Annotated in this window: 114 protein-coding genes, 1 tRNA gene and 1 pseudogene (1 of these 116 cut by a window edge); 77 read left to right on the top strand and 39 right to left on the bottom strand. The window is 69.6% G+C overall.

What is annotated here, in order from left to right; all coding sequences use genetic code 11:
• The 9 genes from ABZ863_RS07235 to ABZ863_RS07195 all read left to right on the top strand — a co-directional run.
• Positions 1-346, top strand: partial view of an ammonium transporter gene (locus ABZ863_RS07235; protein WP_358532004.1) — the final stretch only. It extends 974 nt beyond the left edge of the window; the window shows 346 of its 1,320 coding nt (coding positions 975-1,320); the start codon falls outside the window, past its left edge; the stop codon is at positions 344-346.
• Positions 343-681, top strand: coding sequence for a P-II family nitrogen regulator (locus ABZ863_RS07230; RefSeq protein WP_358532002.1), 339 nt, complete (start codon positions 343-345; stop codon positions 679-681). The genes ABZ863_RS07235 and ABZ863_RS07230 overlap by 4 nt, the downstream gene beginning before the upstream one ends.
• Before the next feature lie 9 nt (positions 682-690).
• Positions 691-3,003, top strand: coding sequence for a [protein-PII] uridylyltransferase (locus ABZ863_RS07225; protein WP_358532000.1), 2,313 nt, complete (start codon positions 691-693; stop codon positions 3,001-3,003).
• Positions 3,004-3,298: 295 nt separating this feature from the next.
• Complete coding sequence (gene ffh, locus ABZ863_RS07220) at positions 3,299-4,840, top strand: signal recognition particle protein (RefSeq protein WP_358531998.1); 1,542 nt, start codon at positions 3,299-3,301, stop codon at positions 4,838-4,840.
• 3 nt (positions 4,841-4,843) lie between these two features.
• Positions 4,844-5,908: an amidohydrolase family protein gene (locus tag ABZ863_RS07215; protein ID WP_358531996.1), complete on the top strand. Its 1,065-nt coding sequence runs from the start codon at positions 4,844-4,846 to the stop codon at positions 5,906-5,908.
• A 138-nt stretch (positions 5,909-6,046) separates the two neighbouring features.
• A complete protein-coding gene (locus tag ABZ863_RS07210) occupies positions 6,047-6,781 on the top strand; it encodes a CPBP family intramembrane glutamic endopeptidase (RefSeq protein ID WP_358531994.1) in 735 nt (244 codons plus the stop codon).
• A 114-nt stretch (positions 6,782-6,895) separates the two neighbouring features.
• Positions 6,896-7,618 (top strand): CPBP family intramembrane glutamic endopeptidase, encoded by a 723-nt coding sequence (locus ABZ863_RS07205; protein WP_358532402.1) that lies wholly within the window; start codon positions 6,896-6,898, stop codon positions 7,616-7,618.
• Between the two features lie 299 nt (positions 7,619-7,917).
• Positions 7,918-8,637: a hypothetical protein gene (locus ABZ863_RS07200; RefSeq protein WP_358531992.1), complete on the top strand. Its 720-nt coding sequence runs from the start codon at positions 7,918-7,920 to the stop codon at positions 8,635-8,637.
• Between the two features lie 6 nt (positions 8,638-8,643).
• Entirely contained in the window at positions 8,644-9,258 is a 615-nt protein-coding gene (locus tag ABZ863_RS07195; RefSeq protein WP_358531991.1) for a PadR family transcriptional regulator, read from the top strand.
• A gap of 153 nt (positions 9,259-9,411) precedes the next feature.
• Here the strand turns inward: ABZ863_RS07195 and ABZ863_RS07190 are convergent, their stop codons facing one another.
• From ABZ863_RS07190 to ABZ863_RS07175, 4 genes are read right to left on the bottom strand one after another with little or no spacing between them, the layout of a single operon-like run.
• On the bottom strand, positions 9,412-10,086 hold the full coding sequence (locus ABZ863_RS07190; protein WP_358531990.1) for an FCD domain-containing protein: 675 nt from the start codon (positions 10,084-10,086) through the stop codon (positions 9,412-9,414).
• Positions 10,087-10,102: 16 nt separating this feature from the next.
• Entirely contained in the window at positions 10,103-11,230 is a 1,128-nt protein-coding gene (locus ABZ863_RS07185) for a mandelate racemase/muconate lactonizing enzyme family protein (protein ID WP_358531988.1), read from the bottom strand.
• Between the two features lie 37 nt (positions 11,231-11,267).
• Complete coding sequence (locus ABZ863_RS07180) at positions 11,268-12,038, bottom strand: sulfite exporter TauE/SafE family protein (protein WP_358531986.1); 771 nt, start codon at positions 12,036-12,038, stop codon at positions 11,268-11,270.
• Between the two features lie 2 nt (positions 12,039-12,040).
• Positions 12,041-12,850: an IclR family transcriptional regulator gene (locus ABZ863_RS07175; RefSeq protein WP_358531984.1), complete on the bottom strand. Its 810-nt coding sequence runs from the start codon at positions 12,848-12,850 to the stop codon at positions 12,041-12,043.
• A gap of 69 nt (positions 12,851-12,919) precedes the next feature.
• Between ABZ863_RS07175 and ABZ863_RS07170 the strand changes: the two genes are divergently transcribed.
• From ABZ863_RS07170 to ABZ863_RS07080, 19 genes are all read left to right on the top strand, one after another.
• Positions 12,920-13,864, top strand: coding sequence for a 5-dehydro-4-deoxyglucarate dehydratase (locus tag ABZ863_RS07170; RefSeq protein ID WP_358531982.1), 945 nt, complete (start codon positions 12,920-12,922; stop codon positions 13,862-13,864).
• Between the two features lie 9 nt (positions 13,865-13,873).
• Positions 13,874-15,166, top strand: a complete 1,293-nt coding sequence (locus ABZ863_RS07165; protein WP_358531981.1) for a glucarate dehydratase family protein — start codon at positions 13,874-13,876, stop codon at positions 15,164-15,166.
• 23 nt (positions 15,167-15,189) lie between these two features.
• Positions 15,190-16,188, top strand: a complete 999-nt coding sequence (locus tag ABZ863_RS07160; protein WP_358531979.1) for a tripartite tricarboxylate transporter substrate binding protein — start codon at positions 15,190-15,192, stop codon at positions 16,186-16,188.
• The gene (locus ABZ863_RS07155; RefSeq protein ID WP_358531977.1) at positions 16,185-16,664 is read left to right on the top strand and encodes a tripartite tricarboxylate transporter TctB family protein; all 480 of its coding nucleotides are present in this window, start codon (positions 16,185-16,187) and stop codon (positions 16,662-16,664) included. Before ABZ863_RS07160 ends, ABZ863_RS07155 begins: the two co-directional genes overlap by 4 nt.
• Positions 16,665-16,676: 12 nt before the next feature.
• Positions 16,677-18,251 carry a tripartite tricarboxylate transporter permease gene (locus ABZ863_RS07150; protein WP_358531975.1) on the top strand — a complete coding sequence of 525 codons (1,575 nt, stop codon included), beginning with the start codon at positions 16,677-16,679 and terminating at the stop codon, positions 18,249-18,251.
• Positions 18,178-19,695 (top strand): aldehyde dehydrogenase (NADP(+)), encoded by a 1,518-nt coding sequence (locus ABZ863_RS07145; protein ID WP_358531973.1) that lies wholly within the window; start codon positions 18,178-18,180, stop codon positions 19,693-19,695. The genes ABZ863_RS07150 and ABZ863_RS07145 overlap by 74 nt, the downstream gene beginning before the upstream one ends.
• 156 nt (positions 19,696-19,851) lie before the next feature.
• On the top strand, positions 19,852-20,301 hold the full coding sequence (rpsP, locus tag ABZ863_RS07140) for a 30S ribosomal protein S16 (RefSeq protein WP_358531972.1): 450 nt from the start codon (positions 19,852-19,854) through the stop codon (positions 20,299-20,301).
• Entirely contained in the window at positions 20,298-20,537 is a 240-nt protein-coding gene (locus ABZ863_RS07135) for an RNA-binding protein (RefSeq protein WP_110342337.1), read from the top strand. The genes rpsP and ABZ863_RS07135 overlap by 4 nt, the downstream gene beginning before the upstream one ends.
• Before the next feature lie 23 nt (positions 20,538-20,560).
• On the top strand, positions 20,561-21,073 hold the full coding sequence (rimM, locus tag ABZ863_RS07130; RefSeq protein WP_358531970.1) for a ribosome maturation factor RimM: 513 nt from the start codon (positions 20,561-20,563) through the stop codon (positions 21,071-21,073).
• A gap of 2 nt (positions 21,074-21,075) precedes the next feature.
• Entirely contained in the window at positions 21,076-21,825 is a 750-nt protein-coding gene (gene trmD / locus ABZ863_RS07125) for a tRNA (guanosine(37)-N1)-methyltransferase TrmD (protein ID WP_358531968.1), read from the top strand.
• A 137-nt stretch (positions 21,826-21,962) separates the two neighbouring features.
• A complete protein-coding gene (gene rplS, locus ABZ863_RS07120; protein WP_358531966.1) occupies positions 21,963-22,322 on the top strand; it encodes a 50S ribosomal protein L19 in 360 nt (119 codons plus the stop codon).
• A 30-nt stretch (positions 22,323-22,352) separates the two neighbouring features.
• Positions 22,353-23,444, top strand: a complete 1,092-nt coding sequence (gene lepB / locus ABZ863_RS07115; RefSeq protein WP_358531964.1) for a signal peptidase I — start codon at positions 22,353-22,355, stop codon at positions 23,442-23,444.
• A 47-nt stretch (positions 23,445-23,491) separates the two neighbouring features.
• Positions 23,492-24,253 carry a ribonuclease HII gene (locus ABZ863_RS07110; protein ID WP_358532401.1) on the top strand — a complete coding sequence of 254 codons (762 nt, stop codon included), beginning with the start codon at positions 23,492-23,494 and terminating at the stop codon, positions 24,251-24,253.
• A gap of 81 nt (positions 24,254-24,334) precedes the next feature.
• Positions 24,335-24,658: a DUF2469 domain-containing protein gene (locus ABZ863_RS07105; RefSeq protein ID WP_358531962.1), complete on the top strand. Its 324-nt coding sequence runs from the start codon at positions 24,335-24,337 to the stop codon at positions 24,656-24,658.
• Positions 24,659-24,841: 183 nt separating this feature from the next.
• Positions 24,842-25,237, top strand: coding sequence for a YraN family protein (locus ABZ863_RS07100; RefSeq protein ID WP_358532399.1), 396 nt, complete (start codon positions 24,842-24,844; stop codon positions 25,235-25,237).
• The gene (locus tag ABZ863_RS07095) at positions 25,237-26,748 is read left to right on the top strand and encodes a YifB family Mg chelatase-like AAA ATPase (protein WP_358531960.1); all 1,512 of its coding nucleotides are present in this window, start codon (positions 25,237-25,239) and stop codon (positions 26,746-26,748) included. The genes ABZ863_RS07100 and ABZ863_RS07095 overlap by 1 nt, the downstream gene beginning before the upstream one ends.
• A complete protein-coding gene (gene dprA / locus ABZ863_RS07090) occupies positions 26,745-27,893 on the top strand; it encodes a DNA-processing protein DprA (RefSeq protein ID WP_358531958.1) in 1,149 nt (382 codons plus the stop codon). Before ABZ863_RS07095 ends, dprA begins: the two co-directional genes overlap by 4 nt.
• A gap of 208 nt (positions 27,894-28,101) precedes the next feature.
• Positions 28,102-29,331 carry a tyrosine-type recombinase/integrase gene (locus tag ABZ863_RS07085; protein ID WP_358531956.1) on the top strand — a complete coding sequence of 410 codons (1,230 nt, stop codon included), beginning with the start codon at positions 28,102-28,104 and terminating at the stop codon, positions 29,329-29,331.
• Positions 29,303-30,187, top strand: coding sequence for a FliA/WhiG family RNA polymerase sigma factor (locus ABZ863_RS07080; protein ID WP_358531954.1), 885 nt, complete (start codon positions 29,303-29,305; stop codon positions 30,185-30,187). The genes ABZ863_RS07085 and ABZ863_RS07080 overlap by 29 nt, the downstream gene beginning before the upstream one ends.
• Positions 30,188-30,833: 646 nt before the next feature.
• Here ABZ863_RS07080 and ABZ863_RS07075 read toward each other — a convergent pair.
• Entirely contained in the window at positions 30,834-31,457 is a 624-nt protein-coding gene (locus tag ABZ863_RS07075) for a M23 family metallopeptidase (protein ID WP_358531952.1), read from the bottom strand.
• Positions 31,458-31,825: 368 nt separating this feature from the next.
• On the opposite strand from ABZ863_RS07075, the gene rpsB reads away from it, so the two are divergent.
• The 5 genes from rpsB to ABZ863_RS07050 all read left to right on the top strand — a co-directional run bounded on the left by rpsB (position 31,826) and on the right by ABZ863_RS07050 (position 35,811).
• Positions 31,826-32,638 carry a 30S ribosomal protein S2 gene (rpsB, locus tag ABZ863_RS07070; protein WP_358531950.1) on the top strand — a complete coding sequence of 271 codons (813 nt, stop codon included), beginning with the start codon at positions 31,826-31,828 and terminating at the stop codon, positions 32,636-32,638.
• Between the two features lie 52 nt (positions 32,639-32,690).
• Entirely contained in the window at positions 32,691-33,506 is an 816-nt protein-coding gene (gene tsf, locus ABZ863_RS07065) for a translation elongation factor Ts (RefSeq protein ID WP_358531949.1), read from the top strand.
• 105 nt (positions 33,507-33,611) lie between these two features.
• A complete protein-coding gene (pyrH, locus tag ABZ863_RS07060; RefSeq protein WP_358531947.1) occupies positions 33,612-34,367 on the top strand; it encodes a UMP kinase in 756 nt (251 codons plus the stop codon).
• Entirely contained in the window at positions 34,364-34,921 is a 558-nt protein-coding gene (frr, locus tag ABZ863_RS07055; protein ID WP_358531945.1) for a ribosome recycling factor, read from the top strand. Before pyrH ends, frr begins: the two co-directional genes overlap by 4 nt.
• Entirely contained in the window at positions 34,921-35,811 is an 891-nt protein-coding gene (locus ABZ863_RS07050; RefSeq protein WP_358531944.1) for a phosphatidate cytidylyltransferase, read from the top strand. The genes frr and ABZ863_RS07050 overlap by 1 nt, the downstream gene beginning before the upstream one ends.
• Here ABZ863_RS07050 and ABZ863_RS07045 read toward each other — a convergent pair.
• Both ABZ863_RS07045 and ABZ863_RS07040 read right to left on the bottom strand, forming a co-directional pair.
• Complete coding sequence (locus tag ABZ863_RS07045) at positions 35,789-37,195, bottom strand: phenylacetate--CoA ligase family protein (protein ID WP_358531942.1); 1,407 nt, start codon at positions 37,193-37,195, stop codon at positions 35,789-35,791. The genes ABZ863_RS07050 and ABZ863_RS07045 overlap by 23 nt on opposite strands.
• Before the next feature lie 81 nt (positions 37,196-37,276).
• Positions 37,277-38,122: a VOC family protein gene (locus ABZ863_RS07040; RefSeq protein ID WP_358531941.1), complete on the bottom strand. Its 846-nt coding sequence runs from the start codon at positions 38,120-38,122 to the stop codon at positions 37,277-37,279.
• An 86-nt stretch (positions 38,123-38,208) separates the two neighbouring features.
• Here ABZ863_RS07040 and ABZ863_RS07035 point away from each other — a divergent pair, with 86 nt between their 5' ends.
• Positions 38,209-38,988, top strand: coding sequence for a class I SAM-dependent methyltransferase (locus tag ABZ863_RS07035; protein ID WP_358531939.1), 780 nt, complete (start codon positions 38,209-38,211; stop codon positions 38,986-38,988).
• Here the strand turns inward: ABZ863_RS07035 and ABZ863_RS07030 are convergent.
• Complete coding sequence (locus ABZ863_RS07030) at positions 38,949-39,533, bottom strand: PadR family transcriptional regulator (protein ID WP_358531938.1); 585 nt, start codon at positions 39,531-39,533, stop codon at positions 38,949-38,951. The two genes, ABZ863_RS07035 and ABZ863_RS07030, sit on opposite strands and share 40 nt — an antisense overlap.
• Positions 39,534-39,628: 95 nt before the next feature.
• Between ABZ863_RS07030 and rlmN the strand changes: the two genes are divergently transcribed.
• From rlmN to ABZ863_RS07010, 4 genes are all read left to right on the top strand, one after another.
• Positions 39,629-40,750, top strand: a complete 1,122-nt coding sequence (rlmN, locus tag ABZ863_RS07025) for a 23S rRNA (adenine(2503)-C(2))-methyltransferase RlmN (protein WP_358531936.1) — start codon at positions 39,629-39,631, stop codon at positions 40,748-40,750.
• Positions 40,751-40,795: 45 nt separating this feature from the next.
• Entirely contained in the window at positions 40,796-41,068 is a 273-nt protein-coding gene (locus ABZ863_RS07020; RefSeq protein WP_358531934.1) for a type II toxin-antitoxin system Phd/YefM family antitoxin, read from the top strand.
• Positions 41,065-41,340, top strand: a complete 276-nt coding sequence (locus ABZ863_RS07015) for a type II toxin-antitoxin system RelE/ParE family toxin (RefSeq protein ID WP_358531932.1) — start codon at positions 41,065-41,067, stop codon at positions 41,338-41,340. Before ABZ863_RS07020 ends, ABZ863_RS07015 begins: the two co-directional genes overlap by 4 nt.
• Positions 41,341-41,471: 131 nt before the next feature.
• Positions 41,472-42,725, top strand: coding sequence for an ATP-binding protein (locus ABZ863_RS07010; protein ID WP_358531930.1), 1,254 nt, complete (start codon positions 41,472-41,474; stop codon positions 42,723-42,725).
• Positions 42,726-42,747: 22 nt separating this feature from the next.
• On the opposite strand, the gene ABZ863_RS07005 is transcribed toward ABZ863_RS07010, so the two are convergent.
• Positions 42,748-43,008 (bottom strand): DUF2631 domain-containing protein, encoded by a 261-nt coding sequence (locus tag ABZ863_RS07005; RefSeq protein ID WP_358531928.1) that lies wholly within the window; start codon positions 43,006-43,008, stop codon positions 42,748-42,750.
• Positions 43,009-43,098: 90 nt separating this feature from the next.
• On the opposite strand from ABZ863_RS07005, the gene dxr reads away from it, so the two are divergent.
• Positions 43,099-44,307, top strand: a complete 1,209-nt coding sequence (gene dxr, locus ABZ863_RS07000; protein ID WP_358531926.1) for a 1-deoxy-D-xylulose-5-phosphate reductoisomerase — start codon at positions 43,099-43,101, stop codon at positions 44,305-44,307.
• Positions 44,308-44,310: 3 nt separating this feature from the next.
• Entirely contained in the window at positions 44,311-45,516 is a 1,206-nt protein-coding gene (locus ABZ863_RS06995) for a site-2 protease family protein (protein WP_358531924.1), read from the top strand.
• Between the two features lie 3 nt (positions 45,517-45,519).
• On the opposite strand, the gene ABZ863_RS06990 is transcribed toward ABZ863_RS06995, so the two are convergent.
• Positions 45,520-45,663, bottom strand: a complete 144-nt coding sequence (locus ABZ863_RS06990) for a hypothetical protein (protein ID WP_358531922.1) — start codon at positions 45,661-45,663, stop codon at positions 45,520-45,522.
• Positions 45,664-45,675: 12 nt separating this feature from the next.
• On the opposite strand from ABZ863_RS06990, the gene ispG reads away from it, so the two are divergent.
• The 11 genes from ispG (at position 45,676) to ABZ863_RS06935 (ending at position 56,419) form a co-directional block, all read left to right on the top strand.
• Positions 45,676-46,818, top strand: coding sequence for a flavodoxin-dependent (E)-4-hydroxy-3-methylbut-2-enyl-diphosphate synthase (gene ispG, locus ABZ863_RS06985; protein WP_358531921.1), 1,143 nt, complete (start codon positions 45,676-45,678; stop codon positions 46,816-46,818).
• A gap of 19 nt (positions 46,819-46,837) precedes the next feature.
• On the top strand, positions 46,838-47,674 hold the full coding sequence (locus tag ABZ863_RS06980; RefSeq protein ID WP_358531919.1) for a helix-turn-helix domain-containing protein: 837 nt from the start codon (positions 46,838-46,840) through the stop codon (positions 47,672-47,674).
• 5 nt (positions 47,675-47,679) lie between these two features.
• The gene (locus ABZ863_RS06975; protein WP_358531917.1) at positions 47,680-48,081 is read left to right on the top strand and encodes a VOC family protein; all 402 of its coding nucleotides are present in this window, start codon (positions 47,680-47,682) and stop codon (positions 48,079-48,081) included.
• A gap of 73 nt (positions 48,082-48,154) precedes the next feature.
• Positions 48,155-49,009: a GNAT family N-acetyltransferase gene (locus ABZ863_RS06970; RefSeq protein ID WP_358531916.1), complete on the top strand. Its 855-nt coding sequence runs from the start codon at positions 48,155-48,157 to the stop codon at positions 49,007-49,009.
• Positions 49,010-49,055: 46 nt separating this feature from the next.
• Positions 49,056-50,864 (top strand): penicillin-binding transpeptidase domain-containing protein, encoded by a 1,809-nt coding sequence (locus ABZ863_RS06965; protein WP_358531914.1) that lies wholly within the window; start codon positions 49,056-49,058, stop codon positions 50,862-50,864.
• A gap of 18 nt (positions 50,865-50,882) precedes the next feature.
• Positions 50,883-51,161, top strand: a complete 279-nt coding sequence (locus tag ABZ863_RS06960; protein WP_358531912.1) for a type II toxin-antitoxin system prevent-host-death family antitoxin — start codon at positions 50,883-50,885, stop codon at positions 51,159-51,161.
• Complete coding sequence (locus ABZ863_RS06955; RefSeq protein WP_358531911.1) at positions 51,158-51,553, top strand: type II toxin-antitoxin system VapC family toxin; 396 nt, start codon at positions 51,158-51,160, stop codon at positions 51,551-51,553. Before ABZ863_RS06960 ends, ABZ863_RS06955 begins: the two co-directional genes overlap by 4 nt.
• Positions 51,554-51,563: 10 nt before the next feature.
• Entirely contained in the window at positions 51,564-52,421 is an 858-nt protein-coding gene (gene map, locus ABZ863_RS06950) for a type I methionyl aminopeptidase (protein WP_358531910.1), read from the top strand.
• Between the two features lie 87 nt (positions 52,422-52,508).
• Positions 52,509-53,261, top strand: coding sequence for a 3-hydroxybutyrate dehydrogenase (locus ABZ863_RS06945; protein ID WP_358531908.1), 753 nt, complete (start codon positions 52,509-52,511; stop codon positions 53,259-53,261).
• A gap of 37 nt (positions 53,262-53,298) precedes the next feature.
• The gene (locus ABZ863_RS06940; protein ID WP_358531906.1) at positions 53,299-54,627 is read left to right on the top strand and encodes an MFS transporter; all 1,329 of its coding nucleotides are present in this window, start codon (positions 53,299-53,301) and stop codon (positions 54,625-54,627) included.
• Positions 54,628-54,631: 4 nt separating this feature from the next.
• Positions 54,632-56,419 (top strand): helix-turn-helix domain-containing protein, encoded by a 1,788-nt coding sequence (locus tag ABZ863_RS06935; RefSeq protein ID WP_358531904.1) that lies wholly within the window; start codon positions 54,632-54,634, stop codon positions 56,417-56,419.
• Positions 56,420-56,532: 113 nt separating this feature from the next.
• Here the strand turns inward: ABZ863_RS06935 and ABZ863_RS06930 are convergent, their stop codons facing one another.
• Positions 56,533-57,216, bottom strand: a complete 684-nt coding sequence (locus ABZ863_RS06930; protein WP_358531903.1) for a FadR/GntR family transcriptional regulator — start codon at positions 57,214-57,216, stop codon at positions 56,533-56,535.
• A 49-nt stretch (positions 57,217-57,265) separates the two neighbouring features.
• On the opposite strand from ABZ863_RS06930, the gene ABZ863_RS06925 reads away from it, so the two are divergent.
• The gene (locus tag ABZ863_RS06925) at positions 57,266-58,492 is read left to right on the top strand and encodes an MFS transporter (protein ID WP_358531901.1); all 1,227 of its coding nucleotides are present in this window, start codon (positions 57,266-57,268) and stop codon (positions 58,490-58,492) included.
• A gap of 9 nt (positions 58,493-58,501) precedes the next feature.
• On the opposite strand, the gene ABZ863_RS06920 is transcribed toward ABZ863_RS06925, so the two are convergent.
• Complete coding sequence (locus ABZ863_RS06920) at positions 58,502-59,893, bottom strand: mycothione reductase (protein ID WP_358531899.1); 1,392 nt, start codon at positions 59,891-59,893, stop codon at positions 58,502-58,504.
• An 81-nt stretch (positions 59,894-59,974) separates the two neighbouring features.
• Between ABZ863_RS06920 and ABZ863_RS06915 the strand changes: the two genes are divergently transcribed.
• On the top strand, positions 59,975-60,985 hold the full coding sequence (locus ABZ863_RS06915) for a GTP-binding protein (RefSeq protein WP_358531897.1): 1,011 nt from the start codon (positions 59,975-59,977) through the stop codon (positions 60,983-60,985).
• Here the strand turns inward: ABZ863_RS06915 and ABZ863_RS06910 are convergent.
• Positions 60,970-62,466: a cobyric acid synthase gene (locus ABZ863_RS06910; RefSeq protein ID WP_358531895.1), complete on the bottom strand. Its 1,497-nt coding sequence runs from the start codon at positions 62,464-62,466 to the stop codon at positions 60,970-60,972. The two genes, ABZ863_RS06915 and ABZ863_RS06910, sit on opposite strands and share 16 nt — an antisense overlap.
• Positions 62,467-62,556: 90 nt before the next feature.
• On the opposite strand from ABZ863_RS06910, the gene ABZ863_RS06905 reads away from it, so the two are divergent.
• The 3 genes from ABZ863_RS06905 to ABZ863_RS06895 are packed head-to-tail and all read left to right on the top strand — an operon-like array spanning position 62,557 to position 64,346.
• The gene (locus ABZ863_RS06905) at positions 62,557-63,321 is read left to right on the top strand and encodes a serine protease (RefSeq protein WP_358531893.1); all 765 of its coding nucleotides are present in this window, start codon (positions 62,557-62,559) and stop codon (positions 63,319-63,321) included.
• Between the two features lie 12 nt (positions 63,322-63,333).
• A complete protein-coding gene (locus ABZ863_RS06900) occupies positions 63,334-63,777 on the top strand; it encodes a GNAT family N-acetyltransferase (protein WP_358531892.1) in 444 nt (147 codons plus the stop codon).
• Positions 63,778-63,836: 59 nt separating this feature from the next.
• Positions 63,837-64,346 (top strand): pyridoxamine 5'-phosphate oxidase family protein, encoded by a 510-nt coding sequence (locus ABZ863_RS06895; protein WP_358531890.1) that lies wholly within the window; start codon positions 63,837-63,839, stop codon positions 64,344-64,346.
• A gap of 3 nt (positions 64,347-64,349) precedes the next feature.
• Here ABZ863_RS06895 and ABZ863_RS06890 read toward each other — a convergent pair whose 3' ends face one another.
• Positions 64,350-65,528, bottom strand: a complete 1,179-nt coding sequence (locus ABZ863_RS06890) for an 8-amino-7-oxononanoate synthase (RefSeq protein ID WP_358531888.1) — start codon at positions 65,526-65,528, stop codon at positions 64,350-64,352.
• Positions 65,529-65,587: 59 nt separating this feature from the next.
• Between ABZ863_RS06890 and ABZ863_RS06885 the strand changes: the two genes are divergently transcribed.
• Positions 65,588-66,313, top strand: coding sequence for a PIG-L deacetylase family protein (locus ABZ863_RS06885; RefSeq protein WP_358532397.1), 726 nt, complete (start codon positions 65,588-65,590; stop codon positions 66,311-66,313).
• A gap of 61 nt (positions 66,314-66,374) precedes the next feature.
• Here the strand turns inward: ABZ863_RS06885 and ABZ863_RS06880 are convergent, their stop codons facing one another.
• The 4 genes from ABZ863_RS06880 to ABZ863_RS06865 all read right to left on the bottom strand — a co-directional run bounded on the left by ABZ863_RS06880 (position 66,375) and on the right by ABZ863_RS06865 (position 69,378).
• Positions 66,375-67,700, bottom strand: a complete 1,326-nt coding sequence (locus ABZ863_RS06880) for a DEAD/DEAH box helicase (RefSeq protein WP_358531886.1) — start codon at positions 67,698-67,700, stop codon at positions 66,375-66,377.
• Positions 67,701-67,974: 274 nt separating this feature from the next.
• Entirely contained in the window at positions 67,975-68,241 is a 267-nt protein-coding gene (locus tag ABZ863_RS06875) for a hypothetical protein (protein WP_358531884.1), read from the bottom strand.
• Between the two features lie 10 nt (positions 68,242-68,251).
• On the bottom strand, positions 68,252-68,995 hold the full coding sequence (gene yaaA, locus ABZ863_RS06870; RefSeq protein WP_358531882.1) for a peroxide stress protein YaaA: 744 nt from the start codon (positions 68,993-68,995) through the stop codon (positions 68,252-68,254).
• 32 nt (positions 68,996-69,027) lie between these two features.
• On the bottom strand, positions 69,028-69,378 hold the full coding sequence (locus ABZ863_RS06865) for a VOC family protein (protein ID WP_358531880.1): 351 nt from the start codon (positions 69,376-69,378) through the stop codon (positions 69,028-69,030).
• 104 nt (positions 69,379-69,482) lie between these two features.
• Here ABZ863_RS06865 and ABZ863_RS06860 point away from each other — a divergent pair, with 104 nt between their 5' ends.
• Positions 69,483-71,240 (top strand): proline--tRNA ligase, encoded by a 1,758-nt coding sequence (locus ABZ863_RS06860; protein ID WP_358531878.1) that lies wholly within the window; start codon positions 69,483-69,485, stop codon positions 71,238-71,240.
• Here the strand turns inward: ABZ863_RS06860 and ABZ863_RS06855 are convergent.
• Positions 71,229-71,930, bottom strand: a complete 702-nt coding sequence (locus tag ABZ863_RS06855) for a haloacid dehalogenase-like hydrolase (protein ID WP_358531877.1) — start codon at positions 71,928-71,930, stop codon at positions 71,229-71,231. The two genes, ABZ863_RS06860 and ABZ863_RS06855, sit on opposite strands and share 12 nt — an antisense overlap.
• A 131-nt stretch (positions 71,931-72,061) precedes the next feature.
• On the opposite strand from ABZ863_RS06855, the pseudogene ABZ863_RS06850 reads away from it, so the two are divergent.
• Positions 72,062-73,099, top strand: a pseudogene (locus ABZ863_RS06850) (ABC transporter permease); the annotation flags it as partial.
• On the opposite strand, the gene ABZ863_RS06845 reads toward ABZ863_RS06850, so the two are convergent.
• Positions 73,043-73,453 carry a YjbQ family protein gene (locus tag ABZ863_RS06845; RefSeq protein ID WP_358531875.1) on the bottom strand — a complete coding sequence of 137 codons (411 nt, stop codon included), beginning with the start codon at positions 73,451-73,453 and terminating at the stop codon, positions 73,043-73,045. The pseudogene ABZ863_RS06850 and the gene ABZ863_RS06845 overlap by 57 nt on opposite strands.
• Positions 73,454-73,591: 138 nt before the next feature.
• On the opposite strand from ABZ863_RS06845, the gene ABZ863_RS06840 reads away from it, so the two are divergent.
• From ABZ863_RS06840 to ABZ863_RS06830, 3 genes are read left to right on the top strand one after another with little or no spacing between them, the layout of a single operon-like run.
• On the top strand, positions 73,592-74,698 hold the full coding sequence (locus ABZ863_RS06840) for a Re/Si-specific NAD(P)(+) transhydrogenase subunit alpha (RefSeq protein ID WP_358531873.1): 1,107 nt from the start codon (positions 73,592-73,594) through the stop codon (positions 74,696-74,698).
• A complete protein-coding gene (locus ABZ863_RS06835; RefSeq protein ID WP_358531871.1) occupies positions 74,698-75,006 on the top strand; it encodes an NAD(P) transhydrogenase subunit alpha in 309 nt (102 codons plus the stop codon). Before ABZ863_RS06840 ends, ABZ863_RS06835 begins: the two co-directional genes overlap by 1 nt.
• A complete protein-coding gene (locus ABZ863_RS06830; RefSeq protein WP_358531869.1) occupies positions 75,003-76,391 on the top strand; it encodes an NAD(P)(+) transhydrogenase (Re/Si-specific) subunit beta in 1,389 nt (462 codons plus the stop codon). Before ABZ863_RS06835 ends, ABZ863_RS06830 begins: the two co-directional genes overlap by 4 nt.
• Before the next feature lie 3 nt (positions 76,392-76,394).
• On the opposite strand, the gene ABZ863_RS06825 is transcribed toward ABZ863_RS06830, so the two are convergent.
• A complete protein-coding gene (locus ABZ863_RS06825; protein ID WP_358531867.1) occupies positions 76,395-77,132 on the bottom strand; it encodes an Lsr2 family protein in 738 nt (245 codons plus the stop codon).
• Between the two features lie 111 nt (positions 77,133-77,243).
• Between ABZ863_RS06825 and ABZ863_RS06820 the strand changes: the two genes are divergently transcribed.
• The gene (locus tag ABZ863_RS06820) at positions 77,244-78,635 is read left to right on the top strand and encodes an NAD(P)/FAD-dependent oxidoreductase (protein WP_358531866.1); all 1,392 of its coding nucleotides are present in this window, start codon (positions 77,244-77,246) and stop codon (positions 78,633-78,635) included.
• Between the two features lie 12 nt (positions 78,636-78,647).
• Here the strand turns inward: ABZ863_RS06820 and ABZ863_RS06815 are convergent, their stop codons facing one another.
• A complete protein-coding gene (locus tag ABZ863_RS06815; protein WP_358531864.1) occupies positions 78,648-79,991 on the bottom strand; it encodes a hypothetical protein in 1,344 nt (447 codons plus the stop codon).
• Between the two features lie 508 nt (positions 79,992-80,499).
• On the opposite strand from ABZ863_RS06815, the gene ABZ863_RS06810 reads away from it, so the two are divergent.
• Together ABZ863_RS06810 and ABZ863_RS06805 are read left to right on the top strand one after the other, a co-directional pair.
• Positions 80,500-80,991, top strand: coding sequence for a DUF3145 domain-containing protein (locus tag ABZ863_RS06810; RefSeq protein ID WP_358531862.1), 492 nt, complete (start codon positions 80,500-80,502; stop codon positions 80,989-80,991).
• A gap of 22 nt (positions 80,992-81,013) precedes the next feature.
• On the top strand, positions 81,014-81,601 hold the full coding sequence (locus ABZ863_RS06805; RefSeq protein ID WP_358531860.1) for a hypothetical protein: 588 nt from the start codon (positions 81,014-81,016) through the stop codon (positions 81,599-81,601).
• Positions 81,602-81,661: 60 nt separating this feature from the next.
• Here the strand turns inward: ABZ863_RS06805 and ABZ863_RS06800 are convergent, their stop codons facing one another.
• The 7 genes from ABZ863_RS06800 to aceE form a co-directional block, all read right to left on the bottom strand.
• The gene (locus ABZ863_RS06800; protein WP_358531858.1) at positions 81,662-82,909 is read right to left on the bottom strand and encodes a beta-ketoacyl-[acyl-carrier-protein] synthase family protein; all 1,248 of its coding nucleotides are present in this window, start codon (positions 82,907-82,909) and stop codon (positions 81,662-81,664) included.
• 31 nt (positions 82,910-82,940) lie between these two features.
• On the bottom strand, positions 82,941-83,186 hold the full coding sequence (locus tag ABZ863_RS06795; RefSeq protein WP_358531856.1) for an acyl carrier protein: 246 nt from the start codon (positions 83,184-83,186) through the stop codon (positions 82,941-82,943).
• Between the two features lie 68 nt (positions 83,187-83,254).
• Complete coding sequence (locus ABZ863_RS06790; RefSeq protein WP_358531854.1) at positions 83,255-84,241, bottom strand: beta-ketoacyl-ACP synthase III; 987 nt, start codon at positions 84,239-84,241, stop codon at positions 83,255-83,257.
• A complete protein-coding gene (locus tag ABZ863_RS06785) occupies positions 84,238-85,134 on the bottom strand; it encodes an ACP S-malonyltransferase (protein WP_358532396.1) in 897 nt (298 codons plus the stop codon). Before ABZ863_RS06785 ends, ABZ863_RS06790 begins: the two co-directional genes overlap by 4 nt.
• Positions 85,135-85,293: 159 nt before the next feature.
• Complete coding sequence (locus tag ABZ863_RS06780; RefSeq protein WP_358531852.1) at positions 85,294-86,487, bottom strand: helix-turn-helix domain-containing protein; 1,194 nt, start codon at positions 86,485-86,487, stop codon at positions 85,294-85,296.
• A gap of 184 nt (positions 86,488-86,671) precedes the next feature.
• A complete protein-coding gene (locus tag ABZ863_RS06775; protein ID WP_358531851.1) occupies positions 86,672-87,892 on the bottom strand; it encodes an alpha-hydroxy acid oxidase in 1,221 nt (406 codons plus the stop codon).
• Positions 87,893-87,969: 77 nt separating this feature from the next.
• A complete protein-coding gene (gene aceE / locus ABZ863_RS06770) occupies positions 87,970-90,792 on the bottom strand; it encodes a pyruvate dehydrogenase (acetyl-transferring), homodimeric type (protein ID WP_358531850.1) in 2,823 nt (940 codons plus the stop codon).
• A 391-nt stretch (positions 90,793-91,183) separates the two neighbouring features.
• Here aceE and ABZ863_RS06765 point away from each other — a divergent pair, with 391 nt between their 5' ends.
• The 5 genes from ABZ863_RS06765 to ABZ863_RS06745 all read left to right on the top strand — a co-directional run bounded on the left by ABZ863_RS06765 (position 91,184) and on the right by ABZ863_RS06745 (position 95,032).
• On the top strand, positions 91,184-91,609 hold the full coding sequence (locus tag ABZ863_RS06765) for a DUF3052 domain-containing protein (protein ID WP_358531848.1): 426 nt from the start codon (positions 91,184-91,186) through the stop codon (positions 91,607-91,609).
• A 204-nt stretch (positions 91,610-91,813) separates the two neighbouring features.
• Positions 91,814-92,275 (top strand): peroxiredoxin, encoded by a 462-nt coding sequence (locus ABZ863_RS06760; RefSeq protein WP_358531846.1) that lies wholly within the window; start codon positions 91,814-91,816, stop codon positions 92,273-92,275.
• 42 nt (positions 92,276-92,317) lie between these two features.
• Positions 92,318-92,389, top strand: a tRNA-Val gene (locus ABZ863_RS06755).
• A gap of 537 nt (positions 92,390-92,926) precedes the next feature.
• Entirely contained in the window at positions 92,927-93,901 is a 975-nt protein-coding gene (locus ABZ863_RS06750) for a neutral zinc metallopeptidase (protein ID WP_358531844.1), read from the top strand.
• Between the two features lie 27 nt (positions 93,902-93,928).
• Positions 93,929-95,032, top strand: coding sequence for a sulfite oxidase (locus ABZ863_RS06745; RefSeq protein WP_358531842.1), 1,104 nt, complete (start codon positions 93,929-93,931; stop codon positions 95,030-95,032).
• On the opposite strand, the gene ABZ863_RS06740 is transcribed toward ABZ863_RS06745, so the two are convergent.
• Positions 95,033-95,557 (bottom strand): 2'-5' RNA ligase family protein, encoded by a 525-nt coding sequence (locus ABZ863_RS06740; protein ID WP_358532394.1) that lies wholly within the window; start codon positions 95,555-95,557, stop codon positions 95,033-95,035. It lies immediately after the preceding gene.
• 107 nt (positions 95,558-95,664) lie between these two features.
• Here ABZ863_RS06740 and ABZ863_RS06735 point away from each other — a divergent pair, with 107 nt between their 5' ends.
• A complete protein-coding gene (locus ABZ863_RS06735) occupies positions 95,665-96,213 on the top strand; it encodes a DUF4383 domain-containing protein (protein WP_358531840.1) in 549 nt (182 codons plus the stop codon).
• Here the strand turns inward: ABZ863_RS06735 and ABZ863_RS06730 are convergent, their stop codons facing one another.
• Positions 96,214-96,960 carry a protein phosphatase 2C domain-containing protein gene (locus ABZ863_RS06730; RefSeq protein WP_358531838.1) on the bottom strand — a complete coding sequence of 249 codons (747 nt, stop codon included), beginning with the start codon at positions 96,958-96,960 and terminating at the stop codon, positions 96,214-96,216.
• A 178-nt stretch (positions 96,961-97,138) separates the two neighbouring features.
• On the opposite strand from ABZ863_RS06730, the gene dnaE reads away from it, so the two are divergent.
• Together dnaE and ABZ863_RS06720 are read left to right on the top strand one after the other, a co-directional pair.
• Positions 97,139-100,717, top strand: a complete 3,579-nt coding sequence (gene dnaE / locus ABZ863_RS06725; RefSeq protein WP_358531836.1) for a DNA polymerase III subunit alpha — start codon at positions 97,139-97,141, stop codon at positions 100,715-100,717.
• A 70-nt stretch (positions 100,718-100,787) separates the two neighbouring features.
• Positions 100,788-102,269 (top strand): MFS transporter, encoded by a 1,482-nt coding sequence (locus tag ABZ863_RS06720; protein ID WP_358531835.1) that lies wholly within the window; start codon positions 100,788-100,790, stop codon positions 102,267-102,269.
• 271 nt (positions 102,270-102,540) lie between these two features.
• Here the strand turns inward: ABZ863_RS06720 and ABZ863_RS06715 are convergent, their stop codons facing one another.
• A complete protein-coding gene (locus ABZ863_RS06715) occupies positions 102,541-103,302 on the bottom strand; it encodes a Sir2 family NAD-dependent protein deacetylase (RefSeq protein ID WP_358531833.1) in 762 nt (253 codons plus the stop codon).
• Positions 103,303-103,321: 19 nt separating this feature from the next.
• Positions 103,322-104,326, bottom strand: coding sequence for an Ig-like domain-containing protein (locus ABZ863_RS06710; protein ID WP_358531831.1), 1,005 nt, complete (start codon positions 104,324-104,326; stop codon positions 103,322-103,324).
• Positions 104,327-104,336: 10 nt separating this feature from the next.
• Here ABZ863_RS06710 and ABZ863_RS06705 point away from each other — a divergent pair, with 10 nt between their 5' ends.
• Positions 104,337-104,594, top strand: coding sequence for a hypothetical protein (locus tag ABZ863_RS06705; RefSeq protein ID WP_358531829.1), 258 nt, complete (start codon positions 104,337-104,339; stop codon positions 104,592-104,594).
• 52 nt (positions 104,595-104,646) lie between these two features.
• Positions 104,647-106,581: an acyl-CoA dehydrogenase family protein gene (locus ABZ863_RS06700; RefSeq protein WP_358531827.1), complete on the top strand. Its 1,935-nt coding sequence runs from the start codon at positions 104,647-104,649 to the stop codon at positions 106,579-106,581.
• 33 nt (positions 106,582-106,614) lie between these two features.
• Here ABZ863_RS06700 and ABZ863_RS06695 read toward each other — a convergent pair whose 3' ends face one another.
• The 3 genes from ABZ863_RS06695 to ABZ863_RS06685 form a co-directional block, all read right to left on the bottom strand.
• Positions 106,615-107,271, bottom strand: coding sequence for a DedA family protein (locus ABZ863_RS06695; RefSeq protein ID WP_358531825.1), 657 nt, complete (start codon positions 107,269-107,271; stop codon positions 106,615-106,617).
• Positions 107,272-107,375: 104 nt separating this feature from the next.
• Entirely contained in the window at positions 107,376-108,383 is a 1,008-nt protein-coding gene (lipA, locus tag ABZ863_RS06690; protein WP_358531823.1) for a lipoyl synthase, read from the bottom strand.
• A gap of 70 nt (positions 108,384-108,453) precedes the next feature.
• On the bottom strand, positions 108,454-108,993 hold the full coding sequence (locus tag ABZ863_RS06685; protein WP_358531821.1) for a hypothetical protein: 540 nt from the start codon (positions 108,991-108,993) through the stop codon (positions 108,454-108,456).
• A 131-nt stretch (positions 108,994-109,124) separates the two neighbouring features.
• On the opposite strand from ABZ863_RS06685, the gene ABZ863_RS06680 reads away from it, so the two are divergent.
• Positions 109,125-109,718 carry a TetR/AcrR family transcriptional regulator gene (locus ABZ863_RS06680; protein WP_358531819.1) on the top strand — a complete coding sequence of 198 codons (594 nt, stop codon included), beginning with the start codon at positions 109,125-109,127 and terminating at the stop codon, positions 109,716-109,718.
• Between the two features lie 10 nt (positions 109,719-109,728).
• The gene (locus tag ABZ863_RS06675) at positions 109,729-110,664 is read left to right on the top strand and encodes an LLM class F420-dependent oxidoreductase (RefSeq protein ID WP_358531817.1); all 936 of its coding nucleotides are present in this window, start codon (positions 109,729-109,731) and stop codon (positions 110,662-110,664) included.
• A gap of 21 nt (positions 110,665-110,685) precedes the next feature.
• Here ABZ863_RS06675 and lipB read toward each other — a convergent pair whose 3' ends face one another.
• From lipB to ABZ863_RS06660, 3 genes are read right to left on the bottom strand one after another with little or no spacing between them, the layout of a single operon-like run.
• Positions 110,686-111,435 carry a lipoyl(octanoyl) transferase LipB gene (gene lipB / locus ABZ863_RS06670; RefSeq protein WP_358531815.1) on the bottom strand — a complete coding sequence of 250 codons (750 nt, stop codon included), beginning with the start codon at positions 111,433-111,435 and terminating at the stop codon, positions 110,686-110,688.
• The gene (locus ABZ863_RS06665) at positions 111,432-112,061 is read right to left on the bottom strand and encodes a phosphatase PAP2 family protein (RefSeq protein ID WP_358531813.1); all 630 of its coding nucleotides are present in this window, start codon (positions 112,059-112,061) and stop codon (positions 111,432-111,434) included. The genes lipB and ABZ863_RS06665 overlap by 4 nt, the downstream gene beginning before the upstream one ends.
• Positions 112,058-112,942, bottom strand: coding sequence for a TIGR01777 family oxidoreductase (locus ABZ863_RS06660; protein WP_358531811.1), 885 nt, complete (start codon positions 112,940-112,942; stop codon positions 112,058-112,060). The genes ABZ863_RS06665 and ABZ863_RS06660 overlap by 4 nt, the downstream gene beginning before the upstream one ends.
• Positions 112,943-113,110 lie beyond the last annotated feature (168 nt).

Here is a 113,110-nt window from a genome sequence, read left to right as displayed (position 1 = left end):
CCTGGTCGGCACCCTGCTGATCGGCTTCTTCGGCACCACCAACGTCAACGAGGGCAGCGTCAACGGGCTGTTCTACGGCGGCGGTCTCGAACAGCTCGGCAAGCAGGCTGTCGGCGCGGTCGCGGTCATGGTGTACTCGTTTGTGTTGTCCCTCATCATCGCGCTGATCGTCAAGGCCACGATGGGACTGCGGATCAGCTCCGACGACGAGCGGTCCGGCATCGACGAGGCCGAGCACGCCGAGTCGGCGTATGACTTCGCTGGAGGACGTGGCGGCCGGGCGGCTTCTGTCGACCACGGCGTGAGTAGCGACAGCGCGAAGAAGTTCGAGGAGAGCAAGTCATGAAACTGATCACCGCGATCGTCAAGCCGTTCACGCTCGACGACATCCGGTCGGCTCTCGAACAGCTCGGCGTCCTCGGCATGACGGTGAGCGAGGTCCAGGGTTACGGCCGCCAGAAGGGCCACACCGAGGTCTACCGCGGCGCCGAGTACGCCGTCGACTTCGTGGCCAAGCTCAAGGTCGAGGTCGTGACCGACGACGCCAACGTCGAGAAGGTCATCGACGCGATCGTCAGCTCCGCGCACACCGGCAAGATCGGTGATGGCAAGGTGTGGGTGACCCCGGTGGACACCGTTATCCGAGTCCGCACCGGCGAACGCGGCGCAGATGCCCTCTAGGCGCGGGCCGTGGTCGTAGGAGGGCTTGTCGAAGCAGCCAACCGGCTGCTGGAGGGTCGGCACGGACGGCTCGGCACCGCTGCGCTTCGTGCCGCGCTGGTCGACCTGTACGAGTTCTGGCTGAACAGGGCCGCCACGGCGGCCGGCGTCGACACCGCTGAACCCGGTGTCGCGCTGGTCGCCGTCGGCGGCCTCGGCCGTCGGGAGCTCGTGCCGTTCTCCGACCTCGACCTCGTGTTGGTACACAACGGAAATCCGAAAATCGGTGAGATCGCGGATGCGCTCTGGTACCCGCTGTGGGACGCCAGGGTCGGTCTCGATCACTCGGTGCGTACACCGGGGGAGGCGCTCAAGGTCGCCTCCGAGGACCTGCGCACCGCGATGAGCCTGCTCGACGCCCGGCATCTCGTCGGGGACGCCGACCTCACCGCGCGGCTGGTGACGGCCGCGCGTGACCACTGGCGGCGCACCGCCCGCAAACGCCTGCCGGAACTGGCGGAGGCCACCCGCACCCGCTGGCGGCGCAGCGGCGAGATCGCCCAGTCCGCCGAGCCGGACCTGAAGTACGGCCGGGGCGGACTGCGTGACCTGGGGTTGCTGGAGGCGGTCGCGGTCGCCCAGCTCGCCGACCGCCCTGGCGAGGAACTGCAGGCGGCACGCGAGCTGCTGCTGGACGTCCGCACCGAACTGCGGCGGGAGCTGCGCCGCGACCGTGACGTGCTCGGTGCCGCCGACGCCGAGACGGTGGCAGCCGCGCTGGACCTCGGCGACCGCTTCTCGCTCGCCCGCAAGCTCTCCGGGGCGGGCCGGGCCGTGGCCTACGCCGTCGACGTCGCACTGCGCTCGGCTGTCGAACCACCCAAGACCCGGTTCGGCAGGCGCCCGAGCCGCGTCCCGCTCGACGACGGTGTTGTGTTGCACGGCAACGAAGTTGCGCTGGCGCGGGATGCGGTACCCGCCCGCGACCCCGGCCTGCTGCTGCGGGTGGCCGCGGCGTCGGCGCGCTCCGGCAAGCCGATCGCGCACGGCACGTTGCGCACACTGGCCGACTCGGCGCCCGAGCTGCGCGCACCGTGGCCGGAACCGGCACGGCAGGCGCTCACCGAGCTACTCGGCGCGGGGGAGGGGCTCGTCGACGCCGTCGAGGCGCTCGACCGCACGGGCCTGTGGGCCAGGCTGTTCCCCGAGTGGGGAGCGGTGCGCGATCTTCCGCCCCGTGAACCGGTCCATGCCTGGACCGTCGACCGGCATCTGGTGCAGGCCTGTGTGGAGGCGTCGAAGCTCACCACCACGGTGTCGCGGCCCGACCTGTTGCTGCTCGGTGCGCTGCTGCACGACATCGGCAAGGGGCGCGATGCCGACCACTCCGAGCTCGGCGCGAAGATCGCCGCGCAGGTCTGCGTCCGAATTGGTCTGTCCGATGAGGACACTGCGACGGTCGTGGGTACGGTGCGGCATCACCTGTTGCTGGCGCACACGGCCACGCGCAGGGACATCAGCGAGCAGGGCACCGTCGAGCGGGTGGCCAAGACTCTCGACGGCAATCCGCTGCTTCTCGACCTGCTCCACGCGCTGACGCAGGCCGACTCGATCGCCACCGGGGCCGGTGTGTGGACCGAGTGGAAGGCAGGCCTGGTCGCCGAACTGGTGAGCCGGTGCAGGCAGCTGTTGCACGGCAACGCCTTCACCGCACCCGATCCGCTCGACGACACCCAGCGCGAGCTGGTGGCCGAGGCGGTGCGTACCACGAGGGGCGAGGTGCGGATCACCGCCGCGGGCAAGCTCGCGACGGTCGTCCTCGCGGTGCCCGCCAACGCCGAGCTGCTCACGCCCGCAGCCGGCGTACTGGCACTCAACTCCCTCGAGGTGCATACGGCCATGCTGCGTACCCATGGCGGTGGCCGGGTCGGCGTGTTCACCGCGTCACCGCGGTTCGGCACGTTGCCGGACACCTCGCTGTTGCGTGACCAGTTCGCCAGGGCGGTCGCGGGTGGCCTGCCGCTGAGCCACAAGCTCGCGGAGAAGGAACAGGCCTACGGCGCCGCGCTGGCCGTCCCGGCGGCGCCGAAGGTGCTGTGGTTCGACGACGAGACGTCGGGGGCCCACACGGTCGTGCTGGAGCTGCGTGCGGTGGACCGGATCGGCCTGTTGTACCGGGTCGCCGGTGCGTTGCGGCGCTGCGACGCCGAGGTGCGCTGGGCGAAGGTCGCGACGCTGGGCGCCAGGGTGGTCGACTCGTTCGCCGTATCCGCCCGGCAGGGCGTCATCGACACGGCCTGGCGCCAGCGAGTCGAGCAAGCCGTCCTCGCCGCGGCCTCGTAGGTAGATCTACCCAGGGGGTTCCGGTGTCTTCACGCTGCCGGCACGCCCCTGTCTGCGGGAGGCTGGAGCACGCCACAGGCAGGCGCCCTGACCGGTGGCGCCTCGCCTGGTGCTGGGGGTCTGGCGAGTCGGGATGGGCCGTGGGGCGCCGAGGAGGGAGCGCACCGCCCGGCCGCAGCGGGGGAGCTGACCGGCCGGGCGGCTGTGCGCGTACGCCCGGCCAGTACCCTGGGGTGTTGTCGGCCCGCGGTGAGCCGGCTGCCGAGTAACCACGACCTGCTGGAGCGTGCACCCCGTGTTCGACACACTCTCCGATCGGCTCACGTCGGTCCTGCAGAACCTCCGCGGCAAAGGCAAGCTCTCCGATGCCGACATCGACGCTTCCGCGCGCGAGATCCGGATCGCGCTGCTGGAGGCAGACGTCGCGTTGCCGGTGGTCCGTGAGTTCATCCGGCAGGTCAAGGAACGGGCCAAGGGCGCTGAGGTCTCGCAGGCGCTGAACCCGGCACAACAGGTCATCAAGATCGTCAACGAGGAGCTCATCGGCATCCTCGGTGGCGAGACCCGCCGCATCAACCTCGCCAAGACCCCGCCGACGGTCATCATGCTGGCTGGTCTGCAGGGTTCCGGTAAGACCACGCTCGCCGGCAAGCTCGCGCTCTGGCTGAAGAAGCAGGGCCACACGCCACTGCTCGTGGCCTGTGACCTGCAGCGGCCGAACGCGGTGACGCAGCTGCAGGTCGTCGGTGAGCGCGCCGGTGTGACGACGTTCGCGCCGGAGCCCGGCAACGGCGTCGGCGACCCTGTGGACGTGGCGCGGCGCAGCATCGAGGAGGCCAAGCACGCGCAGCACGACGTCGTCGTGGTCGACACCGCGGGCCGGCTCGGTGTCGACGAGGAGCTGATGAAGCAGGCCGCGGACATCCGCGACGCGGTCACTCCCGACGAGACGCTGTTCGTCGTCGACGCGATGATCGGTCAGGACGCGGTGACCACCGCCGAGGCCTTCCGCGACGGCGTCGGCTTCTCCGGTGTGGTGCTGACCAAGCTCGACGGTGACGCGCGTGGTGGTGCCGCGCTGTCGGTGCGGCAGGTCACCGGTCAGCCGATCCTGTTCGCCTCTAACGGGGAGAAGCTCGAGGACTTCGACGTCTTCCACCCCGACCGTATGGCCAGCCGGATCCTCGGCATGGGTGACATGCTCACCCTGATCGAGCAGGCCGAGCAGGCCTTCGACCAGGAGAAGGCCGAGCAGGCGGCGGCGAAGCTCGGTTCCGGCGAACTCACGCTGGAGGACTTCCTCGAGCAGATGCTGGCCGTGCGCAAGATGGGCCCGATCGGCAACCTGCTGGGCATGCTGCCAGGCGCCGGGCAGATGAAGGACCAGCTGGCCCAGGTCGACGACAAGCACCTCGACAAGCTGCAAGCCATCATCCGCGGCATGACACCGGCCGAGCGGGACAACCCCAAGATCATCAACGCGTCCCGGCGGCAGCGCATCGCACGCGGTTCCGGTGTCGCCGTACGCGACGTCAACGACCTGGTCAACCGGTTCTTCGAGGCCAGGAAGATGATGCAGCAGATGGCGGGCCGGTTCGGCTTCGGCATGGGCAGCGCCACCAAGAAGCAGAACCGCAAGGGCAAGAAGGGCAAGAAGGCCAAGGGACGCGGCCCCACGCAGCCGAAGGTGCGCGGCGGCTTCCCCGGCGGTCTGCCCGGTGGTTTCCCGCCGGCCGCCGGTGGCGGGATGCCGGATCTGTCACAGCTCGGCGGTGGTCTCAACGACCTGCCACCGGGGTTTGATCCCTCGAAGCTGAAGCTGCCGAAGAACAAGTAACGGATGTACCGGCTGCGGGGTGTCGTGCTGCCGGACGGCACCGACCGTGATGTCTGGGTCAGCGACGGGCGTATCTCGTTCGAACCGGTCGAGGGGACGCGGCTGCTCGACGGCGGTTTCCTCGTGCCGGGGCTGGTGGACGCACACTGCCACCCCGGCATCGGTGTCGGCGGGCCCACCACGCTGGCGGAGGCGGCCGCGCAGGCGCTGACCGACCGCGATGCGGGCACACTGCTCATCCGCGACTGCGGGGTACCGATCGACACCCGCCCGCTGCAGGCGCGTGCGGATCTGCCGCGCATCATCCGCGGCGGTAGGCACCTCGCGCTGCCCAAGCGCTACGTCCCAGGGCTCGGCGTCGACCTCGACCATCCGGACCAGCTGCCTGCCGCAGTCGCCGAGCAGGCTGCGGCGGGAGACGGCTGGGTGAAGCTCGTCGGCGACTGGATCGACCGCGGCGTCGGCGACCTCGCCCCGCTGTGGCCGGACGACGTTCTGGCAGAGGCCGTCAAGGTCGCGCACGAGGCGGGCGCACGCGTCACGGCCCACGTGTTCGGCGAGGACGCACTGCCGGGTTTGATCAATGCCGGGATCGACTGCCTCGAGCACGGCACCGGGCTCTCCGCGGATCTGCTCGCCGAGATGGCGCGGCGTGGCACGGCGCTCGTACCGACGCTGATCAACATCGAGAACTTCTCCGGCATTGCCGACCAGGCGGTCAGATACCCGCGCTACGCGGCCCACATGCGCAAGCTCCATGCCGGCGTCGCGGACATGGTGCGGGCCGCGCTGGATACCGGTGTCGCGGTGTACGCGGGAACCGATGCGGGTGGCATGGTCGAGCACGGCAGGCTCGCCGACGAGGTGGAGGCGCTCAACCGGAGCGGGATGCCCCGGGAGGAGGCGCTCGCCGCGGCGTCCTGGGCGGCACGTGAGTGGCTCGGCCATGAGGGCATCGCCCACGGGGCTCCCGCCGACCTGGTCGTGTACGACGCCGACCCGCGCGAGGACCTCGCCGTACTCCGCCGCCCCCGCCACATCCTGCTCCGCGGCACCCTCATCAGGTAACGCTCCGGTCCCCACGGCCACCTTGGTTGCGTCCAAGGCACCCGTCTCCCCCACCGCCCAAACGGAGACGCTTCGCGCCGCAGTGCCTGACTATGGTGGCCTTGGGAGCCTTAACGGCGCTGACGGCAGGGAGGTGCGGTGGCGCAGAGTGATGAGACGTCGCCATCGATCCGGGAGGGGCTCGTTCTCGGCGCGCACTGGGGATTTCTCGCGTTCTTCGCCTCGCTCGGCGGCTACTACCTGCTCTCCTTGCTGCTGACCGGGCTGGTGGTCCACGGCGGCGCGCTCGGTCCGGTGCAGCTGGCGCACCTCGGCCCGCTGGTACTGCTCGCGTTCGTGCCCAACCTGCTCCTCGGCGCGGGGCCCGCGTTCGCCGCCCGCCGCTGGGGTCATGGGGTGCTCGCCGAGTTCCGAGTGGTGCCCGACCTTCGGGACCTCAAGGTCGGCCTGGCGTGTGGTGGGTTCTCGCTGCTCGCCGGTTACCTGATGAACCTCCTGTTGCTGCACGTCTACGGCACGACCCGGATGACGGATCCGCTCACCGAGGTGTTCGGCGGCCTCACCGCTCACCTCGCCTGGCTCATCGTGGCCGCGGTGGTCGTGGTGGCGGTTGCGCCGCTGACCGAGGAGCTGCTGGTCCGCGGGGCACTGTGGAACGGACTCGCGCACTACCGGGTGCCCGACTGGGTGATCCTTGTGCTGACCGCACTGGTGTTCGCGCAGCTGCACGCCGAGCCCACTCGGATGCTCGCGCTGCTGGCGCAGGGCATCGCCATTGGAAGCGCGCGGATGATCACCGGCAGGGTCGGCGCGAGCCTGGTCGCACACGCCACGAACAACCTGGTGCCGGCGTTGTTGCTGTTCTCCTCGTGACAGCCCGTGTGCGCACAGTAGGCTCGCCTGGAACGGACGGGTGTTTCCGGGAGGATGGGTGTGACGTCACCGAACGCGGGGGAGCAGGCGCCCGATGTCGGCCAGCCGACCGCACTGGCGTCGCCGCCCCACCGGTGGGGTTTTGGCGCCTTTCTACTGGTTGAAGCTGTACTGCTGGCATCGGCCGCCTTCGTGGGCGCGCTGCTGTCCAGGGACGGTGGTCCACAGTCGCTTCCTGTGCGTGATGTGCTGATAGGCACCATGGCGCCCACGATCATCGCGGCACTTACGGCGCTGGCGATCACGAAGCTGCGCGGTAATGGTCCACTGGCCGATCTCCGGCTGTCCTGGCGCTGGGACGACGTCAAGTTGGGGCTCAAGTTCGGCGTGCTCGGCCTGGCCTTCACCCTCGTGGGCGTGTTCGTCTGGTCGCGGCTCGTGGGGGAGGAGAACTCGACGTCGGCGATCAGCGCGCTGATCGAGGACAAGCCGATGTCCGTGTCCGCGGCGGTGGTGATGTTCCTCTACCTGTGGCTGCTCGGACCGATCTGCGAGGAGATCATCTACCGCGGCCTACTGTGGAGCGCAACCGAACGGCTGGAATGGGGCAACGAGAAGTGGGCCCGGTTCGCCGCGTTCCTGCTGTCGACGGCGGTGTTCGCGGTGAGCCACCTTGAGCCGCTCCGTACCACGCTGCTGCTGGTGATCGCGGTGCCGATCGGGCTTGCCAGGCTGGTGACCGGCCGGCTGCTGGGCAGCATTGTCGCCCACCAGATGAACAACTTCCTGCCCGCGCTGGCCATCCTGCTCACCGCGTTAGGTGTCGTCAGCTACTGACGGGTGGCCCATCCCGTGCCGCCCGGTCATACCCGTCCCCCACGGGGGGCACGGGCAAGCCGCGTGCCTTGATCTCCGCGATCAACTCCAACTCATGAGCGTAGACAGCGCGCCGCCGCTGCTCCGTTTCCCATAGTTTGTACAGAAGTTCCTTGTCCCCCAACGATGTCATGGGGACCCCGTTAACGTTCATGAATCCAGCGTAGCACGAGACTCGAACATGTGTTCGACACATTGTCAGAATTTCTCGCGAGGAGTACGTTCCGATTAGCCAAATTTGGCTACTGGCGGGAGGGTGAATGGCTGGCGAGCAAACCGTGCCGTTGTTGCCGTGTGGGTCGATCGATGAGGTGACGTCGTTCTACGAGATGTTGGGATTCACTCGCACCTACCGGCAGGTCCGTCCCAACCCCTACGTCTCACTGCAACGCGAGGATCTCCGATTGGACTTCTTCGGCATCGACGGGTTCAGGGCGGAAGAGTCCTACGGCTCGTGTCTCGTGCTGGTGTCCGACACCGGTGCGCTGTTCGATGCGTTTGCCGCCGGGATGCGCGCCGTCCATGGCAAGCTTCTCGTCTCCGGGATCCCTCGGATCACGCGGCCACGCAAGCGGAAGAACGCCGACAACCTGTCCGGGTTCAGTGTCATCGACCCGGGTGGGAACTGGATCAGGATCCACGCGGTCAAGACCGGCACTGTCGACGACGAGCCCGCCCTGAGAGGGCTGGCTCGGTCGATGCGGAGCGCCGTAGTGATGGGTGACTCCCATGGCAAGCACGACCAGGCCGCGCGAATTCTGGACGGTGCGCTCCAGCGGGATGGAGACACCACGACGGGTGCCGACCTGGTAGAGGCACTCGCCTACCGCGCAGAGCTCGCCGTGCGACTCGATGACACCGCCGGCGCCCGCGGCTTTCTCGCCCGGGCCGGCGAGGTGCCCCTTACCGAGGCGGAACGAGCCTCGCTCGCCGATACGCTCGCGAGCCTGCACGACCTCGCTGCGATTCTGCAGGACTGACCGCCCATGTCGGTGGTTCGGCTGCTCGTGCTCGGTGCGATTCGGCGGCGTGGGCGTGCCCACGGCTATCGCGTTCGCGCTGACCTGGAGGCATGGGGCGCACACGAATGGTCCAGTGCGACCTCTGGTTCGGTCTACCACGCCCTGCGGTCCATGACCGAACAAGGCCTTCTCCGCGCGCATGAAACAACGCCCAGCGAGGCGGGGGGACCGCCGCGCATCGAGTACGAGCTCACCCCCGACGGCGACCAGCTCTACACACGCCTGCTCCGTGACGCGCTGTCCAGCCGCGACCCTCGTCTGGACTTACTCGCCGCCGCCGTCGGCCTGATCGACGATCTACCCCGCGCCGAGGCCGTCGACCTGCTCCGCGAGCGCGCAACCGCGATGGAGCAATGGCGGAACAGCATCACCACGCACCTGCCGCCAGACGTCGACCTCGACACCTGGGGACCGGTCGGCGCCGTCATCGACCTCTGGCTCCACACCGCCGACAGTCGCACCACCTGGACGACCCGCCTCATCGACCGCCTTGAACAAGGCGCCTTCCAGATGGCCGATGACAACAGCCCCGCCGCCAGGGCAACGGACCGGCCCTCCACTTCGGACCAAGCGCACTAGGCGGGCAACTCGCGTGTGGGAGCGGGGGACTCGCGGGCTGGAGCGGGCAACTCGCGCACCGGAGCGGGCAACTCGCGGGCTGGACCGGGGGACTCGCGGGCTGGACCGGGGGACTCGCGGGCTGGAGCGGGGGACTCGCGCGGAAGGCGGCAACTAGGCCTGCGCCCGCAGCAGGCGCGCCCGGCTGTTGCCCAGGTGGACGCGTACCGCCGCGCGTGCCGCGTCGGCATCCTGCCGCTCGACGGCGGCGTAGATGTTCTCGTGCTCGGCGATGATCCCGCGGAACCGTTCCTCGCTCGGCCGCAGCCGCTCGCGGTGCATGATGATCACTCCGGGGCCGAACGACTTCAGCAGGTCGCGGAAGTAACGGTTACCCGCCGCCAGTGCGAGTCGCAGGTGGAACTGGAAGTCGGCCTGCACGGCGGCGCTCGGCTTCGCGGCGCTGCCTGCGAAGTCGTCGAGTGCCGTCCGCAGGTCCGTCAGCTGGGCCGCGCTGCGACGCCGTGCCGCGAGCGCGGCCGCCTCCGACTCGACGGCGATCCGGAACTCGATCAGTTCCAGCAGGCCCTCGACTGTCAGCTCACCGGTCGCGCCCACCTCGAACGGCGTGGTGCTCGGCTGCGCCAGCACGAAACTGCCCCGTCCGTGGTGTGTCTCGACCAGCCCGGCGGCCTGCAGCCGGGAGATCGCCTCGCGGACGACCGTGCGGCTGACGCCATGAGCCTCGACGAGGCTGCTCTCGGTGGGCAGCCGCTCGCCGGGCTGGATCACGCCCTCCTGAATGCGGGCTGTCAGGTGGGCGACGAGCTCCTTGGTCCGGTTGGCCACGCGGCAACCTTGACATTCAGCTCCGGCCGACCTCGAACCGGTCCACCGTCCAGGCCCTGGCCTGTTCGCTGAGCGTCACGCCGAGGCCGGGGCGGTCGGGCACCAGCATCCGGCCGTCGGAGATCTCCAGGCGCTCGTTGAACAGCGGCTCGAGCCAGTCGAAGTGCTCGACCCACGGCTCGAGCGGGTACGTCGCGGCCAGATGCAGGTGGATCTCCATCGCGAAGTGCGGCGCCAGCTGGAGCCGGTGGTGCGCGGCCAGGGCCGCCAGTCGCAGGAACTGCGTGATGCCACCGATCCGCGGCGCGTCGGGCTGGATGATGTCCGCGGCTCCGGCGTTGATCAGCTCGACGTGCTCGGCGACGCTGGTCAGCATCTCCCCGGTCGCGATCGAAGTGTCGAAGGCCGCCGCGAGCGCCGCGTGACCGGTGCTGTCGTAGGCGTCGAGCGGCTCCTCGATCCACACCAGCCCGAAGCGCTCCAGCTCCCGGCACATCCGCTGCGCGGTGGGCCGGTCCCACTGCTGGTTGGCGTCGACCATCAACGGGAAGTCCTCGCCGAGGTGTTCGCGCATGGAGGTGACCCGCTTCAGGTCAACGCGCGAGTCGGGGTGACCCACCTTGATCTTGATTCCGCCGATGCCGCTCTCCCGCGCAGCGGTGGCGTTGTCCAGAACCTGCTCCACCGGTGTGTGCAGGAAGCCGCCCGAGGTGTTGTAGCAGCGCACACCGTCCCGGTGCGCGCCGATGAGCTTGGCCAGTGGCAGCCCGGCCCGCTTCGCCTTGAGGTCCCATAACGCGATGTCGATGGCCGCGATCGCCTGGGTGGACAGCCCGCTGCGGCCCACCGACGCGCCTGCCCACACCAGCTTGTCCCACACCCGGCCGATGTCGTTCGGGTCCTCGCCGAGCAGTTCGGGCGCGACCTCCCTGGCGTGGGCGAACTGCCCCGGCCCGCCCGCGCGCTTGGAGTAGCCGAAACCGATGCCCTCATAGCCCGATTCGGTGCCGATCTCGGCGAAGAGCAGGGCGACCTCGGTCATCGGTTTCTGCCTGCCGGTGAAGACCTTCGCATCGCTGATCGGCGTGCTCAGCGGCAGACGAACGGATGAGAGACGGACCCGGGAGATGCGATCGGATGACATGGCAAGAGATCGTACGACTGATGTCGAGATCGTACAACTATGCTAGCGCTGACACCCACAGATGCGCAGCGAGACCGAAGCCGGCCAGCGCGATCGTGATCCGCAATGGTCGCTCCGGCAGCCTGCGCACGATCGCGGGACCGATCCAGCTGCCGACGAGCGCGCCGGCTCCCACCATCGCGGCCGCGGCCCAGTCGACCGGCGACAGGAAGGCGAAGAGAACCGCGGCCGTGAGGTTCGCGGCGCCGGTGGCGATGTTCTTCAGCGCGTTGGTCACCGGCAGGGGTTCGGTGGCCGACACCGACAGCACCGCGAGCATGAGGACGCCGGCGCCCGCGCCGAAGTACCCGCCGTATACGGCGACGAGCGCCACGGCGACCGCGGCCGGGAGCAGGGAGCCTTGTGCGCCGCCCCTTGCTCGCGCCCGGTCGTCGGCGACCTGCCGGAGCCGGTCGGAGAGCAGCAGCAGGGTCGAGCCGAGCGCGATCAGCCACGGCACGATCAACTCGAACATCGACGCCGGAGTGGTCAGGAGCAACAAGGCACCTACAGAGCCACCCAGTGTCGCCATGGTGCTGAGCCTCAGCAGCCGACCGCCCTGGCCGCGCAGCTCCTGGCGGGATCCCGCCGCCGCGCCGGTGGTGGTCGAGATCATCGCGACGGTGTTCGTGACATTGGCTGCGATCGGCGGCAGCCCTGCCGCCAGCAGCGCGGGATAGCTGAACAGGGAGGCGAGCCCCGCCATCGAGCCGACCAGGCCGGCCGCGACGCCCGCGAGTGTGAGCAGTGCGGCCGTGTCGAGCCCCAAGCTCAGAGCCCGGTGGTCAGGTCGGCGGTCGTCGCCAGGTCGACCGGCGCCATGCGTTCGATCGCGAACCGGGTTCGCTTCATGGCCTCGATGATCTCCGCGTGCCTACTGTCGGTGAGGGAGGAGATCGGCACCGAGCAGCTGATCGCGTCGATGGCAGGCGTGGTGTAGCGCAGCGCGAACCCGAAGCAGGTCACGCCGGCGTAGTTCTCCTCGTCGTCGATGGCGTAGCCACGCTCGCGGGTGAGCTCCAGGTCGTGGATGAGTGCGTCGCGGTCGACGAGTGTGCTGGGTGTCAGCGGGGTGACCTCGTCCGGCACGTGCTCGTCGATGCCGATGTCGAGCCGTTCGGCGAGCAGGCTCTTGCCCAGCGACGTGCTGAACGCGGGCAGTCGCCTGCCCACTCGGCTGAACGGTCGGAGGTACCTGCGCGACTCGCGCGTGGCGAGGTAGACGATGTCGCCGCGGTCGAGCCTGCCGAAGTGGATCGTCTCGTCGAGCTCCGCGCTGAGGTCGGTGATCAGCGGCTGGACGATGCGCAGGTACGGGTCGGTGTCGAGGTAGGTCGTACCGGCCAGCAGTGCGCGGATGCCGATGCTGTACTGCGTTCCGCTCGGGTCCGCCCGGACCCAGCCGCGCTCCACCAGTGTGCGGATGAGCGCGTAGACGCTGCTGCGTGGAGCGCCGAGCGCATCGCTCAGCTCGCGCAGGCGGGCCGGCCGGTTCTGTCGCGACGCGAGCAGTTCCAGCAGCTCAACGGTTCTGGCGGCGGACTTCACGCCACGGACGCCGGTCTCTCGGGCACTTTCCACGGTTGACAGCCTATCAACACGCGAGTAAGACTGCTCCGCACATGAACGTCGTCTACATATGGAGACAACTTGACTTCCACGTATACAGGGGAGGTCGTTGAGCGGCTCCGGCAGGGGATGGCGGCAGCAGTGCTGTCCTTCCCGCTGACACCGTTCGACGCCGAGGGTCACATCGACGTGGACGCGTTCCGTACCCACCTACGTGAGCAGGTCGCGGCCGGGCCAGGAGCGCTGTTCCCCTGCTGTGGCACGGGCGAGTTCTTCTCCCTCGCCGAGGATGAGTACGCGACGCTCATCGCCGCCGCGGTGGAGGAGGCTGGCGGACGGGTGCCGGTCGTCGCCGGAGCGGGCTATGGCTGGGCGCAGGCGGCCCGGTTCGTCGCGGCCGCGGAGCGTGCCGGTGCCGACGCGATCCTGCTCATGCCGCCGTACCTGGTGGAAACGCCACAGTCCGGACTCGTCGACCACGTGCGCAAGGTCGCGGCCACCACCGCGCTTCCGCTGATCGTCTACCAGCGTGCCCAGGTCAAGATCGCCTCGGCGAGCGTCCCCGAGCTGGCCGGCATCCCCAACGTCATCGGGATCAAGGACGGCCACTGCGACCTCGACCAGTTGCAGCGGCTGCGGCTCGCCGCCCCGCCGGAGTGGCTGTTCTTCAACGGCGCGGCGACCGCGGAGATGCAGGCTCGCGCCTACCGCGCCATCGGGGTGCCCGCATACTCCTCGGCCGTGCACGCTTTCGCCCCCGAGATCTCCAAGGCCTTCTTCCACGCCTTCCACGCCGGCGATGACGCGGAAGTCGAGCGGCTGCTCAGCGAGTTCTACGTACCGCTGGTGGAACTGCGGGACAAGGGCACCGGATACGCGGTGTCGCTGGTCAAGGCCGCGGCCCGGCTGCGCGGTGCGGGCGTCGGTCCCGTGCGCGCCCCGCTGGCCGACCCGGCGGCACACCACATCGAAGAACTCGACGCACTGCTCACCAAAGGACTCGCCCTCGTCGGCGCGACCCGCTAGGAGGCGACGATGCCCCGTACCCTGCCCACGATCGTCAAGGCGACGGTCACCCCGATCCTCATCAGTGATCCGCCGCTGCTCAACGTCCTCGGCGTGCATCAGCCGTACACCCCGCGAGCCATCGTCGAGCTGGAGACCGACACCGGCGCCACCGGAGTCGGCGAGACCTACGGCGACAGCGAGTACCTCGCCGTCGCCAGGCGGCTCGCCGAAGCGGTGACCGGCCTGCCGCTCACCGCGCTCAACGGCCTGCGCGACCTCGCCTACGAGAAGGCGGGCCTGACCACGGACACGGTCAAGGAGTTCGACCCCGCGGGCCTGCGCGGCAGCCGCACCAACGAGAAGCTGATCCGCAGTGTCGTGTCGGCGTTCGAGGTGGCGAGCCTGGACGCGCTCGGCAAGGAGACCGGTCTGCCCGTGCACGCGCTGCTCGGCGGCAAGGTGCGCGACCGCGTCGAGTACAGCGGTTACCTCTTCTACAAGTGGGCCGAGCACCCGGCCGATGACGCGCCGCGCGACGACTGGGGCGCCGCGCTCGACCCCGACGGCGTCGTGCGGCAGGCCCAGCGCTTCGCCGAGAAGTACGGCTTCCGGTCGTTCAAGCTCAAGGGTGGGGTCTTCGAGCCCGAGCAGGAGATCGAGGCGGTCAAGGCGCTCGGCAAGGCGTTCCCCGGCCACCCGCTTCGGCTGGACCCCAACGGCGGCTGGTCGGTCGGGACCAGTGTCAAGGTCGCCGCGGAGCTCGGCGACCTCCTCGAGTACATGGAGGACCCGACCACCGGCATCGACGGCATGGCCGAGGTCCGCGCGCGTACCGGCGCCGTGCTCGCCACCAACATGTGCGTGACGACGTTCGGCGAGATCGCCGAGGCGTTCGCCAAGGACGCCGTGCAGGTCGTGCTGTCCGATCACCACTACTGGGGCGGGCTCCAGGCCACCAGGGAACTGGCGGCGGTCTGCCGCACCCACGACGTATCGCTGTCCATGCACTCCAACACCCATCTCGGCGTGAGCCTCGCCGCGATGACCCATGTCGCGAGCGTGGTCGGCAACCTCGCCTACGCCTGCGACAGCCACCGGCCGTGGCAGACCGAGGACGTCATCACCGAACCCCACACGTTCGTCGACGGCGCTCTCGAGGTCGGCGACGACCCCGGGCTCGGCGTCGAGCTCGATCGCGACGCTCTGTCCACATTGCACGAACGCTGGCTCAGCCGCGCCGACATGCACGATCGCGACGACGTCGCCGCCATGCGCGTGGCCGACTCCACGTGGACCCAGCCCGCCCTTCCCCGCTGGTAAGCACTTCCCCTTCTGGAGGATCAATGAAGATTCGCTCAACAGCCCGTGGCGGCGCGCTGCTCGCCGCGGCCGCACTGGCCCTGTCCGCCTGCTCGGTGCAGGGCGGTTCGAGCGGCGGCGACGGTGGCGGGGAGTACCCGAGTCGCGCGGTCGAGTTCGTCGTGCCCACCGACCCCGGCGGCAGCACCGACCTCATCACCCGGGCGCTCGCCAAGAGCCTCGAGGAGCCGCTCGGGACTCAGATCGCCGTGGTGAACAAGCCGGGAGCCAACGGCAAGATCGCCGGCAAGGACGTGTTCAGCTCCGAGCCCGACGGCTACCGGCTCGCGGCGATGCCGCAGTCGCTGTTCGCCATCGGGCCGCTGGTGCTGGACGACCCCGACGCGATCCAGCTCGACGACATGACCTTCGTCAAGGGCCTGACCCGCGAGGACTACGTCATGGTGGTCCCGGCCGACTCGCGGTTCAGGACGATCGACGACGTCCTCGCCGCCGACCGCGTCACCTACGGCACCTCCGGCGCCGGCACCGGTAACCAGCTCGCGCAGGCCCTGCTCTTCGGGTCGGCGGACGTTGCGGCGACCGCGGTGCCCTTCGATGGTGGTGGCCCGCAGCTGACCGCGGTGCTCGGTGGCAAGGTCGACGTCGGCTCCGTGCACGTCGCGGAGGCGATCAAGCAGATCGAGTCCGGTGCGTTGCGCCCGCTCCTCGCCTTCTCCGCCGAACGGCTCGAAGCACTGCCCGAGGTGCAGACCGCGACCGAGATCGGCTACGACGTCGTCGTCGACCAGCGGCGGTTCGTCGCGGCGCCGGCCGGGCTGCCGGACGACGTGCGCGAGGCGCTGGTCACCGCGATCGACGAGGCGACCAAGTCCGAGGAATACGGCGAGCTGCTGCAGAACAACTACATCACCCGGTGGGACGTCGATGGCGCCGCCGTCGCCGACCAGCTCAGGGAGAGCAGTGAACGCTTCGCGACGATGACCAAGGAGCTCGGTATCGACCTCAAGGGCCGGCAATGACGACCGCCGAACAGGACGCCAGGCCGAGCGCGGCCTACGCGCGCAGGCAGAACATCATCGCCGCGGCCGTGCCGCTGGCGGTCGGTGCCATCGCCGCGGTCCTGTCCTGGCAGCTCGGGATCGGCGACCTCGCTGATCCCGGGCCCGGGCTCTGGCCGCTGATCGTGAGCGTGGCGATGGTGGTCGTCTCCGCGGTGCTGATCGTCCAGTCGGCGCCGACCGGCGAGGAGGAACGGTTCGGCCGCGAGTCGCTCGTCGTCGGTGTCGGCGTGCTCTCGCTGCTGGGCTACGCGTTCCTGTTCGAGCTCGTCGGCTTCGAGATCCCCACGGTGGCGCTGCTCGTGCTGTGGCTGAAGGTGCTCGGCCGGGAGTCGTGGCGCGTGACGATCGCCGTGTCGCTCGTCGCGAGTACGGCGATCTACCTGCTGTTCATCGCCGGCCTCGGGGTGTCGTTGCCCCACATCGTGCACTTCTAGGGACTGGACACAGTGGACTTCCTATCACCGGTCCTGGCTGGGTTCGGGGTCGTCTTCCAGCCGGACAACCTGTTCTACTGCCTGCTCGGTGTCACGCTCGGCATGCTCGTCGGTGTGCTGCCCGGCCTCGGCCCCGCGGCCACGATCGCCATCCTGCTGCCGGTCACGTACAACATCGAGCCCACGTCCGCGATCATCATGCTCGCCGGCATCTTCTACGGCGCGCAGTACGGCGGGACCATCACCTCGGTGCTGTTGCGCCTGCCCGGCGAGGCCTCCAGCGTGGTCACCGCGATCGACGGCTACGAGATGGCCAGGCAGGGCAGAGCGGGCGCCGCGCTCGGGATCGCCGCGATCGGTTCGTTCATCGGCGGCACCATCTCGATCGTCGCGCTGACGTTCGTGGCGCCGCTGGTGTCCGGCTTCGCGGTCGACTTCGGCCCCGCCGAATACACGATGCTGGCCGTGCTCGGCCTGCTGCTCGTCACCACCATCGGCACCAGCTCGGTGGCCAAGGGCCTGCTCATGGCGCTGCTGGGCCTACTGCTCGCGACCATCGGGCAGGACCCGCTGATCGGCACCGAGCGGCTCACGTTCGGCAGCGACGAGCTGCTCGACGGCATCGACTTCGTGATCGTCGCGATGGGCCTGTTCGGTGTCGGCGAGATCCTGCACAACCTGGAGTCGTCGCGGCGGAAGGTGCCGCAACCGATCAAGGTCGGCTCGGTGTACCCGTCCCGCAAGGACCTTGCCGAGTCGAAGGGCGCGATCACGCGCGGGTCCGTGTCCGGCTTCCTGCTCGGCATCCTGCCCGGCGGTGGGGCCACGATCTCGTCGATGGTGGCCTACGCCGTCGAGCGGCGGGTGACGAAGCAGCCGGAGCGGTTCGGTAAGGGCGCCATCCAGGGCGTCGCCGGGCCGGAGACCGCCAACAACGCCGCCGCGACCTCGTCGTTCATTCCGCTGCTTTCGCTCGGTATCCCGGCGAACGCCACGATGGCGATCATGTTCGGCGCCCTGCTGCTGCAGGGCATCACCCCAGGCCCCCTGCTCGTCGACGAGGAGCCGGAGCTGTTCTGGGGCGTCGTCAACTCGATGTACGTCGGCAACATCCTGCTGCTCGCGATGAGCCTGCCGCTGATCGGGATCTTCGTGCGCATCCTGCGGGTGCGGGCTGCGATCCTGGCGCCGCTCACGGTCCTGATCACGATGATCGGCGTCTACACCGTGCGCAACAACGTGTTCGACATGTTCCTCGTCATCGGACTCGGTGTGCTCGGCTACCTGATGAAAAAGGTCGGCTTCGAGCCGGGACCGCTCGTGCTCGCGTTCGTGCTCGGTGGCATCCTCGAGTCGGCTTTCCGCCGTTCGATGCGCACCTTCGACGGCGACCTGTCCGGGTTCCTCCGCGAGCCGATTGCCGCCACGCTGCTCGGCGCCATCGTGGTACTGGTGGTGCTGTCGGTGTTGCGAGCCGTTCGAACCGCAAGGAAGAAGAAGTCCAAGGAGATCGATGTCACACCTGCTGAGCACCAACCCGCGGACCGGGACGAGCATCGAGACCGGGATCCAGCAGAGCACCGCTGATGACGTCGACGCCACCGCGGCCAGGGCGCGGGTGGCTTTCGCGGAGCTCGAGGGGCGCGACCGGGCGTGGCGCGCGGCCCTGCTGCGCGCGATGGCCGACGAGCTGGAGGCGCGGCGCGCGGAGATCGTGGCCACAGCCGACAGCGAGACCGGTCTCGGCGAAACCCGGTTGAACGGCGAGCTCACTCGCACCTGCTTCCAGCTGCGGCTTTTCGCCGACGTGGTCGTCGAGGGCAGTTACCTCGAGGCGACGGTCGACCACGCCGGTGACACCGCGATGGGGTCGCGTCCGGATCTGCGGAGGATGCTGATCCCGCTCGGCCCGGTGGCCGTGTTCGGTGCCAGCAACTTCCCGCTCGCGTTCTCGGTGCCCGGTGGCGACACCGCCGCCGCACTGGCGGCGGGGTGCCCCGTCGTCGTCAAGGCGCACGAGTCGCACCCGTTGACGTCGCAGCTGTGTGGTGCCGCTCTCGAGGCCGCCGCGAGCGAACACGGTGCTCCCGCGGGCACCATTGCCGTCGTCTACGGCCGGGAGGCCGGGGCGCGGTTGGTCCAGCACCCCGACATCACGGCTGTCGGCTTCACCGGTTCACTCGGCGGCGGCAAGGCTCTGCTGGACCTGATCAACCAGCGGCCGGATCCGATCCCGTTCTACGGCGAGCTGTCGGGCATCAACCCGCTGGTGGTCACAGCGGCGGCGGCCGCGGAGCGTGCGCAGGAGATCGGGAGCGGGCTTGCCGGGTCGTTCACCCTCGGCGCAGGCCAGTTCTGCACCAAGCCCGGCCTGGCGTTCGTGCCGCGCACCGACGGTGGCGAAGCGGTGCTGGCCGCGCTGGTGTCCGCGGTCGAGGGCGTCGGCGGGCAGGTGCTGCTCAATTCCGGCATCCGGGACAACTTCGCCGCGGGCGCGGACCGGCTCGCCGCGCTGCCCGGCGTCTCGACGCTCGCCGTCGGCGGCACCGCTGATGCCGGGTTCGGTGCGCAGCCACGGGTGCTCACCATCGACGCCGCCGAGCTCGACGACAGCATCGCCCAGGAGTGCTTCGGGCCCCTCGTCGTGGTGGTGCGCTACGGCGATGACAAGGAACTGCTCGACGCGCTGTCCCGGCTGGAGCCGTCGCTCACCGCGACGCTGCACCTCGGCGCGGAGGAGGCGGCCGGCCGCACCGAGCTGCTGGACAGCCTGCGCAAGGTCTCCGGCAGGCTCGTCTTCGACGGCTACCCCACCGGCGTCGCTGTGTCCTGGGCCCAGCACCACGGTGGCCCCTGGCCGTCGACGAACGCCATTCACACCTCCGTCGGCGCGACCTCGATCCGCCGGTTCCTGCGCCCCTACGCCTGGCAGGGAGCGCCGCAGGCCGTGCTGCCTGCCGAGCTGCGGGACGGTCCGGTGGATGTTCCCCGGCGGGTGGACGGCGTGCTGACGCTCCCCGGGAACGAGTGAGTCGAGGGGTCTGGCAAAATGGTGGCTTGCCCGCTCCGGTTCGGACCCTCTCACCGTGCCGGGGCGACCACCTATACCTGCGGGCACTCGTATCCGGCTCCCCACTCGGATCGTGTCCCGACCCGAGTATCGAAAACGACAGGAGTACCCACACCCGTGGCCGTCAAGATCAAGCTGCAGCGCCTGGGCAAGATCCGTGCGCCGTACTACCGCATCATCGTCGCGGACGCCCGTACCCGGCGGGATGGCAAGGCCATCGAGACGATCGGGAAGTACCACCCGAAGGACGACCCGAGCTTCATCGAGGTCGACTCCGACCGCGCCCAGCACTGGCTGAAGGTCGGCGCGCAGCCCACCGAGCCGGTCCAGCGCCTTCTCGAGATCACCGGTGACTGGCAGAAGTTCAAGGGCCTGCCCGGTGCGGAGGGCACGCTGAAGCAGGCCGAGCCGAAGCCGTCCAAGCAGGACCTGTTCAACGCCGCGCTCGCTGCCGCGGGCGAGGAGCCGACCGCTCAGGCCACCACGCCCAAGAAGAAGGGCGGCAACAAGAAGGCCGAGGGTGACAAGGCGGAGGCCGAGACCGAGAAGAAGGCCGACGAGGCGTGAGCTTCCTGGCCGACTCGCTCGAGCACCTGGTGCGCGGCATCGTCGACAACCCGGACGACGTCCGGGTCGAGCTGATCACCACTCGCCGGGGCCGCACCCTCGAGGTGCACGTCCACCCGGATGACCTCGGCAAGGTGATCGGCCGTGGCGGCCGTACGGCCACCGCCCTGCGCACCGTGATGGGAGCCATCGGTGGGCGGGGAGTACGCGTCGACGTCATCGACACCGACCGCTGAAGACGCGCAAACGGAGCAGTACCGTGCAGGTCGTGGTCGGCCGGGTCGCGAAAGCGCATGGCATCCGTGGTGAACTCACCGTGGACGTGCGTACGGACTCGCCGGAGGAACGTTTCGCCGTGGGTTCGGTGCTGACAGGTCAGGCCCGCGATGGCAGCACCGCACGGCTCACCGTGGCAGCCGCCCGTTGGCACAGCGGGCGGCTGCTCATGCGTTTCGCCGAGGTGCCCGACAGGACCACCGCCGAGGAGCTACGCGGGGTTCTCCTTCTCGGCGACACCGGCGACCTGCCGCCGATCGAGGACCCGGACGAGTTCTACGACCACGAACTCGAAGGCCTGCGCGCCGAACTCGGTGACGGCACCGTCATCGGCACCGTCCGTGAGGTAGTGCACTCACCGGGCGGGGAGCTGCTCTCCATCGACCGTGACGGCGGGGAGGTGCTCGTGCCGTTCGTGCGGGCGATCGTGCCTACTGTCGACGTGGCGGGTGGCCGTGTGGTCGTCGACCCGCCAGAGGGCCTGCTGGACATCTGAGCATGCGCATCGACATCGTCACGATTTTCCCCGAGTACCTGCAGCCGCTGCGGGCGGCGCTGCTGGGCAGGGCGATCGAGCGCGGCCTGCTCGAGGTCGGCGTGCACGATCTGCGGGACTGGACACACGACGTGCACCGGGCCGTGGACGACGCACCCTACGGCGGTGGGCCCGGCATGGTGATGAAGCCGCAGGTCTGGGGAGACGCCCTGGATGCCGTGTGCGGAGAACGCACCCGGCTCATCGTGCCGACACCCGCCGGCAGGCCGTTCACGCAGAGTCTCGCGCATGCCTACGCCGCCGAGGAGCACCTGGTGTTCGCCTGCGGCCGGTACGAGGGCATCGACCAGCGGGTGATCACCGATGCCGCCCGCCGGATGCCGGTCGATGAGGTGTCCATCGGCGACTACGTCCTCGTCGGCGGTGAAGCCGCCGTGCTGGTGATCGTGGAGGCCGTCGTGCGGTTGCTGCCGGGCGTCCTCGGCAACCCCGTGTCCGCGGAGCAGGACTCGTTCTCCGACGGGTTGCTGGAAGGACCGAGCTACACCCGGCCGGAAGACTGGCGGGGCCTCTCGGTGCCCGAGGTGCTGCGTTCGGGCAACCATGCGCTCATTGACCGCTGGCGCCGTGACCAAGCACTGGAACGGACCTTTCGACGACGTCCCGACCTGCTGGAACGGCTGCCGGAAGGCAGTCTGGACAAGCACGACCTCACGGTGCTGGACCGCCTCCGCGGGGAGCCCGCTGACTAGCGGGTCAGCACATCTGTAATACTTGACCGGTTGGCGCGACCTGATCACGCGCCGCCAAAGCTCCTGGGCCGCCTGCTGCCAGGCCGGTGCGCGCCCGGATGTACGCCGAAGCACATCAAGACGAGGACGGACCATCGATGAACACCCTGGATGCGTTGGACGCTCAGTCGCTGCGTTCTGACATTCCGCACTTCCGCTCGGGCGACACGCTGAAGGTTCACGTCCGCGTTATCGAGGGCAACCGCGAGCGCAACCAGGTCTTCCAGGGCGTTGTCATCCGCCGTCAGGGCGGTGGCATCCGGGAGACCTTCACCGTGCGCAAGGTGTCGTTCGGCGTCGGTGTGGAGCGCACGTTCCCGGTGCACTCGCCGAACATCGCCAAGATCGAGGTCGAGAAGCGCGGTGACGTTCGCAGGGCGAAGCTGTACTACCTGCGTGAGCTGCGCGGTAAGGCAGCCAAGATCAAGGAGCGGCGCGAAGCCCCCTCTGCGTCCTGAGTAGTCAGCCGGTTACCGTAGCCTGACTGCGTGGTCGAGCCCGTGTCTGCCAAAGCCGCCGAAGAAGAACCGGAACCCTCGAAGGAAGACGACCTCGCCGGCCCTGCGTCGGCGGGTGAGGCACCGGAGCGTTCGGATGTGAGCGATGCGACGACGCGTCTACCAGCGGTAGACGCGTCGGAGCCGTCGGAGGCCGGTGGCCTTGCTAGCCGTCCGCCGGTCGGCGAGGACCACGACGCCACTAAGCGCTCAGCGGCGGAACCAGCCGACACCGAGACGGGCGAGACCGAGCCACCCAGGCAGCGGAAACAGAAGAAGCCGCGCTCGTTCTGGAAAGAGCTGCCGATCCTCATCGTGATCGCGCTCGTACTCGCGTTTCTCATCCAGCAGTTCCTCGCGCGTGTCTACATGATCCCGTCAGGGTCGATGGAGGAAACGCTCCACGGCTGCCCCGGGTGCACGCCTGACCGGATTCTGGTCGACAAGATCACCTACGACTTCACTGATCCGGAACCCGGCGACGTCGTCGTCTTCCGCGGGCCGCAGGCCTGGATCGAGAACGACGTCGCGCCTGTCGAATCGGGCAACGCCGTCGCACGCTTCTTCCAGAGCATCGGGTCGGTGTTCGGCCTCGCGCCGCCGGACGAGCGTGACTTCGTGAAACGCATCATCGCCACCGGCGGCCAGAAGGTGGAGTGCTGCGATGCGCAGAACCGCGTTCTCGTCGACGGCAAACCGCTCGACGAGCCGTACATCCATTGGGAAGGCCGGCAGACGCAGGACGAGTTCGGCCCGGTGACCGTGCCCCAAGGCAGCGTCTGGGTCATGGGTGACAACCGCAACAACTCGGCCGACTCCCGCGTCCAGGGCGGTGGCGGCGAGCGCGGTGCCGTGCCGGTCGAGAACATCGTCGGCAAGGCCCGGTTCATCGTCCTGCCACCGTCGCGCTGGGGTGTGGTGAGCGACCACAACCCACAGGCCGCTACCGCGAATGCCATGAGCGCGCCGGCCTGGCAACAGGGCGTACCGTTGGGAGTCGGTGTACTGGCCGCATGGCCGACCATGTGGGCGGGCCGTCGCCTCGGTGCCGCGGTCCGTGGGACGGTCAGACGAGGACGGTAACGGGAGTGAGCGCTGGACCCGCGGGACTGTTGCGCCCTCCCCGTGCCGTGATTCGTGGCGAGATGCCGTGGGCGCTGCAATCCGCACTGGACCGGCGCGGTCTCGGGCCGGTCGCGGGTGTGGACGAGGCCGGCCGCGGCGCGTGCGCCGGCCCGCTCGTTGTGGCCGCCTGCATCCTGCGGCCAGGTGACGGTGCCCGGCTCACCGAGCTCACCGATTCCAAGCTGCTCACGCCGCTGGCTCGGGAACGCGTTTACGAGCGTCTGCTGCAACGCGCCGTCGACTACTCGATTGTGGTGATCCCACCGGACGAAGTCGACGCGCTCGGCATCCACGTGACGAACATCGAGGGGATGCGGCGCGCGGTCGCCCGGCTCGCCGTGCCGCCTGGTTACGTGCTCATCGACGGCTTTCGGGTGCCCGGCCTGCCCGCGCCGAGCGTGCGTGTGATCAAGGGAGACCGGGCGGTGGCGTGTGTTGCCGCGGCATCCGTACTGGCCAAGGTCACCCGCGACCGGATCATGGCGGGCCTGCACGACGAGCACCCGATGTATGGCTTCGACGTGCACAAGGGCTACACGACCGCCGAGCACGGTGAGGCGCTCATGGCCCACGGTCCGAGCGCCGTGCATCGTTGGTCCTACACCAACGTCGCGCTCGCCGCGCAGGCCCATGGCAGGCGTCCGCCGCACAAGGTGATGCTGACCGCGGCCGCGCTGCAGGCCAACGCCGGCAGGCGCGGCACGGTGGATGAGGAGCTCGACCAGTACCTGTTCGATCTGTCCGAGCCGGAACGTGTCGAGGTCTGAGGTGCTTCCCGCACCGTGCTGTCACAATGGTTGTTCCGCCGGCAATGGCGTGCGAGGCTTGCGAGGAGGGGCGCGGATTAGATGAGCGCAGAGGATCTCGAGAAGTACGAGACCGAGATGGAGCTGTCGCTGTACCGCGAGTACCGCGACATCGTCAGCCAGTTCTCGTACGTCGTGGAGACCGAACGGCGGTTCTACCTGGCCAACGCTGTTGATGTCCAGGTACGTGACAGCGGCGGCGAGGTGTACTTCGAGGTACGCATGTCGGACGCGTGGGTGTGGGACATGTACCGCCCCGCACGGTTCGTCAAGAACGTACGGGTCATCACCTTCAAGGACGTCAACGTCGAGGAGCTCGACAAGCCCGAGCTGCGGCTGCCCGAGGACGGTCCGTTCGGCAGCTGACCACCGTCGCTAGCAGCACCCTCTGACAATTTCTGGGTTTCGCGGTGTTCGCGGCCCAGGATTGTCCACATCACCTCACCTGTCCACAGGTTCGCGAATCGGCTCTGTTGGCTCCTCGCTGCGTCCTGGCAGCGTCACAGGGGACAACCGGCGCAGGCCGGAGCAGCCAACCTGGGGGTGGAAGTGGTGAGCAAGACGTTGCGCCAGGTGCGCACGCGAAGTCGTAGATCGCCTCTCGCACTGGGTCGCAGAGGCGAGGAACTCGCGGCCCAGTATCTGCGTGGGCTCGGCATGATTGTGTTGAGCCGGAACTGGCGCTGCCGGGAGGGCGAGCTCGACCTCGTCGCCACTGATCGCAAGGTCCTGGTGGTCTGCGAGGTCAAGACCCGGTCCGGGCGCCGCTTCGGTGAGCCGGCCGAGGCCGTGACCCAGGACAAGGTGGCCAGGGTCCGGCGAATGACCAGCCGCTGGCTTGCGCACTTCCGGGTCGCGTGGTGCCCCGTCCGCTTCGACGTGATCGCTGTCGACTACCCACCGGACGGGCGGCCGTCGCTACGCCACATCGTCGGAGCGTTCTGATGCCGCTCGCACGTGCGTGGTCGGTGGCCCTCATCGGTATCGAGGGCAGGCTGATCGAGATCGAGGCGGATATCGGCGCCGGGCTGCCCGGCACGAAACTCGTCGGGCTGCCGGACGCGGGCCTGCGCGAGGCGAAGGACCGGGTGCGGGCGGCCGTGCGCAACAGCGGCGAGAAGTGGCCGGAGACCGCGGTCACCCTTGGCCTCTCACCGGCCAACCTGCCGAAGGTCGGCTCGGCCTACGATCTCGCCATCGCGGTCGCCGTGCTGGCCGCGTCCGGTTGCGTGCCGGCCACCAGGCTGCTCGGCACGGTGCTGCTCGGTGAGCTCGCTCTGGACGGCAGGGTGCGGCCCGTGCGCGGCGTGCTGCCAGCGCTGCTCGCTGCCCGCACCATCGGCTACCGGCGTGCCGTCGTGCCCGTCGACTCCCTGTGCGAGGGCGCGCTGGTCGACGGCATCGAGGTCGCAGGTGCCGGACGGCTCGCCGAGGTCATTGGCTGGCTTCGTGGTGAGCAGGAGCTGGTCCCGCCGGATCCGCCCGACCTCGCGATGCCGCCCCCGGCGCCCGATCTGGCCGACGTCATCGGCCAGCCGGAAGCCCGATGGGCAGTGGAGGTCGCGGCTGCCGGCGGTCATCACTTGCTCATGACCGGGCCGCCCGGTGTGGGCAAGACGATGCTCGCCAAGCGCCTGCCCGGACTGCTGCCCCCGCTCACCGACGAAGACGCGCTGCAGGTAACCGCGGTGCATTCGGTCGACGGGTCACTGCAGCCGTCGGCGCCGCTGCTGCGCGTGCCGCCGTTCGTGGCACCACATCACTCGATCTCCATCGCCGCGTTGGTCGGCGGCGGCAGCGGGCTGGCCATGCCAGGAGCCATCAGCAAGGCACACCGCGGCGTGCTGTTCCTCGACGAGGCGGCCGAGTTCGGCGGTGAACGACTGGAGTCACTGCGCACCGTGCTGGAGGACGGCGAGGTCCGCATTGCCAGGGCGCGGGGTGTGGTGCGCTATCCCGCCCGCTTCCAGTTCGTGCTCGCGACTAACCCGTGCCCGTGCGCGCCCCCGCGCGATGCCGACTGCTGCTGCACGCCTGCCGCCCGGCGCCGCTACCTCACGAGGCTCTCCGGACCCCTGCTCGACAGGGTGGACCTGCGGGTCCGGATGCGGCCGATGACCGCGATGAGCGTGCACGACGTCGGCGAGCCCGAGCCGACCGCAACTGTGCGGGACCGGGTGTTGCAAGCGAGGGAGCGCGCCGCAAAGCGATGGGCCGAGCGCGGCTGGCAGGTCAACGCCGAGGTACCTGGTCCGGTGCTGCGCCGCGACTATGCGCTGCCCGCGGGCGTCACCCGGCTGCTCGATCGCAGCCTCGACCGGGGCGCGATCACCGCGCGCGGTGCCGATCGTTGTCTGCGGGTCGCCTGGACATTGGCCGATCTTGCCGAGGCAGACCAGCCTGACGCCGACCACGTCGCGGCCGCGCTGGAATTCCGGGACAGGAGAGCGGCATGACGGCCGAGCGGCTCGCCAGGGCCTATTTGGTGCGGGTTGCAGAGCCCCCGGCACCCGCGCTGGCGGCTTTCGTCGGCGAGCACGGTCCGGTCGAGGCCGCCGCGCTCGTGCGCAGCGGGCACGTGCCGGAGCCGGTGCTGCACGAGACCAGCGCCCGTCGGGAGCTGGACCTGGCAGAACGGGATCTTGCCGAGGCCCGCGAGCACGGCGCTCGCCTGGTCACGCCCGAAGACGACGAGTGGCCGGCCTGGCCGTTGCTGTCGCTCGACGTCGCGACCGGGCGCGGTGTGCAGGGCGTGGCAGCGCCGATCGCACTCTGGGTGCGGGGCGGCGGCAGGTTGGACGAGGCCGCACAGGACGCCGTCGCTGTCGTCGGTGCCCGCGCGGCAACCGACTACGGGGAGTACACCGCCGCCGAGCTCGGGTACGGGCTGACCGAGCAGGGGGCGCCCGTGTTCTCGGGGGCCGCCTACGGCATCGACGGTGCTGCCCATCGCGGGGCGCTCCACGCGGGCGGGGTGACGGTCGCGGTGCTGGGATGTGCGCTCGATGCCGGATATCCGGCCGGGCACATCGGACTGCTCAACCGGATCTGTGAGCGCGGCGCGGTCGTCAGCGAGTACCCGCCGGGCACACCGCCGGCCCGCCATCGCTTCCTCGTCCGTAACCGGCTGATCGCCGGGCTCACAGCCGGGACCGTGGTCGTCGAGGCGGGCGTGCGCAGCGGTGCCCGCAATACCGCTGCCACCGCCGGTGCACTGGGCAAGGTCGTGATGGCCGTGCCCGGCCCGGTCGGCTCGGCGATGTCCATCGGCTGCCACCAGCTGATCCGGGACGCTCACGCGACGTTGGTCGCGTCGGTGTCCGATGTGCTCGACACGGTGGGCCGGCTGGGGGCAGGCACGCCGGAAGGGCGTCCCCGGCCCCGCCGGAGTACGGACGGCCTCGGCCCGCAGGCGTTGCGGGTGCACGAAGCGCTCGGCGAGCGACGCGGCAAGTCGCCGGAAGGCATCGCCACCGAATCCGGGGTGCCGCTGCCGCGGGTCCGTGCCCTGCTGCCAGAACTGGAACTCGACGGACTGAGCGAGCGCTGCGAAACCGGTTGGCGGAGGGCTACCGGAAGGCAGGTGGTCAGAGGCACGTAACAGGGCGTTCGGCGAACCGGGGGAGTGGTCGAACCAGCGGAGCCGATCTTCGGGCAGGAGAGCCTGGGCGAGGAGGTCGACGGGCGGATTCTGGAACAAGTAGCGAACAGCCGTCCGTGAGGGGCCGGGCGAACTCCTGGGTCTCGGCTTGATCATGGAGGCGTGGCGATACTTGACCAGAGGGGCCGGGTCGAGCAGCGTCGGTTACATGGCGTCATCAGCTGTGCGCAGACCGGGCGGCCGGCCGCAACGCGGGCCCGAGCGCGCCGACCTGGCAGGTGTGCGCGTTGCGCTGCCGCCGGTCGCGGCCGGACTGATCGATGACTACGCGCGGCATCTCCGGGCCGAGCGTGGACTGTCGGTACACACGGTGCGGGCCTACCTCGGTGACGTGGTGTCGCTGCTGGGTTTCCTGCACGGTGTCTGCGAGGCCGATGGGTCGGCGGTCCCAGCCGACTCGCAACCTGCTCCAGCCGCTGACTCGCGACCGGGTGCACCGGCCGCCTCGCAACCGAGTGCTCCAGCTGACTTGCAGCCGGATGCACCAGCTGGCTCGCAGCCGGGTGCTCCGGCCGCCGAGCGGCAGCCGGGTGCACTAGCTGGCTCGCAACTGGGTGCTCCGGCCGCCGAGCCGCAGCCGGGTGCTCCAGACGGCAAGGATGGCGGCCTGGAAGACCTGGACGTCGGTGTGCTCCGGGCCTGGCTCGCCGGGCAGCGTTCCGTTGGGCGCAGCCGCACGACACTGGCCCGCCGGGCTGCCGCGGCGCGGACCTTCACGGCGTGGGCCTTCCGTCGGGGCGAGCTGGCGACCGATCCCGGCGCCCGGCTGGTCGCCCCGCGCCCGCACCGGAAGCTGCCTGGGGTGCTGCGGACCGAGCAGGCCGGCGAGCTGATGCGTGCTGCTGGTTCCGGGGCAGCCGAGGAGGATCCGGTCGCGTTGCGTGACCATGCGATGCTCGAGCTGCTGTATGCGAGTGGTATTCGGGTTTCGGAACTGTGCGGGCTCGACCTGGACGACATCGAGTTCGACCGCCGCGTCGTCCGCGTACTGGGAAAGGGCAACAAGGAGAGGATGGTTCCGTTCGGACAGCCTGCCGAGCGCGCCCTGCGCCGGTGGATCGAAACGGGCCGCCCGAGCCTGGTCTCCGGATCGTCTGGCGCGGCTACGTTTCTCGGCGCCAGGGGAGGACGCATCGACCCCAGGACCGTGCGGCGGGTGGTGCATCAGGCCGTCGAGGCCGTCCCGGGTGCGGCGGACATGGGCCCGCACGGACTCCGTCACTCGGCGGCTACCCACCTGCTCGAGGGCGGGGCGGACCTTCGCAGCGTTCAGGAATTACTCGGTCACGCTACGCTTGCCACGACCCAGCTCTACACCCACGTGACCGTCGAACGGCTGAAGGCGATCCATGACCGAACCCACCCCCGTGCCCAATGACGCCGGTGGAGTTTCGGCACAGGCAGCGCACCCGGACGGTCGGCCTGCGCAGGACGGTGGCCCGGTGACCGCAGAGTCGCTCGACGCTGGAACCGACGCCGAGGCGACCATCCAGGCGCTGTGGCGCGAGTTCGCCTACTCCCCGAGCCAGCGGGTCCGCGACCGTCTGGTGCTGCACTACGCACCGCTGGTGAAGTACGTGGCAGGCCGGGTCGGCACGGGGCTGCCCACCCACGTCGATGTCGCCGACCTCATCCAGTCCGGCATCTTCGGTCTCGTCGACGCGATCGAGAAGTTCGAACCGGCACGCGGGTTGCGCTTCGAGACCTACGCCATGCAGCGGATCCGCGGCGCCATCCTCGACGACCTCCGCTCCCAGGACTGGGTGCCGAGGGTGGTCCGCAGCCGCGCCCGTGAGGTGGAGCGCGCGCTCGACCGGCTGGGCGCGCGCCTGCACCGCACCCCGACCGACGCCGAGCTGGCGAGCGAGCTGGGCATCACCATCGAGGAACTCCGCGAACTCTACGGTCAGCTGCGCCTGACCAGCGTCGTGGCGCTCGAAGACCTCGTGACCGCCGGCCGGGACAGCGGATCGCTCGTCGACTCGCTGGCCGACGACGATGCGGTCGACCCCGCCGCCGTTCTCGTGGACCGCGACAACCGCCGCCAGCTTGCCGAAGCGATCGCCCAGCTCACCGAGCGCGACCGGATCGTGGTGAGCCTCTACTACTTCGAACGGCTCACCCTGGCCGAGATCGGCAAGGTGCTCGGCGTGACCGAGTCGCGGGTCAGCCAGCTGCACACCCGCGCCGTGCTGCGGTTGCGAGCGAAGCTGGTCGAACAGGTCACGGTCTGAGCCGGTACTCGCGAGCACCGTCGGCTCCGCCATGCGGTGGCGCTTATGCGGTGTCTGGCGTCGTGATCGCCGGGCACGGGTTGGCATCACCGGGTCTTGGGTGGAACCTCCTTCCTTGGAACACTGCTGGGCGCGGCTGGGCCGTGGCGGCTAATGACGGTGCCTTCTGCCTCGGTGCGTCGCCGGGGCACGCTATCGTCGGCTCCTGGTGGAATTCCTTCCTTGGAGCGCATCCGGGCGGCGGATCGGCGGTGTCGGCTTATGGCGCTTCCATGTTGGTCGTCGCCGAGCCACGGGATCGGTTGTCACCCGGGCATGGGTGGGACCTCTCTCTCGGAGCACGCCGGGCAGGTCGGCGTCAGCCGGGTCATGATGGCGTCCGCGGGGCGTCGCCGGGGCGCGGATCGGTTGTCACCGGGTCTTGGGTGGGGCCCCTTCTCGGCGCAGGGGCGGATATGGGTTGGCGTGGGTCGGCGTCAGCCGGCATATGTACGGTGCTTCCTGGTGCGTCGCCGAGCCGTGCGGTCGGTTGTCATCGGGTCGCGGTTGAGCCTCTCTTTTCGGGGCACGGTCGGGTACCGCTCGGCGTCAGCCGGGTCATGACAGCGCCTGTGGGTTGCCGGGGCGCGGATCGGTTGTCACCAGCTCATGACGGCACCCCCTCCCATGGTTTGAGGCGCAGTGCCCCGTAGGTCACGACCAGGCGCAGCGGATCGAGGTACTCCTCGCCACGGCGCACTCCCCAGTGCAGGCATGCGGTGGCGGTGCATTCCGGATGACCGGCCACCACCGTCCCGATCGGCTGTCCCTGGCTGACCTGGTCGCCGGTCGCGAGCATCGGCTGTACCGGCTCGTACGTGGTGCGCAGGCCGCCGTCGTGCTCGACCGACATCACACCGCGCCCGGCGACATCGCCCGCGAACACCACGTACCCGGCCCCCGCCGCCAGTACCTGCTGCCCGTCACCCGCAGCCAGGTCCACGCCACGGTGACCAGGGCCGTAGGGCTGCTGCTCCGGTGCGTCGAACGGCCGCACGACCGACGGCGCGGGCGACAGTGGCCAGGCGAACCGGGGCTCGAGCACCGGCTGAGCGGCTGCCAATGTGGGCTGGGCGGCGGTGGCTGCGGGCAGAGGTATCCCCTTGGCAGCGGCGGGCACAGGCAGGGGCGCCGGCTGGGCCGCAGCTGACAGGGGCAGCAGCGCGAGGAGCACGGCCAGGAGGGCGGCGCTCGCTGCTCGTGTCCCTGGTGTCGGTGTGCAGGAGGTCATGTACCGAGCGTGACGGCAATCGAGGCGCTGTGGGGACGCGGAGCCAAATCTGTGGATAACTGGTGGCGATGTGGACAACTCGCGCCTTTGCGGGCCGCCGGTTCGAGTGGTGTCCCAGGGGCGGCGTACACTCTTGGGCGCAGTCTGTGCGGACACAGGCTGACTTCGCGTGCACGTGCGTGCTCCGCCCGAGAGATCGCTGAGCGGAGCGAACGGTGCCCGGCGGTCTCCGCGGTCACGATGTCACCAACGAGTCCGGTCGCCGGCACGGCACCAGGGCGGCTGGCCACCCGGCCCGCCGTGACAACCGGCCCCGCGTGCCGAGCACTGCCCGGCGCGCACAACACAGAAGAGGTGCGAATCCGGCCATGGCCGTCGTCACCATGAAGCAGCTGCTCGACTCCGGTGTGCACTTCGGGCACCAGACCCGGCGCTGGAACCCGAAGATGAAGCGCTACATCCTGACCGAGCGCAACGGCATCTACATCATCGACCTGCAGCAGACGCTGACCTACATCGACCGTGCGTTCGAGTTCGTCAAGGAGACGGTCGCGCACGGCGGCACGATCCTGTTCGTCGGCACCAAGAAGCAGGCGCAGGAAGCGATCGCCAACGAGGCGCTGCGCGTGGGCATGCCCTACGTCAACCAGCGCTGGCTCGGCGGCATGCTGACCAACTTCCAGACGGTGCACAAGCGCCTCCAGCGGCTCAAGGAGCTCGAGGCACAGGAGCAGACCGGTGGCTTCCAGGGCTTGACCAAGCGCGAGATCCTCACGCTGACCCGCGAGAAGGACAAGCTGGAGAAGACCCTCGGCGGTATCCGCGACATGTCGAAGGTGCCCAGCGCCGTGTGGGTCGTGGACACCAAGAAGGAGCACATCGCCGTCGGTGAGGCGCGCAAGCTCAACATCCCGGTCGTCGCGATCCTGGACACCAACTGCGACCCGGATGAGGTCGACTACCCGATCCCGGGCAACGACGACGCGATCCGCTCGGCCGCGCTCCTGACCAAGGTCGTCGCCGAGGCAGCCGCCGCCGGTCTGATGGCGCGTTCAGGCCGCAACGGCACCGCGCCTGCGGGCGAGGACAAGCCCGAGGTCGCCTCCGGTGAGCCACTGGCCGAGTGGGAGCAGGAGCTGCTCGCCGGCGCCGAGTCCGCCGAGCCGACCACCGCTTCCTGAACCACACACCGACCACCCTGCGCATACCGCGACAGAGAACGGATAACGCACGATGGCGAACTACACCGCGGCTGACGTCAAGCGTCTCCGCGAACTCACCGGCGCCGGCATGATGAACTGCAAGAAGGCGCTGGACGAGACCGACGGCGACTTCGACAAGGCCGTTGAGTTCCTGCGCATCAAGGGTGCCAAGGACGTCGGCAAGCGCGCCGAGCGCGCGACCGCCGAGGGCCTGGTCGCCGGCGATGGCGGCGTACTGGTCGAGCTGAACTCGGAAACCGACTTCGTTGCCAAGAACGAAGAGTTCCAGCAGCTCGCCGAGAAGGTCGTCGAGGCGGCCAAGACGCTGCGTACCGACGACGTCGAGCTGCTCAAGGCGGCCGAGGTCGACGGCAAGACCATCAACGCCCTCGTCCAGGAGCTGTCGGCCAAGATCGGCGAGAAGCTCGAGATCCGCCGGGTCGCGTCCTTCGACGGCCAGGTGTCGACGTACCTGCACCGTCGTGGCGCCGGCCTGCCGCCCGCGGTCGGCGTGCTCATCGAGTACACCGGCGACAACGCCGACGCTGCCCGCGCCGCGGCCCTGCAGGTCGCCGCGCTCAAGCCGAAGTACCTGACCCGCGACGAGGTTCCGGCGGAGCTCACTGACAACGAGCGCCGTATCGCCGAGCAGACCGCTCGCGAGGAAGGCAAGCCGGAGCAGGCGCTGCCGAAGATCATCGAGGGCAAGGTCAACGCGTTCTACAAGGACGTCGTGCTGCTCGAGCAGCCGTCGGTCACCGACAACAAGAAGAGCGTCAAGGCCCTGCTCGACGAGGCGGGTGTCACCGTGACCCGGTTCGCTCGTTTCGAGGTCGGCCAGCCTTAGTCGCGGACTGGCGTTTGTGCCCCGTCTCCCGCCAGTTCAGGAGGCGGGGCACAGTTATGAGACAGCCGCTGTGGCAAACGCAGCACCTGAACGGGCGGAGGCGACATGAACGAGGATGACACCGACGAAGCCACCGTGGGCTACCGGCGGGTGCTGCTCAAGCTGGGGGGCGAGATGTTCGGCGGTGGGTCCGTCGGCGTCGACCCGGACGTCGTGCATTCGGTCGCCGTGCAGATCGCCGACGTCGTGCGCACGGGGGCGCAAATGGCCATCGTCATCGGTGGCGGCAACTACTTCCGCGGCGCTGAGCTCTCCCAGCGTGGTATGGACCGCGACCGGGCCGACTACATGGCCATGCTCGGTACCGTGATGAACTCCCTGGCGCTGCAGGACTTCCTGGAGAAGGAAGGCGTGCCGACCAGGGTGCAGACCGCGATCACGATGGGCCAGGTGGCCGAGCCCTACATACCACGGCGCGCCGAGCGGCATCTGGAGAAGGGCCGCGTCGTGATCTTCGGTGCAGGCACTGGAATGCCCTACTTCTCCACCGACACCGCAGCCGCCCAGCGCGCGCTGGAGATCGGCTGCGAGGTCGTGCTGATGGCCAAGGCCGTCGACGGGGTCTACACGGCTGACCCGAAGAACGATCCCAGCGCCAAACTCTTCGACGAGATCACGCATCGTGAGGTGCTAGAGCGGGATCTCAGGGTCGCCGATGCCACCGCGTTCAGCCTGTGCATGGACAACAACATGCCGATCATCGTGTTCAACCTCCTCACCGAGGGCAACATTGCTCGCGCGGTGAGTGGTGAGAGGATCGGCACATTGGTCAGTACACCAACACACCTGGAGCAGTCGTGATCGACGAGACACTCTTCGATGCCGAGGAGAAGATGGAAAAGGCGGTGTCCGTCGCCAAGGAAGATCTGTCGTCGGTACGTACGGGCAGGGCTACGCCGGCAATGTTCTCGCGGATCGTCGTCGAGTACTACGGTGCCCCGACCCCGATGAACCAGCTGGCCAGCGTGAACATTCCTGAGGCGCGGATGGCCATCGTCAAGCCCTACGACGCCACGCAGCTCGGCGCCATCGAGAAGGCGATCCGGGACTCCGACCTGGGTGTGAACCCGAGCAACGACGGGACCGTCATCCGGATCGTCATCCCGCAGCTGACCGAGGAACGCCGCAAGGAGATGGTGAAGGTCGCCAAGTCCAAGGGCGAGGACGCCCGCATCTCCATCCGCAGCGTGCGCCGCAAGGCGAAGGAAGAGCTCGACCGCATCTCCAAGGACGGCGAGGCGGGGGAGGACGACGTCGCCAGGGCGGAGAAGGAGCTGCAGCACCTCACCGACAAGTACGTCCACCAAGTTGATGAGCTCGTCAAGCACAAGGAAGCCGAGCTCCTCGAGGTCTGATGACAAAGGTGAGCGAGCACCAGGACGAACGCGAGGGCGCGACCGAGCCTGGGCGGTCCCCCGAACCGGCGAAGAAGGCCTCGCGGGCCGGTCGGAACCTGCCCGCGGCCATCGCCGTCGGCGTGGCATTGGGTGCGGCGATCCTGGTGTCGCTCTTCACGATCCGGTACCTGTTCATCGGTATCGTCGCCGCGGCGATCGCGGTGGGTACGGTGGAACTGGCCACCGCGTTCCGCAGGTCCGCCGGTGTCCGCATCGCACTGGTGCCCGTACTGGTCGGCGGCCAGGCGATGATCTGGCTCGCCTGGCCGTTCGGCATGGAAGGTGCGCTGACGGCCTTCGTGCTGACCGTGCTGGTGTGCCTGGTGTGGCGGCTACCGGGCGGTGCCGACGGGTACCTGCGCGATGTGGGCGCGTCGGTGTTCGCCGCCGCGTACCTCCCGTTGTTCGCGTCGTTCGCGGCAATGCTCGTCCCGCCCGCCGACGGTGTCGGCCGGGTGCTGTCGTTCATGATCGTGGTGGTCGCTTCGGACACCGGTGGTTACGCGGCCGGTGTCCTGCGCGGGCGGCATCCGATGGCACCCTCGATCAGCCCGAAGAAGACCTGGGAGGGCTTCGGCGGTTCGCTCGCGGCCGGCATCGCCGCGGGTGCGCTGTCACTGGTGTTCCTGCTGGACGGTATGGCCTGGCAGGGTGTGCTCTTCGGTGCGGCCATCGTGCTCACGGCGACGCTCGGTGACCTGATGGAGTCGCTGATCAAGCGCGATCTCGGCATCAAGGACATGGGCAACATACTCCCCGGTCATGGGGGACTGATGGACCGGCTGGACTCGCTGCTGCCCTCGGCGGTCGTGTCCTGGCTGCTGCTCAGCGCGTTCGTGGCGCCGTGAGTGGGCCACTCAGTGGGACGAAGCGCTTGAGCTTGCCCGTTGCGGCGTGGCGCGGGATTCGGCCGACGACCCGCACGTTGATCTCGGGCTGCGAAAGTCCGTAGGGCCGCAGCGAGGAGACCAGCGCCGCAGCCACCGCAGACACGTCCGGTACGCCGACGACGAGCACGTCCGCCCCAGCCGCGGTCTGGTGGACCTGGTATTCCGAGATCAGCGGGTCGGTCCCCAGCACGTGCCGGAACGCGCTGGCCGGGACCGTGCGCCGGCCGTAGCGGAAGTCGTCGTCGCGCCGGCCGGCGATGTCGGCGACGCGCACCATCGCACTGCCGCACGCGCAGCGCCCGGGCAGCAGCGTGACCTCGTCGCCGAGGTCATAGCGGATGAACGGAAACGTGCGCCCGGCCAGCCCGGTCGCCAGCGTGCGCGCGGCAGGCTCGTCAGGGCCGACCGGGCGCCCGGCGGGATCCACCCGCTCGAGGATCACTTCGTCCTCGCAGACGTGGAGACCGTCGCCGTGGCCGCAGCCGACCGCCTGGACGCCGATCTCGGTCGAGCCCCACAGGTTGTGGACGGGCGCACCCCAGGCGGTGTCGATCGCCTCGCGGTCCTCGTCGGCGAGCGGCTCGGAGTTGGTGCTGACCCGGACCGGCCGGATGTCGAGTGCACCCCCGATCGCGGCGCGGGCGAGGGCCCCGATCACCGAGGCGTAGCCGACGAGATGTGTGGGCCGTGCTTCGGCCACCGCCTGCAGCACCCGGTCGAACGGCGCCGCCGCCGGGATCACGACGGTCGCCGTCGACGGCCCGGTCGCGATGTCGAACAACGGCGTACTCGCGTGTGGCGGCTCGCCGGCCTCCAGCACGGCCAGTTGCACCGGGCGCTGGGCAGATCCGGACGCGCGCTCGGCACGCACCTGCCACCGCCAGGCGAGGCAGGCGAGCGTGACGAACTGCTCCCAGTCCCACACGTACACACCGCGCACGCCGCTGGAGCCGCCCGAGCTGAACACCTGGTGCCCCGCAGGCGTGTAGGAGAACCAGCGCTGCTCGGCCAGCACCCGCTCGGCGCCGATGCGGTCGATGCCGGGCGCGGTAACGATCCTGTCCCAATCGTACTGGGCCTCCTGCTTGACCATGACCGGCAGCCGCGCGAGGTCGTCGACGGTCGCCGTGGCCGGATCGACGTCGGCCATCCTGGCCGCATGGAACGGCGAGCGCTCGCGCGCGAATCCCAGCAACGACCGGAGCCGTTCGGTCTGGTAGCGCTCGATCCGATCGCGCGGCCACGCAAGCCGGGCGACGTGGTCCTCCAGCGCGGCCCGCACCGCACTCAGGTGCGCGGCGCGCAGACGCTCATAGGCCGCCTTCCGGTCCCCGGGGGGCATGCACACAGTGTGCGCGCGTCGGCCCCGTTCTGCCGGTTGCCTGCGCAGTGCACGCTGCTTCGCGGCCCGGTGAAACACGGCTCAGTCGTCGTAGGGATCGTCGACCTCGGCGCGCCCGGCGCCTGTGTCGACCGGCCGCGAGTGGTCCACGATGGAGAACACCGAGCCGCCGGGGTCGGCGAGTACGGCGGTCCTGCCGAACGGGGTGTCGAACGGCGGGGTCACCACGCTGCCACCGAACATGATCGCCTGCCCGGCCATGGCGTCGGCGCCGCGCATCGGATCGGCGTCGAAGTAGACCATCCAATGTGGAGGGATACTCGCCCGGTACTCGGCGTCCAGCACGTACCGGTAGAGCACGGGCTGGTGGCCGAGCCGCCATTCCGCGTAGTCGATGCCGTCCCCGCCGATCTGCTGACTGGTGAAGTCGAAGAGCCTGCAGTAGAAGTGGTCGGCGCCGGCACCGTCGTGGGTGTTGAGGTCCGCGCCGCTGAACGTACCCGGGAACGAGGTCGCGAACGCCCAGTCGGCCGGTGGTTGCCAGAACACCACGGGAGCCCCGCTGGGGTCGACGGCGTGCAGGATGCTCCCGCGGTCGGGGATACCAACGGGGCCGAGTGTGACCGTGCCGCCGAGCCGCTGGACCCATTCCGCAGTGCTCGCGGTGCTGGTCACCGACAGCTGCACGATCCAGCCTGTCGGCTGGTCGCGCGCGGTCTGGTACAGACCGGCGACCTCGCTGTCGAGCAGCGACGCGATCGAGTAGCGCCGGTTGAGCGTTGCCGGATCGCGCTTGACGACGAACTCCCAGCCGAAAAGCTTCTTGTAGAACTCGCGAGCGGCGGCCTCGTCGGCCGACGCGAGCTCCACCCAGCACGGGACGCCCGCCGGGAACAGTGCAGGCGGGACGGACATACCGACAGACATGGCCAAGACCCCCTCGGTGACGAACCCCACGTGATGTGCGCGGCGATGATCTTACGCCGTCGGCGCTCACGGATAACCTTGTCGCCGTGAAACGGTTCGTACGCAAGGTGGAAATCGTCCCCAGCCCCAATATCTGGTACTACACCGAGGCGTACGAGCTGGAGAACCGGGCGCAGGACGTCGATGGCGAGATCTGGCGGGTGCTCGCGCAGCAGTTGTCGTGGGCAGGACGGGATGTCGTCGACGTCGGCTGCGGCGACGGGTTTCACCTCATGAGGTTCGCCGGCACAGCTCGCTCGGTGCTCGGTGTCGAGCCGCATCCGCCGCTGGTACGGCGGGCTCAGCGCAGGGTCGCCGACAGTGCCAACGTCGTGGTCCGCAGAGGAACCGCCCAGCGCCTGCCTCTCGTGGACGCCAGCGTGGACGTGGTGCATGCGCGGACGGCGTACTTCTTCGGCCCCGGTTGCGAACCGGGTCTGCGGGAGGCGGAGCGGGTGCTACGTCCTGGTGGCACCATCGTGATCGTCGATCTCGATACCCGGCACGGCCCGTACGGCGAGTGGATGCTCGACGACCTCCCACACTACGAACCGGACAAAGTGGACCAATTCTTCGCGGACGCCGGGTTCTCTTGCAGGCGGGTGGAAACGCGCTGGCAGTTCGCCGACCGCGCCACCATGGAAGCCGTGTTGCGCATCGAGTTCAGCCCCCGGCTGGCCGCGCGGGCCATTGCCGAGACGTTGCAGCTCAATGCCGGGCGGGACGCGGATCTGGTGTTGCCGGTGGGCTACCGCGTTCTGGTGCGCGACAAGCCCACCGGCCTGGTTCACTCATCCTCGGCGGCGGTCTCGCCCAGGATGCCGTAGAGCGTGCGGCGCGTCTCGTTGAGCGCTTCCACGGCCCTTTCCTTCTGCGCGCTCGTGCCGACATGCGACACCTGGTGCATCGCACCCATCAGCGCGCCGGCGGCGTCCCGGAGTTTGACCTCGCTGGGGTCGGCGTGGTGGGCGAAGTGCTCCCACGGTGGCGTGCCATCCAGCTTCTCCGCCGCGGCACGGCCTTCTTCAGTGAGTTCGAACAGGCGCTTGCCGCCCTCCTCGCTGCTGCGCACCAGACCTTCATCGGCCAGTAGTTGCAGCGTGGGATACACCGAGCCGGGGCTCGGCCGCCAGAAGCCGCCGCTGCGCTCGCCGATCTCGCCGATGATCTCGTAGCCGTGCCGTGGTTGCTCGGCCAGTAGCGCCAGGATCGCGGTGCGCACGTCGCCCCTGCGTCCCCGCCGGCCTGGACCGCCCGGCCTCGGCATGGGGCGTCCCCGTCGGCCGGGTCCCCAGCCGGGCGGGAACCCGCCGAAGGCCGCGCGCGGCCCGAACGCCTGCCTGCCGAACTCACTCGCAAACGGTTGTCTCATGATCGGATCCTTTCTCGAACTATTCCGACACGTTCACGATATATCGGAAACAGTCGGCGGGCAAGGTCTGCGGTCATGGGACAATGGACAGCGCTATGACTGCCCTCCCCCTTGTTTTCGATGCGCCCCGCCGTGGCCTGCCCCGGCGGCACCTCGCCGACATGGCCACCGCCGAGCGTGCGGAGGCCGTCGTCGCGCTGGGCGAGAAGCCGTTTCGTGCCAAGCAGCTCTCGAATCACTACTTCTCCCGGCTGACCGTCGACCCGGACGAGATGACCGACATTCCGGCGGCGTCGCGGCAGCGGCTGGTCGATGAGCTCATGCCCGCGCTGCTCACCGAGGTACGCGCTGTTGCCTGCGATGACGGCAGCACGCGCAAGACGCTGTGGCGCGCGCACGACGGGACCCTGCTGGAGAGCGTCCTGATGCGCTACCCGGACCGGGCGACGCTGTGCATCTCCAGCCAGGCGGGCTGTGGGATGGCCTGCCCGTTCTGCGCCACCGGTCAGGGCGGGCTCGACCGCAACCTGTCGACCGCCGAGATCGTCGACCAGGTGCGGGCCGCGGCGGCGGTCATGCGCGATGGGCTGATGCCCGATGCCGACGGCGCCCCGAGTCCTGGCCGGCTGTCCAACATCGTGTTCATGGGCATGGGGGAGCCGCTCGCGAACTACAACCGGGTGCTGGCCGCGGTGCGGCGGATCACCGATCCGGCGCCCGCGGGGCTGGGCATCTCCCAGCGCTCGGTGACCGTGTCGACCGTCGGCCTCGCTCCGGCGATCCGCAAGCTGGCGGACGAGAAGTTGCAGGTCCGGCTGGCGGTGTCACTGCACACGCCGGACGACGAGCTGCGGGACACGCTCGTGCCGGTCAACAACCGGTGGCCGGTGGCGGAGGTGCTGCGGGCCGCGCGGTACTACGCCGACTCGACGGGCCGCCGGGTCTCGATCGAGTACGCGCTCATCCGGGACGTCAACGACCAGCCATGGCGGGCGGATCTGCTGGCGAAGCTGCTGCGGGAGCACCTGGGGCAGCTGGTGCACGTCAACGTCATCCCGCTGAACCCGACGCCGGGCAGCAAGTGGGATGCCAGCCCCAAGCCGGTGGAACGGGAGTTCGTCCGCCGGGTCAACGCCGGGGGAGTAGCGTGCACCGTCCGCGACACGCGCGGCCAGGAGATCGCCGCAGCCTGTGGGCAGCTCGCCGCGGAGGGCTGACGGAGCCCTGGCAGGTGCAGCTGAGGATGTGCCACAATTGTGGCTATGAGTGTCGAGCCGTTGCGCGCAGTGCGTGACCACCTGTCGGAGTTCGTCGACCGGGCGGAGCGCGAGCATGAGCGCGTGGTGGTCACCCGTAATGGGCGGCCTGCAGCGGTGCTGATCGGATACGAGGACTTGGCAGCGCTGGAGGAGACGCTGGAAATCCTCAGCGACTCGGAGATGATGGCAGGCATCCGGGAAAGTCGTGGCGAAGTCGACCGCGGCGATGTCGTCCGTGGGGTGGACGCGATCCGCGCCCTGCGGCTGCGGTCGTGATCGAACGCTACGATCTTGAACTTGCGGCCAGCGCTGCTCGGGTCATCCAGCACAAGCTTCCGGAAGGCGTTGCCGCCGCCGTCATCGAGTTCATAACCGGCACTCTGTTGGACAATCCCCACCGCGTGGGCAAGGCGCTCCGGTACGAATTGGACGGTATCTATTCGGCACGACGCGGAGCCTTTCGCGTCCTCTACGAGATCGACGACGCGCGCCGAAAGGTCGTCGTGCTGCGCGTCGATCATCGGGCCGATGTCTATCGTCCTCGTTGAGCGGTCCGGATCGGCATGCTCGCGGCTGGAGGCATCCAGCGGCCAGGTGACCACCAATCCGGCGGCCAAGTGACCACTGAGCTAGCGGCCAGGTGCCCACATTCGATCGGGTTTCCTGCATACTCGGATGTATGGCTGTGTCCCGCGAGCTGGTACCGCGTCGAGCGGAATCCCTGGTCAGTGAAGCATTGGCGGACACGCGGGTCGTTCTCGTCAATGGTGCCCGACAGGCTGGCAAGAGCACTCTGACACGGTTGGCGGTAGGGCGGGCAAACGATGCCGTCATTCGCCTCCTCGACGACCCGGCCACCTTGCAGGCAGCCCGGGAGGACCCGACTGGTTTCGTCGAGCACGACGGGCTGATGGTGATCGACGAGATTCAGTTGGCTCCTGCGCTGCTCCGTCCGATCAAGGTAGTCGTGGATTTGGACCCGGCACCTGGCCGGTTTCTGCTCACAGGCTCCTCGCGCGTTCTCGCGCTGCGCACCCTTCCGGATGCGCTTCCCGGGCGGATGGAGATCATCGAACTGTGGCCGTTCTCGCAAGGGGAGATCCACGGTGCCACAGACGGCTTCGTCGATGCCGCATTCGCACATGGTCCGCGAATCCAACACTCCTCGACATTGCGGCGGCGAGACTATCTGGAGCGGATCGTGATCGGAGGCTTTCCCGAGGCCGTGCGGCGTACCCCACGTCGCCGCGCCGCATTCTTCGATTCGTACCTGTCCACCCTCATTGAGCGTGACGTACTCGAAGTCGCCAACATCGAGCGCCGTGGCGAGCTGCTGAAACTGCTCGGGTTGCTGGCGGGACGGGCAGGCGGGCTGTTGGTGCCGGGCACGTTGGCCGGGCAGTCGGGGATTCCCAGGACCACTCTCATGCGATATCTGGAGTTGCTGTCCGCGGTCTTCCTCATCAAGACCATTCCAGCATGGTCGTCAGGACAGACCCAGCGCGTTGTGCGGACGCCCAAGCTCGCCTTCGTCGATTCCGGGGTTGCTTGTCATCTGCTCGGCCAGGACCCCAACCGACTGGCGGAGCCAGGTGGTGCGGCGGGAGCGATGATGGAGAACTTCGTCGCCATGGAACTCGCGCGGCAGCTGACGTGGTCCGAGGAACGAGGCCGGCTGTATCACTACCGGACCAAGGACAAGCTCGAGGTCGACGCGGTGATCGAGACGCCCGATGGCCGGGTGGTCGGCATCGAAGTGAAGTCGGGTGCGACCGTGCGCAGTGAAGACCTGGCGGGGCTGAGAAACCTTGAGAAGCACGTCGGCGATCGTTTTGTCGCGGGTTACGTGCTCTACACAGGACAGCAGACCCTGCCGTTCGGCGAGAAGTTTCGAGCGGTGCCTCTGGACGCGCTGTGGCGGCTCAGCCCCTGATGCCCGGAGAAGTCCCCAGGCGTCAGCGGCGCCAGGCGGCGCGCCTGCGGCGGATGTCGAGGATGAGGCCGAACGCCACAAGGATGGCCGTGCCGACCAGCCAGACGTTCTCGGTGTTGTTCTCGTGGTTGCCGATCAGCATGATCAGCAGCGCGAAGACCGTGAACCAGCCCGCCGCGCGGGTGGCCCTCGGGAAGCCGCCGTGCCAGCCCCACTCCGCCGACGGCTCGTCGCGGGGGTCGACCTCGGTACCGCTGCGCTTCTCGATCGCCTTGCCTGCCACGATCACTCCTCACCTGCGCCTGACATGCACTCCGATAATCCCACATGCCTGCTGCCCGCTCACCGGGGCCGTCGGCGAGAATGGGCACCGATGACTGAATCACCACGTAGCGTGCTCGTCCTCGGGTCGACGGGATCGATCGGGACGCAGGCGCTCGACGTCGCGAGCCGCAACCCCGGCCTGTTCCGCATCGCCGGGCTCGCCGCGGGCGGCTCGGATCCGCTGGCGCTGGCCGCGCAAGCGCTCGCGCACGGCGTCGAGGCGGTCGCCATCAGCAAGCCGACTGCCGTCGAGGACCTGCAGCTCGCGCTGTACACCGAGGCGCAGCGGCGCGGCTACGCGCGGGGGGAGTTCCGGCTCCCGCGCATCTTCGCCGGTGCCGACGCGGTGGTGGAGCTGATCAGCGCCGTGCCGGTGGACGTGGTGCTCAACGGCCTGCCCGGCTCGCAGGGGCTCGCGCCGACGCTGCGTGCTCTCGACACGGGCGCGACGCTCGCCCTGGCCAACAAGGAGTCGCTGATCGCGGGTGGCCCGCTGGTCCTCGGCGCCGCGAAACCCGGCCGGCTCGTACCCGTCGACTCCGAGCACTCCGCGCTTGCGCAGGCCCTGCGGGGCGGGCGCGCCGAGGAGGTCGACCGGCTGGTTCTCACGGCCTCCGGCGGGCCGTTTCGCGGGCGGACCCGCGCGCAGCTGGCCGACGTGACAGTCGACGACGCGCTCGCGCACCCCACCTGGTCCATGGGACCGCTGGTCACGGTCAACTCCGCGACGATGGTCAACAAGGGACTCGAGCTGATCGAGGCCCACCTGCTGTTCGGCATCCCGTGTGACCGCATCGACGTCGTGGTGCATCCGCAGTCGATCGTGCACTCGATGGTGACCTTCGTCGACGGCTCCACGCTCGCGCAGGCCAGCCCGCCCGACATGCGGCTGCCGATCGCGCTGGCCCTGCACTGGCCGCATCGCGTGCCCGGCGCGGCACCGGCGTGCCGCTGGGACACCGCCTCGGCCTGGACGTTCGAACCGCTGGACAACGAGGCGTTCCCCGCCGTCGAGCTCGCCCGGCACGTCGGCACCGAGGGCGGCTGCCTGCCGGCCGTGTTCAACGCGGCCAACGAGCAGTTGGTCTCCGCCTTCCTGGCGCAGAACGCCAGCTTCACGTCCATCGTGGACACTGTGCAGAGGGTCGTCGAGGCGGCCGACCAGTGGCGCCGGGTACCCCGCGACGTCGAGGATGTGTTCGCCGCGGAACGATGGGCACGCCAGCGTGCTCTGGAAATCAGTACGGGAGGGAAGTAGCGCGTGCTCGTCTACATCCTGGGGGTCGCGCTCTTCGCGCTCGGCATCTGCGTGTCCGTCGCGCTGCACGAGGCGGGGCACATGTTCACCGCTAAGGCCTTCGGCATGAAGGTGCGACGCTACTTCGTCGGGTTCGGACCGACGATCTTCTCGTTCCGTCGAGGAGAGACCGAATACGGGCTGAAGGCGATCCCGCTGGGCGGCTTCTGCGACATCGCCGGCATGACGGCACTCGACGAGGTCACCCCCGACGAGGCGCCACGGGCGATGTACCGCTTCAAGACCTGGAAGCGCACCGTGGTGCTCGCGGCCGGGTCGTTCACCCACTTCGTGCTCGGTTTCATCGTGCTGTACCTGATGGCCGTCACGATGGGGCTGCCGAACCTGACCAACAAGCCTGTCGTGTCCGAGGTGACGGACTGCGTGCGCAGTGCCACGACCGCCGAGCAGGCCAACAACCCCGTGTGCCGGCCGGGTGATCTGGCGCCGGCGAAGAATGCGGGACTACAGGCCGGCGACGAGATCGTGGCCGTGGATGGCAGGTCCACCACGACATGGAGTGACCTGCTCACCGCCGTACAGGCTGCCTCGGGGCCCACGGAGTTGCGGGTGCTTCGCGATGGCGAGACGGTCACGCTGAACGTCGACGTGCCGCGAGTCACCCGGCCGACCAGCAATGGCGGCACGGAAGAGGTCGGCGCCATCGGCGTGGCCAGGTCGGGCATGCTGGAGTACGGACCGGTCGCCGCTCTCGCCGGTTCGGCCACCTTCACCGGCGACATACTGGTGCAGACCTGGCAGCGGCTGCTGGAGTTCCCGGAGCGGATCCCGGCTGTGGTCGAGGCGATCTTCGGCGGCGAACGCGACCCGAACACGCCGGTCAGCGTGGTGGGCGCGAGCCGCATCGGTGGCGAGGCCGTGGAGCAGGGCCTGTGGGAGGTGTTCTTCTTCCTGCTCGCGAGCCTGAACTTCTTCGTCGGCATCTTCAACCTGCTGCCGCTGTTGCCGCTCGACGGCGGGCACATCGCGGTCACCTGGTACGAGCGGGTCCGCGACTGGTTGCGCAAGCTGCGCGGCAAGATGCCGGCGGGGCCGGTCGACTACACGAAGCTGAACGCCGTGACGGCTGTCATCGTCGTCATCGGTGGTGCCGTCGTGTTGCTGACCGTGACCGCCGACATCGTCAACCCGATCCGGCTCGTGCCATGACACTCAGAGCACACGGATGCCGACCACCGCGTCGACGTCCGCAGCGGTGGCCTTTGCAACGAAAGCGAACTCATCGGGCAACTCCCGCCGGCTGAGCCAGGACTTGCTCTGCCGTATCGTGGAAACGGACGCGCTCGCAGACCACATGCAGAGGATTCGATGACCGTCGACCTGGGTTTGCCCACCCCACCGCCCGTGCTCGCCGAACGCCGCAGGACACGCCAGCTGCAGGTGGGGTCGGTGGGTGTCGGCAGCGACCACCCGATTTCCGTCCAGTCGATGACGACGACCGTCACGGCCGATGTGAACGCGACCCTGCAGCAGATCGCGGAGCTCACCGCCGCCGGGTGCGACATCGTGCGAGTGGCCTGCCCGAGCGCCGACGATGCCGAGGCGCTGCCTGCGATCGCGGCGAAGTCGAAGATCCCGGTGATCGCCGACATCCACTTTCAGCCGAAGTACGTGTTCGCCGCGATCGAAGCCGGCTGCGCCGCAGTGCGGGTGAACCCCGGCAACATCAAGAAGTTCGACGACAAGGTCAAGGAGATCGCGCAGGCCGCGAAGGACCACGGCACGCCCATCCGCATCGGGGTGAACGCGGGCTCGCTGGACCCGCGGCTGATGAAGAAGTACGGCAAGGCCACCCCCGAGGCGCTGGCGGAGTCCGCGCTGTGGGAGGCCTCGCTGTTCGCCGAGCACGACTTCCACGACATCAAGATCTCGGTCAAGCACAACGACCCGGTGGTCATGGTGCGGGCGTACGAGATCCTCGCCGAGCAGTGCGACTACCCGCTGCACCTCGGTGTCACCGAGGCGGGCCCTGCGTTCCAGGGCACCATCAAATCCGCGGTGGCCTTCGGTGCACTGCTGCGGCAGGGCATCGGCGACACGATCCGGGTGTCGCTGTCCGCCCCGCCGGTGGAAGAGGTCAAGGTCGGCGACCAGATCCTGCAGTCGCTGAACCTGCGACCCCGCAAGCTGGAGATCGTGTCCTGCCCGTCGTGCGGCCGGGCGCAGGTGGATGTCTACAAGCTCGCCGACGAGGTCACCGCGGGCCTGGAGGGCATGGAGGTCCCGCTGCGCGTGGCCGTGATGGGCTGCGTGGTGAACGGGCCGGGGGAGGCGCGCGAGGCCGATCTCGGCGTCGCGTCGGGCAACGGCAAGGGGCAGATCTTCGTGAAGGGTGAGGTGATCAAGACGGTGCCCGAGCACCAGATCGTCGAGACCCTGATCGAGGAGGCCATGCGCATTGCCGAGGAGTCGGGCGAGGCAGGCGGGGCGCCGGTCGTCACCGTGAGCTAGACCGTGGAGGGCTGCGCTGGTGAGTGCGGACGAGTGGGTTGCCCGAGTGCCGCACCCGGCGCTACGGCCGCTGGTCACGCGCTACGTCGGCTATGTCCAGCACAGCACCACGCCGAGCCTGCACCGTGGACTGCCCAGCGGCCACCTGACGTTCATCGTGAGCCTGCGGGAACCGATCCGCCTTGTCGGGATGCCGGCGCCGGGGCAGTCGCCTGGGGCCTTCCCCGGTCTCGTCGCCGGTATGCACCTCGCGCCGGCGCTGATCGCGCAGGACCCGGTCCAGGCGGGCGTGAGTCTGGAACTGAGCCCGCTCGGTGCCCGGGCACTGCTCGGGGTGTCCCCGGCAGAGCTGGCCGGCCAGGTCGTGCACCTCGCCGAGCTGGGCTCACCCGAACTCACGCTACTGCCGGAGCGGCTCGCTGAGGCGCCGGACTGGCCGCGCCGGTTCGCGATCCTCGACCAGGTAATGCGTGCGCAGCTGACGCAGGCGCCGGAACCTGCCCCGGAGGTCCGGTGGGCCTGGCACCGGGTGCTCCAGTCCGGCGGCACGGTCCCGGTGGCGTCGCTGGCGCGTGAGGTGGGCTGGAGCAGGCGGCACTTCGGGGAGCGTTTCGCTCGCGAACTCGGTCTCGCACCGAAACAAGCGGCGCGGGTGGTGCGGTTCGAGCGGACAGGCCGGCTGCTGCGCCGCAGCGGGCCGGTTCGCCTCGCCGAGCTTGCGATCGCGTGCGGCTACTACGACCAGGCGCACCTCACCAACGAATGGCGGGCGCTCGCCGGATGTTCACCCGGCACCTGGATCGCTGAAGAGCTCCCATTTTTGCAAGGCAAGTTCGATACGGACGGCGCAGACTGAGCGGTATGAACAACCCAGGTGTGTGGCCGAGCTTGTTGTACCGCGACGCCGAAACGGCCCGGCGTTTCCTGACCGAGGTCTTCGGGTTCACCGAGGCGCTGGTCGTGCGCGGTGAGGATGACGTGACGATCGCCCACGCGGAGCTGATCTGGCCCGAGGGCGGCGGTGTGATGTTCGGTTCCCGCGACAAGGAGGGCAGCGTCCTACCGTTGCCCGCCGAGGGACCGCAGTGGTTGTACGTGGCCACCGACGATCCGGACGCGGTGTACAAGCGGGCGGTGGACGCCGGGGCGATGATCCACCACGAGCTGCGCGAGACCGACTACGGCTCGCGCGACGTCGCCGTCGGCGACCCGGAAGGCAACATCTGGACCTTCGGTACCTACCGGGGCGCGCACGCTTCGTGAATCCAGCCCCTGCTGAGCGCCGTCCGGGGGTTCTTTTTTCCGTTATAAGGCGGCATCTGGCAGGCTGGATCCCGTGTTGCGGCTTGCAGGTGCGCGGCTGCTCGACGACAAGGACTACCCGGCGGTCCGGGCCGCGCTCGCCGCGGACCCGGTGGGTAGCTGTATGGTCGCCGCGCGCGTAGAGGTGGCCGGGCTGGACCCATGGCGGCTCGGTGGTGAACTGTGGGGTGCCGACAGTCGCCCCGTGCGGACGAACGGGCTGCAGGGCCTGTGTTTCGCCGGGCCGAACCTGATTCCGTTGCGGGGTAACGCCGCCGCGTTGCGGTCGTTCGCCGACCGCGCGCTGCGCAGGCAACGCAACTGCTCCTCGCTCGTCGGCCCCGCCGAGGCGGTCCTCGGTCTGTGGGACGAATTGGTCTCCGAGTGGGGCCCGGCCAGGGAGATCCGGCACGACCAGCCGCTGATGGCGCTGGACCGGCTGCCTTCCGTACCGGTCGACGCCTCCGTGCGCCCGGTGCGCTCGGAGGAGCTCGAGCGGTACCTGCCCGCGGCGATCTCGATGTTCGTCGAGGAGGTCGGCGTCGATCCGTGCGCGGGCGACGGCGGCGCCAGCTACCGGGCGCGGGTTGCCGAGCTGATCGCGAACGGGCGTGCCTTCGCGCGCTTCGAGGACGGCGAGGTCGTCTTCAAGGCCGAGATCGGTGCGCTGTCGCAGACCGTCGGCCAGATCCAGGGTGTGTGGGTGCGCCCCGATCAGCGCGGGCGCGGCCTTGGCGCCGCGGGAACCGCCACGGTCGCCGCCCACCTGGTGCGTGGCATGGGGCGAATCGCGAGCCTGTACGTGAACTCCTTCAACACGCCCGCGCTGGCCGCCTACCGCAAGATCGGGTTCCGCCAGGTCGGCTGTTACGCGACTGTTCTGTTCTGAGCACCGCCGCTCGCGTTGTCAGTGCGGGCCTGCATACTGGGCAGCTGTGCGGGCAGGACGGCTTCGGATCGGTGCGGTGTCGGTCGCCGCGATGCTCATGGCAGGCGGTTGCGGCATCTTCGGCGGCGATTCCGGGCCGCAGGACGTCACGGAGGAGTTCCTCGGTGCCTTCGCATCCGGCGATACCCGTCGTGCCGCCGAGTTGACCGACTCACCGGACGCGGCCAGGGCCGTGCTGGACCAGGTCCGTGCCTCGCTGGAACCGGCGTCCATCGACACCGCGGTGCGTGCCGTGCAGGAAGGCCAGGGCGGCGAAGCCGCGACCGCCGAGTACCAGCTGGGCTGGAACCTCGGCGAGGACCGGCGCTGGGGCTACGACGCCCAGGCGCAGCTGCACACCGTCGACGGTGCCTGGAAGGTGCGCTGGGCACCTGCCGTGGTGCACCCTGAGCTCGGCGCGCAGCAGGGGTTGGCGGTGTGGACCGAGCAACCCGCCCCGGCACCTGTGCTCGACCGTGACGGCTCCCCGCTGTTGCAGGCCGATACCGTCGTCGGCGTCGTGCTCGACGCGCAAGCGGCAGGCGCTCAGCTGGACGCTGTCACCGACACGCTGGCTCGTGCTGTAGCGCCGCTGGAACCCAGCATCAGCGGCCGGTCGATCCGCGATGGCGTCAAGGGCACCGAGAAGGGGCAGGGTTATCTGGTCGCCAGCCTGCGCTCGGCCGACTACCAGACCGTGAAGCCGGTGATCTACGACCTGCCGGGTGTGCGGTTCACCAGCGAGGAGCGGCTCCTCAGCGTGGACCGGGGACTCGGCAGCCAGGTGCTGCCCGCCATCCGCACCACCGTCGCCGATCGGCTCGCCGGTCGCGCGGGATGGCGGGTGGTGACCACTGACTCCACCGGTGCCGAGATCGCCGAGTTGCATGCCGAGCTGCCGCGTCCGGCCGAGGCCGTCCGCAGCACGCTCAGCCTGAACACGCAGCGGGCCGCCGAGGACGCGCTCGGCGGCGTGCGTGAGCCGGCCGCGCTGGTGGCGCTGCAGGCCTCGACCGGCGAGCTGCTGGCCGTGGCACAGAACGAACCGGCCGACAAGCAGGGCGCCATCGCGCTCACCGGCCGCTTCCCGCCGGGTTCCACGTTCAAGATCGCCACTGCGGCGGCTGCGCTCTCGGCAGGCGAGGCCGGGGTGGACACACCCGTCGACTGCCCGCCGACAACGGTCATCGAGAACCGCCGCATTCCCAATGACGACGAGTTCGGCCTCGGCAGCGTTCCACTGCACACGGCGTTCGCGCGCTCGTGCAACACGACGTTCGCCCAGCTGGCCGCCGATCTGCCGCCCGATGCGCTCACCAAGGCGGCCCGCGACCTCGGGATCGGCGCCGACTTCGTGGTTCCCGGCATCACCACGATCACCGGCTCGGCGCCGCCTGCCGACACCGTGGTGCAGCGTGCGGAGAACGGTTTCGGCCAGGGCAAGACACTCGCCAGCCCATTCGGCATGGCGGTGGCCGCCGCGACGGTCGCGGCGGGCAAGACGCCGGTGCCGAGCCTGCTGCGGGGGATGCGGACCGAGGCCAGCCACCTCGGCGAGCCCCTCAACGCGGACGTGCTCGGCGCGCTGCGCACGATGATGCGCGAGGTCGTCACGGACGGCACCGCCAGCGCGCTCAGCGGGCTGCCTGGTGTGCACGGCAAAACCGGCACAGCACAGTTCGGGGACGGCACCCAGTCGCACGGCTGGTTCGCCGGGTACCAGGGCGATGTCGCGTTCGCGGTGCTGCTCGTGGGCGCGGGCACCTCCAAGCCGGCGGTCGACGTCGCGCAAGGTTTCCTCAGCAGCATCGGGTGAAGTGCTACCATGTAGCACATGGAAATCGGTGTACGCGAACTGCGTCAGCATGCGAGCGTCTACCTGCGCCGGGTGGCGGCGGGGGAGTCCTTCACCGTCACCGACCGCGGCACCCCGGTCGCGGAGCTTCGCCCGACGCAGGCCGCGGGTGGTGTCCAGAACCTGCTGTCTCTTGGTGAGTTGTTGCCCCCGGAGCGCCCGAGCGGGGTCTTGAGCGGCAGGTTGCCGGAGCCGCTGGACCTCGGCTTCGGTGGTTCCGACGAGCTGCGGAGGCTCCGCGACGAGGAACGCTGGTGATCTACTTCGACACCTCGGCGCTGGTCAAGCTCGTGATCAAGGAAACCGAGACGCCGGAGCTTGTCTCCTGGCTGGCGACGCACGCGACCGGGCCGAAGGTCAGTTCCATGCTCGCCAGGGTGGAGCTGCCCAGGGCGGTGCGCCGGGGCGGCGACGTCGCGTACCTGCGCGCGCAGCTGGTTCTCGGGGATCTCCTGCAGGTGCCGCTGACAGCCGGGGTTCTCGATGCGGCCGGTTCACTGCCGGGTTCGCTGCGCTCGCTCGATTCCATCCACCTGGCATCGGCCCTGCGGCTGCGCAGTGAGCTCGACTGCCTCGTGGCCTATGACCAGCGGCTGCTCGAAGCGGCCCAGCTCACCGGCCTCACCGTGGCCGCTCCTGGCGCCACGTAGGCTGGGGCGCATGCCCGTTCGTGCCCCGCTGCAGCCTGGTGCGCAGTCGCCACACCGTTCCGTCCCGAGCGCCATCGCGCGTCCCGAGTACGTCGGCAGGCCCACACCCCGGCGGGATACCGGAAACGGTGTCCGGACGCCTGAGGTCATCGAGGCGATGCGGGTCGCGAGCAAGATCGCGGCGCAGGCGCTCGAGGAGGGCGGCAAGGCCGTCAAGCCGGGCAACACCACTGACGACATCGACAACGTCGTACACGAGTTCCTGCTCGACCACGGCGCCTACCCGTCGACGCTGGGCTACCGCAACTTCCCCAAGTCGTGCTGCACCTCGCTCAACGAGGTCATCTGTCACGGCATCCCGGACTCGACGGTGATCGAGGACGGCGACATCTGCAACATCGACGTCACCGCCTTCATCGGCGGGGTGCACGGCGACACCAACGCCACCTTCCTCGCCGGTGACGTCTCCGAGGAGGCACGCCTGCTCGTCGAGCGCACCCGGGAGGCGACCGCGCGTGCCATCAAGGCCGTGCGTCCCGGCCGGCAGCTCAACGTCATCGGCCGGGTGATCGAGTCCTACGCGAAGCGCTTCGATTACGGCGTCGTGCGGGACTTCACCGGTCACGGTGTCGGGCCGGCCTTCCACACGGCGCCGACCGTGCTGCACTACGAGGAGCCCTCGGTCACCACCGTCATCGAGCAGGGCATGACGTTCACGATCGAGCCCATGATCACGCTCGGCACGATCGACTACGAAGTCTGGGCCGACGACTGGACGGTCACCACGAAGGACAAGAAGTGGACTGCCCAGTTCGAGCACACCATCGTCGTAACCGAAACCGGAGCCGAGATCCTCACCCTCGCCTGAGGTAGCGACACTCAACACAGCCGGGCTGTAGGTTGTAGCCCGCGCACACATGGTTGACGAGGCGGCCTGCTTCTACCGTCGGCTGCTATGACCAGCACCCCACTGCAGGGCAGGACCGCGCTCGTCACCGGCGGTGCGAGCGGGATCGGCCTGGCGTGTGTGCGCGCGTTGAGCGCCGCCGGGGCGAAGGTGCACCTCGTCGACATCGATCCGGCCGCCGCCGCGGTGGCGGCCGAGGACAGCGGCGCCGTCGCACATGTCGCCGACCTCACCGATCCGGCCGCCGTCGACGGGCTGCCCGCCGACGTCGACATCCTCGTCAACAACGCCGGTATCCAGCACGTCGCGCCGATCCAGGACTTCCCGCCCGAGCGCTTCGCTGCCATCCAGCAGCTCATGGTCACCACGCCGTTCCTGCTGATGCGGCGTTGCCTGCCCGCGATGTACGTGCGCGGCTGGGGCCGGGTGATCAACATCTCCAGCGTGCACGGCGTCCGCGCGAGCCCGCACAAGGCCGCCTACGTCGCCGCCAAGCACGGGCTGGAGGGGCTGAGCAAGGTCGCCGCACTGGAGGCCGCCGCGCACGGGGTGACCAGCAACTGCGTCGATCCCGGTTACGTGCGCACCGCGCTGGTCGAGGGACAGGTCGCCGACCAGGCCCGTGCCCGCGGTATCCCCGAGCACGCCGTCGTCGACGAGGTCTTCCTGGGCCGGACGGCGATCAAGCGGCTCATCGAACCCGCCGAGGTGGCCGCCGTCGTGCGGTGGCTGTGCAGCGACGAGGCCGGTTACCTGACCGGTGCCTCGATCCCGCTCGACGGCGGCTGGACTGCCAGCTGACCAAGTTTCCCATCGACACAACGAAGTGGTGATGCTCATGCCCGAGTCAACAGCCCAGCGTTCCTCGATCAAGCGCGTCGTCGGAGCCAGCATGATCGGCACGACCGTCGAGTGGTACGACTTCTTCCTCTACGGTTCGGCTGCGGCACTTGTGTTCAACACGCTGTTCTTCCCGGACGCCGACCCGCTCACCGGGACACTGCTCGCCTTCGGGACCTACGCGATCGGGTTCGTCGCCCGCCCGCTCGGTGGCCTCGTGTTCGGCCACTACGGCGACAAGCTCGGCCGCAAGAAGCTGCTCGTTCTCAGCTTGCTGCTGATGGGGTTCGCGACGTTCGCGATGGGCCTGCTGCCGACCTACGCCACGATCGGTGTCGCCGCACCATTGCTGCTCGTGTTCCTGCGGCTCGTGCAGGGCTTCGCCGTCGGCGGTGAGTGGGGCGGCGCGGTGCTCATCGTGTCCGAGCACGGCGACGAGCGGCGGCGTGGCTTCTGGGCGTCGTGGCCGCAGGCAGGTGTGCCCGCCGGCAACCTGCTGGCCACAGCGGTGCTCGCGATCCTGGCCTCCGTGCAGAGCGACGCGACCTTCGAGGCGTGGGGCTGGCGCGTCCCGTTCCTGCTGTCCGGCCTGCTCGTGCTGATCGGGCTGTGGATCCGGCTCTCGGTGGCCGAATCGCCGCTGTTCCTGGAGGCGGTCGAGAAGGCGAGTAAGAACCCCACCCCGGAGAAGGCACCCATCGTCACCGTGCTGCGCCACAACTGGCGGCAGGTGCTCATCGCGATGGGCGCGCGCTTCGCCGAGAACGCCTCCTACTACATCATCACGGCGTTCGTGCTGGTCTACATCACCAACCAGCTGGAACTGCCGAGGACCACCGGTCTCAACGCGGTTCTGATCGGTTCGGCCGTGCACTTCGTCACAATCCCGCTGTGGGGGCTGTTGTCCGACATCGTGGGTCGCCGGGCCGTCTACCTGTTCGGCGCAGCCTCGATGCTGGTGTGGAGCTTCGTGTTCTTCGCGCTGCTCGACACCTCGTCGTCACTGGCGATCACCGGTGCGGTGACGGTCGGGCTGGTGCTGCACGGCGCGATGTACGGCCCGCAGGCGGCGTTCTTCTCGGAGTTGTTCGACACCAAAGTGCGCTACTCCGGGGCGTCCATCGGCTACCAGCTCGCATCGATCCTGGCCGGTGGCCTCGCGCCGCTCATCGCGACCGCGCTTCTGGATGCCACCGGTGGCGGCCTGCTCATCTCGGTCTACGTCGCCGCCACCTGTGTGGTGACGCTCGTGGCGGTGTTCCTGTCCAGGGAGACACGTGGGACCTCGCTGCGCGACGCGGAGCGCACCACGTCGGTGACAGCATGACCCTGTGACCGACAGCGCACCCCGCCTGCTGGAGCTGCTGGCCGCGGGCGCGAGCAGTGACGAACTGGCTCGCGTACCCGCGGACAGCGCCACGCTGCGGCTGGCGATGAGCATCCGGCGCACACTCGACGCCCGCAGCCGCCGGGAGGCCGAGCTCGCGGCGCTCTTCGACACCGCGAGCGACCTGGCCCGGCTCCGCGATCTCGACGCCGTCCTGCGGTCCATCGTGCGCCGCGCGCGGATGCTGCTCCGTGTCGATGTGTCCTACCTCAGCCTCAATGACGCCGACGGCGGTACCTACATGCGGGTCACCGACGGGTCGGCGTCCGCGCTTTTCCAGCAGTTGCGGCTGGGGCTGGGGGAGGGGCTCGGGGGTCTGGTGGCGCAGACCGCCCGGCCGTATGCCACCGCCAACTACCCGGTCGACGACCGGTTCGAGCACACCGGACCGATCGACAGGGCGGTCACCGACGAGGGCCTCATCGCGATCCTCGGCGTGCCCCTGTCGCTCGGGGAACAGGTGATCGGCGTGCTGTACGCCTCCGATCGGCGGCGCCGGACGTTCTCGCCGGAGGAGGTGGCGTTGCTGTCGTCGTTCGCCGACCATGCGGCGATCGCGATCGACAATGCCCGCGCACTGGCCGAACTCGGTGACGCCAACGCGATGATCAAGGCCCACAACGAGGCGATGGCCAGGGCGCAGGAGGCGCACGACCGGCTCACGCAGCTGGTGCTGGGCGGTGCTGATGTGCCCGGGGTGGCAGCGGCGGTCGCGGCGGTGCTCGACGGCGGGATCGTCGTGCACGACGCCGACGGCGCCGAGCTCGGCAGGGCCGGCAGTGGACCGCAGCGCAGGCCGGCTGCCGCGCTGGCCGCCTCCCGCGCGGCGGGACGAGCCGTCGCCGACGGCGACTCCTGGGTGTGTGCCGTGTTAGCGGGCCCGGAGCTGCTGGGCAGCATCACGCTCACCGGGCGGCCGGATCTCGCCGATGCCGACCGGCGGCTCTTCGAACGAGCCAGCGTGGTCACCGCGCTGCTGTTGCTACTGCGTCGCTCGGCCGCCGAAGCGGAGGACCGGGTGCGGGGCGAACTGGTCGCCGACCTGCTCACCGCGCCGGGCCGGGACCCGGCGGCGCTGCTCAACCGTGGCCGCAGGCTCGGCGTGGACCTGGCCGCGCCGCATGCCGTGCTCGCCCTGCACGCCGAGGGGGTGTCCCGCACCCGGCTGGCGTCGGCCGCCGCGCGCCGTGGCGTACTCGCCGGCGTGTTCGCGGAGCAGGTGGTGCTGTTGGTGGCGACCGCGTCGCCGGGGGCGTCGGCCCGCACCGCCGCAGCCGAGCTGACCACACTGCTCGGCTGCCCGGTCACGGTGGGCGCTGCCGGGCCGGCGAGCGGGCCCGGCGAGATCGCCGCCGCGCACGCCGAGGCGGCCCGGTGCCTGCGCGCGTTGCTGGTGCTGGGCAGGGCGGGTCACGCGGCCGCCCCCGCGGACCTCGGCTTCGTGGGGCTCGTGCTCGGCGACACGGCGGACGTGCCCACGTTCGTACGCGCGACGCTCGGCCCGGTGCTGGACTACGACGCGGCCCGAGGTACCCAGCTACTGCGGACCCTGCGGGCGTACTTCGCGTGCGCAGGCAACCTCTCGCGTGCCAAGGACGAGCTGCACGTGCACGTCAACACGGTGGCGCAACGGCTGGAGCGGATCTCCTCGCTGCTCGGCGCGGACTGGCAGGCCCCTGAGCGTGCGCTCGAACTGCAGCTGGCACTGCGGCTGCACCAGCTGGCCGGATGACACGGGGTTCGCCGGCGGTACCGCGTTGGACGCTGGTCCAAACCCACGCGACCACGCCCGCCAAGCCGAGGAGCTCGCACCGTGGGGGATGCGGGGGTCGCCCCCGCAATACCTCAGCCGAGCTCGTCGTCGGTACGGGCGAGCAGCTGGTTGAGGAAGCCGCATGCTTCGGCGGCGGCGCGTTCCGGGTCCTGTGCCGCAATGGCCTCGACCAGCCCGTGGTGCCCGATCGGCTCGGCATGGGACAGGTGGCTCCGCGAGGTGGCCGCGACGCTGGCGATGACCACCTCGGTGAGGCCGCGGTACAGCTCGGTCAGCAGCGTGTTGTGTCCTGCTTGGACGGTCATCAGGTGGAACTCGGCGTCCGCGCGGACGAACTCCTGCAGATCCTGCGCGGCCCAGGCCCGGTCGCGCTCGTCGAGCAGTGCGCGGAGCCGGCTCAGGTCCTCGTCGGTACGGTGCGCCGCGGCCAGTCGTGCGCCCTCGACCTCCAGCGGCTTGCGGACCTGGAGCACCTCGCGCAGCTCGGATCCCGCGAGCCTGCGGATCGCCCCGGACACCTCGCTCGTGGCCCGCACGTAGGTGCCATCGCCCTGCCGGACCTCCAGCAGGCCACTGTGCGCGAGCGCGCGCACGGCCTCGCGCACGGTGTTGCGGCCCACGCCGAGGCCGGCCACCAGCTCCGCCTCCGTGGGGATGCGTTCGCCGACCGGCCACTCGCCGGTTCGGATCGCGTCGCGAAGCTGGCCGATCACCTGGTCAACGAGACCGGAACGCCGCGTGGCCGCCAGAGGCACCGAATCATCCCTTCAGCCGATCATCCTACCTTTTGTTAGGGTAGCCGACATGGCAACCGACGGCCGGACGTTCCTCGACGGCACGCTCGAAAACGAGACCGTTACCCGCCGCAGGGCACTCGCCGGTGGTGGGCTGCTCGCGGTGGCGGTCGTGCTCGCCGCTCTCAACCTACGGCCGTCGGTGACCTCGGTGGGTTCCGTTCTCGACGAGATGGGTGCCACCCTCGGCGCGTCCGCGACCTGGGCAGGCGCACTGACGACGATGCCCGGACTGTGTTTTGCGCTGGCCGGCCTCGCGGCGCCCTACCTGGCCCGGCGCATCGGCCTCGGCACCGCCGTGGCCGTCGCGCTCGCCGTGCTGACGGTGGGACTCCTGGTCCGCGTGCTCAACGGTCCCGCCGTGGTGCTCGCCGGCACGCTCGTCGCCAGCGCCGGGATCGCGCTGGCCAACGTGCTGATCCCAGTGGTGGTAAAGGCTTCGTTCGCCACCCGGATCGGCCTCATGACGGGCGTGTACACGGCCGCGTTGCAGGCAGGCGGCGCAGCCGGATCGGCGCTGACACCGCCGCTCGGCAGCGCATTCGGCGGGTGGCGCGCCGGGCTGGGCAGCTGGGCGGTGCTCGCCGCGCTGGCACTGGTGCTGTGGCTGGTGGCCATGCGGCGCCGCGATGGCAACGTCTCGAGCGCGCCGCGGACGGCCGGTGGTGGCCGTTCACTGCTGCGGAACCGGCTCGCGTGGACCGTCACGTTGTTCTTCGGCTCCCAGGCGTGCTTCGCCTACATCATGATGGGCTGGTTGCCGCAGGTGCTGATGGACGCCGGTGTCAGCCGCACCGCCGCGGGTCTGCTGGTGGGGCTGGTGTCGCTGATCGGCCTGCCGGTGAGCCTGCTCGTGCCGCCGCTGGCCACCCGGCAGAACGGCCAGAGCCGCTGGATCGTCGGGCTCGGCGTGTTCGGCATCGCCGGCGTCACCGGGCTGATGGTGGCTCCGTCGGCGGCACCGCTGCTGTGGTCGGTGCTGGTCGGAATCGGGATGAGCGTGTTCACCCTCGCGATCACCACGATCGCGCTGCGAGCGCGGACCAGCGCCGACACGGCGAAGCTGTCCGGCATGGCACAGGGCCTCGGCTACCTGTTCGCCGCGGCGGGCCCGTTCCTGTTCGGTCTGCTGCGCGACCTGACCGGCGACTGGACGGTGCCGTTCGCCATGTTGCTGGCTGTGCTGCTCGGGCAGTTGACCTTCGGGTGGTTCGCCGGTCGTCCCCGTTACGTCTAGTGACGGACGTCAGTTATCGAGGGGCAGGTTCAGCAACGCGTTCTCGATCAGTTCCGGCATTGCGGGGTGGATCCAGTACTGCCCGCGGGCCATCGAACGAGCGTCGAGTCCGAAGCTCATCGCCTGGATCACCGGCTGGATCGCCGTCGGCGCCTGCGGACCGATGATGTGCGCCCCGAGCAGCTGACCGGTCGTGGGGTCGGCGAGCAGTTTGGCGAACCCGGTGGTGTCCTCCATGGCCCAGCCGTAGGCGATACCGGCGTAGTCCTGCGTCGCCGTCACGTACGGGATCCCGCGTGCCGCGGCGTCCCGCTCGGTCAGCCCGACCGACGCGATCTGCGGTGAGGTGAACACCGCATGCGGTATGAAACGGTGGTCGGCGGCGACCGGCTCGTCCGGATGCAACAGGTTGTGCTGCACCACCCTGGCCTCGTGGTTGGCGACGTGCTTGAGCTCGTACCGCGAGGAGATGTCGCCGAGCGCGTAGATGCCGTCGACGCCCGTGCGCTGGTACTCGTCGACAACGACATGCCCGCTCGGCAGTGTGCTCACGCCGGTCCTGGCGACATCGAGGATGTCGGAGTTCGGTCGCCGCCCGGTCGCGACCAGCAGCAGGTCGCCCTCCACCGTCTCCGTGCCGCCCGGCCACTCCAGATCCAGCGCCACCCCGGTCGCCGTGCGGCGCACCCGCACGGTCTTGCGGTTGAGCCGTACGTCGAAGCGCCGCTCCGCCAGTTCGGTGAACCGGTCGCTGATGTCCTCGTCCTCCATGCGCAGCAGCGCACCGGAACGCGCCACCATCGTCACCTCGACGCCGAAGGAGCCGAATACGTGCGCGAACTCGGCCGCGATGAAGCCACTGCCCAGGATGACCAGCCGGGCGGGCAGCTCGTCGATGCGCATGATCGTGTCGGAGGTGTGGTAGCCGGACTCGGCAAGGCCCGGGATGTCCGGGACGACCGCGCGTCCACCGGCCGCGAGCACGAACTGCTCCGCCGTGACCGACTCGGGCCCGTCCGGCAGCTCGACCGTCAGCTCCTTGTGGCCGGTGAAGCGGGCCTCGCCCTCGTAGACCGTGACGTTGGCGTTGTCCTCGTGTTCGAGCCGGTACTGCCGCCCGCCCGCCGCGATCGGGTCGATCCGGCCGAAGATCCGGTCCCGGATCTCGCGCCAGCGCACGCCGGTGAGCTCGGTGTCCACACCGAGTCGCCCGCTCGCGCTTGGCGCTGCCGCCAGGTCGGCCGGGTGCACGAACATCTTCGTGGGAATACAGCCGACGTTGAGGCAGGTGCCGCCGAAAACGCCCTTCTCGACGATCGCGACCTTCCGGTCGGCGAACCGCTGGTCGAGGATCGAGTTCCCCGACCCGGTTCCGATGATCACCAGGTCGTAATGTGGCACGGCGTTACCCTTCGGAGGAGTGGTTGGGCTGCACTCAGGCCAACCCGAGCACTCGTGAAGTTGTTCCCGGAAGGTGGGTCCTTGGCGAAGCGTCGTGTGCCGGTCGTGATCGTCGCCGGCTTCCTCGGCTCAGGCAAGACCACCTTGCTGAACCACCTTCTCAACAACACCCGGGGTGCCCGGATCGGGGTCGTCGTGAACGACTTCGGCAGCGTGAACGTCGATGCGCTGAGCGTGGCGGGGCAGGTCGACTCGATGATGTCGCTGGAGAACGGCTGCCTGTGCTGTGCGGTCGACGCCGACGGCCTGGACGGCATCCTCGCCAGGCTCACCCGGCCGGGCTCCGACCTCGACCTCATCGTCATCGAGGCCAGCGGGCTCGCCGAGCCGCGCAGCCTCATCCGGCTCGTGCTCGCCAGCAGCAACCCCGGCATCGAGTACGGCGGGCTGCTCGTGCTGGTCGACGCCGCGGAGTTCACGGCAACCCGCACCCGTCACCCGGAGCTCGACCAGCACGTGCGACTGGCCGATCTGGTGCTGCTCAACAAGACCGACCGCGCCGACGACGCCGATCGCCTGCTGTCGTTCGTGCGCGAGCTGGCCGGCGCCACGCCGGCGCTGGCCACCACATTCGGCCGGGTCGACCCGGAGCTGCTGTTCGACCGCGTGCGCACGCCCGAGAATGGCGCGCGGCAACTGTCGTTCGACGATCTGCGTGCCCACGACGACTGCCACGAGCACGCGCACACCGCCTACGACAGCGTCACCTTCACCGGGCAGGCACTGCATCCGCGCCGGTTCGCCCGGTTCCTCGAAAGCCGCCCTGCCGGGCTCTACCGGATGAAGGGCACCGTCTACTTCGGAGTGCCGGGGCACCGGCAGAAGTTCGTGCTGCACACCGTGGGCGCTTACGTCCGGCTGCAACGCGCGCGGTGGGCGGCAGGTGAACAGCGGCGCACCCTGCTGGTGCTCATCGGTGCGGGCATCGACACCCGGGCACTGCACGCCGGCCTCGATGCGTGTGCCGAACCGGAGCCCGGTGGCGTCGACGAGCAGAGCATGCTGCCCGTCCTGCGCTACGTCGAGTCCTGACGCAATCGGATCCGCGGCAGCCCGGCCGGCACGCCGCCGGTGATCAGCGAGAGCAGCGCTTCGATGTCCACAGTGTCCTCGATGGCATCGGCGAGCCCGTCGAGCATGGCCTCCCGGCGTGCAGCGAAGCCCGGTGCGTCAACGGGCGACCACGCCACGCCCGCCTGCTCGGCGACGTCGGTGAGCCACCCGCGGCGGAAGTCGTCGTTCTCGAAAACGCCGTGCCACATCGTCCCCCAGACCGCACCCTGCCGCAGACCATCCAAAAACGACTCCGCCTGCCCCGGCACCTTCTCGGCGATGCCGTGATGGATCTCGTAGCCGCGCACGTCGTGGCCGCGCCACTGCCCAGCAGGCCTGGCGAGACTCTTCTCCGCGCTGAACCGCACCGTGAACGGCAACAGATCCAGTCCCGGCACCGTTCCTGTGAAGGACTCCACGTCATCGTGGATGGTGTTTCCCAGCATCTGGTAGCCGCCGCAGACGCCGAGCACCGGCCGCTGCGCTGCGGCCCGCTGCCGGATCACCTCGGCGATCCCATTCTCCCGCAACCAGTGCAGATCCTCCACAGTGGACCGTGTCCCGGGCAGTACGGCGAGGTCCGCGGCCGCGACCACGTCCGGGTCGGCGGTCACGGTCACCGCGACGCCGGGCTCGGCCGCGAGCGGGTCGAGGTCGGTTGCGTTGGAAATGCGGGGAAAGCGCACCGCGGCCACCCGCAGGGTCGCGCCCGATCCACGCTGGTGGCCGTCCCAGCGCGCGATCGCCAGCGCGTCCTCCGAGTCCAGCCAGACGTCGGTGAGCCAGGGCAGTACGCCGAGCACCGGGCGTCCGGTCAGTTCGGTCAGCGCCCGCAGCCCCGGCGCCAGCAGGGCCGCGTCCCCGCGGAACTTGTTGACCAGGAAGGCCGCGATATGTGCCTGATCGGCTTCGTCGAGAAGCGCGACGGTGCCCGCCATGGCTGCCAGCATGCCGCCGCGGTCGATGTCGCCGACGACCACGACCGGCAGCCCCGCCTGCCTGGCGAGGCCCATGTTGACGTAGTCGCCAGCGCGCAGGTTGATCTCGGCCGGGCTGCCTGCGCCCTCACACACTACGACGTCGTAGCGGTCACGCAGTTCGGCGAGCGCTTCGTACGCGGCGGCGGCCAGTGCCTTTCGCCCTTCGGTCCAGTCCCCCGCGGTCAGCTCGCCCCACGGCTTGCCGCGCAACACGACGTGGCTGCGCCGGTCGCTGCCAGGCTTGAGAAGTACCGGGTTCATCGCGGGTTCCGGCTCGGCACCGGCCGCGACAGCCTGCAGCCACTGCGCTCTGCCGATCTCGGCGCCGTCGGCACAGACCATTGAGTTGTTCGACATGTTCTGTGCCTTGAACGGTGCCACGCGCACACCTTGGCGGGCAAGCCAACGGCACACGCCGGCGGCCACCGTCGACTTACCGGCGTCCGACGTCGTTCCCGCAATCAGCAGCCCACCACGCACGCGGACGACCGTAGTCCACCCGATCCAGTGACCCCGGATCCGGGCACCTCCGGCCTAGGGTGGGCGGAGGTTTTCGAGAGGGGGACACCTATGCCCACGACGCTGCGCCGAGGGTTCGTCGCCGCGGCCGCCGTGCTTGCAGGTTCGGTGCTCGTTCCGGCTACGGCGAGCGGTACACAGCCGTCCATTGTCGGCGGTACGGAGGCGTCGGTCGCCGACCATCCCTACGCCGTGTTCCTTGTCGACAGGCGGGGCAACCAGTTCTGCGGCGGCACGCTGGTCGCCTCCGACACGGTCGTCACGGCGGCCCACTGCGCTGTCGCCGTGGATCGTTCCGAGCTCGGCGTCGTGGCCGGCAGGCAGGACAAGCGGACGGCCGATGGTATGGAGGCCGGTGTGCGTGACGTCTGGGTGCCACCGGCCTACGAGGATCCGACGACCGGCGACGACCTGGCGGTGCTGACTCTCGATCGCCGCGTGCCTTACCGTCCCGCGCGGGTCGCCGGGCCTGCCGACCAGGCGCGGTACGCGCCGGGCACGATGGCGACCGTGCTCGGCTGGGGCCGGCTGGAGGAGGGCGGCGCCAAGTCGACCACACTGCGTAGCGCTCGTGTCCCGATCGTGGACGACGAGACCTGCGGGCGGGCCTACGGCAGTTACGACTCGCGCACGATGGTCTGTGCCGGTTATCCCGAGGGCGGCGTCGACGCCTGCCAGGGCGACTCCGGCGGGCCGTTGATGGTGGGCAACACGGTGGTCGGGGTCGTGTCCTGGGGGGAGGGCTGCGGCGAGCCCGGTAAGCCCGGCGTCTACACCCGGGTGGCCTCCTACGTCGAGGACACCGAACGCGTCTGATACGCATGGCGGGTGACTGATTTCCTGTCCCGCGCCGGGCGTGAGCTGACCGCTGCCGAACTGCACGATCTGCTACGGCTGCGCGTCGAGGTGTTCATCGTCGAGCAGGAGTGCCCGTACCCGGAGATCGACGGCAAGGACCTGCTGCCGGGAACGCGGCACATCTGGGCGCCGGGTCCGGACGGAGTGGCCGGGTGTCTGCGCATCCTCGCCGAGCCAGGCGGTGTGCAGCGCATCGGGCGGGTGTGCACCGCGAAGTCTGCGCGCGGCACGGGACTGGGTGCGCAGCTGATGGCAGCCGCGTTGGACGCTGTCGGCGACGCCGAATGCGTGCTCGACGCGCAGACCTACGCGCAGGGCTTCTACGCGCGCTTCGGGTTCCGCCCCGAGGGCGAGGAGTTCGACGAGGACGGCATCCCGCACATCACCATGCGGCGGCTCGCGCCCGGCCGATGAGTTCCGCGCCCGTGCCGGGTCTGCCTTGGCGAGATATGACCTGGCAGGAGGAACGAACCATGACCAGCACCGAGCCGCGGACCGACCTCGACAGCCGTTACGGCGAGCCGACCGCCACCGCGACACCGTGGGGTCAGGCGTGTGAACAACTGGCCGCCGCGCCGCTGTACTGGCTGACCACGGTCCGTCCGGACGGTCGTCCGCACGTCACCCCCTTGATCGCCGTCTGGCTCGACGGCGCGCTCCACTTCTGTACGGGCAGTGAGGAGCGGAAGGCGCGCAACCTGGGAGGCAACCCGCACTGCGTGTTGACCACCGGCCGCAACGACCTCCACGACGGTCTCGACCTGGTGATCGAGGGCGATGCCATGCGGGTACGGGACGACGCGACACTGCATCGCCTTGCCGACGCCTACGTCGCCAAGTACGGCGAGGAGTGGCGCTTCACGGTTGTCGACGGCGGTTTCCGCCACGACGACGGTGGTGCTGCCCTGGTGTACCAGGTGGCACCGGTGACCGCATTCGGTTTCGGCAAGAGTCCCTACAGCCAGACCCGCTGGCGCTTCTAGTACTCAGGCGCGCGGGGCGACCTCGCTGATCACCTTCACTGCACGGTCCACATCGGACTCGGTGAGGTCAGCGCGTGCCGTCAGCCGCAGGCGGGACACGCCGTCCGGCACCGACGGCGGGCGGAAGCAGCCGACGCGGATGCCGTGCTCCGCGCAGGCTTCCGCCCACGCGAGCGCGGCGCCGGGGTCGGGCGCCAGCACCGACACGACCGCGGCATGCGGCGTGCTCACACGCAGGCCCGCCTCGCGTAGACCGCCCGCCAGGGTCTGCGCGGCCGTGAGTACCTTGCCCGGCAGCTCGGGCTCCTGCTTGAGCACGCGGAGTGCGGCGAGTGCGGCGGCCGCACTCCCGGGGGCGAGGCCGGTGTCGAAGGCGAATATGCGCGCCGAGTCGACAAGATGCTTGATCACCCTGCGCGGGCCGAGCACAGCCCCGCCCTGCGCGCCGAGCGCGGTGCACAGCGTGATGGTGGTGACCACGTCCGGCTCACCGGCGAGCCCTGCCTCGTACACCGCACCGCGTCCGCCCTCGCCGAGGACCCCGAACCCGTGCGCGTCGTCGACCAGCAGCGCCGCCCCGTGTGCGCGGCACACCTCGGACAGTTCCGGAAGTGGGGCGAGGTCACCGTCCACAGAGAACACCGAGTCGGTGACGACCAGCGCCTGGCGCTTGCGTCGCGTCGACAGCGCATGCGCGACCGCGCGCGGGTCGTTGTGTGTCGCGGCGGCGACGTCGGCGCGGGAGAGCCGGCAGCCCTCGATGAGTGAGGCGTGGCTGTGCTTGTCGGCGACGATGGCGGACTCGGCGCCCGACAGGGCCGTCACCGCGCCGAGGTTCGCCAGGAACCCGGAGGAGAAGACCAACGCCGCCTGCGTCCCGCAGAAGCGGGCCAGCTCGTGCTCGAGTTCGGCATGCAGCTCGGTGGACCCGGACACCAGGCGTGAACCGGTGGCACCAGCGCCCCAGCGCAGTGCGGCCGCGGCGGCGGCACTGGCGACCCGCTTGTCCCTGGCCAGCCCGAGGTAGTCGTTACCGGCGAGATCCAGGTGGTCGGACCCGGGCCTGCGGGGCGTCAGGCGCCGGGTGAGCCCGGCCTGTGCGCGGCGGGTGGACTCGGCGTCGAGCCAGTCGAAGACCTGGTCTGGCGGGGTTGCGGCGAAGGCTGGACCGGGCGCGTTCACGCCTGGCAGTCTCGCATCGGACCGAAATGTTGAGGGGACCGAGGGTGACAGAGAACGAGATGCTGGCTCCGCTGCCGACCGACTGGGAGCGTGCGCTCGCGGTGGTCGCGCATCCGGACGATCTGGAGTACGGCGGTTCGGGCGCGGTCGCGCGCTGGACGGACGAGGGCAGGTCGGTGACCTACCTGCTGGCGTCCCGGGGCGAGGCGGGCATCGACGGGATGCCGCCGGAGGAGGCAGGGCCGCTGCGGGAACGCGAGGAGATCGCCAGCGCGCGGGTGGTCGGCGTGGATCAGGTCGAGTTCCTCGACCACCCCGACGGCATGATCGAGTACGGCCTGCCGTTGCGGCGCGACATCGCGGCCGCGATCCGCAGGCACCGACCCGAGTTGATCATCATGACCAATCACAGGGAGACCTGGCCGGGCGGTGACTGGCTCAACATGGCCGACCACCGCAACGTGGGGCTCGCGACGCTCGATGCCGTGCGTGACGCGGCCAACCGCTGGGTGTTCCGTGACCTGACCGAGGCCGGGCTCGAGCCCTGGGACGGCGTGCGCTGGGTGGCGGCTGCGGAGTCACCGTTGGCCACGCACGCCGTCGACATCACGGCCACGATCGACCGGGCCGTGGCGTCGCTGCGGGAGCACCGTGCCTACCTCGCGGGCCTGGGCGACGGTCCGATGACCGATCCGGACACCTTCCTGCGGGAGGCCGCCCTTGAGACCGGCACCCGCTTCGGTGGGGTACTCGCCTGCTCGTTCGAACTGATCCCGATGGGTTAACCGCCCCCAAGGCCACCTTGGTTGCATTCAACGCAACCAAGGTGGCCTTGGGGACCGAACCTCAGGCGGGGGAGTGGGAGCGGCGGTGGGGCCGCTGCGGGCGGTTGCCCCGGCCTGCCGGTTCGCGGCGGCCACCGAACGAAGGCCGGCCACGCCCCGGTGCGCCGCCACGGCGGCCACCTGATGCGCGCGGGGCGTGGTGCTGCTCGACGATGGGCACGCCGCTCGGCATCCGGGCACCGGTGATCCGCGCCAGCTCCTCGTTGCCGGGCTGTACCACCGCCGACTCGGGCCGCACCCCGGCACGGTCGGTCATCCGGCGCACCGTACGCCGCTGGTCACGCGTCACCAGTGTCACCACGGTGCCCGATGCGCCCGCCCTTGCGGTCCGGCCCGCCCGGTGCAGGTAGTCCTTGTGGTCGCCGGCTGGGTCGACGTGAAGCACCAGGCTCACGTCGTCGACGTGAATACCGCGTGCTGCGACATCGGTGGCCACCAGCACCGGCGTGCGGCCCTCCTTGAAGTCGGCGAGCACACGGTTGCGCTGGCCCTGCGTCTTGCCGCCGTGCAGCGCACCGGCGTGCACACCCGCTGAGCGCAGCCGGGTGGTCAACCGGTCGACGTGGTGCTTGGTGCGCACGAACATGATCGTGCGCCCCTCCCGCGCGCCGATCTCGGTGACGATGGCCTGCTTGTCCTCGTGAGTCACCTGCAGCAGGTAGTGGTCCATCGTGGTGACGCTGGCCGTGACCGGGGCGACCGAATGCGTCACCGGGTCGGTCAGGTAGGCCTTCACCAGACGCTCGACGTCGCCGTCCAGCGTCGCGGAGAACAGCAGCCGCTGCCCGTCTGCCGGAGTGCGGTCGAGGATCTCCCGCACCTGCGGCAGGAATCCCATGTCGGCCATCTGGTCGGCCTCGTCGAGTGCGACGAACTGGGTGGCGTCGAGCCGGCAGGTGCCCTGCCGGACGTGGTCGGAGAGCCGGCCGGGCGTGGCGATCAGCAGGTCCACACCACGGGCCAGTGCATCGGCCTGGCGGGTGAAGGCCATACCGCCGACGGCGGTCCGGCACCACAGGCCGAGCGACTTGGCCAGCGGGATGAGCGCGTCGGCGACCTGCATCGCCAGCTCGCGGGTGGGTACGAGCACGAGCGCGCGGGGCTGCTTCGGCTGCGCCTTGCCGCCGTCGAGCCTGGCCAGCAGAGCCAGACCGAAGGCGAGGGTCTTGCCGGAACCCGTCTGTGCACGGCCGAGCACGTCACGGCCGGCCAGTGCGTCGGGCAGGGTCGCCGCCTGGATCGGGAACGCCTCCGTCATGCCCGCCTGCCGCAGAGCACGCTGCAGCGGGGCCGGAAGGTTCAGGTCAGCGAACGAAGTGGTGGTCACACAATGCCTCTCGGACGTGGCACGTCACAAGGAGGCCCGGTTGCCCGGCGGCGCGCGGGCAGGTCGCGATGGTGGTGCGTTGGGCGTTCACAGGGACGAACCCGGCGCACGGCGCTCTCGCGGCACCACACGCCACACTGATGGGTGGAGCACCGAACTCGGAGCCATTCGGCCCGGCGGTGCTCGACCACTGTACCTCAGGGCGCTCCGGCGGCGCGGCGCAGGCTCATGCGCGGCCCTCCCAACTGTCCACAAACGACCTGCTGGGACCGGGTCACAGCGGTGCGGTGAGAGCCACCACACTCAGGCTGGCCGCCTCGGCGCGGAACTGAAAGGTGGTGCCCAGTGGGATCGTCAGGCACCCGGCGGGCCGTAACGTGATGGTCTCCTCACGCTCGTACGGACGGCGCCACATCTGGCCGGAGCCGGCGAGCACGTACCAGACCTCCTGCACGCTGCGTTGCGGCACGGCCACCGACACCTCGCCGCCGTGATCGTCGACGCCGGGCCGGTCCGCGGGGAGCCGCTGCCAGCCGGGCACCCCGGCCGGTTCACGCGCCGGTGACGAGTTCCAGCTCTCGCTCGCCGGTGCGCTCGACGACGAAGCCCGCCCGCGCTGCCACCCTCGCCACTGCGTCCACTGTGGACGGCTCGCTGCGGCTCGTGGCGAGCACCGCGGCCAGCTTTCCCTTGTAGGCCTTGTTGTGGTGGCTGACGATCTTGCGCCGGCCTGTCGCGTCCTCAGTGACGACCCGAACCGTGACGGCGCCGGGTATCCGGGCCAGCGCGACGTAGGTACCCGAGCGCAGGTCGACGACCAGCTCGTCCACGGCGCCGAGTTGGGGTTCCAGCACCGGCCGCCACAGTGCGCCCAGCGTTCCGAACGCCGGTAGCGAACTGCCGCCGGAGAGCCGGTAGGCCGGAATCGGGTCGGTCGCCCTGACCAGGCCGAACAGTGCGGAGGTAACAGCCAGCCGCCGCTGCGCCCTGGCCAGCTCGGCACGCCGGAAGCTCGCGGCGCCAAGCGCGTCGTAGAGCACACCGGTGTAGCGGCGCAGCGCCGGGGTGGTCGGCGAAGACCACAGCTGCGCGTTACGGGTGACCTCGTCCTGCTGCCGCTCCGAGAGCCCGAGTGCCGCCAGGCTGGCCAGCACATCGGCCGCGAGGTCCACGAGCGCGTCGGCCAGCTTGCGCCGTACCGGGTTCAGCTCGGCGAACGACAGCGCCTCCAGGTCGAGCGCGGGTCCGGTGCCGCCGGCGGCCTTGGTCTCGGAGGGAGGCAGGAGTACGAGCACGCCAGCAGAGCGTAGTCGCAGGCTGGGTGGTGTCAGTCGTGGTGCTCGGCCACACAGAACTGGTTGCCCTCCGGATCGGACAGCACCGTCCAGGCGAACCCAGGCGCCTCGTGTTCGGCGAGCTGCGTGGCGCCCAGCCCGACGAGCTTGGCCACGTCGCCGGGCCGGTCCGTGGTCTCGAGGTCGACGTGGATGCGATTCTTGCCGGCCCGGGGCTCGGGTACCTGTTGCAGGGCCAGCCGCACCCCGCCGCCGGTGGGGTTCAGCATCAGGAACTCGCCGTAGTCCAGGGCGATATCGGTCTCCAGCGCCTTCGTCCAGAACTCCGCGAGCCGTCGCGGGTCCGCGCAGTCGATTGTCACCATTGCCAATGTCACGGTCATGTCCACCGACGTTAGGTCAGGGGTACGACAAATACCGGTTGGAGCAGTTCGCGGCCGGTTGACTACCCTTCCCTCAACGTCTCGTTCCTGCCTAGGAGAACACCGTGATCACCAGGATGTCGTCGCTGTTCCTGCGCACCCTGCGCGAGGATCCGGCCGACGCCGAGGTACCCAGCCACCGGCTGCTGGTGCGTGCCGGCTACGTTCGCCGGGTCGCTCCGGGCGGGTACTCCTGGTTGCCGCTCGGCCTGCGGGTGCTGCGCAACATCGAGGCCGTGGTGCGCGAGGAGATGGACGCCATCGGCGGGCAGGAGATCCAGTTCCCCGCGTTGCTGCCGCGCGAGCCGTACCAGAAGACCGGCCGGTGGACCGAGTACGGCGACAGCGTGTTCCGGCTCAAGGACCGCAAGGGCGCCGACTACCTGCTCGGTCCCACGCACGAGGAGCTGTTCGCGCTCACCGTGAAGGGCGAGTACGGCTCGTACAAGGACTACCCGGTCGTCCTGTACCAGATCCAGACCAAGTACCGCGACGAGGCACGGCCGCGTGCCGGGGTCCTGCGCGGACGCGAGTTCGTCATGAAGGACTCCTACTCCTTCGACCTCGACGACGCGGGACTGGCGAACTCCTACCAGCTGCACCGCGACGCCTACATCAAGATCTTCGACCGGCTCGGGCTGGAGTACGTGATCGTCGCCGCGACCTCCGGTGCGATGGGCGGCTCTGCGTCGGAGGAGTTCCTCGCGGTCGCCGCGACGGGCGAGGACACCTACGTGCGCAGCACCGAGTCCGGTTACGCGGCCAACGTCGAGGCCGTGGTGACGCCCCCGCCCGCAGAGCGGCCCATCGAGGGGCTGCCCGAGGCGCAGGTGCACTACACCCCGAACACGCCGACCATCGAGACACTCGTCGACTTCCTCAACGGCGCCGACCTCGGCCGCACGTTCACCGCTGCCGACACGCTGAAGAACGTGCTGGTGAAGATCCGCCAGCCCAACGAGCAGGAGTGGCAGCTGCTGGCCGTCGGCGTGCCGGGCGACCGCGAGGTCGACATGAAGCGGCTGGAGTCCTCGCTCGAACCCGCCGAGGTGGCGCTGCTCGAGGAGGCCGACTTCGCGGCGAACCCGTTCCTGGTCAAGGGCTACATCGGGCCGGGCGCGTTACTGGCCAACGGCGTGCGTTACCTCGTCGACCCCCGCGTCGCGCGGGGGACGGCCTGGGTCACCGGTGCCGACAAGGCCGACAACCACGTGGTCGATCTGGTGTGCGGGCGCGACTTCACCCCGGACGGCACGATCGAGGCGGCCGAGGTGCGCGAGGGCGACCCCTCGCCGGACGGCCACGGCACCCTGGTCGCCGCACGCGGCATCGAGATCGGGCACATCTTCCAGCTCGGCCGCAAGTACACCGACGCGTTCGAGGTCGATGCGCTCGGCCCCGACTCCAAGCCGGTCCGCATCACGATGGGGTCCTACGGCGTCGGCGTGTCCCGGCTCGTCGGCGTGATCGCCGAGCAGCACCACGACGAGCTCGGGCTCGTGTGGCCCCGTGCGGTCGCCCCCGCCGATGTGCATGTCGTGATCGCCGGTAAGGACGACACGGTCGCCGAGGGCGGCGAGCGAATCGCCGCGCAGCTGTCCGGCCGTGGCGTGCGGGTGCTGCTGGACGACCGCAAGGCCACGCCCGGCGTGAAGTTCGCCGACGCCGAGCTCATCGGTGTGCCGACGATCCTCGTGGTGGGCCGTGGCCTGGCCAAGGGAGTCGTCGAGGTGAAGGACCGGGCCAGCGGCGAGCGCAGCGAGATCGCCGTCGACGACGTCGTCGAGCACCTGCTTGCGCTGACGGGCCGGTCAGGTCGGTAGCGCGCCCAGTACGGCGCCGGTGTCCGACAGGTCACCGAACACCACGTTGGCACCGGACGCCTGCAGTTCGTGCTCGCTGTGCCGTCCGGTCGCCACACCGACCGCGACCGCGCCGTGTGCCCGCGCCGCCTCGACGTCGTGCGGGGTGTCGCCGATGACGATCACCGACTCCGGCGCGAACGCGTGGTCGTGTTTGCGCGCGGCCAGCGCGACGGCGTGGGCCACCAGGTCGGGACGGTGTGCCGACAGCGAGCCGTAGCCGCCGATGCCGAAGTCGATGTGGGTGTGCAGGTCGAACGCGCTGAGCTTGTGCTCGGCGATCTCGGGCAGGTTGCCGGTGACCAGCGACTGCACCACGCCGTCCTGCCCCGCGAGTGCCGACAACACCGCGGCCGCCCCCGGCAGTGCGTGCCCGTAACCGGTCAGGGCCGGCCGCGCGGCCGAGGACAGCCGGACGAGCTCCTGCCACACCGCGCGGATGCGATCCTCGGTCGGCTCGATGCCGTGCGTGGCGAGCAGTTCCATGGAGATAGCGCGCTCGGTGCGGCCGGGGAAGGACGGCAGGTCCCGTAACGCGACGCCCGCGACCGTCGCGAGTGCGTCGGCGTACCACCGCCCACCGAGGCCACGCAGGTCGACGAGCGTCAGGTCGATGTCCCACAGCACCAACCGTGCCGAGTTCCCGTTCACGCGCGCCACGCTACTCGGACCGTATTTCAACGCGCGTTGACATTAGTCCCGCCCGGTCGTACCGTGAGCGAATAATTCAACGTCTGGGGAAAATTCTGGAGGGGAAGATGGCTGAGCCAAGTCGGCGCCGGATGGGGCCGCTCGTACTGGCAACGGCGTTCGTCGGCGTGGTCGCCGTGGTTGTGCTGGGTTTCCTGACCTTCGGCGCACAGACCACCGCCGCGCCGAAGGGCGTACCGGTCGCGGTCTCCGCGCCGGAGGCGGGACCACTGCGTGCCGCCGCCGAGCGGGTCGCCGGGCAGGGAGGTGACGTGCTGAGCTGGCAGGTCACCACCACCGAGGAGGGCAGGCAGCTGCTGGCGGACAAGGAGGTCTACGGCGTTCTCGAGCTCACCACCGCGCAGGGCAGGCCAGCCGTCGCGGTGGTCGTCTCCGGTGCGATCAACCCGGGCGGCACCCAGCTCGCCCAGCAGGCGCTGACGGGTGCCGGTCAGGCCTTGACCACCGCTCTCGCGCAGGCCGATCCCGCGCTGGCGCCCGCTGGAGTTCGTGTCGAGACCCTGCATGAGACCGGAACGGCCGGCCGGTTCGCGCCACTGGGGATCAGTGCGCTGGCCTGGGTCGGCGGGCTGGCCGCTGGCGCATCGCTGACGCTGCTGGCCGCGCGCCGCGGCGGCGCACCGGGACCGGCTGCCCGGTTCACACACATCGCCGTGACCAGCGTGCTGGTGAGCAGCACGCTGATCGGGTTCCTCGCATTGTGGGACTCCTCGTTGCACCTCGGCTGGGACACGGTCGGGTTCGTCGTGCTGACGGCAGCCGCGTTCGCCTCGCTGCAGGGTGGTCTGCTCCGACTGCTCGGGGTGCGGGCGATGGCGATCCTCGGCCCGCTCTACCTCATCGCGCCCGCGGTGGCAGGCCAGGTACCGGAGATGCTCGCTCCCGCGTACAAGAACCTGCTGTGGTCGTGGACGCCGTTCCGTTTCTCGACCGAGGGGCTGCGCAGCCTGCTCGTGGGCGCTCCCGGCGGCCCGGATGTCGCGACCGGGGTGTGGGTGCTCGCCGCGATTCTTGTGGCGGGGCTGGTCGTCGTGCTCTGGCCGCGGCGGCGTTCAGCCGGCGAGGAAGCTGAACCGCAGCCGGCGGATGGTGTTGTCGATGTTGGTGTCGACCAGGCAGATCGACTGCCAGGTGCCGAGGGCAAGCACGCCGCCGAGTACGGGAACGCTGGCATACGGCGGTAGGAAGGCGGGCAGCACGTGGTCACGCCCGTGGCCACGGCTGCCGTGCCGGTGCTGCCACCGGTTGTCACGGGGTAGCAGCTCGTCCAGTGCGCTGAGCAGGTCGTCGTCGCTGCCTGCGCCCGTTTCCAGTATCGCCAGCCCCGCCGTCGCGTGCGGTACCCACACGTGCAGCAGACCGTCCTCCGCGCCGGCCTCGGTCAGGAACCTCTCCGCGTCCTTGGTCAGGTCCCTCACCACGGCTTTTCCGCCGGTGTGCACCTCGATCTCGGTGGAGTACATAGCACAACCGTAGTCGGCAGCCATAGTGCATACTGTATGCGAAAATGTGGCGATTATGACACCGGTCACGTGATCTGGATTACGTTCTGGTCCAGTATGGTCACCAGGGCCGGAGCTCGCTGCCGAGAGGACGCAATGGTGACCGAGACTTCCTCGCCGCTGTCGATCGGCGTGGTCAAGGAGACCAAACCGGGCGAGCGCCGGGTCGCGCTGGTGCCCAAGTTCATCGAGCGGCTTGCCAGGCGTGGCCTGCGGATCGTGCTGGAACCCGGTGCGGGCGCGGGTGCCCAGCTCGCCGACGAGCTGTTCGAGGAGGCGGGCGCGACGATCGGCGACGCCTGGACCGCCGACATCGTGCTCACGGTTGTGCCGCCGACCATCGCCGGCATCCAGCGGCTGCGGCCGGGGACCGTGCTCATCGGTTTCCTCGCCCCACTATCCAATGTGGAGGAACTGGCCGCGATGAAGAAGGCAGGCATCACCGCGTTCGCCGTCGAGTCGATCCCGCGAATCTCCCGTGCCCAGGCCATGGACGCGCTGTCCTCGCAGGCCAACGTCGCCGGCTACCGGGCCGCACTGCTCGCGGCGCAGCGGTTGCCCAAGTTCTTCCCCATGCTCACCACCGCGGCGGGTACGGTGCGGCCGGCGAAGGTGCTCGTGCTCGGCGTCGGGGTCGCCGGGTTGCAGGCGCTGGCCACGGCGAAGCGGCTCGGCGCACAGGCCACGGGCTACGACGTCCGACCCGAGGTCGCCGAGCAGGTGCGTTCGGTCGGGGCCAAGTGGCTCGATCTCGGCATCGAGGCTGCCGGTGAGGGTGGCTACGCGCGTGCGCTGACCGAGGAGGAGCGGGCGCTCCAGCAGCAGCGGCTCACCGAGGCCATCGCCGGGTTCGACGTGGTGATCACCACGGCGCTCGTGCCCGGCCGCAGAGCACCCACCCTGGTCACCGCGCAGGCCGTGCGGGGCATGCAGCCGGGCAGCGTGATCGTCGACATGGCGGGCGAGACCGGCGGCAACTGCGAGCTGACCGAACCTGGCAAGGACATCGTCGTGCACGACGTCACGATCTCCTCACCGCTCAACCTGCCTGCCGAGATGCCCGTGCACGCCAGCGAGCTGTACGCGCGCAACCTGACCGAGCTGCTGGAGCTGATCGTCGACGCCGACGGCAAGCTCGCGATCGACTTCTCCGACGAGGTGGTGGCAGGTGCCTGCGTCGCCGGCCGGGACGAGGAGGTGAACTGATGCTGGTCGACAGTCTCGCAGTGTTGGTGCTGGCCGGATTCGTCGGGTTTGCGGTGATTTCCAAGGTGCCCAACACCTTGCACACGCCGCTGATGTCGGGCACCAACGCCATCCACGGGATCGTGCTGCTCGGTGGGTTGATCGTGTTGGGCCTCGGCGCGGAGGGCGTGCTGAACAGAGTGCTGCTCGTGATCGCCATCGCATTCGGCACGATCAACGTCGTCGGTGGCTTCCTCGTCACCGACCGGATGCTCGCGATGTTCAAGGAGAAACCCAAGCAGGAGAGCACGAAGGAGGTCGAGAAGTGACGACCTTGGTCTCCGTGCTCTACATCGTCGCTTTCGCCTTGTTCATCTACGGCCTGATGGGACTCACCGGCCCCCGCACCGCCGTGCGCGGCAACCTGATCGCGGCGGTCGGTATGGCGATCGCGGTCATCGCCACATTGTTGCTGCCGGGCATGGGCAACTGGTGGCTGATCGCGCTGGGCATCGTACTCGGCACGATCGTCGGTGTGCCGGCCGCGCGCAGGGTCAAGATGACCGCGATGCCGCAGATGGTGGCGCTGTTCAACGGTGTCGGCGGTGGCGCGGTGGCGCTCATCGCCTGGGTGGAGTTCCGCACCACGGGCGGCTACGCACACGAACCGCGCTACGTCGCAATCGCGTCGCTGTTCGCGGCGATCGTCGGTTCCGTGTCGTTCTGGGGTTCCAACATCGCCTTCGGCAAGCTGCAGGAGCTGATCTCCGGACGTCCCATCACCGTGGGCAGGCTGCAGCAGCCGCTCAACATCCTGCTCGTGCTGGTCGCGCTGGCGTGCGCGGTCGCGGTGGTCGCGGGCGGCACGTCGGAATGGCTGATCATCGGCGTGCTGGTCGCGGCCGCGCTGCTCGGCGTCATGCTCGTGCTGCCGATCGGTGGCGCCGACATGCCCGTGGTGATCTCACTGCTGAACGCCTTCACAGGTCTGTCGGCTGCGGCGATGGGCCTTGCGCTGAACAACACCGCACTCATCGTGGCCGGCATGATCGTCGGGGCGTCCGGTTCGATTCTCACCAACCTCATGGCCAAGGCGATGAACAGGTCGATTCCGGCGATCGTCGCCGGCGGGTTCGGCGGTGGAACTGCCGCCGTGGCCAGCGGCGCGGGCGGGCCGGAGCGGCCCGTGCGCAGCACGAGCGCGAGCGACACGGCGATCCAGATGGCCTACGGGAGCAAGGTCATGGTGGTGCCCGGCTACGGCATGGCGGTGGCACAGGCACAGCACGCCGTGCGCGAGATGGCCGATCTGCTGGAGAGCAAGGGCATCGAGGTGCTCTACGCCATCCACCCGGTGGCAGGCCGGATGCCAGGGCACATGAACGTCCTGCTCGCCGAGGCCGACGTGCCGTACGAGAGCCTCAAGGAAATGGACGAGGCCAACTCGGAGTTCCCGCAGACCGACGTGGCGCTCGTCATCGGCGCCAATGATGTGACCAACCCAGCGGCGCAGTCGGATCCGGGCTCACCGATTTACGGCATGCCGATCCTGCATGTCAATTCCAGCCGGTCGGTGATCGTTCTCAAGCGGTCCATGAATTCCGGGTTCGCCGGAATCGACAACGAGCTCTTTTACGATCCCAAGACCGCGATGCTGTTCGGTGACGCCAAGGCGTCGGTCGCCGAGATCGTGGAGGAACTCAAGGCGTTGTGACGATCAGGACCTGGGAGCGGAGAAGGTGACCTGCGGAACCTTCGCCGCGGCCGGAGCCTTGCCGGTCTTGCGTGCGCTGGCCTTCGACGTGCCTGCCTTGGTGGTCGCGCGCGCCTTGGTAGTCTTGGTCTCCGCTGCGGTCTTGGCCGGCTTCGCCGCCGTTGTCGCGCTGGACTTCGCCGTGCCCGTGGTCTTGGCCGGGGTGGACTTCGCCTTCGTCGTCTTGGCGGTGGTGGTGCTCTTCTTGGCCGGTTTGGCCTTGGTGGCCGGCGGTGTCGTCGCCTTGCCGGCCGCCGGAGCCTTCGCGGTCTTCGTGGCCCGCGACTTCGTGGCGGCGGTCTTGGTAGCCGTGGCCGTGGTGGCGGCCTTGCGCGACGTGGTGGGCTTCTTCGTCGAGGGCTTGGTGGCAGCCGCCGGCTTGGTCGCGGGTGCCGGCTTGGTGGCACCCGCCGACTTGGTCGCGGGTGCCGGCTTGGTCGCGGGCGCGGGCTTGGCCTTGGTGCTGGCCGCCTTGCGCGTGCCACGGCGCTTCGGCACGGCGATGATGCGCGGGGCGCGCTTGCGCCCGCCGGTGCGGCGTCCGTTCTCGGCATAGCGGCTGAGCGTCTGCCGCAGGCTCGCGGCGTTGTCACCGGAGAGGTCGATGTCGTACTCGACGCCGTCCAGGGCGAACCGTACCGTTTCCTCAGCCGGTTCTCCCGTAATGTCGTCGAGCAACTCGACCGCTGTGTTCCTGGCCATTAAAGACCTCCCCGTACCTGAACCATCTTCGCGGCAAGGATAGCGCCTGACGCGTTTTCCTTGTGGGGCGCCCAGCTTGCGCCGCGCGCCGCGGTGGTGTGCGCTCGAACCATGACTGAACGTACTTTCGACGTCGTGGTGCTGGGGGCCGGGCCCGTCGGTGAGAATGCAGCCGCCCGCGCCGTCCATGATGGTCTCACGGCCGCGCTCGTCGAACACGAGCGCTTCGGCGGGGAGTGCTCGTACTGGGCATGCATTCCGAGTAAAGCGTTGCTACGACCGGGAAACCTGCTCGCCGCCGTCCATCGCATGCCCGGCCTCGTCCCCACCGCCCGGCTCGATCCAGCCGAGATCTTCGCACGCCGCGACTCCTTCGTGGCCAACTGGGACGACGACGGGCAGGTCAAATGGGCCAATGGCGCGGACATCGAGACGATCCGGGGCTACGGCCGGATCACCGGTGAACGTGAGGTCACGCTCGGCGATGGCACGGTGTTGTCAGCCCGGCATGCGGTCGTGGTGTGCACGGGCAGCGTGCCCACGATGCCGCCGCTGGAGGGGCTCGACACGGTCGACGTGTGGACGTCGCGGGACGCGACCTCGGCCAGCACGGTGCCGGGCAGGCTCGCCGTGCTGGGCGGTGGGGTCGTCGGCGTGGAGATGGCACAGGCGTGGGCCCGGCTCGGGTCGGAGGTGGAGCTGATCGCGACCGGTCCGCGACCGCTGCCCCGGTTCCCCGAGTTCGCAGGCGATGCCGTGGCCGAAGGGCTGCGGGCCGACGGAGTGCGGTTGCACACGAACTCCCGCGCGAAGCGGGTTTCCACAGTGGACGGTTCTGTCCGTGTCGAGTTGGCCGGTGGCGGCCACGTGGACGCCGACAAGCTGCTCGTCGCCACGGGCCGCCGGCCTGCGACCGACGACATCGGGCTGGACAGCATCGGACTCGAACCGGGTAAGCCCATCACCGTCGACGACACCGGCCTCGCGTCCGGAGTGGACGGCCAGTGGCTCTACGCGGCGGGCGACGTCACCGGTCGCGCGCTGCTGACCCACCAGGGCAAGTACGCCGCACGCGCCGTCGGGGACGCTGTGGCGGCCAGGGCACGGGGCGAGCGCGTTGGCGTGGCGCCGTGGAGCCGCTTCACGGCTACGGCCGACCACCACGCGGTGCCGCAGGTGGTGTTCACCGATCCCGAGGTCGCTTCGGTCGGCCTTGCGGACGCCACGAGCGACCGCCATCGGGTGCTCGATCTGGACATCGCCGTCGCCGGCTCGGAACTGCATGCCGACGGCTACAAGGGCAGGGTGCGGATCGTCGTCGACACCGAGCGGGAAGTGCTGCTCGGTGTGACGTTCGTCGGTCAGGACGTGGCGGAGATGCTGCACGCGGCGACGATCGCGGTCGTCGGCGAGGTGCCGCTACGCCGCCTGTGGCATGCGGTGCCTGCGTTCCCGACGATCAGCGAGGTGTGGCTGCGCCTGCTGGAGGCCTACGGCCTGTAGGCCCGCGACCGGTCATGGGGCCAGCGGGATGGCCTGTGCGGCTTCGGCCACCTCGGTCAGCGCCGGATCGTCCACAGGGGACGGTCCGGCCAGTGGGCAGGCGAGTACGAGCCGCACGGTGATGCCGTCCAGTGAGCTGGTGTAGGCGGCGTCGGCGAAGGAAGGGGACGCATCGGGCCAGCGCCCGGTGTCGGTCGCCACGTCGGTGATCACGCCGGTGCCGGGTGTGTCCGCCAGCTCCTGGAACGCCGCCGCCTGTGCCTCGTCTGCGAAGGTCAGTGCTGCTACGGAAACGGCGACCGGCCTGCCGTCGACCGTGGTGACGAAGCTGCCCCGGCGCAGTGCCGCGCAGCCACCGTCGTCCAGCCGGACCTGCAGGTCACCCACGGCATGCTGGGCGCAGTCCACCGTCGAACCGGTGGCCTGCTCGGTGAACTCGATGCCGCCCGCCCGCACCACCGCCGGTGCAGGGGGCGGCGCCGCGCGCGGTGCCGGTTCGCTGTCGGCCTGTGCCAACAGGATCGCGATCGTCGCGGCGATGAGCAGCACGAGCACCGCGGCCCCGGCCAGTGGTTGCCAGCGGGTCCTGCGGCGCGCCGGTGAGGGGGTGGGCATCGGGCTCGCGGGCCGTGCCGGTGGCGCAGGCGGTCGCGGATGCGGTGACGGCGCAGGGGGCCGCACCGGCACGGCCGGAGGAGGTGGCGTGGCCGGGTGGATCATCGGCACCGTCGGCGGTGCGCTCGCCAGTGGATGGTCTTCGGTGAATCCTTCGGCGGCGAGTACCTCGTCGTCCTGCTCGGGCGCGTCGGGTTCGAGCGCGCGGACCAGGGCACGGACCTGCTCCGCCGTGAAGACCCGCTCCGCCGAGGCGAGCGAGACGGTCGCCGCGAGCATGCTGGTCGAGGTGGGGTAGACCACCCGGACCGGACCGGCCAGATCCGCCGGCGGCTGCTCCACGGTCTCGACGAAGGGTCCGACCGCGATCACGGTTCCCACCGTCGCCTCCGGCGCGGTGGCACGGATCAGCTCGGCGACGGCGGCAGCGAGTGCGAGTGGCTCGGTGCCGGGGTTGACGGCGTTGTCGGTACGGACCAGTGGCCAGCCGTCGGCCTTCCACTGCCCGTCCAGTGGCGCCTCCAGCCGCATCGCGGGATCCGGCAGGTCGACACCGACCACCACGAGTACCCCGTGCGGCACGATCAGCACGGCATCCACGGCCTGCGCCAGGCCCGGGGGCTGGGTGCCGACCAGCGCGAGGCCACCGACGAGGTTGCGGCCCCGGCCGAGTGAGGCGAGCGCTGCGCGAATGTCCTCGGAAACCAGGGTGGTTCGCCGAGGGAACCGGACGAGTCGCACCAGACCTCCCCTGACAGCCGTGGCTCGCGTGGCACACGCTAGCGCGACAAAGCGCCGCTCCGATGGGAAACGGCGGCCACAGTGAGCGAATTGCTCGGTGATCGGCGCCGCTAACCGATCATGCACGTGACTGGCCAACCCGCCGGCAGTCGCGTCCCCCGTTCGGGTGGCGGCCGAGTGGGTGGTTCTGCTCCGGGTGTGTTCGAGCCGAGTCGGCAACCGTGACGCTGCCACATGCGCTGCTTGCCCAGATCAAGGGCGTCCTGAAGGCCGATGCCGTCGCCGCCGCGACCCCGCTCGGAGCCGTTCCCACGCGGACAGAGTGGCTGGGGACTGTAACGTTCGGGTGATCCCGATTTCGGTCACTGCGGGTGCGAATTCTCGTGTTCGTGTGGCTAAATGGGTGAGCGCCGTGCAAAATGTCATGTGGAGTAGCCACTTGTCTAGCGTTCCGTGACTCGCGAGGTCGTAGGGGAAGACGCCCCTCGTCGAGCAGCGGAGGTCAGCAGTGAGCACTCGTGGCGTTGTGTACGTCCACTCGTCGCCGTCTGCGGTTTGCCCGCACGTCGAGTGGGCGATCTCGGGCGCGCTCGGTGGCCGGGTCGAGCTGCAATGGACAGCTCAGCCGGCTGCTCCCGGGCAGCTCCGGGCCGAGTGTGACTGGCGTGCGCCCGTGGGCATGGGGGGCAAGCTCGCCGCCGCGCTCAAGGCGTGGCCGATGATTCGCTTCGAGGTCACCGAAGAGCCGAGTCCCGGTGTGGATGGTCAGCGACTCTGCTACGCGCCAGGACTCGGTCTGTGGCATGCCCGCACGAGCGCCAACGGTGACATCGTCGTTGGTGAGGACCAGCTGCGCAGTCTCGTGTCGCGCAGCAGGGCAGGGGAGCAGCTCGCGCACAAGCTCGACGAGCTACTCGGTGCAAGCTGGGACGAGGCGCTCGAGCCGTTCCGCCACGCTGGCGACGGCGCGCCTGTGACGTGGTTGCACCAGGTGGGCTGACCACAGTAGCTACGCTGGCGGTGTGCCGACCGCACCTCCGTCACCTCTGCGCTGGCTCGTGCCGGTGCTGGTTGTGGTGGTGTCGTTGACGATCGGTGGCGGCCTGCTGGCGCGCGAGCTGTACCACCTTCCCGACGACGACGGCGACGCCGCCGCTCCGGCGCAGGGCACGTCGGTACGGGTGCCGCGCGAGGAGCCGGGCTCGGCGCAGGTCGAGCTGACGCCTGACGCCGCAGCGCATCCCGAGTCGGAACCGGTACGCACGGTGTTGCAGGAGCACTTCGACGCGATCAACGGGCGCGACTACGACCAGTGGACCACCACGGTGGTCGCCGCGCGGGTACAGGCACAGTCGCGCAGGACGTGGCTCACCAACTACCGCAGCACCCGCGACGGCGGCATCCGCGTGTACCGCATCGAGGCTGCGCCCGAGGGACGGCTACGGGTGCTGGTCGGTTTCACCAGCACCCAGGACATCGTCGATGCGCCGCCGGACCTGCCGGAGCATTGCATCCGCTGGTGGCTGGGCCTGCCGCTGACCCGCGAGTCCGGCGAGTGGCGTGTGGACACAGTGCCCACAGACGCGAGCCCGGTACGCGCGCCCTGCTGACGAAGAAGCACCCGATGCCACCTCGACCGAGGTGGCATCGGGTGCTTTTGGCTTTGCGGATCAGGCGGCGGTGAACAGCAGGGCGGTGTTGTGGCCGCCGAAGCCGAACGAGTTGCTGAGCGCCGCGTTGAGCTCCACCTTCCGCGGTTCGCCGGACACCACGTCGAGGTCGACCTTCGGGTCGAGGTTCTGCAGGTTGAGGGTCATCGGCACGATGCCGTGGTAGATCGACAGGATCGTGATGATGCCCTCGACCGCGCCGGCGCCGCCGACCAGGTGGCCGAGTGCGCCCTTCGGGGCGGTCACCACGGGGTGCTCGCCGACGGCCTTGCGGATGGCCGCCGCCTCGCCGACATCGCCCACGACCGTGGATGTCGCGTGTGCGTTGACGTGACCCACGTCTCCGGCGGTCAGGCCTGCCATCCGGATGGCGTTGTTCATGGCCGCGATCTGGCCGATGCCTTCGGGATGGTTGCCCGTGATGTGGTAGGCGTCCGCGGTGATGCCGAAACCGCTCAGCCGCGCGTACACGCGTGCGCCACGAGCGGCCGCTCGGTCGGCACGTTCCAGCACGACCGCGCCGGCACCCTCACCGAGAACGAAGCCGTCCCGGTCGGTGTCGAACGGCCGCGACGCGTGCTGCGGGTCGCCGTTGCGTGTCGACACGGTCCGGGCCTGTGCGAACCCGGCGATCGTGATCGGGTGGATGCAGGCTTCCGCACCACCTGCCACCACGACGTCGGCACGCCCGGACTGGATCATCTGGAACCCGGTCGCGATGCCCTCCGCACCGGAGGCACACGCCGAGGCCGGCGAGTGCACTCCGGCCCGGGCCTTGAGGTCGATCCCGACATGCGCCGCCGGGCCGTTCGGCATGAGCATCGGCACCGTCAACGGCGACACCTTGCGGATGCCGTGCTCCTCGAGCAGGTCGTCCTGCGCCAGCAGGGTCACCGGGCCGCCGATACCGGTGCCGATCGAGACGCCGAGCCGCTCGGGCTCCACGTCGGTGTGCTCGTCGGTCGGCTCGGCGAACCCCGCGTCCGCCCACGCCTGCCGTGCCGCGATGAGCGCGACCTGCTCGCAGCGGTCCAGCCGGCGAGCCTGCACGCGTGGGATCGTCTCTGTCGGCTCCTCGGCGAGGGTGGCACCGATCTTCACCGGCAGGTCGAACCTCTCGGCCCAGTCGGCCTCGATGGTGCGGACGCCGCTGCGGCCGGCGAGCAGCCCGTCCCAGGTGGACGTGACGTCCCCGCCGAGCGGCGTTGTGGCGCCGAGCCCGGTGATGACGACGTCGATGTTGCTCATTGGAGTCTCCCCGAGGTAGCCGATCAGCGTCTTACTTCGCGTTCGCCGCGACGTAGTCCACGGCGTCACCGACGGTCTTGAGGTTCGCGAGCTCGTCGTCGGGGATCTTGACCCCGAACTTGTCCTCGGCCTGCACGGCGATCTCCACCATGGACAGCGAGTCGATGTCGAGGTCGTCCACGAACGACTTCTCCGTGCTCACGTCGTCCTGGGACACGCCGGCGACCTCTTCGACGATCTCGGCGAGGCCGGTCAGGATCTCTTCTTTGTCTGCCACTTGGTGGTTCCTTCCTTGTTGAGCAGTTGCCTTGCGACGGACCTTAACGTCCGCCGCGGTCGGGGATGTCAGGGGCAGACGATGACCTGGCCTGCGTAGGACAGGCCGGCTCCGAAGCCCACGAGCAGCACTACGTCGCCCGAGCGCACGGTGCCCGCGGCGCGCATGTGGTCCAGCGCGAGCGGGATCGAGGCGGAGGACGTGTTGCCCGAGTAGCGGATGTCGTCGGCGACGATCATGTCGTCACGGGCGCCCTTGGCCCGCAGCCGCTTGGCGATCGCCTCGACGATGCGCAGGTTCGCCTGGTGCGGGATGAGTACGTCCACATCGGACAGCTCGAGCCCGGCGAGCTCCACCGCGCGCATCGCCACCGGAGCCATCTGCGTGGTCGCCCAGCGGAAGACCGACTGGCCCTCCTGGTGGATGTACTGGTGGTCACGCATGTGGATCATGTCGACCAGGTCGCCTGCGCTGCCCCAGGCCACCGGGCCGATGCCCGGTTCCTCTGCGGGGCCGACCAGTGCCGCGCCCGCGCCGTCGGCGAAGATGATCGCCGTCGAGCGGTCGAGGGGGTCCACCACGTCGGTGAGCTTCTCCGCGCCGATGACCAGCACCTTGCCCGCCGAGCCCGCACGAACGAGATCCGACGCCACACCGAGGCCGTAGCAGAAGCCCGCGCACGCGGCGTTGAGGTCGAAGGCGCCTGCGGCCTTGATGCCGATCCGGTCGGCGACCTGACCCGCAGCGTTCGGGATCGGCGATGGCATCGTGCAGTTCGGGACGATCACTGTGTCCACTTCGGACGGATTGGCGCCTGCGTCGGCGAGCGCCTTCGCCCCTGCGGCCACGGCCATGTCGACGAGCAGCTCGTCCTTGTCCGCGAACCGGCGCTCGATGATGCCAACGCGTTCGCGGATCCACTGGTCGTTGGTGTCCATGAGCTGGGACAGGTCGTCGTTGGTGACGATCCGGTCCGGCTGGGCACTGCCGACGCCGAGGATGCGCGTGGCAGCAGGTCCCTGCCGCAGCTGCAACGCCGGGCGGCGTCCTGTCATCGCACATCCTCCAGGTTCGCGGGTGTCTTCAGCGGCACAAGGGTGGTGACCGTGCCCTTGAGCTCGCGCTTCACCAGGCCGGTGAGTGTCCCGGCCGGCGGCAGCTCCACGGTGCTCGTGACGCCGAGAGCGGCCAGCTCGCGCATGGTGAGATCCCAGCGCACCGGCCGGGTCACCTGGTTGACGAGCCGCTCGAGGTACTCGCTGCCGCTGCGCACCACCGTGCCGTCGGCGTTCGACAACAGCGGCCGCACCGGGTCGCTGACGGTGATCTTCGCGGCGAGTGCGTTCAGCGCCTCCTCAGCCGGCGCCATGTACCGGGTGTGGAAGGCCCCGGCGACCTTGAGCGGGCGCACCTTCGTACCTTCCAGCGGCTCGGCCACGATGCGCTCGATGGCCGCGGCGGCCCCTGAGGCGACGATCTGTCCAGCGCCGTTCTGGTTGGCGGCCTCCAGCCCGTTCTCGTGCAACCAGGCCACGACGCGCTCCGGCTCGCCGAGCAGCACGGCCGCCATGCTGGTCGGCTCGATCGCACAGGCCTTCGCCATCTCCGCCCCGCGTACGGCGGCCAGCGCGACCGCGTCATCGGCGGAGAAGACCCCGGCGATCGCGGCTGCGGCCAGCTCGCCAACCGAGTGACCGGCGACGGGTGCGTCCGCGGGCACGGTCTCGGGCAGGTGCTCCGCGGCGAGCAGCGACAGCGCGACGATCAGGGGCTGCGTGATCGCGGTGTCCTGGATCTCCTCGGCCCCAGCCTCGGTGCCGAGACGCAGCAGGTCGAGGCCCGCGCGATCGGACCACTGCCGCACCCGCTCACGAGCGCCGTCCAGTTCGAGCCAGGGCGTGAGCATGCCAGGGGCCTGCGACCCCTGTCCGGGGCAGAGAAGGGCGATCACTCCTCAAGGGAACACGGCGGGGTGGCTGCGCTGGGATGCAGACGGGTCACGAAGTACACCCCGCGACGTTGTAGGGCAGCTACAAACATGGCCGCAACATCGCCCTGGTGAAGCGGTAACTATTGTCGCATTCGGGCAGTTGTCTTGTGATGCCGGTCACCAGATGCCGCGTGAGCGGGCCAGCCTGCCGACGGTCAGCGCGGTGCGCAGCACGAGTGCGTCCCTCGGGTCTCCGGCGTTGCGCCCGGTGAGTTCGGCTGCCTTGCGCAGCCGGTAGCGCACGGTGTTGGGGTGGACGAACAGCTGCCGGGCGCAGGTCTCCAGCACGCCGCCGCTCTCCAGGTAGGTCTCGATCGTCTCGAGCAGCGCGGGGCCTGCCTCCTCCAGCGGCCGCGCGATGCCGTCGATCAGCTGCCGCTCCGCCTCGGCGTCGCCGGCCAGCGCGCGTTCGGGCAGTAGGTCCACCGAGCGCGTCGGGCGTGGTGCCGCCGGCCAGCCGACGACCGCGCGCAGCCCGGACATCGCCTCGACCGCGCTGTGGTGTGCCTCGGCGAGGCTGGCGACCGTTGGGCCTGCGACCACGGGACCCTCCGCGAACGCTGTGGACAGGGTGGCCAGGATCGCGCGTTCCTTCACGCCGCCCTCGGTGGGTCCGGCGACCACGACCACGAGCCGGGAGCCCTGCACGCCGAGCAGGACGGGCCTGCCGACCCGTGCCGCACGGCTGCGGACCTCGAACACGACCGCAGGCGGCTCGTCCGACGGTGGGTTGCCGACGAGCACGGTCGCCGGCGCGGCGGGGTCCCAGCCGAGCGCGGCCGCCCTGGACAGGACCGACTCCTCCGCGTCACCACGCACGATGCCGTCGATGACGAGTGCCTCCAGGCGCGCGTCCCAGGCGCCGCGCGCCTCGGCGGCGGCGGCGTAGGAGTTGGCGGCCGCGAAGGCGACCTCGCGGCCGTACCGGAGGATGCCCTCGATGAGGGCGGCGCGCTCGTCCTCGTCGGCGGCGAACTCCGGCAGCTGCTCCTCGAAGACCTCGATGGCGAGGCGCACCAGTGCGACCGTCTGGCGCAGGCTGATCCAGCGGGAGAGCTCACGCGGGGCGGAGCGGAACGCCTCCGTGGTGAGCTTGAGCGCCTCCTGGGAGTCGCCTAGCCAGCGGACGAACCCTGCGGCGCCGGTCTGGGTGATCATCAGGACGCTCGCCCGCTGGTCGGCGGGCATCCGGCCGAACCACGGCAGCCTCTCCTCCATGGCCGCGACGCTCGCTTTGGCGAGGCGGCCGGAGGCGCGTTCGAGGTCGCGCAAAGTCTTCGCGGAAAGGCGTTGCCGCTTCGGAGGTGCCATCGTGGTGCGATCCTACGTCGCGGCGGGCCCGGGTCCGCGCAAGCGCCACAAAATACGAGACCGCCCGACGCGCTGCGGTTCTCGCTAGCGTCGGGCGGTCTCGTCTCCCCGGTCCCCACCGGTGATTCCACTATGGACCTTGTCGATCTTCGACGAAAGGGTTCTCACCCCATCGTGGCCCGGGTTAGCTGAGAGGGCGGAGGGTGGCGTGGCTCGGTGTCAAGGCGCTCACCGAGCGCACACCCAGCAGTTGCATGGCGCGCACGAGCTCGGCGCGCAGGATGTCGACGGCACGCTGGACACCCCGTTCCCCACCTGCCATCAACCCGTAGAGGTAAGCCCTGCCGATGAGGCACAGGTCGGCGCCCATCGCCAGTGCGGCGACGATGTCCCCGCCGGAGAGGATGCCGGTGTCGACCCACACCTCGGCGGCGCCCTGCACGGCGTCCCGGGTGGCGGGCAGCAGCTCCAGCGGCGTCGGCGCCCGGTCCAGCTGCCTGCCGCCGTGGTTGGACAGCAGCACCGCGTCGGCGCCGTAGGTGACCGCGCGGGCGGCGTCGTCCGGGTTCTGGATGCCCTTCACCACGAGGCTGCCCGGCCAGCTGTCCCGGACCCACGCCAGGTCGTCATAACCCAGTGTCGGGTCGAACATCGTGTCGATCAGCTCGGCGACCGTGCCACCCCAGGAGGTCAGCGACGCGAAGGTGAGCGGTTCGGTGGTGAGCAGGTTGAACCACCACGCGGGGTGCGTTGCGCCATCGAGGAATGTGCGCAGGGTCAGTGCGGGCGGGATCGTGAGCCCGTTTCGGATGTCCCGCAGGCGTGCTCCGCCGACCGGGGTGTCGACGGTGAGCATGAGCGTGTCGTATCCGGCGTCCCACGCGCGGCGCATCAGCTCGGTGCCCGCGCCGCGATCGCGCCAGACGTAGAGCTGGAACCACTTTCGCGCCGCGGGGGCGGCTGCGGCTACGTCCTCGATGGAGGTGGTTCCCATGGTGGACAGGGAATACGGGATGCCTTCCCGCTCGGCTACGCGGGCCACGGCGCGCTCGCCCTCGTGGTGCATCATCCGCGTGAAACCGGTGGGCGCGAAGGCGAACGGCAGCTCGGCGCGCTTGCCGAGCACGGTCACGCTGGTGTCTACATCGGACACGCCACGCAGGACGTTCGGGTGGAACTCGACGCGGCGGAACGCCTGCCTGGCCCGGCGCAGGCTGTCCTCCAGCTCGGCGGCGCCGTCGGTGTAGTCGAACACCGCGCGCGGTGCGCGCCTGCGTGCGACGGTGCGCAGGTCGGCGATCGTGTGCGCAGCGGCCAGTCGCCGGTCCGTCGGGTTGAGCCGCAGGGGCCTCGGGCGCAGGATCTGCGCCAGCTCGGCAGGCCGCGGTAGCCGTCGCTTCGTCACAACACGCTCCAGAACAATCGGGAACGGCCCGCTACCGGAATCGCCTCCGGTAACGGGCCGTTCGGGGTGTCCTCTGGTTACGCGACGCCCGAGTCGGACGTCTGCGGGCCGGCCGCGGCGACGTCGTCGATCCGGTACCTGCGCGCGGCTTCGGCGACCTTCGCCTGGTCGAACTCGCCGCGCCGGGCGAGCATCGTCAGGACGCCGATCGTGATCGACTCGGCGTCGACAAGGAAGTGACGCCGCGCGGCGGGCCGGGTGTCGGAGAAGCCGAATCCGTCGGTCCCCAGCGTCAGCATGTCCGCGGGCACCCACGGCCGGATGAGGTCCGGCACGGACCGCATCCAGTCCGATACGGCCACGACCGGGCCGCGGGTGTCCTGCAGTGCCCGCGTCACGTACGGCACGCGCGGGGTGTCGTCGGCAGGGTGCAGGAAGTTGTCGCGGTCCACCTCGACGGCGTCCCGCCGCAGCTCCGTCCAGGACGTGGCCGACCACACCGCGGCACGCACGCCCCACTCGTCCGCCAGCAACCGCTGTGCGCGCAGCGCCTCGGGCATCGTGACGCCCGAGACCAGGATCTGTGCCTCGGGGCCGTCACCCGCCGGCGCCTCCGCGTAACGGTAGAGACCCTTCAGCAGGCCCTCGACGTCGAGGTTCTCCGGCTCGGCCGGCTGCTGGTAGGGCTCGTTGTAGACGGTCATGTAGTAGAAGATGTTCTCGCCGTTGCCGTCCGGGCCGGTCTCGCCGTACATCCGGCGCAGGCCGTCCCGCACGATGTGGGCGATCTCGAACGACCACGCCGGGTCGTAGGCCACCGCAGCCGGGTTGGTCGACGCCAGGAGGATCGAGTGGCCGTCGGCGTGCTGCAGGCCCTCACCGGTCAGCGTGGTGCGGCCCGCGGTGGCGCCGAGCACGAAGCCCCTCGCCATCTGGTCGGCCGCCGCGTACAGGCCGTCGCCGGTGCGCTGGAACCCGAACATCGAGTAGAAGATGTAGATCGGGATCATCGGCTCGCCGTGCGTGGCGTAGGACGTGCCGACAGCGGTGAAGGACGCCGTCGAACCGGCTTCGTTGATGCCCTCGTGCAGCAGCTGGCCGTGCTCGGACTCCTTGTACGCCAACATGAGGTTGGCGTCCACCGAGGTGTAGGTCTGGCCGTGCGGGTTGTAGATCTTGGCCGTGGGGAACATCGAGTCGAGGCCGAAGGTGCGTGCCTCGTCCGGGATGATCGGCACGATGCGGTTGCCGATCTCGGCGTCCTTGGCCAGCTCGCGCACGAGCCGCACGAACGCCATCGTCGTGGCGACCTCCTGCTTGCCGGAGCCCTTGCGGATGGCTTCGTACACCTTGTCGCCGGGCAGCACGAGCGCCTTGGCCTTGTTACCACGACGCTCCGGCAGGAACCCGCCGAGCGCCTTGCGCCTGCCGATCATGTACTCGATCTCCGCCGAGTCCTTGCCGGGGTGGTAGTACGGCGGCAGCTTCGGGTCGCGCTCGAGCTGCTCGTCGCTGACCGGGATGCGCTGGGCGTCCCGGAAGAGCTTGAGGTCGTCGAGCGTGAGCTTCTTCATCTGGTGTGTGGCGTTGCGGCCCTCGAACGCCGGGCCGAGGCCGTAGCCCTTGATCGTGTGGGCCAGGATCACGGTCGGCTGGCCGTGGTGCTCCATGGCCGCCTTGTACGCCGCGTACACCTTGCGGTAGTCGTGGCCGCCGCGCTTGAGGTTCCAGATCTCGGCGTCGGAAAGGTCCTTGACCAGGTCCTTGGTCCGCGGGTCGCGGCCGAAGAAGTGCTCGCGCACGTAGGCGCCGTCGTTGGCCTTGTAGGTCTGGTAGTCACCATCGGGCGTGACGTTCATCAGGTGCACCAGCGCGCCGTCGCGGTCGGCGTAGAGCAGCTTGTCCCATTCGCGGCCCCAGATGACCTTGATCACGTTCCAGCCCGCGCCCCGGAAGTAGGCCTCGAGCTCCTGGATGATCTTGCCGTTGCCGCGGACCGGGCCGTCCAGCCGCTGCAGGTTGCAGTTGATGACGAAGGTCAGGTTGTCCAGGCCCTCACCGGCCGCGACGTGGATCAGGCCGCGCGACTCCGGCTCGTCCATCTCGCCGTCGCCGAGGAACGCCCACACGTGCTGGTCGGCGGTGTCCCTGATGCCGCGGTCGTGCAGGTAGCGGTTGAACCGTGCCTGGTAGATGGCGTTCATCGGGCCGAGGCCCATGGAGACCGTGGGGTACTCCCAGAAGGCCGGCATCAGCCGCGGGTGCGGGTACGACGGTAGCCCGCCGCCCTCGCCGGCGTGCGAGAACTCCTGGCGGAAGCCGTCGAGCTGGTCCGCGGACAGCCTGCCCTCGAGGAACGCGCGCGCGTAGATACCGGGGGAGGCGTGGCCCTGGATGAAGATCTGGTCGCCGCCGCCGGAGTGGTCCTTGCCGCGGAAGAAGTGGTTGAAGCCGACCTCGTACAGAGCGGCCGAGGAGGCGTACGTGGAGATGTGCCCGCCGACACCGACACCGGGGCGCTGTGCCCGGTGCACCATGACCGCCGCGTTCCACCGGATGTAGGCCCGGTAGCGGCGCTCGATGTCCTCGTCACCCGGGAACCACGGCTCGTTCTCCGTGGGGATGGTGTTGACGTAGTCCGTCGCGGTGAGTGGCGGCACGCCCACGTTGCGTTCCCTGGCGCGTTCCAGCACCCTGAGCATCAGGTACCGCGCACGCTGCTGGCCACCCCGCGCGAGCGCCGCGTCGAAGGAGTCGAGCCATTCGGCTGTCTCCTCGGGGTCGATGTCGGGCAGGTGCGCCGCCAGTCCGTCACGGATGACGCGGACGCGCGCTGGGGCTCCCTGGCCGGGGGCGCCGTCGATGGCGCCGCGCCCGGCCTCGTTGTTCTGGGGGGCCAAGGGATCTCCTCGCCGATTGTCGCTTCGTTGTGTGCTTCCGCTGCCCAGCAGCAGCGCAGGCGCGACCCTCCGTAACTGCTACTGCACAGTAACGTCCGGAGTGCCCGCTGCGCCACGTTTGGCCAGTTGAAGCCCCAGATGGAGCTTCCCTCCCACCCTAGTTCAGAGTGGCTCAGAGCGGGACGCCGTAGCGGTCCCGCAGTGTCCGATTTCGCTCGCGTTTTCGCTGCCGTGGTCTTACCCTCCCGGACACGAGTTGCCGACGATCCGGTGTGGACGGTTGCGCCGTGCGCCGCGCCAGTGTTCGCTAAGCGCAACCGTGTACGAACGTGCGGGCGCCTCGCGCAACCGGGTGACGCCGCACACCGTTGTAGTTGGAGGAGTGAAAGTCGTGGTCGCCGCGGGAGACGCTGATCAGAGCAGCGTCGCCGAGAGGCTTGGGATCAAGCCGGACATGGTGGTCCAAGAGGTTGGCTGGGACGAGGACGTCGATGACGCTGTGCGCTCGGCCATCGAGGAACGTACCGGTACCGACTTGCTCGACGAGGACGCCGACGAGGTCATCGACGTGGTGCTGCTGTGGTGGCGGGACGGCGACGGAGACCTCGGCGATGCGCTGGTCGACGCGCGAGGGCCGCTGGATGAGAACGGCGTCATCTGGGTCCTGACCCCCAAGACCGGCCAGCCGGGGCACGTCGAGCCGAGCGAGATCGCCGAGGCGGTGCCCACCGTGGGGTTGTCGCAGACCTCCAACCTCAGCGTGGGCGAGGCCTGGAACGCGACCCGGCTGGTGCCGAGGTCGAAATCACGCCGGTAGCAGCCTGGCCCGACCGCAACGATCCCGCTTCGGCACGTTCCACCAGCGGAAACGGACTCACGAGCCCGTGTCGGGGCGATCGTGTGGTGCGTTGCGGATCAAGCCTTAGCCCAGGTGGGCGCGTGTGGCACACCCGCGCCCACGATAGGGTTGCCCGGCACGGAAATTTTGCAAGGCGGACGACCTAGCGGGAGGGAACTCGGTATGACGGTCGAGGTCGGTACCCAAGCCCCGGACTTCACGCTCAACGACTACAACAAGCAGGAAGTCACGCTGTCGTCGTTCCGGGGCGACAAGCCGGTACTGCTTGTGTTCTATCCGTTCGCGTTCAGCGGCATCTGCCAGGGCGAGCTGTGCCAGCTGCGGGACGAGTTCGCCGAGTACGACAACGAGGGGGTGCAGATCCTCGGCGTCTCGGTCGACACCCCGTTCTCGCTCAAGGCGTGGGCCGAGCAGCAGGGCTACCAGTTCCCGCTGCTGTCCGACTTCTGGCCACACGGTGACGTGGCGCAGAAGTACGGTGTGTTCAACGACAAGGCGGGCCTGGCGGTGCGCGGCACGTTCCTCATCGACAAGGAGGGCGTCGTCCGCTTCGCCGAGGTGAACCAGCCCGGTGAGGCGCGCGACCAGCAGGCCTGGAAGAAGGCTGTCGCCGAACTCGGCTGACATTGGTCGGCGGTGACACACACGCTTCGTGCCACCGCTGCAGGGCGCATAGCTCAGTGGAAGAGCACCTGCCTTACAAGCAGGGGGTCGCAGGTTCGAACCCTGCTGCGCCCACACATACCGTCTGACCGCGCCTGACGCGCGAGTCCCCCGCCCAGGTGCGCGAGTCCCCCGTTCTGGCGCGCGAGTTGCGCGCTGGGGTGCGTGAGTTGCGCGCTGGGGTGCGTGAGTTGCCCGCTCGGGTGCGCGAGTTGCGCGCTGGGGTGCGTGAGTTGCCCGCTCGGGCGCGCGAGTCCCCCGTTCTGGCGCGTGGGTCGCCCGCTAGGAGCCGAGGGGACTTGTGCACCGGTGCGGGAAAGTCGCTGACCGGACGGGACAACTCGCGGGCTGGACGGGGGGACTCGCGGACAGGGGCGGGCAACTCGCGGACCGGTACGGGCAACTCGCGGACCGGACGGGGGGACTCGCGGACGGGAGCGGGGGACTCGCCGGTCTGGGCGGGGGACTCGCGGACGGGAGCGGGGGACTCGCCGGCCTGGGCGGGGGACTCGCGCATTTGCGTCGGAGCGGTACCGTGGTCCACGTCTACTGGTGAGGCGATTATTCTCATATCCGCTGTCCAGGTATCCGGATTCCGAGCAGAGGTCTGACGTGGGCGTAGCTGGTGACGACCCGGATCGCGCCGCCGAGCGGCCGTTCATCGAGGACCTGCCGCTGTCCCTCTGGGAGCCGGCCAAGCCCGGCGACCCCGCCGACCCCGCCCCGCCGAAGAACCACCGACCCCGCCGCCCGCCATGGCGGCGCGCGTTGCCGATCGTGGTGTCCGTCGCGCTGGTCGCGGTCCTCGTGGTCGTCGTGACCGAGCTGCGCGGCCGCTCCGGCGACCCGGCGGACACCGAGCCGGGCCAGGCCGTCGGCGCACGCCAGGAACCGGCGCAGAGCCTGACGGACAACCGGCTACACCGCGCGGCAATCGCTCTGCCGCCGGTGACGTGCCACCTCCCCGAACTGGCCGGTGCGCAGGCGGCGCTGCACGCCTACTACACCGCCGAGATCGCGTGTCTCGACGCGGCATGGCGTCCCGCGCTGGAACAGTCCGGCGCCGCGTTCGCACCGGTTTCCGTCGAACTCGCCGACAATCCGGTGACCCAGTGCGGCGAGCTGCCCCCCGCTGCCGAGGCGACCGGCCTCTACTGCCACGCCGACGCCACGATCTACCTGCCGCGAGCCAGGGTGCTCGCCTCGCTCGGCCTCGGCACCGACGCCCACCTGGCGACCGTGGCCCACGAGTACGGCCACCACGTGCAGGAACTGGCCGGCATCCTCGATCTGGTCAACAGCGAGCTCTCCCGCTACGAGCCGGGCAGTGCGAAGGACCGCGAGCTGGGTAGGCGTGTCGAGCTGCAGGCCAACTGCTTCGCCGGACTGTTCCTGGCCAGCGCCGCCGGCAGGGGCGCGATCACCGCGGCCGACGCCAGGGCCGCGGTGGACGACTTCCGCAACTGGGTCGACAGCGAGAGCCACGGAACGAGTGAGGCGCAGCTGCGCTGGGCCAACACCGGCTTCACGGCCCGCACCGTCGCGGCCTGTGACACCTGGAATGCGCCGTCGGCGACAGTGGAATAGCCGCGCCCGGTAGCGCATGCTGACCGGATGGACACGCGGCTTTCCGAGGTGAGCCTGCCTGCCGGGCTCGCCACCGACGACGGCATCACCCTGGAGGAGCTGGCACTCGCCGCCCGCAACCACGGGATGCCGCTGGAGGCACTACGGCACGACCTCACCCCGCCGGGCCTGCACTACCTCCTCACGCACTACGACATCCCCGCCCTTGATCCGGTGAGCTGGCGGCTGTCCGTCACCGGGCTGGTCAGCACGCCGCTGGAGCTCACGCTGGACGACCTGCGGGCCCGCCCGGCGCGCACGGTGCGGGTGACCATGGAATGTGCCGGCAACGGCCGCGCGCACCTGCGGCCGCGACCGATCAGCCAGCCGTGGCTGGTGGAGGCTGTCGGCACCGCCGAGTGGACCGGGGTGCCACTGCGGGACGTGCTGGCCGACGCCGGCGTGGACGACACCGGGGTGGACGTGGTCTTCACCGGCGCCGACCACGGTGTCGAGCGGGGCGTGGAGCAGGACTACCAGCGTAGCCTCGCGCTGCCTGACGCCCTCCGGGACGAGGTGCTGCTCGCCTACGAGATGAACGGCATGCCGCTGCCGCCCCAGCACGGGTTCCCGCTGCGGCTGGTCGTCCCCGGCTGGTACGGCATGGCGCACGTGAAGTGGCTGCGTGCCGTCGAGATCGTCGACGAGCCGTTCACCGGTTTCCAGAACGCGGTCGCCTACCGCAGCAGGCAGACCGCCGACGAGCCGGGGGAACCGATCACGCACATCGCACCGCGGGCGCTGCTGATCCCGCCCGGCTTCCCGGATTTCCAGTCCCGCCACCGCATCGTGCGTCCCGGCAGGGTGGAGCTGGCAGGCCGTGCCTGGTCCGGCCGTGCCCCGCTGGCGAGTGTCGAGATCAGCACCGACGACGGCGTGACCTGGCGGGAGGCGACGCTGGCCGCCGACGACGGGCACCGGTGGGCATGGCGGCGCTGGAGCGCCACGTGGCAGGCCGAGCCAGGCCGGTACACCCTCGCCGTACGGGCAACCGACGCCGACGGCAACACGCAGCCGGAGGCCGAAGCGTGGAACCGTGGCGGCTTCGCCAACAACGCCGTTCATCGGGTGCCCGTGACCTGCCTGCCCTGATCAGGGCAGCGTCCGCAGCGGCCACAGTCTGCCGGTGGCGCTGTCGATGAGTGCCGTGCGCTGCACCTGCACCGTGAGCGGCAGTACCTCGTAGGCAACCACGGCGACCTGCGGAAGCAGCTCGGCGGGTGCCCTGGTCACCAGCGAGGAGTGTGGCAGCCAGCGGCCGATCTCGTAATGCCGGTGCACGAGAGCCCCCGTCGCGCGGGTCGCCTCGACGACGGCCTGCTGCCGTGGCACCAGGTCGGCTGGCACGGCCGGAACGAGCGACACCCGGCCGCGGCGGAACGCCACGACGGCGTCGAACGTGAGCTCGAAGGGACCACGATCGGCCAGCGCCTCCACGGCGGAACGCACCGCGTCCAGCTCCCAATCCAGCAGCACGACGTAGGACAGGTGGGGGTGGTGCCTGCCGTGCGTGTGCGTGGCCAGTGTCGGCACCCCGAGCTCCTCGAGCCGCACCCACAGCCGGCGAATGGCGCGTTCGGACCTGCTGTCGAACAGCACGCACACACCCAGGGCCACGCGCTCGACCGTAGCGCGCACAACCACGGTGACCGCGGTTTCACCGGGCACGGTGCCGGGTACGCGCACGGCAGATCCTGGACGCACCGTCGAGCAGGGAGGCGATCATGGATCGTCCGACGGAGACCCAACTACGTCCTGTGGGCCTGCAGCCCGCGCAGGTGCTCGCTGGTGTGGTCGGTCTGATCTTCCTGGTACTTGGCGTTGCCGGGCTCATCCGCACCGGGTTCGCCAACTTCCTCGCGGCCCAGCACGGCGAGCTGTGGGTGTTCACCGTCAACCCGCTGCACAACGTGGTCCACGTCGTCGTCGGTGTGCTGGGACTGTGCCTGGCACTGACGTCGGCGAGCGCGCGTGTCTACGGGTGGGTGCTGTTCGCCGGGTTCGGCGCGTTGTTCGTGTGGGGCCTGGCCGTCACCGGGGTGTTCGTCAGCAACCCGGTGTCCGGGTTGGGCAACACGCTCGCGCTCAACGCCGCGGACAACTGGCTGCACCTCGGCGGCGCGCTCCTCGGGCTGGTGATCGCGACCATGCCGGCCCGCAAGCGGGTGGTGTCGGCCGCCGAACCGGCACAACCGCAGCCGAGCACAGGCCAGGGTGACCGGCAGCGGCCCCTCTGGGGCGGCGGTGACGCCCACACCCCCGACCACCCGTAACTAACCGGCGACGAACGCGACCACGCACGTGATGTTGTCCGGCCCGCCGGCCTCGTTGGCGCGCTCGATCAGCTGTGCGACGGCCTCCTCGGGCGTCGCCGCGGATGACAGCAGCGTGCCGATCTCCTCGTCGGGCGTCACGTCGGTGAGTCCGTCCGAGCAGAGCAGGTACCGGTCGCCCGGCTCGGCGGTGTGCAGCGACAGGTCCGCCTCGGTGGGCGTGCCGGCCATCAGCGCCCGGATCAGCACGGACCGGCCGGGATGCGTGGCCGCCAGTTCCGCGGGCATCCGTCCCTCGTCGACGAGGGACTGGACCATCGTGTGGTCGCGGGTCAGCCTGCGCAGCTCGCCGGCACGGAGCAGATAGCCCCGCGAGTCGCCGATGTGCGCCAGGCCGAACGTGCTGCCGTCCCAGAGCATCGCGGTGAGCGTCGTGCCCATCCCGGCCAGGTCCGGGTCGGCCGACACCCGTTCGTTGAGGCGCGCGGCGGCATCGGCGACGCCTTCGTCGAGCTCCCGCAGCAGGTCGAGCTCCTCGTGATCCCGATCGGTCAGCCGCTTGTCGAGGTCGGCCATCGCCTCGACCGCGATCGCGCTGGCCACCTCACCGGCGGCGTGGCCGCCCATTCCGTCGGCGACGGCGAGCAGACGCGGGGTCGCGTAGGCGGAGTCCTCGTTCCCGCTACGCCGCCGGCCGACGTCCGAGCCCACGGCGTAGTGGAACTCGAGCGCCTCATCACGTGTCATGCGAGCAGTGAACCACTGGCAGCAGCGATTGACGACGTCTTTCAGGTCGTAAACTCGGCGCCGCCTGGGTGACGGCACGCCTGCGCTGTTTCGTCGGAGGCGCGGACTAGTGTGATGTCCTCGAGTTCGCGCGGAGCCGGCCGCGCAGGATCACCGCCATCACGGGAGGTTTTCGCTGGTGTCGAACGATTCCTTCGTCCACCTGCATGTGCACACCGAGTACTCGATGCTGGATGGTGCGGCGAAGATCGCTCCGTTGTTCGCCGAGGCGGCCCGGTTGGGGATGCCCGCCGTGGGGATGACCGACCACGGGAACATGTACGGGGCGGATGAGTTCTACCAGCAGGCGCGCAAGGCGGGGATCAAGCCGATCATCGGCATCGAGGCCTACATCGCGCCGGAGAGCCGATTCCACAAGAAGCCGGTGTTCTGGGGGCAGGCCAACCAGCGGGGCGCCGATGAGTTCGGTGAGGGCGGTGACGTCTCCGGTGGTGGCGCCTACACCCACATGACGATGCTGGCGGCCAACACGACGGGGCTGCGGAACCTGTTCAAGCTGTCGTCGCTGGCGAGCATTCAGGGGTACTACCGCAAGCCGCGAATGGACCGGGAGCTGATCGCCGAGAACGCCGAGGGCATCATCGCCACCACGGGTTGTCCATCGGGTGAGGTGCAGACCCGGTTGCGGTTGGGGCAGAAGGCCGAGGCGATCCAGGCGGCCTCGGACTACAAGGACATCTTCGGGGAGGGCAACTTCTTCCTGGAGCTGATGGATCACGGCCTGCCGATCGAGCGGTCGGTGCGTGAGGGGCTGCTGGAGATCGGCAAGCTGCTCGACCTGAAGCCGTTGGCGACCAACGACTCGCACTATGTGACGAAGGATCAGGCCGATTCGCATTCGGCGTTGCTGTGTGTGCAGTCGGGTAAGACGTTGTCGGACCCGAACCGGTTCAAGTTCGACGGGGATGGTTACTACCTGAAGTCAGCGGCGGACATGCGGGAGTACTGGGATGTCGAGGTGCCCGGTGCCGCCGACTCGACCCTGCTGATCGCTGAGCGCGTGGAGTCCTACGAGGACGTCTACACCCACAAGGACCGGATGCCGGTCTTCACGGTGCCGGACGGGCACGACGAGGCGTCCTGGCTGCGTGCCGAGGTGGACCGCGGCCTGACGTGGCGGTTCCCGGAGGGGGCGCCCGAGGGGTATCGCGAGCGGCTCGACATGGAGCTCGAGGTCGTCATCGGCAAGGGCTTCCCCGCCTACTTCCTCGTCGTCGCCGACCTCATCAACTACGCACGGCAGGTCGGCATCCGCGTCGGCCCCGGCCGTGGTTCCGCCGCCGGCTCGCTGGTCGCCTACGTCCTCGGCATCACGAACCTGGACCCGATCCCGCAGAAGCTGCTGTTCGAGCGGTTCCTCAACCCTGAGCGTATGTCGATGCCCGATATCGACATCGACTTCGACGACCGCCGTCGCGGCGAGATGATCCGCTACGCGACGGAGAAGTACGGCGCCGAGAAGGTCGCCCAGGTCATCACCTTCGGCACCATCAAGACGAAGGCCGCGATCAAGGACTCGGCGCGCGTGCATTTCGGCCAGCCGGGCTACTCGATCGCCGACAAGATCTCCAAGGCGCTGCCGCCGCCGATCATGGCCAAGGACATCCCGTTGTCCGGCATCGTCGATCCCCAGCACGAGCGTTACGGGGAGGCGGCCGAGGTGCGGTCGCTGGTCGAGACCGATGCCGAGGTCAAGACGATCTTCGACACGGCCCGCGGCATTGAGGGGCTGATCCGGAACGCGGGTGTGCATGCCTGCGCGGTGATCATGTCCAGTGAGCCGTTGGTGGACGCGATCCCGCTGTGGCAGCGCGACGACGGTTCGATCATCACCGGGTGGGACTACCCGTCGTGTGAAGCGATCGGGCTGTTGAAGATGGACTTCCTCGGTCTGCGCAACCTGACCGTCATCGGTGACGCGATCGACAACATCAAGGCCAACCGCGGCATCGACATCGACCTCGACACCCTCGGCACCGACGATCCGGAGACCTACAAGCTGCTTTCCCGCGGTGACACGCTGGGTGTGTTCCAGCTGGACGGCGGCCCGATGCGGGATCTCCTCCGCCGGATGCAGCCGACGGTGTTCGACGACATCGTGGCAGTCGGTGCGCTGTACCGACCTGGCCCGATGGGCATGAACGCCCACAACGACTACGCCGACCGGAAGAACAACCGGCAGCAGGTCAAGCCGATTCACCCCCAGCTGGAAGAACCCCTGAAGGAGATCCTGGCCGACACCTACGGCCTGATCGTCTATCAGGAGCAGATCATGCACATCGGCCAGAAGGTGGCCGGGTACTCGATGGGCCGCGCGGATGTGCTCCGCCGCGCGATGGGCAAGAAGAAGCAGGAAGTCCTGGAGAAGGAGTTCGAGGGCTTCGAGGCAGGCATGCGGGCCAGCGATCTCGTTCCGGGCGGCTTTTCGCCCGAGGCGATCAAGGCGCTGTGGGACACGATTCTGCCGTTCGCCGGGTACGCATTCAACAAGAGTCACGCCGCTGCCTACGGGTTGATCTCGTACTGGACCGCGTACCTGAAGGCGAACTACACGGCGGAGTACATGGCGGCGTTGCTGACGTCGGTGGGGGACAACAAGGACAAGTCGGCGGTGTACCTGTCGGAGTGTCGCCGGCTGGGCATCAAGGTGCTGCCGCCGGATGTGAACGAGTCGGGGCAGCGGTTCGCCGCCGTGGGGGACGACATCCGCTTCGGGCTGGGTGCGGTGCGTAACGTCGGCGCGAACGTGGTGGAGTCGATCATCGCTTCCCGGGAGGGCAAGGGGAAGTACTGCTCGTTCACGGAGTTCCTGGACAAGTCCGAGCTGGTGGTGTGTAACAAGCGGGTGCTGGAGTCGCTGATCAAGGCGGGGGCGTTCGACTCGCTGGGCAACACCCGGTTGTCGATGGTGCAGCAGCACGAGGACGCCGTCGAGGCCGTGGTGCCGCTCAAGCGGCAGGAGGCGATGGGGCAGTTCGACCTGTTCGGTGGGGGTGAGGACACCGAGCCGGCGGCCTCGTCCTCGCCGTTGGCGCACCTGAAGTTCGGGACGGAGGAGTACCCGCGCAAGCAGCTGCTGGCTTATGAGCGGGAGATGCTGGGGTTGTACGTGTCGGCCCATCCGCTGGATGGGGCGGAGCGGGTGTTGCGCAAGCACGCGAAACGGCCGATCGCGGCGGTGCTGGCGGATCCGCCGCGGGAGGGTGAGATCGAGATCGCGGGGTTGATCACGTCGCTGGAGCGGCGCGTCAACAAGAAGGGTGAGCCCTGGGCGATCTGCACCGTGGAGGACATGGACGCCGCGCTGGAGGTGCTGTTCTTCCCCAAGTCGTATGCGTTGTTCTCCGCTGATCTGGTGGAGGACAACGCGGTGGTGGTCAAGGGCCGGGTGAACTGGCGCGAGGACAAGATGTCGGTCTTCGGCGGCGGTCTGGTGCCCCTCGACCTTTCCGACGTCGCGCTGGGAGAAGAAGAACCGCCCCTCATGCTCCTCGCCGCCGCGGAGAAGCTGGACCACGGTGTCGTGACCGAGCTCAAGCAGACGTTGCAGGCGCACCGCGGCGACACCCCGGTGCGGTTGAAGCTGGTGGGCAAGCAGCGCGCGACCGTGTTCGAGCTCTACGACTACCCGGTCAAGGTCAGCTCGATGCTGATCGGTGAGCTCAAGGGCATTCCCGGCATCACGGCAAGCACCTGAGCCTGCCTTCGCGTCGCCGGTCCGTTCGCGCGGTCGCGAGCGGGCCGGGGCGCGCTCTTACGGTGGATGGGTGACCTCTGCGGACACGGACACCTACCAGCCCGACCCCCGCCGGTGGCGCGCGCTGGCCGTCACCCTCACCGCAGGATTCATGACGCTGCTCGACGTGAGCATCGTCAACGTCGCGCTGCCGTCGATCCAGCATGGCCTCGGTGCGTCCGTCGCCGTAGCGCAGTGGGTGGTATCCGGTTACGCCCTCGCCTTCGGGCTCGTCCTCGTCGCGGGTGGCCGGCTGGGGGACTCGCTGGGTAGACGGCGCATGTTCCTCATCGCGCTGACGGCGTTCATCGCGACGAGCGCGATTGCCGGAGCCTCCGTCAACGAGACGATGCTCGTCGGGGCCCGCCTGCTGCAGGGCATCGCCGCCGGGATGCTCACGCCGCAGAACACGGGCCTCATCCAGGACCTGTTCCGGGGTGCCGAGCGCGGCAGGGCATTCGGCATGTTCGGCGCCACGGTCGGGATCTCCACCGCGGTCGGGCCGGTGCTGGGTGGGCTGATCATCGCGGCCTTCGGCGCCGAGACCGGCTGGCGCTGGGTCTTCTACGTCAACGTGCCCATCGGCATCGTCGCGCTCGTGCTGGCCGCGCGGCTGCTGCCGCAGGCCCCGCGGCGCCGTCAGTCGCTGCGCTCCCAGCTGGACTTTCCCGGCATCGTGTTGCTCGGCCTCACCGTCTTCGGCATCATGCTGCCGCTGGTACAGGCCGAGCAGGGCGGGCTGGCGCGGCTGTGGTGGCTCTTCCCCATCGCGGTCGCGTGCGGTGCCGCCTTCGTCTGGTGGGAAAGGCGCATGGTCGACAGGGGCGGTGCGCCGCTGGTCGACCTCCGGCTGTTCACCGCGACGCCCGGCTATCCCGCCGGTGCCACGATCGGTTCCGTCTACTTCTGCGGGTTCGCCGGGATGTGGCTGGTGTTCGCGCTGTTCTTCCAGCAGGGACTCGGGTACTCGCCGCTGGCGTCGGGGCTCCTGGTGACGCCGTTCGCGCTCGGCTCCGCGGTCTCGGCGGCGGTCGGGGGCAGGCTCGTGGCGCACTGGGGACGGCGGCTCACGGTCACCGGGCTGGTCCTGGTCGCGGTGGGACTGGCTCTGGTGGCGCTGCTGGTGCCGCTCGTACCGAGCTCCGCCATCGGGTACGCGGTCGCGGGCCCGTTGCTCCTCGCCGGGATCGGTGGCGGCATGGTCATCGCGCCGAACACCACGCTGACCCTCGACCGCGTACCGACCCGGATGGCCGGCGTGGCCGGTGGTGCGCTGCAGACCGGCCAGCGGCTCGGCACGGCGCTCGGGGTCGCCGTACTGGCATCGGTGTACGAGGCCGTTGTCCACTCGCCAGGCGTGCATTACCAGGCCGGGCTGTCGGCCGCGCTGCTGTGCGCGCTCGGGTTCATCCTGCTCGCCTTGGTGCTCGCGATCATCGACGCCCACCGGCATCCTCACCGACGACTATCCGGGAAAGCACGCAGCGTGAGGGGCACTGGTCCATTGGAGTGACGTTTAGCGGTGCTGGCTGGTGTTACGCAGAGCAACCAGGTAGACGTTACAAGTGCCTTCTGTGAGAGTTTCAGCTACCTAGCGTGGCAGTTCGGTGGGAGATCCGGGGATGGGACCGAATACCGAGTTTGCGCGCTGAATACACAGAGTGACCTCTCATAAACGGCGTTGTCGACGGCCGCGGGGGACCGCGCGGTAACGCGAAGGCAACCACCCGGGTGGGCCCCAGCAAGGTAGGGGACGGGGCCCGCCCTGGGTGGCCCGTTCACGGTCACACGAGGGCGGGGAGCACGTCGCTCAGCGGGCCGCGCAGCACGGCGGAAGCGCAGCTGTCGTAGGGCGTTTCCGAGGCGTTGCACACGATCACCGTGGCGCCGGCGCCCGCTGCGATGCCGACCAGGCCTGCCGCGGGCTGCACGGTGAGGGAGCTGCCGGCGACGAGCATCAGGTCGCACCACAGGGCTCCCGTGCGGGCGCGGTCCAGCACCTCGGCGTCCAGCGCCTGGCCGAACGAGATCGTCGCCGATTTCAGGATGCCGCCGCACGCGCGGCATGGCGGGTCGCTCTCGCCCGCACGTACCCGTTGCAACGCCTCCTGCATGTCGCGGCGATCGCCGCAGCCGAGGCACACGGTGTCGAACATCGTGCCGTGCAGCTCGATCACGCGGTCCGGGTCGGAGCCTGCCTTCTGGTGCAGCCGGTCGATGTTCTGCGTGATGATCGCGTGCAGGCGGCCGCCGCGTTCCAGGTCGACGAGCGCGCGGTGCGCGGCATTCGGTTCGGCCAGCCAGCCGGGATGCCCGGTGCGGGCTCGCCAGCTCTCTTCCCTGACCTCCTTGCTGGAGATGTAGGCCTGCAGGTTGGATAGGCGTTCGGCAGCGGGGTTCCTCGTCCACAACCCGTTGGGTCCGCGGAAGTCGGGGATGCCCGAGTCGGTGGACACGCCGGCGCCCGTCAGCGCGACGATGCGGCCGGCGGAGGCCACCAGATCGCGTGCCCGGCCCAGGTCCTCGGCGGTGTCCATGCGGTCCATGATGCCTCCCCCGAGGCGGTCACCTCAGCGCCGAGCCCGCCTGCCAGTCCTGCCAGGACAGTGCCCAGTCGCCGTAGAGGTCCCACACCGGTAGCTGGGGCCCGCCCGAGTTCGTCACCTCGACGACGTCGCCGAGGCCGAAGTGGTCGAAGAACCACTTCGCGTTGTCGGCGTTGAGGTTGATGCAGCCGTGTGAGACGTTCGTATTGCCCTGTGCGCTCACGCTGGCCGGGTTCTCGTGCACGAACTCGCCGTCGTTGGAGATCCGCAGGGACCACCGCTCATCGGAGCGGTAGTACTCCGGGTTGCCGGGGCAGACGCCGTAGGTGCAGGAGTCCATGGTGAAGACGGCGTGCTTCTCCGAGATCACGTGCGGGCCCAGATGTGTCGGTGTCGAGTCCTTGCCCATCGAGATCGGCATGGTCTTCACCGGGCTGCCATTGTGGTAAATGGTCATCTGCACGGCGTTGCCATCGGCTTTCGCGATCCAGGAATCGTGCACGTGGTAGGTCTCCGTGCGATCTTCCGCGCCGTAGACCCCATTGCCGAAATTGACTCCGTACACTTTCGCGCTCACTGTCAGTGTGGTTCCCGGCTGCCAGTACTGCTGGGGCCGGTAGTGCGCGTGCTGGTCGTCGATCCAGTACCAGCTGCCCTCCTGTGCGGGCTGGGAGACTACGGAGAGTTGTCGTTCGACAGCTGCCTTGTCCTGCACGGGCGCGGTGAACTGGAAGACGATCGGCTGGCCGACACCGATGCCGGTACCCGCCACCGCGTCGGGGGCAGGGATGAGGTTGGGCTCCGCCCGCTTTTGCGGCTCCAGAGTGCCGATGGTGCTCTCCTGCCGCACTTTCCTGCCGTCACTGCTCACTGCTGTTGCGGTGACCCGGTAGGTGCTGCCGTAGCCGAGCGGTTCGTTGGTCGTCCAGGCGGCCTTGCCCGCATCGAACGCACCCGTCACCGTGGCCGAGGTCGCGGCGTTGACCATCGAGACATCGGTGAGTGCGCCACCGGCAGCACGCACGGTGACGGGCGTGATCGGGCTGGTGTTCGTCTCTCCGGCCTCGCTGATGCTGACCGTCACCGGTTGTGAACCGGATGCCGGGGCCGCTGCGCAGCTTGCCGTCGTGCAGGAAGCGAGCGCCAGCGTGATTATTCCGGCGAAAAGTAATGACTTCTTGGGAATCATTTTGTCCCTGTTTGGTATTTGTCCAGCTTCATTCTGGCGAAAGTGTACGGAATGGGTTCGGGTGCTCCTGCCGTCTTGCGGCTTTCGCATCGGCTACCGATGAGTAACACTGGATGTGATGGACATGCCGTGCCGACGAGTGCGAGGAGGGGCCAATGGTGGCGCAACCGCACGTGACGGAGAAGGAAGCCAGGGCTGTCGCGGAGGAGGCCAGGGAGAGCGGCTGGCGTAAGCCCTCGTTTGCCAAGGAGCTCTATCTCGGCCGATTCCGGCTGGATCTGGTGCATCCCCATCCGAAGGCGGACCCGCAGGACGCGGCCAGGGCGGAGCGGTTCCTCGCGAAGCTGCGGGAGTACTGCGAAACCCTCGACCCCGCCGTGATCGAGCGGGAGGCCCGCATTCCGGACGAGTACGTCAAGGGCCTGGCCGAGCTCGGGTGTTTCGGTATCAAGATTCCCGAGTCCTACGGCGGCCTCGGACTCACACAGGTCGCCTACAACCAGGCGCTCATGCTGGTCGGCTCCGTGCACTCCACGCTGGGCGTGCTGCTGTCGGCGCACCAGTCGATCGGCGTTCCCGAACCGCTCAAGCTCGCTGGGACCCCGGAGCAGAAGGCGCGGTTCCTGCCCCGGTGTGCCAAGGGCGCCGTGTCGGCGTTCCTGCTCACCGAGCCCGACGTCGGCTCCGACCCCGCACGGCTCGCCACCGCGGCGGTGCCCGTCGAGGACGGCGCGGCCTACGAGCTGGACGGCGTGAAGCTGTGGACCACCAACGGGGTCGTCGCCGAACTGCTGGTCGTCATGGCGCGGGTGCCGAAGAGCGACGGACACCGAGGCGGTGTCACGGCCTTCGTCATCGAGGCCGACTCACCGGGCGTCACCGTGGAGCGTCGCAACGAGTTCATGGGCCTGCGCGGCATCGAGAACGGCGTCACCCGCTTCCACCGGGTCCGGGTGCCGATGGAGAACATGATCGGCGGTGAGGGTCAGGGGCTCCGCATTGCACTGGCCACGCTCAACACCGGACGGCTGTCGGTGCCTGCGGGCTGCACCGGTGCGGCGAAATGGTCGCTGAAGATCGCGCGGGAATGGTCCGCCGAGCGGGTGCAGTGGGGCAAGCCGATCGGCAGGCACGAGGCGGTCGCCAGCAAGATCGCGTTCATCGCGGCGACGACCTACGCTCTCGACGCCGTGGTGGAGCTGTCCGCGCACATGGCCGACGAGGGGCGCAACGACATCCGCATCGAGGCGGCGCTGGCGAAGCTGTGGGCCAGCGAGATGTCCTGCGTGGTGGCCGACGAGCTGGTGCAGATCCGCGGCGGCCGTGGCTACGAGACGGCCGAGTCGCTGGCGGCCAGGGGAGAGCGCGCCGTTCCCGCCGAGCAACTGCTGCGTGATCTGCGCATCAACCGCATCTTCGAGGGCTCCTCGGAGATCATGCGGTTGCTCATCGCGCGGGAGGCGGTCGACGCGCACCTGGCGGCCGCGGGCGACCTCGCCAACGCCGAGGCCGATCTGCGGCGCAAGGCGGGTGCTGCGGCGAAGGCCAGCGGCTTCTACGCGAAGTGGCTGCCCCAGCTCGTCACCGGAAGGGGACAGGTGCCGACGTCGTACCGGGAGTTCGGCAGGCTGGCCACGCACCTGCGGTTCGTCGAGCGGGCGGCACGCAGGCTGGCGCGCTCCACGTTCTACGGCATGGCGCGCTGGCAGGCGGGGCTGGAGCGGCGGCAGGGCTTCCTCGGCCGGATCGTCGACATCGGGGCCGAGCTGTTCGCCATGGCAGCCGCCTGCGTTCGCGCCGAGATGCAGCGCACTGAGGACGCCGGCCAGGGCGCGGCGGCCTACGCGCTCGCCGACGTGTTCTGCCGGCAGGCGCGGTTGCGGGTCGAGCGGCTGTTCGACGCGTTGTGGAGCAACACCGACGCCGTCGACACCCAGCTCGCGAAGGCGGTGCTGGGCGGCCGTGTCAGCTGGCTCGAGGACGGTGTGCTCGATCCGAGCGAGGGCACCGGACCGTGGATCGGCGACTGGCACAACGGCGCCTCGACCGCCGAGAACGTCGCGCGCCGCTACCTCCCATCGACCCGCTAGGAGGGCGCCGATAAAGCGGGAGCCTTGGGAACGTCAGCCCTGGGAGGTGGTGGACTCGTCCTCGGCGGCGGGCTGCGCGGGCGCGAGTGCCTTGCGGCGCTTGTACCGGATGAAGAAGAACAGGCCGACCACCGCCAGCACGGCGAGCACGATCATGCCCCCGGTGCTCAGCACGTCCTCGGCGCGCTTGGCGGCCTCGCCGAGTGCGGCCCCGAGGCTGATGTGCAGCAGTGACCAGCTCGCCGCACCGGCGACCACCGCGGGCAGGAACTTGCGGTACGGCAGGCCGGAGGTGCCTGCCGCCGCGGGGGTCAGCGTGCGCACCACCGGCAGGAAGCGAGCGAAGAACACGGCCCAGGCACCGCGCCGCTGAAGGATCCCGGTCGCCTTGTCCCATGCCTCGGTGCCGTAGCGCTGGATGAGCTTGGTGTCGCGCAGTCGAGGACCGAAGCGCTTGCCGATGGCGTACCCGATCGAGTCACCGACGGCCGCGCAGACGGTGACGACGATCCAGAGGGTGATGAAGCGCGGGAACGTGGTGGCCGTGGTCGCGGCGATCAGCAGCCCGGACTCGCCGGGTGCGATGAAGCCGAGCCCGATCGTGCATTCGAGCAGGACCAGCAGGCCTGTCGCACCGACCAGTGCCGGTTGCGGCAGGCTTTGCAGCCAGTTCAGCACGTCAGTGACCACGCGTCTCCCCTTGCCTGTCTTCCCCTACGGCGTGTATTGCGGTCGACCATAGCGGTCCCGTACCCGGCCGTGCTCGGGGTTCCCCCCTATATCCTCCCTGACTTCTAGGACTGCCTCGCCAGCACGCTGCTGGCCTCCTGTGCCGCGGGCGAGGCCGCCGCGAGGTGGCTGAGGTTGTCCGGCAGCGGCTCGCCACGGTGCGCCTTCGTCTGCGCATAAAGCTTGCCCGCGCGGTAGGACGAGCGGACCAGCGGACCGGCCATGACACCGGCGAAGCCGAGCGCCTCGGCCACTTTCGTGTGCTCGACGAACTCCTCGGGCCGCACCCAGCGGTCCACCGGGTGGTGCCGGACGGAGGGCCGCAGGTACTGGGTGATCGTGAGGATCTCGCACCCGGCGTCCACCAGGTCGCGCATGGCGGGCTCGACCTCCTCCGGCGTCTCGCCCATGCCCAGGATCAGGTTCGACTTGGTGACCAGCCCGGCTTCGCGGGCGCGGGTGATGACCTCCAGCGAGCGGGCGTAGCGGAACCCGGGCCGGATGCTCTTGAAGATGCGCGGCACGGTCTCGACGTTGTGCGCCAGCACCTCCGGCCGGGAGCTGAACACCTCGGCTAGCTGGTCCGGGTCGGCGTTGAAGTCGGGGATGAGCAGCTCCACGCCGGTACCCGGGTTGAGAGCGTGGATCTGGCGGACGGTCTCGGCGTAGAGCCAGGCGCCACCGTCGGGCAGGTCGTCGCGGGCGACGCCGGTCACGGTCGAGTAGCGCAGGCCCATGGCCTGCACGCTCTCGGCGACGCGACGCGGCTCGTCACGGTCGAGCGCGGCGGGCTTACCGGTGTCGATCTGGCAGAAGTCGCAACGCCGGGTGCACTGGTCACCGCCGATCAGGAAGGTGGCCTCACGGTCTTCCCAGCATTCGTAGATGTTGGGGCAGCCGGCTTCCTCGCAGACGGTGTGCAGGCCTTCGCGGCGCACCAGGCCCTTCAGTTCCGTGAACTCGGGACCCATACGGGCACGGGTCTTGATCCACGACGGCTTCTTCTCGATCGGGGTCTGGCTGTTGCGAACCTCCAGGCGCAGCAGCTTCCGACCCTCCGGCACGACAGTCACGGCCCCAGCGTACGCCCTGCCGATACGGCGACGAGGTCACGAAGGATCGGGCGTGACCTCGGTAACCAGCTCATGCGGTGGGTGCGAGCCTGTGCAGCAGCCGGCCGACGGGGTTGGCCTTGCGGGCGGAGGGCCGCGCGGTGCGGGCACGCAGCAGCGAGACGAATGCGCTGCCGATCCGGGTGACGTCCTCGCGCGGCTCGTGCGGCTCGGCCAGTGCCGCGGTGACCGCCAGCATCCGCAGCTCGGCCTCGTATGCCTCGCGCAGGGCCGGGCACCGCTCGATGTTGGCGTCGAGCACAGAGCGCAGGGTCGCATTGTCGTAGGCCGCGGTTCGCCAGGCACGCGACACCGCGTCGACATGGTCGCGTTCACCCCGACCGGGCACGCCATCGGCGTCCTCCGGACCCGCGACCTCGGCGCGCAGCCGGCCGCTGAGCACCTGTGTCCACTTGTACTGCAGTGCGAGCAGCAGGTGCTCCTCGCTGCCGAAGGTCTCCGCGGCTCCGTCGACGTCGGCGAATGGCAGTGGCGTGTCCGGTTCCTGCCGTGCCCGCCGCAGCACGTCCTCGATGATGTCGCGCCTGCGGTAGAAGTCGTTCCAGCTCATGGCCTGATCCCCTTGCCGTGTCACGGTGCATACCGCAGGTTTGCGGCATACCGCGGGTACGGATCTGACGCCAACAACATACCACCGGTATGTGGAGGTGTTGCCCGCGTAGAGTTGTGAGGGTGGCGACAGTGAGGTCCAGGCGAGAAGACTATTCGGAGTCCACCAGGGCGGCCCTCGTCGACAGCGCGGTCCTGCTGTTCACCGAACGCGGTTACGCAGGAACCTCACTCGAGGAGATCGCCCGGCGAGCCAGGGTGACGAAAGGCGCGCTGTACCACCACTTCGCTGGCAAGCAGGCGGTGTTCGAGGCGGCTTTCGATGCGGTGGAAACCGAGGTCAAGGGGCGCCTGGAGAAGATACTCAGCGGTCCGGAGAAACCGTGGGACCGAGCACTGAACGGCTTGCGTGCGTTCATCTCCAGCTGCCTCGATCCGGCGTACCAGCGCATCGCGATCCACGAGGCGCCGGTGGTGATGGGCTGGCAGCGGTGGCGGGAGGCCGAGGACCGCTACAGCTTCGGCCTGATCCGCTCCGCTTTGCAGGACCTGATCGATGCCGGCGAGATCGTGCCGGTACCGGTCGAGGTCACCTCCCGGCTGCTGTTCGGGGCCCTGTCCAGCGCCGCCACCGAGATCGCGGGCTCACCCGATCCGCAGGAGGTCGGCGCGCAGGTCGAAGCGGTCATCGTTAGCCTGCTGCATCAGGTGCGTGCGGGTAACTAGGCTCCTGTGCGTGGAACTGAGGATCTTCACTGAGCCCCAGCAGGGCGCGAGCTACGACGATTTGCTGCGGGTCGCCAAAGCGACCGAGGACAACGGTTTCGACGCCTTCTTCCGGTCCGACCACTTCCTGAAAATGGGGTCGGCGTCCGGGCTGCCCGGACCGACCGATGCCTGGATCACGCTGGCCGGGCTGGCCAGGGAGACGTCGCGCATCCGGCTCGGCACACTGGTCTCCGCCGCGACCTTCCGGCACCCCTCGGTGCTGGCGATCTCGGTGGCCCAGGTGGACCAGATGTCCGGCGGCCGTGTCGAGTTCGGACTGGGCTCCGGCTGGTACGCCGACGAGCACACCGCGTACGGCATCCCGCTGCCGGAGCTGAAGGAGCGTTTCGACCTCTACGCCGAGCAGCTGGCGATCATCACCGGGCTGTGGGAGACGCAGGAGGGCGAGACGTTCTCCTTCTCGGGCACGCACTACACGCTCACCGACTCGCCCGCGTTGCCGAAGCCGGCACAGCGACCGCGGCCGCCGGTGATCCTCGGCGGGATGGGCAAGAAGCGCACACCGGAACTGGCGGCGCGCTTCGCCGACGAGTTCAACCTCCCCTTCGCCGACCCCGACTCGGCGGTCGCCCAGTTCGCGCGGGTGGACGAGGCCGCGACGGCAGCGGGCCGGGACCCGAAGGAGATCGTCCGCTCGACGGCGCAGGTCGTTGCCGTCGGCCGGGACGAGGCGGAGTTCACGCGGCGGGCGGAGGCCATCGGGCGGCACCCGTCCGAGCTGCGGGAGAACGGCCTCGCCGGTTCGCCTAACGAGGTGATCGACAAGATCGGCCGCTGGCGGGAGCAGACCGGGGTGTCCCGGTTGTACCTGCAGGTGCTCGATCTGTCCGATTTGGACCACCTTGACCTGATCGCGGCGGAGATCGCTCCCCAGCTGGATTGAGCCACACTGTGGAGGGACCGCTCACTGGTTCTGCAGCGCGAAGGTGACGCCGGGGGCGTTCGGCGCCTCCTGGCGGGGAAGCCAGCGGTCCTCGCGCACCGGGAGCTCCCCGTCGAGTGCCGCGAGCACGGCGTCGCGGGCCAGCGGCAGCGCCTCGGCGACCGTGACCTCGCGATCCAGCTCGGCCGACAGCGAGGTCACCCCGGCGTCGCTGATGCCGCACGGCACGATCTTGTCGAACGCGCCGAGATCGGCGTTGCAGTTGAGCTCGAAGCCGTGCATCGTCACGCCCCGCTGCACGCGGATGCCGATCGCGGCGATCTTGCGTTCGGGGCCGCGGTCGTCGGCCGGCAGCCAAACACCGCTGCGCCCCTCGACCCGGCCGGTGTGCACGCCCAGCTGTTCACACACCCGGATCAGCGCCTCCTCGATGCGCCGCACGTAATGCACGACATCGATCGGGTCCGTGAGCTTCACGATCGGGTACCCCACCAGCTGGCCCGGCCCGTGCCAGGTGATCCGGCCACCCCGGTCGACGTCGATCACCGGTGTGCCGTCGGTTGGCCGGTCCTCCGGCTGCGTGCGCTTGCCCGCCGTGTACACCGAGGGGTGCTCCAGCAGCAGCATCGTGTCCGGACCACGCTCGTCGGCGCGTGCTTCCACGTACTCGCGTTGCAGGTCCCAGGCCTGGACGTAGTCGATCGTCCCGATCTCCCTGACGTCGACGGCATCGCTGGTGGCGCGGCAGGACCCACTCACTCTGGCAGTCACGCAGACGAGGCTACGCCGCGCGTAGGCGGGAGTCGTAGCGCGGCGGCGGCCAGTAGCCCGGCGCCGCCCACCGCGAGTATGCCGCCGACGGTGTCGGTCACCCAGTGCACGTTCAGCACGATCCGGCTCGCCGCGCACAGCAGCGTTGCCACCACCGCGATCCGTGCCGCGAGCGTGACGGCATGCGGCGCCAGCACCGCGCACAGCACCACGATGGCGAAGCCGGTGCTCGCCACCGAGACGACATGCCCGCTGGGGTAGGCGAAATCGGGGAACACGCGTGGCCGCTCCCGCGCGAAGAGCGGCTTGGTCGCCCAGCTCGTCGCGCGGCACACCACGAGCAGCGCCAGGACCCGCAGCAGCACGCCGGTCCGCGCGTGATCACCGCGCCACCACGTCACGGCGGCCGCGACCGCGAGCCCCACGGCCAGCACGATCGGCAGGATCGGGCCGAGTACGGCACTCACGACGCCGGCGACCACACCCGCCGGCTCGTGCACCTCGTCGCGCATGGCAGTGGCGAGGAAGGCGTCCAGCTGGTCCGGACCGCTCCGGACCAGCAACCCGAGCGCAATGAACGCGGCCAGCAGAACCGCACCCAGCGTGACGGTGCGGCGCGTGGTCACAGCACCGCGGCGAGTGCGCCGTCGAGATCGGGGTGGCGGAAGCCGAAGCCGGCGTCGAGGAGCCGATGTGGCACGGCCCGGGGCCCGGTGAGGATCATTTCCTCGGCGGCCTCACCGAGCGCGATGCGCAGTGCCATACCCGGTACCCGCCACGGCGCAGGCCGATGCATCGCGCGGCCGAGCGAGCGGACGAACTCGGCATTGGTGACCGGTCGCGGTGCGGTGAGGTTGACCGCACCGGAGATCTCGGCGTGTTCGAGCACGAACCGCGCCGCCTCCAGGTGGTCCGGCAGGCTGATCCACGGCATGTACTGCCTGCCGTCGCCGAACCGGGCGCCGAGACCGAGCCGGAACAGTGGCCTGAGCGGTCCGAGCAGCCCACCCTTGCCGGACAACACGGGCGCGGTCCGCAGCAGCACCACGCGGGCACCGGCGTGCGCGGCGGGTGCTGTCGCCGCCTCCCACGCGGTGCACAGCTCGGCGAGGAAACCGCCTCCGGCGGGGGCGGACTCGTCGACCTCGGCATCGCCCATGGGGCCGTAGTAGTTGATGCCCGAGGCGTTGACCAGCACCGGCACGCCATGTTCGGCAACGGCCTCGGCAAGCACCTCGGTGGGTTCGATCCGGCTGTCGATGAGCAGCTGCTTGCGGGCCGCGCTCCAGCGACCCGGCGCCAGCGGCGCACCGCAGAGGTTGACCACGGCGCCGACTCCGTCGAAGGCACCTTCGTCGATCCGGCCCGCCGGCGGGTCCCAGCTGTACTCTTCGGCAGCGCGCGTGTCGCGGCGTACCAGCCGCCGCACCTCGTGGCCTGCTTCGCGCAGCCGCGGCACGAGCGCGCTACCGAGGAACCCGCTGGCACCAGCGACCAGAACCCGCATACGGTCCACCTTAAAGACATAAAAGGACGGGGCGCCCACCCGCAGGTGGACGCCCCGTCATGTCACGGTTCTCAGAGCGCGTCTGAGAACCATCGCGTACCGGCTGCGCGGTGCCCAGATGGCGCCTCGCCGCGTTGTCGTCAGTCACCATGACTCCGTCATGGCTCC

The sequence above is a fragment of the Saccharomonospora sp. NPDC046836 genome (assembly GCF_040645195.1).
Classification (GTDB): domain Bacteria; phylum Actinomycetota; class Actinomycetes; order Mycobacteriales; family Pseudonocardiaceae; genus Prauserella_A.
Note: the sequence above shows the minus strand (reverse complement) of the source record. Positions and strands in the feature narration are given on the sequence as shown.

Bases quoted from the DNA above. Each gene is read 5' to 3' on its own strand.
- pyrH (WP_358531947.1), top strand. From the start codon at position 33,612: ATGAACGAGGATGACACCGACGAAGCCACCGTGGGCTACCGGCGGGTG.
- ABZ863_RS07010 (WP_358531930.1), top strand. From the start codon at position 41,472: ATGGCTGTGTCCCGCGAGCTGGTACCGCGTCGAGCGGAATCCCTGGTC.
- ABZ863_RS06780 (WP_358531852.1), bottom strand. From the start codon at position 86,487: ATGGCACCTCCGAAGCGGCAACGCCTTTCCGCGAAGACTTTGCGCGAC.
- ABZ863_RS07105 (WP_358531962.1), top strand. From the start codon at position 24,335: ATGAGCGCAGAGGATCTCGAGAAGTACGAGACCGAGATGGAGCTGTCG.
- ABZ863_RS06745 (WP_358531842.1), top strand. From the start codon at position 93,929: ATGGACACGCGGCTTTCCGAGGTGAGCCTGCCTGCCGGGCTCGCCACC.
- ABZ863_RS06945 (WP_358531908.1), top strand. From the start codon at position 52,509: ATGACCAGCACCCCACTGCAGGGCAGGACCGCGCTCGTCACCGGCGGT.
- ABZ863_RS07085 (WP_358531956.1), top strand. From the start codon at position 28,102: ATGGCGTCATCAGCTGTGCGCAGACCGGGCGGCCGGCCGCAACGCGGG.
- ABZ863_RS07195 (WP_358531991.1), top strand. From the start codon at position 8,644: ATGTCGGTGGTTCGGCTGCTCGTGCTCGGTGCGATTCGGCGGCGTGGG.
- ABZ863_RS06790 (WP_358531854.1), bottom strand. From the start codon at position 84,241: ATGACAGGACGCCGCCCGGCGTTGCAGCTGCGGCAGGGACCTGCTGCC.
- rlmN (WP_358531936.1), top strand. From the start codon at position 39,629: ATGACTGCCCTCCCCCTTGTTTTCGATGCGCCCCGCCGTGGCCTGCCC.
- ABZ863_RS06730 (WP_358531838.1), bottom strand. From the start codon at position 96,960: ATGACACGTGATGAGGCGCTCGAGTTCCACTACGCCGTGGGCTCGGAC.
- rplS (WP_358531966.1), top strand. From the start codon at position 21,963: ATGAACACCCTGGATGCGTTGGACGCTCAGTCGCTGCGTTCTGACATT.
- ABZ863_RS07165 (WP_358531981.1), top strand. From the start codon at position 13,874: ATGCCCCGTACCCTGCCCACGATCGTCAAGGCGACGGTCACCCCGATC.
- ABZ863_RS06735 (WP_358531840.1), top strand. From the start codon at position 95,665: ATGGATCGTCCGACGGAGACCCAACTACGTCCTGTGGGCCTGCAGCCC.
- ABZ863_RS06885 (WP_358532397.1), top strand. From the start codon at position 65,588: ATGCTGGCTCCGCTGCCGACCGACTGGGAGCGTGCGCTCGCGGTGGTC.
- ABZ863_RS06865 (WP_358531880.1), bottom strand. From the start codon at position 69,378: ATGACCGTGACATTGGCAATGGTGACAATCGACTGCGCGGACCCGCGA.
- ABZ863_RS07075 (WP_358531952.1), bottom strand. From the start codon at position 31,457: ATGACCTCCTGCACACCGACACCAGGGACACGAGCAGCGAGCGCCGCC.
- dxr (WP_358531926.1), top strand. From the start codon at position 43,099: ATGACTGAATCACCACGTAGCGTGCTCGTCCTCGGGTCGACGGGATCG.
- tsf (WP_358531949.1), top strand. From the start codon at position 32,691: ATGGCGAACTACACCGCGGCTGACGTCAAGCGTCTCCGCGAACTCACC.
- ABZ863_RS07230 (WP_358532002.1), top strand. From the start codon at position 343: ATGAAACTGATCACCGCGATCGTCAAGCCGTTCACGCTCGACGACATC.
- ABZ863_RS06845 (WP_358531875.1), bottom strand. From the start codon at position 73,453: ATGTACTCCACCGAGATCGAGGTGCACACCGGCGGAAAAGCCGTGGTG.
- ABZ863_RS06975 (WP_358531917.1), top strand. From the start codon at position 47,680: ATGAACAACCCAGGTGTGTGGCCGAGCTTGTTGTACCGCGACGCCGAA.
- ABZ863_RS06925 (WP_358531901.1), top strand. From the start codon at position 57,266: ATGGCAACCGACGGCCGGACGTTCCTCGACGGCACGCTCGAAAACGAG.
- ABZ863_RS06685 (WP_358531821.1), bottom strand. From the start codon at position 108,993: ATGAGCTGGAACGACTTCTACCGCAGGCGCGACATCATCGAGGACGTG.
- ABZ863_RS06905 (WP_358531893.1), top strand. From the start codon at position 62,557: ATGCCCACGACGCTGCGCCGAGGGTTCGTCGCCGCGGCCGCCGTGCTT.
- ABZ863_RS06660 (WP_358531811.1), bottom strand. From the start codon at position 112,942: ATGCGGGTTCTGGTCGCTGGTGCCAGCGGGTTCCTCGGTAGCGCGCTC.
- ABZ863_RS06760 (WP_358531846.1), top strand. From the start codon at position 91,814: ATGACGGTCGAGGTCGGTACCCAAGCCCCGGACTTCACGCTCAACGAC.
- ABZ863_RS06990 (WP_358531922.1), bottom strand. From the start codon at position 45,663: ATGTGGTCTGCGAGCGCGTCCGTTTCCACGATACGGCAGAGCAAGTCC.
- ABZ863_RS06825 (WP_358531867.1), bottom strand. From the start codon at position 77,132: ATGGCCAGGAACACAGCGGTCGAGTTGCTCGACGACATTACGGGAGAA.
- ABZ863_RS07145 (WP_358531973.1), top strand. From the start codon at position 18,178: ATGTCACACCTGCTGAGCACCAACCCGCGGACCGGGACGAGCATCGAG.
- ABZ863_RS07045 (WP_358531942.1), bottom strand. From the start codon at position 37,195: ATGCCCCCCGGGGACCGGAAGGCGGCCTATGAGCGTCTGCGCGCCGCG.
- ABZ863_RS06940 (WP_358531906.1), top strand. From the start codon at position 53,299: ATGCCCGAGTCAACAGCCCAGCGTTCCTCGATCAAGCGCGTCGTCGGA.
- ABZ863_RS07095 (WP_358531960.1), top strand. From the start codon at position 25,237: ATGCCGCTCGCACGTGCGTGGTCGGTGGCCCTCATCGGTATCGAGGGC.
- ABZ863_RS06700 (WP_358531827.1), top strand. From the start codon at position 104,647: ATGGTGGCGCAACCGCACGTGACGGAGAAGGAAGCCAGGGCTGTCGCG.
- ABZ863_RS07215 (WP_358531996.1), top strand. From the start codon at position 4,844: ATGTACCGGCTGCGGGGTGTCGTGCTGCCGGACGGCACCGACCGTGAT.
- ABZ863_RS06715 (WP_358531833.1), bottom strand. From the start codon at position 103,302: ATGGACCGCATGGACACCGCCGAGGACCTGGGCCGGGCACGCGATCTG.
- dprA (WP_358531958.1), top strand. From the start codon at position 26,745: ATGACGGCCGAGCGGCTCGCCAGGGCCTATTTGGTGCGGGTTGCAGAG.
- ABZ863_RS07160 (WP_358531979.1), top strand. From the start codon at position 15,190: ATGAAGATTCGCTCAACAGCCCGTGGCGGCGCGCTGCTCGCCGCGGCC.
- ABZ863_RS07040 (WP_358531941.1), bottom strand. From the start codon at position 38,122: ATGTCTGTCGGTATGTCCGTCCCGCCTGCACTGTTCCCGGCGGGCGTC.
- ABZ863_RS07200 (WP_358531992.1), top strand. From the start codon at position 7,918: ATGGCTGGCGAGCAAACCGTGCCGTTGTTGCCGTGTGGGTCGATCGAT.
- map (WP_358531910.1), top strand. From the start codon at position 51,564: ATGCCCGTTCGTGCCCCGCTGCAGCCTGGTGCGCAGTCGCCACACCGT.
- ABZ863_RS07050 (WP_358531944.1), top strand. From the start codon at position 34,921: ATGACAAAGGTGAGCGAGCACCAGGACGAACGCGAGGGCGCGACCGAG.
- ABZ863_RS06800 (WP_358531858.1), bottom strand. From the start codon at position 82,909: ATGAGCAACATCGACGTCGTCATCACCGGGCTCGGCGCCACAACGCCG.
- rpsB (WP_358531950.1), top strand. From the start codon at position 31,826: ATGGCCGTCGTCACCATGAAGCAGCTGCTCGACTCCGGTGTGCACTTC.
- ABZ863_RS06960 (WP_358531912.1), top strand. From the start codon at position 50,883: ATGGAAATCGGTGTACGCGAACTGCGTCAGCATGCGAGCGTCTACCTG.
- ispG (WP_358531921.1), top strand. From the start codon at position 45,676: ATGACCGTCGACCTGGGTTTGCCCACCCCACCGCCCGTGCTCGCCGAA.
- trmD (WP_358531968.1), top strand. From the start codon at position 21,076: ATGCGCATCGACATCGTCACGATTTTCCCCGAGTACCTGCAGCCGCTG.
- ABZ863_RS07080 (WP_358531954.1), top strand. From the start codon at position 29,303: ATGACCGAACCCACCCCCGTGCCCAATGACGCCGGTGGAGTTTCGGCA.
- ABZ863_RS07020 (WP_358531934.1), top strand. From the start codon at position 40,796: ATGAGTGTCGAGCCGTTGCGCGCAGTGCGTGACCACCTGTCGGAGTTC.
- ABZ863_RS06835 (WP_358531871.1), top strand. From the start codon at position 74,698: ATGCTGGTCGACAGTCTCGCAGTGTTGGTGCTGGCCGGATTCGTCGGG.
- ABZ863_RS07155 (WP_358531977.1), top strand. From the start codon at position 16,185: ATGACGACCGCCGAACAGGACGCCAGGCCGAGCGCGGCCTACGCGCGC.
- ABZ863_RS06895 (WP_358531890.1), top strand. From the start codon at position 63,837: ATGACCAGCACCGAGCCGCGGACCGACCTCGACAGCCGTTACGGCGAG.
- ABZ863_RS06820 (WP_358531866.1), top strand. From the start codon at position 77,244: ATGACTGAACGTACTTTCGACGTCGTGGTGCTGGGGGCCGGGCCCGTC.
- ABZ863_RS07030 (WP_358531938.1), bottom strand. From the start codon at position 39,533: ATGAGACAACCGTTTGCGAGTGAGTTCGGCAGGCAGGCGTTCGGGCCG.
- ABZ863_RS07185 (WP_358531988.1), bottom strand. From the start codon at position 11,230: ATGTCATCCGATCGCATCTCCCGGGTCCGTCTCTCATCCGTTCGTCTG.